General features: G+C 71.0%; 98 protein-coding genes, 4 tRNA genes and 2 pseudogenes (1 of these 104 cut by a window edge). 59 read left to right on the top strand and 45 right to left on the bottom strand.

Annotation, left to right across the window (positions count from 1 at the left end):
• A protein-coding gene (gene glmS / locus AB0G52_RS06000; RefSeq protein WP_132890657.1) for a glutamine--fructose-6-phosphate transaminase (isomerizing) crosses the window boundary here: on the top strand, positions 1–756 show its 3' end. It extends 1062 nt beyond the left edge of the window; only the last 756 of its 1818 coding nucleotides appear in the window; its start codon lies beyond the left edge, outside the window; its stop codon occupies positions 754–756.
• A 203-nt stretch (positions 757–959) separates the two neighbouring features.
• Here the strand turns inward: glmS and AB0G52_RS05995 are convergent, their stop codons facing one another.
• Complete coding sequence (locus tag AB0G52_RS05995) at positions 960–1526, bottom strand: GPR1/FUN34/YaaH family transporter (protein ID WP_132890656.1); 567 nt, start codon at positions 1524–1526, stop codon at positions 960–962.
• A gap of 94 nt (positions 1527–1620) precedes the next feature.
• Complete coding sequence (locus tag AB0G52_RS05990; protein ID WP_132890655.1) at positions 1621–2148, bottom strand: universal stress protein; 528 nt, start codon at positions 2146–2148, stop codon at positions 1621–1623.
• A 331-nt stretch (positions 2149–2479) separates the two neighbouring features.
• On the opposite strand from AB0G52_RS05990, the gene AB0G52_RS05985 reads away from it, so the two are divergent.
• The 4 genes from AB0G52_RS05985 to AB0G52_RS05970 all read left to right on the top strand — a co-directional run bounded on the left by AB0G52_RS05985 (position 2480) and on the right by AB0G52_RS05970 (position 5259).
• Positions 2480–2791, top strand: coding sequence for a hypothetical protein (locus AB0G52_RS05985; RefSeq protein ID WP_361334126.1), 312 nt, complete (start codon positions 2480–2482; stop codon positions 2789–2791).
• A gap of 377 nt (positions 2792–3168) precedes the next feature.
• Complete coding sequence (locus tag AB0G52_RS05980; protein ID WP_132890654.1) at positions 3169–4341, top strand: helix-turn-helix domain-containing protein; 1173 nt, start codon at positions 3169–3171, stop codon at positions 4339–4341.
• A 129-nt stretch (positions 4342–4470) separates the two neighbouring features.
• Positions 4471–5073 (top strand): oligoribonuclease, encoded by a 603-nt coding sequence (gene orn, locus AB0G52_RS05975; protein WP_132890653.1) that lies wholly within the window; start codon positions 4471–4473, stop codon positions 5071–5073.
• Between the two features lie 113 nt (positions 5074–5186).
• A tRNA-His gene (locus AB0G52_RS05970) sits at positions 5187–5259 on the top strand.
• 80 nt (positions 5260–5339) lie between these two features.
• Here AB0G52_RS05970 and AB0G52_RS05965 read toward each other — a convergent pair.
• Complete coding sequence (locus tag AB0G52_RS05965; protein WP_361334122.1) at positions 5340–6227, bottom strand: LysR family transcriptional regulator; 888 nt, start codon at positions 6225–6227, stop codon at positions 5340–5342.
• Between the two features lie 70 nt (positions 6228–6297).
• Between AB0G52_RS05965 and AB0G52_RS05960 the strand changes: the two genes are divergently transcribed.
• From AB0G52_RS05960 to AB0G52_RS05950, 3 genes are all read left to right on the top strand, one after another.
• The gene (locus AB0G52_RS05960; protein WP_361334119.1) at positions 6298–7029 is read left to right on the top strand and encodes an SDR family NAD(P)-dependent oxidoreductase; all 732 of its coding nucleotides are present in this window, start codon (positions 6298–6300) and stop codon (positions 7027–7029) included.
• Positions 7030–7263: 234 nt separating this feature from the next.
• Positions 7264–7827 (top strand): hypothetical protein, encoded by a 564-nt coding sequence (locus AB0G52_RS05955; protein WP_361334116.1) that lies wholly within the window; start codon positions 7264–7266, stop codon positions 7825–7827.
• The gene (locus AB0G52_RS05950) at positions 7824–10730 is read left to right on the top strand and encodes a M48 family metalloprotease (RefSeq protein WP_361334113.1); all 2907 of its coding nucleotides are present in this window, start codon (positions 7824–7826) and stop codon (positions 10728–10730) included. Before AB0G52_RS05955 ends, AB0G52_RS05950 begins: the two co-directional genes overlap by 4 nt.
• Positions 10731–10770: 40 nt before the next feature.
• Here the strand turns inward: AB0G52_RS05950 and AB0G52_RS05945 are convergent, their stop codons facing one another.
• The 8 genes from AB0G52_RS05945 to AB0G52_RS05910 form a co-directional block, all read right to left on the bottom strand.
• Complete coding sequence (locus AB0G52_RS05945; RefSeq protein ID WP_361334110.1) at positions 10771–10911, bottom strand: hypothetical protein; 141 nt, start codon at positions 10909–10911, stop codon at positions 10771–10773.
• A gap of 202 nt (positions 10912–11113) precedes the next feature.
• Positions 11114–14122 (bottom strand): S53 family peptidase, encoded by a 3009-nt coding sequence (locus tag AB0G52_RS05940; protein WP_361334107.1) that lies wholly within the window; start codon positions 14120–14122, stop codon positions 11114–11116.
• A gap of 196 nt (positions 14123–14318) precedes the next feature.
• Positions 14319–14885: a dihydrofolate reductase family protein gene (locus AB0G52_RS05935; protein ID WP_361334104.1), complete on the bottom strand. Its 567-nt coding sequence runs from the start codon at positions 14883–14885 to the stop codon at positions 14319–14321.
• A gap of 75 nt (positions 14886–14960) precedes the next feature.
• Complete coding sequence (locus AB0G52_RS05930) at positions 14961–16016, bottom strand: LacI family DNA-binding transcriptional regulator (RefSeq protein WP_132890648.1); 1056 nt, start codon at positions 16014–16016, stop codon at positions 14961–14963.
• A gap of 55 nt (positions 16017–16071) precedes the next feature.
• Positions 16072–17529: a GH1 family beta-glucosidase gene (locus AB0G52_RS05925; protein WP_132890647.1), complete on the bottom strand. Its 1458-nt coding sequence runs from the start codon at positions 17527–17529 to the stop codon at positions 16072–16074.
• A gap of 76 nt (positions 17530–17605) precedes the next feature.
• Positions 17606–18526, bottom strand: a complete 921-nt coding sequence (locus tag AB0G52_RS05920) for a carbohydrate ABC transporter permease (RefSeq protein WP_132890646.1) — start codon at positions 18524–18526, stop codon at positions 17606–17608.
• Between the two features lie 14 nt (positions 18527–18540).
• Entirely contained in the window at positions 18541–19533 is a 993-nt protein-coding gene (locus AB0G52_RS05915) for a sugar ABC transporter permease (RefSeq protein WP_132890645.1), read from the bottom strand.
• Positions 19534–19821: 288 nt separating this feature from the next.
• The gene (locus AB0G52_RS05910) at positions 19822–21138 is read right to left on the bottom strand and encodes an extracellular solute-binding protein (RefSeq protein WP_132890644.1); all 1317 of its coding nucleotides are present in this window, start codon (positions 21136–21138) and stop codon (positions 19822–19824) included.
• A 974-nt stretch (positions 21139–22112) separates the two neighbouring features.
• Here AB0G52_RS05910 and AB0G52_RS05905 point away from each other — a divergent pair.
• On the top strand, positions 22113–23543 hold the full coding sequence (locus AB0G52_RS05905) for a GH1 family beta-glucosidase (RefSeq protein ID WP_132890643.1): 1431 nt from the start codon (positions 22113–22115) through the stop codon (positions 23541–23543).
• Between the two features lie 85 nt (positions 23544–23628).
• On the opposite strand, the gene AB0G52_RS05900 is transcribed toward AB0G52_RS05905, so the two are convergent.
• The 3 genes from AB0G52_RS05900 to AB0G52_RS05890 all read right to left on the bottom strand — a co-directional run bounded on the left by AB0G52_RS05900 (position 23629) and on the right by AB0G52_RS05890 (position 27301).
• Positions 23629–25065, bottom strand: coding sequence for a cellulose binding domain-containing protein (locus AB0G52_RS05900; RefSeq protein ID WP_361334098.1), 1437 nt, complete (start codon positions 25063–25065; stop codon positions 23629–23631).
• 134 nt (positions 25066–25199) lie between these two features.
• Positions 25200–26594 (bottom strand): HAMP domain-containing sensor histidine kinase, encoded by a 1395-nt coding sequence (locus AB0G52_RS05895; protein WP_132890641.1) that lies wholly within the window; start codon positions 26592–26594, stop codon positions 25200–25202.
• Positions 26591–27301, bottom strand: coding sequence for a response regulator transcription factor (locus tag AB0G52_RS05890; RefSeq protein WP_132890640.1), 711 nt, complete (start codon positions 27299–27301; stop codon positions 26591–26593). Before AB0G52_RS05890 ends, AB0G52_RS05895 begins: the two co-directional genes overlap by 4 nt.
• Before the next feature lie 98 nt (positions 27302–27399).
• Here AB0G52_RS05890 and AB0G52_RS05885 point away from each other — a divergent pair, with 98 nt between their 5' ends.
• Positions 27400–27930, top strand: a complete 531-nt coding sequence (locus tag AB0G52_RS05885) for a hypothetical protein (RefSeq protein WP_361334095.1) — start codon at positions 27400–27402, stop codon at positions 27928–27930.
• A 9-nt stretch (positions 27931–27939) separates the two neighbouring features.
• Here the strand turns inward: AB0G52_RS05885 and AB0G52_RS05880 are convergent, their stop codons facing one another.
• Together AB0G52_RS05880 and AB0G52_RS05875 are read right to left on the bottom strand one after the other, a co-directional pair.
• Positions 27940–28809, bottom strand: a complete 870-nt coding sequence (locus tag AB0G52_RS05880; protein ID WP_132890638.1) for a fused MFS/spermidine synthase — start codon at positions 28807–28809, stop codon at positions 27940–27942.
• Between the two features lie 56 nt (positions 28810–28865).
• A complete protein-coding gene (locus tag AB0G52_RS05875) occupies positions 28866–29270 on the bottom strand; it encodes a hypothetical protein (protein ID WP_132890637.1) in 405 nt (134 codons plus the stop codon).
• A gap of 255 nt (positions 29271–29525) precedes the next feature.
• Here AB0G52_RS05875 and AB0G52_RS05870 point away from each other — a divergent pair, with 255 nt between their 5' ends.
• The gene (locus AB0G52_RS05870; RefSeq protein ID WP_132890636.1) at positions 29526–31004 is read left to right on the top strand and encodes a hypothetical protein; all 1479 of its coding nucleotides are present in this window, start codon (positions 29526–29528) and stop codon (positions 31002–31004) included.
• Positions 31005–31043: 39 nt separating this feature from the next.
• Here AB0G52_RS05870 and AB0G52_RS05865 read toward each other — a convergent pair whose 3' ends face one another.
• Positions 31044–31640 carry a histidine phosphatase family protein gene (locus tag AB0G52_RS05865; protein WP_361334090.1) on the bottom strand — a complete coding sequence of 199 codons (597 nt, stop codon included), beginning with the start codon at positions 31638–31640 and terminating at the stop codon, positions 31044–31046.
• A gap of 235 nt (positions 31641–31875) precedes the next feature.
• Here AB0G52_RS05865 and AB0G52_RS05860 point away from each other — a divergent pair, with 235 nt between their 5' ends.
• The 7 genes from AB0G52_RS05860 to AB0G52_RS05830 all read left to right on the top strand — a co-directional run bounded on the left by AB0G52_RS05860 (position 31876) and on the right by AB0G52_RS05830 (position 38262).
• Positions 31876–32829 carry a phosphatase PAP2 family protein gene (locus AB0G52_RS05860; RefSeq protein ID WP_132890634.1) on the top strand — a complete coding sequence of 318 codons (954 nt, stop codon included), beginning with the start codon at positions 31876–31878 and terminating at the stop codon, positions 32827–32829.
• Positions 32783–33901, top strand: a complete 1119-nt coding sequence (locus tag AB0G52_RS05855) for a hypothetical protein (RefSeq protein ID WP_361334466.1) — start codon at positions 32783–32785, stop codon at positions 33899–33901. Before AB0G52_RS05860 ends, AB0G52_RS05855 begins: the two co-directional genes overlap by 47 nt.
• Positions 33892–35481: a hypothetical protein gene (locus AB0G52_RS05850; protein WP_361334087.1), complete on the top strand. Its 1590-nt coding sequence runs from the start codon at positions 33892–33894 to the stop codon at positions 35479–35481. The genes AB0G52_RS05855 and AB0G52_RS05850 overlap by 10 nt, the downstream gene beginning before the upstream one ends.
• A complete protein-coding gene (locus AB0G52_RS05845) occupies positions 35478–36815 on the top strand; it encodes an AAA family ATPase (protein ID WP_361334084.1) in 1338 nt (445 codons plus the stop codon). The genes AB0G52_RS05850 and AB0G52_RS05845 overlap by 4 nt, the downstream gene beginning before the upstream one ends.
• A 290-nt stretch (positions 36816–37105) precedes the next feature.
• Positions 37106–37471 (top strand): hypothetical protein, encoded by a 366-nt coding sequence (locus AB0G52_RS05840; RefSeq protein ID WP_361334081.1) that lies wholly within the window; start codon positions 37106–37108, stop codon positions 37469–37471.
• 118 nt (positions 37472–37589) lie between these two features.
• On the top strand, positions 37590–38198 hold the full coding sequence (locus tag AB0G52_RS05835; RefSeq protein WP_132890630.1) for a bifunctional DNA primase/polymerase: 609 nt from the start codon (positions 37590–37592) through the stop codon (positions 38196–38198).
• Positions 38189–38262, top strand: a tRNA-Lys gene (locus AB0G52_RS05830). Before AB0G52_RS05835 ends, AB0G52_RS05830 begins: the two co-directional genes overlap by 10 nt.
• 72 nt (positions 38263–38334) lie before the next feature.
• On the opposite strand, the gene AB0G52_RS05825 is transcribed toward AB0G52_RS05830, so the two are convergent.
• Complete coding sequence (locus tag AB0G52_RS05825) at positions 38335–39549, bottom strand: M6 family metalloprotease domain-containing protein (protein ID WP_165939440.1); 1215 nt, start codon at positions 39547–39549, stop codon at positions 38335–38337.
• 372 nt (positions 39550–39921) lie between these two features.
• On the opposite strand from AB0G52_RS05825, the gene AB0G52_RS05820 reads away from it, so the two are divergent.
• Positions 39922–41763 (top strand): EAL domain-containing protein, encoded by a 1842-nt coding sequence (locus tag AB0G52_RS05820; protein ID WP_132890628.1) that lies wholly within the window; start codon positions 39922–39924, stop codon positions 41761–41763.
• On the opposite strand, the gene AB0G52_RS05815 is transcribed toward AB0G52_RS05820, so the two are convergent.
• Entirely contained in the window at positions 41733–42830 is a 1098-nt protein-coding gene (locus AB0G52_RS05815) for an LLM class flavin-dependent oxidoreductase (RefSeq protein ID WP_132890627.1), read from the bottom strand. The two genes, AB0G52_RS05820 and AB0G52_RS05815, sit on opposite strands and share 31 nt — an antisense overlap.
• 235 nt (positions 42831–43065) lie before the next feature.
• Entirely contained in the window at positions 43066–43797 is a 732-nt protein-coding gene (locus tag AB0G52_RS05810; protein WP_361334077.1) for a decarboxylase, read from the bottom strand.
• Positions 43798–44048: 251 nt separating this feature from the next.
• On the opposite strand from AB0G52_RS05810, the gene AB0G52_RS05805 reads away from it, so the two are divergent.
• The 7 genes from AB0G52_RS05805 (at position 44049) to AB0G52_RS05775 (ending at position 49396) form a co-directional block, all read left to right on the top strand.
• On the top strand, positions 44049–45002 hold the full coding sequence (locus tag AB0G52_RS05805; RefSeq protein ID WP_361334074.1) for a D-2-hydroxyacid dehydrogenase: 954 nt from the start codon (positions 44049–44051) through the stop codon (positions 45000–45002).
• A gap of 104 nt (positions 45003–45106) precedes the next feature.
• Positions 45107–46033: an ectoine/hydroxyectoine ABC transporter substrate-binding protein EhuB gene (gene ehuB / locus AB0G52_RS05800; RefSeq protein ID WP_361334071.1), complete on the top strand. Its 927-nt coding sequence runs from the start codon at positions 45107–45109 to the stop codon at positions 46031–46033.
• Positions 46030–46746, top strand: coding sequence for an ectoine/hydroxyectoine ABC transporter permease subunit EhuC (ehuC, locus tag AB0G52_RS05795; RefSeq protein ID WP_361334068.1), 717 nt, complete (start codon positions 46030–46032; stop codon positions 46744–46746). The genes ehuB and ehuC overlap by 4 nt, the downstream gene beginning before the upstream one ends.
• A complete protein-coding gene (gene ehuD / locus AB0G52_RS05790; protein ID WP_361334065.1) occupies positions 46743–47393 on the top strand; it encodes an ectoine/hydroxyectoine ABC transporter permease subunit EhuD in 651 nt (216 codons plus the stop codon). Before ehuC ends, ehuD begins: the two co-directional genes overlap by 4 nt.
• 64 nt (positions 47394–47457) lie before the next feature.
• Positions 47458–48177: an ectoine/hydroxyectoine ABC transporter ATP-binding protein EhuA gene (ehuA, locus tag AB0G52_RS05785; RefSeq protein WP_361334462.1), complete on the top strand. Its 720-nt coding sequence runs from the start codon at positions 47458–47460 to the stop codon at positions 48175–48177.
• Between the two features lie 255 nt (positions 48178–48432).
• Positions 48433–49191: an IclR family transcriptional regulator C-terminal domain-containing protein gene (locus AB0G52_RS05780; protein WP_361334459.1), complete on the top strand. Its 759-nt coding sequence runs from the start codon at positions 48433–48435 to the stop codon at positions 49189–49191.
• Positions 49192–49322: 131 nt separating this feature from the next.
• Positions 49323–49396 (top strand) — tRNA-Lys (locus AB0G52_RS05775).
• Here the strand turns inward: AB0G52_RS05775 and AB0G52_RS05770 are convergent.
• The 5 genes from AB0G52_RS05770 to AB0G52_RS05750 all read right to left on the bottom strand — a co-directional run bounded on the left by AB0G52_RS05770 (position 49362) and on the right by AB0G52_RS05750 (position 54977).
• The gene (locus AB0G52_RS05770; protein WP_361334062.1) at positions 49362–51017 is read right to left on the bottom strand and encodes a long-chain-fatty-acid--CoA ligase; all 1656 of its coding nucleotides are present in this window, start codon (positions 51015–51017) and stop codon (positions 49362–49364) included. The genes AB0G52_RS05775 and AB0G52_RS05770 overlap by 35 nt on opposite strands.
• 155 nt (positions 51018–51172) lie before the next feature.
• A complete protein-coding gene (locus tag AB0G52_RS05765; RefSeq protein WP_361334456.1) occupies positions 51173–51637 on the bottom strand; it encodes a DUF3592 domain-containing protein in 465 nt (154 codons plus the stop codon).
• 137 nt (positions 51638–51774) lie between these two features.
• The gene (locus AB0G52_RS05760; RefSeq protein WP_132890619.1) at positions 51775–52380 is read right to left on the bottom strand and encodes a lytic polysaccharide monooxygenase; all 606 of its coding nucleotides are present in this window, start codon (positions 52378–52380) and stop codon (positions 51775–51777) included.
• 115 nt (positions 52381–52495) lie between these two features.
• Complete coding sequence (locus tag AB0G52_RS05755; RefSeq protein WP_132890618.1) at positions 52496–53626, bottom strand: SPFH domain-containing protein; 1131 nt, start codon at positions 53624–53626, stop codon at positions 52496–52498.
• Positions 53627–53690: 64 nt separating this feature from the next.
• Positions 53691–54977: a peptidoglycan-binding protein gene (locus tag AB0G52_RS05750; protein ID WP_361334059.1), complete on the bottom strand. Its 1287-nt coding sequence runs from the start codon at positions 54975–54977 to the stop codon at positions 53691–53693.
• A 186-nt stretch (positions 54978–55163) separates the two neighbouring features.
• Here AB0G52_RS05750 and AB0G52_RS05745 point away from each other — a divergent pair.
• The 3 genes from AB0G52_RS05745 (at position 55164) to AB0G52_RS05735 (ending at position 59471) form a co-directional block, all read left to right on the top strand.
• Positions 55164–55237 (top strand) — tRNA-Lys (locus AB0G52_RS05745).
• A gap of 419 nt (positions 55238–55656) precedes the next feature.
• Positions 55657–57537: a glycosyltransferase family 2 protein gene (locus AB0G52_RS05740; RefSeq protein WP_132890616.1), complete on the top strand. Its 1881-nt coding sequence runs from the start codon at positions 55657–55659 to the stop codon at positions 57535–57537.
• Complete coding sequence (locus AB0G52_RS05735) at positions 57534–59471, top strand: kelch motif-containing protein (RefSeq protein ID WP_361334055.1); 1938 nt, start codon at positions 57534–57536, stop codon at positions 59469–59471. The genes AB0G52_RS05740 and AB0G52_RS05735 overlap by 4 nt, the downstream gene beginning before the upstream one ends.
• A gap of 61 nt (positions 59472–59532) precedes the next feature.
• Here the strand turns inward: AB0G52_RS05735 and AB0G52_RS05730 are convergent, their stop codons facing one another.
• The 7 genes from AB0G52_RS05730 to AB0G52_RS05700 all read right to left on the bottom strand — a co-directional run bounded on the left by AB0G52_RS05730 (position 59533) and on the right by AB0G52_RS05700 (position 66458).
• Positions 59533–60135, bottom strand: a complete 603-nt coding sequence (locus AB0G52_RS05730) for a DUF4232 domain-containing protein (protein WP_132890614.1) — start codon at positions 60133–60135, stop codon at positions 59533–59535.
• A gap of 133 nt (positions 60136–60268) precedes the next feature.
• Complete coding sequence (locus tag AB0G52_RS05725; RefSeq protein WP_361334051.1) at positions 60269–61294, bottom strand: glycoside hydrolase family 6 protein; 1026 nt, start codon at positions 61292–61294, stop codon at positions 60269–60271.
• A gap of 141 nt (positions 61295–61435) precedes the next feature.
• The gene (locus AB0G52_RS05720) at positions 61436–62104 is read right to left on the bottom strand and encodes a class F sortase (RefSeq protein WP_132890612.1); all 669 of its coding nucleotides are present in this window, start codon (positions 62102–62104) and stop codon (positions 61436–61438) included.
• Between the two features lie 11 nt (positions 62105–62115).
• Positions 62116–62664 (bottom strand): hypothetical protein, encoded by a 549-nt coding sequence (locus AB0G52_RS05715; RefSeq protein WP_361334048.1) that lies wholly within the window; start codon positions 62662–62664, stop codon positions 62116–62118.
• A 100-nt stretch (positions 62665–62764) separates the two neighbouring features.
• Positions 62765–63544, bottom strand: coding sequence for an HAD-IIA family hydrolase (locus AB0G52_RS05710; protein ID WP_132890611.1), 780 nt, complete (start codon positions 63542–63544; stop codon positions 62765–62767).
• A gap of 794 nt (positions 63545–64338) precedes the next feature.
• The gene (locus tag AB0G52_RS05705; RefSeq protein WP_132890610.1) at positions 64339–65211 is read right to left on the bottom strand and encodes a hypothetical protein; all 873 of its coding nucleotides are present in this window, start codon (positions 65209–65211) and stop codon (positions 64339–64341) included.
• A gap of 95 nt (positions 65212–65306) precedes the next feature.
• Positions 65307–66458 (bottom strand): ROK family transcriptional regulator, encoded by a 1152-nt coding sequence (locus AB0G52_RS05700; protein WP_132890694.1) that lies wholly within the window; start codon positions 66456–66458, stop codon positions 65307–65309.
• Between the two features lie 63 nt (positions 66459–66521).
• Here AB0G52_RS05700 and AB0G52_RS05695 point away from each other — a divergent pair, with 63 nt between their 5' ends.
• Both AB0G52_RS05695 and AB0G52_RS05690 read left to right on the top strand, forming a co-directional pair.
• Positions 66522–67598, top strand: coding sequence for a Gfo/Idh/MocA family oxidoreductase (locus AB0G52_RS05695; protein ID WP_132890609.1), 1077 nt, complete (start codon positions 66522–66524; stop codon positions 67596–67598).
• Positions 67598–68098: a heme-degrading domain-containing protein gene (locus AB0G52_RS05690; RefSeq protein WP_132890608.1), complete on the top strand. Its 501-nt coding sequence runs from the start codon at positions 67598–67600 to the stop codon at positions 68096–68098. Before AB0G52_RS05695 ends, AB0G52_RS05690 begins: the two co-directional genes overlap by 1 nt.
• A gap of 99 nt (positions 68099–68197) precedes the next feature.
• Here the strand turns inward: AB0G52_RS05690 and AB0G52_RS05685 are convergent, their stop codons facing one another.
• The 4 genes from AB0G52_RS05685 to AB0G52_RS05670 all read right to left on the bottom strand — a co-directional run bounded on the left by AB0G52_RS05685 (position 68198) and on the right by AB0G52_RS05670 (position 71087).
• On the bottom strand, positions 68198–69055 hold the full coding sequence (locus tag AB0G52_RS05685) for a fumarylacetoacetate hydrolase family protein (protein ID WP_132890607.1): 858 nt from the start codon (positions 69053–69055) through the stop codon (positions 68198–68200).
• 143 nt (positions 69056–69198) lie between these two features.
• Positions 69199–69915 (bottom strand): membrane protein insertase YidC, encoded by a 717-nt coding sequence (gene yidC / locus AB0G52_RS05680; RefSeq protein WP_132890606.1) that lies wholly within the window; start codon positions 69913–69915, stop codon positions 69199–69201.
• Between the two features lie 97 nt (positions 69916–70012).
• The gene (locus AB0G52_RS05675; RefSeq protein WP_132890605.1) at positions 70013–70333 is read right to left on the bottom strand and encodes a DUF6412 domain-containing protein; all 321 of its coding nucleotides are present in this window, start codon (positions 70331–70333) and stop codon (positions 70013–70015) included.
• A 16-nt stretch (positions 70334–70349) separates the two neighbouring features.
• On the bottom strand, positions 70350–71087 hold the full coding sequence (locus AB0G52_RS05670; RefSeq protein ID WP_361334042.1) for a class E sortase: 738 nt from the start codon (positions 71085–71087) through the stop codon (positions 70350–70352).
• Between the two features lie 309 nt (positions 71088–71396).
• Between AB0G52_RS05670 and AB0G52_RS05665 the strand changes: the two genes are divergently transcribed.
• From AB0G52_RS05665 to AB0G52_RS05655, 3 genes are all read left to right on the top strand, one after another.
• On the top strand, positions 71397–72869 hold the full coding sequence (locus AB0G52_RS05665; protein WP_361334039.1) for a beta-1,6-galactanase: 1473 nt from the start codon (positions 71397–71399) through the stop codon (positions 72867–72869).
• 136 nt (positions 72870–73005) lie between these two features.
• On the top strand, positions 73006–74019 hold the full coding sequence (locus AB0G52_RS05660) for a hypothetical protein (RefSeq protein ID WP_361334037.1): 1014 nt from the start codon (positions 73006–73008) through the stop codon (positions 74017–74019).
• 307 nt (positions 74020–74326) lie between these two features.
• Positions 74327–74911 carry a DinB family protein gene (locus tag AB0G52_RS05655; protein ID WP_361334034.1) on the top strand — a complete coding sequence of 195 codons (585 nt, stop codon included), beginning with the start codon at positions 74327–74329 and terminating at the stop codon, positions 74909–74911.
• Positions 74912–75094: 183 nt separating this feature from the next.
• Here the strand turns inward: AB0G52_RS05655 and AB0G52_RS05650 are convergent.
• Positions 75095–75782: pseudogene (locus tag AB0G52_RS05650) on the bottom strand (type I glyceraldehyde-3-phosphate dehydrogenase); the annotation flags it as partial.
• Between the two features lie 127 nt (positions 75783–75909).
• Complete coding sequence (locus tag AB0G52_RS05645; RefSeq protein WP_361334031.1) at positions 75910–76293, bottom strand: hypothetical protein; 384 nt, start codon at positions 76291–76293, stop codon at positions 75910–75912.
• Between the two features lie 75 nt (positions 76294–76368).
• On the opposite strand from AB0G52_RS05645, the pseudogene AB0G52_RS05640 reads away from it, so the two are divergent.
• The 5 genes and pseudogenes from AB0G52_RS05640 to AB0G52_RS05620 all read left to right on the top strand — a co-directional run.
• Positions 76369–76509: pseudogene (locus tag AB0G52_RS05640) on the top strand (IS5/IS1182 family transposase); the annotation flags it as partial.
• Positions 76510–76941: 432 nt separating this feature from the next.
• A complete protein-coding gene (locus AB0G52_RS05635) occupies positions 76942–77613 on the top strand; it encodes an alpha/beta hydrolase (protein ID WP_361334028.1) in 672 nt (223 codons plus the stop codon).
• A 539-nt stretch (positions 77614–78152) separates the two neighbouring features.
• Positions 78153–78554, top strand: coding sequence for a very short patch repair endonuclease (locus tag AB0G52_RS05630; protein WP_361334453.1), 402 nt, complete (start codon positions 78153–78155; stop codon positions 78552–78554).
• A complete protein-coding gene (locus AB0G52_RS05625) occupies positions 78551–79546 on the top strand; it encodes a DNA cytosine methyltransferase (protein ID WP_361334025.1) in 996 nt (331 codons plus the stop codon). Before AB0G52_RS05630 ends, AB0G52_RS05625 begins: the two co-directional genes overlap by 4 nt.
• 11 nt (positions 79547–79557) lie before the next feature.
• On the top strand, positions 79558–80904 hold the full coding sequence (locus AB0G52_RS05620) for a DNA cytosine methyltransferase (RefSeq protein ID WP_361334022.1): 1347 nt from the start codon (positions 79558–79560) through the stop codon (positions 80902–80904).
• A gap of 17 nt (positions 80905–80921) precedes the next feature.
• Here AB0G52_RS05620 and AB0G52_RS05615 read toward each other — a convergent pair whose 3' ends face one another.
• The 3 genes from AB0G52_RS05615 to AB0G52_RS05605 are packed head-to-tail and all read right to left on the bottom strand — an operon-like array spanning position 80922 to position 84973.
• Positions 80922–81800 (bottom strand): DUF6339 family protein, encoded by an 879-nt coding sequence (locus tag AB0G52_RS05615; RefSeq protein WP_361334019.1) that lies wholly within the window; start codon positions 81798–81800, stop codon positions 80922–80924.
• Complete coding sequence (locus AB0G52_RS05610; RefSeq protein WP_361334016.1) at positions 81797–82792, bottom strand: hypothetical protein; 996 nt, start codon at positions 82790–82792, stop codon at positions 81797–81799. The genes AB0G52_RS05615 and AB0G52_RS05610 overlap by 4 nt, the downstream gene beginning before the upstream one ends.
• Before the next feature lie 3 nt (positions 82793–82795).
• Entirely contained in the window at positions 82796–84973 is a 2178-nt protein-coding gene (locus AB0G52_RS05605; RefSeq protein ID WP_361334013.1) for a helix-turn-helix transcriptional regulator, read from the bottom strand.
• A 606-nt stretch (positions 84974–85579) separates the two neighbouring features.
• On the opposite strand from AB0G52_RS05605, the gene AB0G52_RS05600 reads away from it, so the two are divergent.
• From AB0G52_RS05600 to drmB, 5 genes are all read left to right on the top strand, one after another.
• Positions 85580–85714 (top strand): hypothetical protein, encoded by a 135-nt coding sequence (locus tag AB0G52_RS05600; RefSeq protein WP_361334010.1) that lies wholly within the window; start codon positions 85580–85582, stop codon positions 85712–85714.
• A gap of 490 nt (positions 85715–86204) precedes the next feature.
• Positions 86205–90680, top strand: a complete 4476-nt coding sequence (locus AB0G52_RS05595) for a DEAD/DEAH box helicase (protein WP_361334449.1) — start codon at positions 86205–86207, stop codon at positions 90678–90680.
• Positions 90677–92581, top strand: coding sequence for a UvrD-helicase domain-containing protein (locus tag AB0G52_RS05590; RefSeq protein WP_361334007.1), 1905 nt, complete (start codon positions 90677–90679; stop codon positions 92579–92581). Before AB0G52_RS05595 ends, AB0G52_RS05590 begins: the two co-directional genes overlap by 4 nt.
• Positions 92578–95829: a helicase-related protein gene (locus tag AB0G52_RS05585; protein ID WP_361334004.1), complete on the top strand. Its 3252-nt coding sequence runs from the start codon at positions 92578–92580 to the stop codon at positions 95827–95829. Before AB0G52_RS05590 ends, AB0G52_RS05585 begins: the two co-directional genes overlap by 4 nt.
• Positions 95826–97691 carry a DrmB family protein gene (gene drmB, locus AB0G52_RS05580; RefSeq protein WP_361334001.1) on the top strand — a complete coding sequence of 622 codons (1866 nt, stop codon included), beginning with the start codon at positions 95826–95828 and terminating at the stop codon, positions 97689–97691. Before AB0G52_RS05585 ends, drmB begins: the two co-directional genes overlap by 4 nt.
• Before the next feature lie 75 nt (positions 97692–97766).
• Here the strand turns inward: drmB and AB0G52_RS05575 are convergent, their stop codons facing one another.
• On the bottom strand, positions 97767–98423 hold the full coding sequence (locus AB0G52_RS05575) for an ATP-binding protein (protein ID WP_361333999.1): 657 nt from the start codon (positions 98421–98423) through the stop codon (positions 97767–97769).
• A 264-nt stretch (positions 98424–98687) separates the two neighbouring features.
• Here AB0G52_RS05575 and AB0G52_RS05570 point away from each other — a divergent pair, with 264 nt between their 5' ends.
• The 3 genes from AB0G52_RS05570 to AB0G52_RS05560 are packed head-to-tail and all read left to right on the top strand — an operon-like array spanning position 98688 to position 100461.
• On the top strand, positions 98688–99539 hold the full coding sequence (locus AB0G52_RS05570; protein ID WP_361333996.1) for a helix-turn-helix transcriptional regulator: 852 nt from the start codon (positions 98688–98690) through the stop codon (positions 99537–99539).
• An 8-nt stretch (positions 99540–99547) separates the two neighbouring features.
• Positions 99548–99742 carry a hypothetical protein gene (locus AB0G52_RS05565; RefSeq protein ID WP_361333993.1) on the top strand — a complete coding sequence of 65 codons (195 nt, stop codon included), beginning with the start codon at positions 99548–99550 and terminating at the stop codon, positions 99740–99742.
• Between the two features lie 56 nt (positions 99743–99798).
• Positions 99799–100461, top strand: coding sequence for an HAD family hydrolase (locus AB0G52_RS05560; protein ID WP_361333990.1), 663 nt, complete (start codon positions 99799–99801; stop codon positions 100459–100461).
• On the opposite strand, the gene AB0G52_RS05555 is transcribed toward AB0G52_RS05560, so the two are convergent.
• Positions 100442–101722, bottom strand: coding sequence for a transcriptional regulator (locus AB0G52_RS05555; RefSeq protein WP_361333987.1), 1281 nt, complete (start codon positions 101720–101722; stop codon positions 100442–100444). The two genes, AB0G52_RS05560 and AB0G52_RS05555, sit on opposite strands and share 20 nt — an antisense overlap.
• 179 nt (positions 101723–101901) lie before the next feature.
• Between AB0G52_RS05555 and AB0G52_RS05550 the strand changes: the two genes are divergently transcribed.
• The 7 genes from AB0G52_RS05550 (at position 101902) to AB0G52_RS05520 (ending at position 107224) form a co-directional block, all read left to right on the top strand.
• The gene (locus tag AB0G52_RS05550; protein ID WP_361333985.1) at positions 101902–102393 is read left to right on the top strand and encodes a hypothetical protein; all 492 of its coding nucleotides are present in this window, start codon (positions 101902–101904) and stop codon (positions 102391–102393) included.
• A gap of 43 nt (positions 102394–102436) precedes the next feature.
• On the top strand, positions 102437–102703 hold the full coding sequence (locus tag AB0G52_RS05545) for a putative ATP-grasp-modified RiPP (RefSeq protein WP_361333982.1): 267 nt from the start codon (positions 102437–102439) through the stop codon (positions 102701–102703).
• Between the two features lie 3 nt (positions 102704–102706).
• Positions 102707–103729, top strand: coding sequence for an ATP-grasp ribosomal peptide maturase (tgmB, locus tag AB0G52_RS05540; RefSeq protein WP_361333979.1), 1023 nt, complete (start codon positions 102707–102709; stop codon positions 103727–103729).
• The gene (gene tgmC, locus AB0G52_RS05535) at positions 103713–104915 is read left to right on the top strand and encodes an ATP-grasp peptide maturase system methyltransferase (RefSeq protein ID WP_361333976.1); all 1203 of its coding nucleotides are present in this window, start codon (positions 103713–103715) and stop codon (positions 104913–104915) included. Before tgmB ends, tgmC begins: the two co-directional genes overlap by 17 nt.
• Before the next feature lie 430 nt (positions 104916–105345).
• The gene (locus AB0G52_RS05530; protein WP_361333973.1) at positions 105346–106284 is read left to right on the top strand and encodes an RNA polymerase subunit sigma-70; all 939 of its coding nucleotides are present in this window, start codon (positions 105346–105348) and stop codon (positions 106282–106284) included.
• Between the two features lie 62 nt (positions 106285–106346).
• Positions 106347–106910, top strand: a complete 564-nt coding sequence (locus AB0G52_RS05525; RefSeq protein ID WP_361333970.1) for a dihydrofolate reductase family protein — start codon at positions 106347–106349, stop codon at positions 106908–106910.
• Complete coding sequence (locus tag AB0G52_RS05520; RefSeq protein ID WP_361333967.1) at positions 106907–107224, top strand: EthD family reductase; 318 nt, start codon at positions 106907–106909, stop codon at positions 107222–107224. Before AB0G52_RS05525 ends, AB0G52_RS05520 begins: the two co-directional genes overlap by 4 nt.
• Before the next feature lie 208 nt (positions 107225–107432).
• On the opposite strand, the gene AB0G52_RS05515 is transcribed toward AB0G52_RS05520, so the two are convergent.
• A complete protein-coding gene (locus AB0G52_RS05515) occupies positions 107433–108044 on the bottom strand; it encodes a helix-turn-helix domain-containing protein (RefSeq protein ID WP_361333964.1) in 612 nt (203 codons plus the stop codon).
• Positions 108045–108187: 143 nt separating this feature from the next.
• On the opposite strand from AB0G52_RS05515, the gene AB0G52_RS05510 reads away from it, so the two are divergent.
• From AB0G52_RS05510 to AB0G52_RS05500, 3 genes are all read left to right on the top strand, one after another.
• Complete coding sequence (locus AB0G52_RS05510; RefSeq protein ID WP_361333961.1) at positions 108188–108922, top strand: SDR family oxidoreductase; 735 nt, start codon at positions 108188–108190, stop codon at positions 108920–108922.
• A 97-nt stretch (positions 108923–109019) separates the two neighbouring features.
• Positions 109020–109649, top strand: a complete 630-nt coding sequence (locus AB0G52_RS05505; protein ID WP_361333958.1) for a class I SAM-dependent methyltransferase — start codon at positions 109020–109022, stop codon at positions 109647–109649.
• A 181-nt stretch (positions 109650–109830) separates the two neighbouring features.
• Positions 109831–111750: an N-acetylmuramoyl-L-alanine amidase gene (locus AB0G52_RS05500; RefSeq protein ID WP_361333955.1), complete on the top strand. Its 1920-nt coding sequence runs from the start codon at positions 109831–109833 to the stop codon at positions 111748–111750.
• Positions 111751–111843: 93 nt separating this feature from the next.
• On the opposite strand, the gene AB0G52_RS05495 is transcribed toward AB0G52_RS05500, so the two are convergent.
• The gene (locus AB0G52_RS05495) at positions 111844–112692 is read right to left on the bottom strand and encodes a LysR family transcriptional regulator (protein ID WP_132890593.1); all 849 of its coding nucleotides are present in this window, start codon (positions 112690–112692) and stop codon (positions 111844–111846) included.
• A gap of 140 nt (positions 112693–112832) precedes the next feature.
• On the opposite strand from AB0G52_RS05495, the gene AB0G52_RS05490 reads away from it, so the two are divergent.
• Complete coding sequence (locus tag AB0G52_RS05490) at positions 112833–113570, top strand: SDR family NAD(P)-dependent oxidoreductase (protein WP_361334446.1); 738 nt, start codon at positions 112833–112835, stop codon at positions 113568–113570.
• Between the two features lie 36 nt (positions 113571–113606).
• The gene (locus tag AB0G52_RS05485) at positions 113607–114779 is read left to right on the top strand and encodes a serine hydrolase domain-containing protein (RefSeq protein ID WP_132890591.1); all 1173 of its coding nucleotides are present in this window, start codon (positions 113607–113609) and stop codon (positions 114777–114779) included.
• Positions 114780–114848: the final 69 nt, after the last annotated feature.

Here is a 114848-nt window from a genome sequence, read left to right as displayed (position 1 = left end):
TACGACGTCCTCGCCGCCGTGCAGGAACTGAAGCGCAAGGGCGCGCGGGTGCTGGGCGTGGTGAACGTGGTGGGCTCGGCGATCGCCCGGGAGGCGGACGGCGGCACGTACGTGCACGCGGGCCCGGAGGTCTGCGTGGTCTCGACGAAGTGCTTCACGAACACGACCGTCGCGTTCGCCCTGCTCGCCCTGCACCTGGGCCGCATCCGCGACCTGTCGGTGCGCGACGGCAAGCGGATCATCGAGGGGCTGCGCAAGCTGCCGGCCCAGATCTCGGAGATCCTCGCCCAGGAGGCGGAGATCGAGCAGCTGGCGAAGGAGTACGCCGAGGCCCGCTCGATGCTCTTCATCGGCCGCGTCCGGGGTTACCCGGTGGCCCGCGAGGCGTCCCTGAAGCTGAAGGAGGTCTCCTACATCCACGCGGAGGCCTACCCGGCGTCCGAGCTGAAGCACGGGCCGCTGGCGCTGATCGAGCCGGCGCTGCCCACGGTGGCGATCGTCCCCGACGACGACCTGCTGGAGAAGAACCGCGCGGCCCTGGAGGAGATCAAGGCCCGCAGCGGCAGGATCCTGGCGGTGGCCCACCAGCACCAGGAGAAGGCCGACCGCACGATCGTCGTCCCGAAGAACGAGGACGAGCTCGACCCGATCCTGATGGGCATCCCCCTCCAGCTCCTCGCCTACCACACGGCGAAGGCGCTGGGCCGCGACATCGACAAGCCGAGGAACCTCGCGAAGTCGGTGACGGTGGAGTAGGACCGTCCGAACGCGCGGGTGCGTGGGGGCTGCTCGCGCAGTTCCCCGCGCCCCTGAAGGGGCGCGGGGAACTGCGCGAGCAGCCCCCACCGGCCCGCGCGGGCCGTACAACCGAACGGACCCCCACGTGGGCCCAATTGCCACGCAGGGGTCCGCTCATTGGATCGCCGGGTCCGCCCAACTCCCCGGCGTCGGCTGCCGTTTCAGCCGTGGGCCGTCACCCCACGCCCGGCAGCCCGCCTCGGCAGCACCGTCGGCCAGTGCGCGAGCGCGGCGGTGGCGGCGTACCAGGCCACCGCCCCCGCGGCCACCGCAACCCAGCCTCCGACCTTGGCAAGTGACGAACTGTCGGCGAAGTTCGCGACGGCGAGCAGCAGCATCGCCAGGAACAGCAGCCCGTACACGCCCTGTCCGAGCTGGTCCCCGCCCGCGAGGGTCAACGACAGGGCCACGAGGGCGAAGAGGAGCAGGAAGAGGCCGGCGCCGTTGGCCGAGGTGTGGTCGGCGGACGAGACGGCCCAGGTGAACCAGAGGGCACCGAGGGCCACATAGCCGGTGCCGCTCACGGTGTCACGGTCGCGGAAGGCCAGCAGGCCGACGAGGAAGAGGGCGACTCCGCCCACGTAGTGGGCGATGGAGACGGCGTCGGACGTGGTGACGTTGTCGATGACGCCGGTGGTGCCGAGGCCGAACGCCAACAGGGTGATTCCCAGGGCGAGTCGGCCGGCCACGGTGGTGGTTCCGCTTCCCGCGGAGACGTCGTTGTCCATGGCGGGCTCCCTTCAAGCTCCGTGCAGTGGTACGCGGTGACCGATATATGCCCTTCACAAGGGCACAAACACCTCTGCACGGCAGAACGGAGCGTTACGGAATGACAACGACGGGTCGCCGGGCCCGTTTGGCGAGCCGCCCGGCGACGGAGCCGAAGATCCGGCCGACGATCCCGTGGGTGGACCCCACGACGATCGCGTCCGCCTCGTACTCCCGCCCCACCTCTTCGAGTTCGTGGCAGATGTCACCGCCGCGCTCGACGAGGATCCAGGGCACCTCCGACAGGTAGTCGGCGCAGGCGAGCTCCAGACCGAGCACCTCGGTGCGGTGGTCCGGCACGTCGACGAAGACGGGTGGCTCGCAGCCGGCCCACACGGTGGTCGGCAGCCGGTTGGCGACGTGGACGATGATCAGCCCGGTGCGGGAGCGGTGTGCCATCCCGATCGCGTAGGCGAGGGCGCGTTCACTGGAGGTGGAGCCGTCGAAGCCGACGACCACCCCGTGCTTGAAGGCGGGATCGCAGGAAGGACGTGACTCTTCCGCCGCCAGCGCGTCGGCCGCCGTGGGGTCGGCGACCGGTCGCTTGCGGTCCGCTGGATCGAAGAATTCGTGACCGGCCATGGCTGTCTCGGCGTTGTGATCCTTATGTATGGGAGGGACGACAGAGTGCGACGGAGCTGTGTCCGGGAAACATCTTCCCAAGCCCATACCCCCAAGGGTACGGCGGCACGCCTCCTCAGCCCAGATCCCGCGCACGCTCCGTAGGGGACCCTCCCCGGAACCGGTTAGGGGTTCCCCGGAGCATGCACGAGCCGCGCCCGTAACGCAATGGTTGCTGCCCCGTACAGGCGGTTTGCGCAGGATTCGGACAGGCCGGACCGCACGTACGGTGACCGTCCGCCCCGCCGCGCGTTGATCACGGCACGAGAGCAGCACGACAGGGAGTACGCCGATGCCCGGACCGCGCCCCGCCACCCGCCGGCCGCGTCCCGCCCCGGACGCCGCGGACGCCGCGGGCGACGTGGTCCGCTGGGCCGTGTTCTCGTGCGTCCTCGTCCCGGTGGTGCTCCTCTGGTACGGCACCTCGCCGGCCGGCGCGGCGGGCACCGCCCTCGGCCTCGCCGCCGTCACCGCCGCGTGCCGGTACCTGCTGCGCCGCTCGGAGCGCGGGAGGCGTGGGCGGCACGGGGCCGCATCCCGGGGAGGCGGACGTCACACCAGGGGCACCGCACCGGACCCCAGGCGCACTACACCGGTCGACTGACCGGTTTTAACACCCTCGAACGCTGCTTTTCAGCCAACTTCCCCACCTCGTGCAAGGGGCGCCCCCACCACCCCCCAACCCCCGTTCCACCTGCACGGAAAGGGTCCGGGAGACCCCGTGCACCCTACGCGGTTTGGCCACTGCCACGAGGCGCACTTCCCTGCACGGCCCGCGAGTGCAACCCTTCGTGATCGAATGCTTCACGCCAAGTTGTCATGTCGACAATCGGCGGCGTGTCGAACTGGTCAACGCGACGCCGCGGGAACCAGTAGATTCGATCTTGACGTCTTACGGCGGGGGACTCGTGCAGGACCAAGGGGAAACGTGCAGGAGCGACACAACCGAGGAGCCGCGACCACCGAGGGGGGCTTAGCAGTATGAGCCACGACTCCACTGCCGCGCCGGAAGCCGCGGCCCGGAAACTGTCCGGGCGACGCCGCAAGGAGATCGTCGCGGTGCTGCTGTTCAGCGGCGGCCCCATCTTCGAGAGTTCCATACCACTGTCGGTGTTCGGGATAGACCGCCAGGACGCCGGCGTGCCGCGCTACCGACTGCTGGTGTGCGGTGGTGAGGAAGGCCCGCTGCGGACCACAGGGGGCCTGGAACTCACCGCGCCACACGGCCTGGAGGCGATCTCACGCGCCGGGACGGTCGTCGTGCCGGCCTGGCGCTCGATAACGGCGCCACCACCGGAGGAGGCGCTGGACGCGCTGCGCCGCGCGCACGAAGAAGGGGCGCGCATAGTAGGGCTGTGCACCGGGGCGTTCGTCCTGGCCGCCGCCGGACTGCTGGACGGCCGCCCGGCCACCACCCACTGGATGTACGCGCCGACGCTGGCCAAGCGCTATCCGTCGGTGCACGTCGACCCACGGGAACTCTTCGTGGACGACGGGGACGTCCTGACCTCGGCCGGTACGGCGGCCGGGATCGACCTCTGCCTCCACATCGTGCGCACGGACCACGGCAACGAGGCGGCCGGGGCACTGGCCCGCCGCCTGGTGGTACCGCCGCGCCGCTCCGGCGGTCAGGAGCGCTACCTCGATCGGTCTTTACCAGAGGAGATCGGCGCCGACCCGCTGGCCGAGGTCGTCGCCTGGGCGCTGGAGCACCTCCACGAACAGTTCGACGTGGAGACGCTGGCGGCGCGCGCGTACATGAGCCGCCGCACCTTCGACCGCCGCTTCCGGTCACTGACGGGCAGCGCCCCGCTCCAGTGGCTGATCACGCAGCGGGTGCTGCAGGCGCAGCGCCTCCTGGAGACGTCGGACTACTCGGTGGACGAGGTGGCGGGCCGCTGCGGCTTCCGCTCCCCCGTCGCGCTGCGCGGTCACTTCCGCCGCCAGCTCGGCTCGTCCCCCGCGGCCTACCGGGCGGCGTACCGTGCCCGCCGTCCGCAGCCCGACCGCTCCGACGCCCCGGAACCGGCTCCGCTGCCGCCGTCGGGTCCGCTGCCGGTCCAGTACCCCGAGGGGGTACTGCCGATGCAGACCCGCAGGACAGCGGCGGTGGGCCTGTCGGCCAGCCTGCCGGGCCCGCGCACGGGCAGCTGATCCGCGTCACCGCCCACCCGGCTCGGCCGGGTGGGCGGTCGCCGTTCTCGGGGTACCGCCGGTGACCTCGCGCACAAGGTCGCCGCACGGCCGGTCCGGCTCGCGGCGGCGCGCCGTAAGGTTAGACACATGAACGATCGCATGGTGTGGATCGACTGCGAGATGACCGGCCTCTCGCTGTCGGACGACGCGCTCATCGAGGTGGCCGCACTGGTCACCGACTCCGAGCTGAACGTGCTCGGCGAGGGCGTGGACATCGTCATCCGTCCGCCGGCCAAGGCACTGGAGACCATGCCGGAGGTGGTGCGGCAGATGCACACCGCGTCCGGGCTGCTCGACGAGCTGGCCGGCGGCACGACGCTCGCCGAGGCCGAGGAGCAGGTCCTGGCCTACGTACGCGAGCACGTGAAGGAACCCGGCAAGGCCCCGCTGTGCGGGAACTCCGTGGGCACCGACCGCGGCTTCCTCGCGCGGGACATGGCGGCCCTGGAGGGATACCTCCACTACCGGATCGTCGACGTCTCCAGCGTCAAGGAGCTGGCGCGGCGCTGGTACCCGCGGGCGTACTTCAACAGCCCCGAGAAGAACGGCAACCACCGCGCGCTCGCCGACATCCGCGAGTCGATCGCCGAACTGCGCTACTACCGCGAGGCCATCTTCGTACCGCAGCCCGGCCCCGACTCGGACACCGCGAAGTCGATCGCGGCGAAGCACGTCCTGCCTGCCCAGTAGCCGTCCCGGGGTCCCAGGAGGGCCGCCGCGAAAGCCGTGCGCGAGCACCCCTTCGGACCCTGTACACTTTTTCTCGGCCGGTCGGAAAGACCACAAAGTCACCACCGGTCATGGTGGGTGTAGCTCAGCTGGTAGAGCACCTGGTTGTGGTCCAGGATGTCGCGGGTTCGAGTCCCGTCACTCACCCTTGCACGAAAGGCCTCTGTCTCGCGGAAACGCGGGACAGAGGCCTTTCTGCCGTTTGGCCAAGGTCACCGACCGGCGGATCACAATCCGACCCTCGTACCGGGCGCGTTCCCTTTGCTCCCTCGGCCTTCCGGGCCCGCCACGGCGGCGGCCGCGCGGACGAAGGCGGCCAGGGCCGGGGAGGTGGCGTGCTCGGGCCAGGCGAGGACGAGCGTGGTGGGCTCGGCGTCATCGACCGGGACGGCGACCAGGTCGTCGCGGAGCTGGTCGCGGATGGAGGAGGGGAGGACGGCGACCATGCGGCGCAAGGCGATGAGGTGGAGAAGCTGCGCAAGGTCGTGGATCTCGGGTCCGGGTGAGCCACCCTCAGATGCGCCCGGCCAGCACGGCAGGGGCTCCCCGGCGAGATCGTTCAGGCAGACCCGGGTACGGCCCGCGAGGCGATGCGAAGTGGGCACCACGAGAAATTGTGTCTCGGTCAGGAGGTCCTGGGTGTCCAGGCCGGTGAGGTCGTGGTGGGGGCGGTGCAGCAGGGCGGCGTCGGCACGACCCTCCCGCAGGAGGATCTCACGCTCGCCGAAGCTGCACACCAGCTCGACCGGCAGCGCACCCGGCTCAGCCTGATAGGCGTCGAGGATCGCGGGCAGCAGGCCACCGTCGCCGCCCGGCTTGATGACCAGGACCAGACGCGGGTCGGCGCGGCCGGCCCGCCGGGTGCGGCGCGCCGCGGCCGACGCGGCGTCGAGCACCGTACGGCTCTCGCGGAGCAGGACGGCCCCCGCCTCGGTCAGTGCGACCCGGCGACTGCCACGTTCCAACAGGGCCACGCCCAGCCGTCGTTCGAGCTGCCGAATGGCGCGGGAGAGCGGCGGCTGGGTCATCCCCAGCCGGACGGCCGCCCGGCCGAAGTGCAGTTCTTCGGCGACAGCGGTGAAGTAGACGAGCTCGCGGACCTCCAGTCTTTCCATACCCGCACGGTATCGCTGCGTGCCTGGTCGGTGTTGGAACTCCCGGCCGCCCCCGTGGTGGGCTGAACGCATGACAGAAACCACGACCGCCCTGGTCACCGGTGCCAACAAGGGCATCGGGCGCGAGGTCGCAGCCCGGCTCGCCTCGCTCGGCGCGAACGTCCTGCTGGCCTCGCGCGACCCGCACCGCGGTGCGGCAGCCGCAGCCGCCCTGGGTCCGCGGGTCCACCCGGTCACCCTGGACGTCACCGACCGCGCCGGCGTCCTGTCCGCCGCCCGCTGGATCGAGGAGCGCTTCGGCCGGCTGGACATCCTGGTCAACAACGCCGGCATCGCCGGCGACCTCGCCGCCCAGAGCCCCGGCAGTGTCGAACTGTCCCTTGTACGCGAGGTGTTCGAGACCAACGTGTTCGGCGTGATCAGCGTGACCACCACGATGCTGCCGCTGCTCGCCCGCTCCCCCGCCGCCCGGATCGTCAATGTCAGCAGTGGACTGGGTTCCATCGCCCGCATGACCGATCCCGAGGACTACTTCACAACCCGGCCCCCGTTGGCCGCGTACGTCCCGTCCAAGACCGCGCTCAACTCGCTGACCGTTCAGTACGCCAAGGAACTGCGCAGCCGCAACATCCTGGTCAACGCCGCCGATCCGGGGCCGTGTGCGACCGACCTCGCCACCGCGTTCCCCGGCCTCACCCGCACCGCGGCCGACGGCGCGGCCGTGGTCGTCCGGCTCGCCACGCTGCCCGATGACGGGCCGACCGGCGGCTTCTTCGACGAGCACGGCCCGGTTCCCTGGTGAGCTGCCTGCCAGGGAACCGAGGGACGGGGTGGCGGGGAGCTGGAACCGTTCCGAGCGGGAACGGTGTCACCGGGGTCCGTTCGGTGCCGGTTCGGATTGGGTGAAGAACGCGGACAGGCAGGGAAGTTCGCCGTGCCGGATGTCCCCCCCGCAGTACCTTGAAGCGACTTGGCGCGTGGACGTGATGAGGGGGATGTGGTGAACGGGGGACCGGAAACGGCTGTGGGGACACCGGTGCGGGACGTCGTCCGAGTGATCGTCAACGAGCTGGCGCCGCATGAGCTGATCTTGCTCGACGGGCTCCTCCTGGTGGACGACGACAGCGCCTTGCGGCGTCTTGCGAGCGGACAGGACCGCGATCCACTGGGATTCGGACTGGGTGAGGCCGCCGCTCTGGTGACCCCCGTGGTGTGGATGGCACTGGACGAAGCGGCGCGTCAGATCGTCTCCGCCGGCGTCGCCTCCGCCGGCCGGCGTTCGAGGCTGTGGCTGCGCCGGATCGGGCGCCGGCCGACGGCGCCGCGCGTGCTGCCTCCGCTGGAACCGGGGCAGCTCGAAGCCGTGCGTCTGCGGGTGGTTCAGCTGGCCGTGGAGAGCGGCCTGGAGCGCGGGGCCGCCGAGGCGCTCGCCGAACGTGTCGTGGCCCGCCTCGTGCTACCCGCGGAACAGGAACGGGGCGACGAACAGGCCGACACCGCCGGACGGGACCGGGACGGCGGCGCGGGCCCGCACTCCACCGCCCCGGCTGACACCGGGCTCCAGGACGGGCGCGGACCGGACGGAGGAGACCGCACATGAGCGCGGACGCGGCGCTGTTATCTCCTTCCGGCCGCGTGGACGAGCGCCTCCTCGGGGCCGGCACCGGTCCGCGGTTCATCCTGCTCATCGTGCTGTTCCTGACCAGCAGTGCCACCGTGGCGTCGGCCATCAGTCACTCGCTGACCGATCCCCGCAACATGTCCGTGGGCTGCGCCCTGGCCGCCGGAGCTGATCCGCGCGGTGACTACCTGGGCGTGGGCGTGGCCACGGTCAGGGCGGACAAGGCGTTCCGGGCATGTCTGGACCGCTTCGTCCCGCACGCCTCCCCCTGGCTGGTGCCGTCCGCCGTGACGGCACTCGTGCTGGTCGCCGTTGCCCTGTACTGGACGCTGCCCTGGTGGAGGCAACGCCACCGCAGGCTCGTACCGGTCGAGGTGATCGACCGGCACGGCGAGTTGCCGGCCGTCCTCGACGAACTCGTCGACGTCGCCGGCCTCACCCGACGGCCGCGCTTCGTCGTGGCCCCCGCAGCACGCACCGCGAGTGCCGTGGTTTTCGGACGGTGGCGCCGCCATGTCGTCTGCCTGCACGGCGGCCTCGTAGTGGTCCGGCACCGCGATCCGCTGCGGTTCCGCGCCGTGGTGCTGCACGAGGTGGCCCACATCCGCAATCAGGACGTCGACATCACCTACGCGACGGTGGCCCTGTGGCGCGTCTTCCTGTTCACCGTCCTTCCCGGCTACGTGGTCTGGGCGGCGCTGTCCCTGCATGTGTCGCTGTCGTCGGCGGTGTTCGGTGCCCCGTCGCTGGTGGCCACCTCACGCGACATGGCGGCCACAGCGGCCATGATCGCTTTCGTCTTCCTGGCCCGCGCCGACATCCTGCGCACCCGCGAACTGTACGCCGACGCCGACGCCCTCCGGTGGGGGGCCGACCCGGCGGGCTGGCTCGGCGCGACCGACAGGACGAACCGGGACCGCGGAAGGTCCGGTACGGCTCTGCGGGCCTTCGTTTCCCTGTGGCGGAGTCATCCCGACTGGGAGCGGCGCAGACAGGCGCTCGCCGACACGCAGGAGCTGTTCCGGTCCTCCGCGCTCACGCTGTTCCTCACCGGCGCGACCGCGTCGATCTGCGCCGGACAGCTGTACGGCTTCGGAACCGGGTGGGTGATCCATCTGGCGGCGGACACGGTCGCCGGTCTGATCGCGGCGACGGTCGGCGTGACCCTGTGGCGCGCCGCGGCCCGGGCTGTGCTGACGGGCGGCCGAGCCCCCTCGGGTCTGCGCGCCGGTTGGTGGCTGGGGGTGGGGCTCGCCCTCGGGGAGGTGCTGACCGGCAGCGTCTCCGGGTGGCGTGTGCTGCCCCGGCACCCCGAGGTGTTCGCACTGCTCGTCGTCATCAGTGTGCTCGTCACATGCTGGACGGCACAGTTCGCCGACCTCGTTCTGCGCTGCTGGCGGGGACGCAGCCTGCGGCCTGTGTTCGCCGTGGGGCTGCTGGCCACGCTGGTCGTGTTCGCCATGTCGTACGACTGGTGGCAGAGCAGTGGCAAGCTCTTCGCGGCGGGCTGGCCCTACTCGGAGTCGGCGATCCGCACGGCACTCCAGCAGGATCTGCCGGGTCCCGCCCTCGGTGGGAGCACGCTCACGGCGATCGCCGTCGTGATGTCGGTCGTCCTGCCGTGGGAGGCGGACACGTCACTGCTGTGGGCGGCGACGGCCCTGTGGGCGCTGCCGTTGCTGGCGTGGGCGGTCGGGGCGACGGGCAGCACACCGACGTGGGTGATCCGTGCGCTGCAGCCGGGGGAAGGGACCGTGTGGCAGGCCGGGCGGCTGCCGTCGTTCCGGCGGCTCGCCCTGGCCTCGGTACTCGGAGCCGGCGGCGCCTGTCTGGGTGTGGTCGTGGTCCTGGCCCGGCTGCACGCCGTGCGGCCGCCGACCGGCCAGCTGCTGGGACAGCAGGTCCTGCTGCTGGTGACATGGCTCGTCGTGGTGGTCATCGCAGTGGTCGTGGCCACGGCAGCGGTGACCGGTTCGGCGACACCCCGGTTCCCGGTGCCGGCCGCGGCCGGGGCCGCCGGGGTGACGGGACTCGCCGGCGTCACCGCCGTCTTCCTGCTGATCTCAGCCGACGGCTGCGTGAGCGGACTGGCCACGCTGCGCACCACCTGCGCCTGGACACCCGGGGGCGCCTGGCCGTTGACCGAGGTGGTGCTGCCGCTCGTTCTGGGACTGGCGGTGTTCGTCTCCGCCTTCACCGCCGTGGTCGCCATGGCGGCCCGGCGGCTGCTGGGAGCGGCGCGCCCGGGCACCGGTGACCGGGCGCGCCGCTCGCCCCTGCCTCCTCCGCGGGACCCGGCCCGGTTCAGCGGCCCGGCCCGCAAGGCCGCGGTGGCGGTCATCTGCCTGGCCGCCCTCACGCTGAGCACCGCGGCGAGTCTCCCCCTCGGCACCGGCGGACAGTCCGGCGTCCGCACTTCGCTGACCCGTGAAGACCTGGCTCCCGCCCGGACCACCACGCCGTCCGCGGAGGTGCTCGCCCTCGAATCGGACGCATGGCTACGTCTCGGAGGCAGGAAGCTCCTGGCCGCGATCACCGGCGAACTCCTCGGCGTCGTGACGGCCCTCGGGGACGACGGAGACAGGGCCCTCACCGACCGCGGTTACGCGGCCCGCGTCATACGCCCGCACTGCCTCGGACTGCAGACGGCCGCCCAGCAGCTCGGCGCCTACTTTCCGCTGCCCGACCCCGCTCTGCAGCAACGGTGGCCGGCGCTGCTGGCGCAGGCCCGGACGATCGGCGCGGACTGCCGACGAGCCATCGACGACGGGAAACGGGACCTCTACGTCAAAAGCATGGAAGAGATCCTCGGCGTCGCCGAGCGTCTGGGCACCGTCCTCCCCCAGGTGACCGCGGAAGCCGGTGACCGTCGGAGCCGGTGACCGCACCTGCAACCAAGGCGCAGGGCACGACAGGGAATGATCAAGGGAGCGTGTGTTCGGAATGTTCGGCGGCCTGCTCCGGGTCCGGCGGCGGTGGCGGGAACAGGCGGTCTTCCAGCACGGGCAGCCCGAGCAGCATGACAAGCGGCACCACCGGGCCGAGCAGGGCTAGCACGATCACGGCGCCTCCCCGGGAAGCTGGCGATCACGGCTGGTACGGATGGGCGAACCGGCCACCTTCACCGTGCGCCCGAACGGGGGACGCCGCATCCGGGGCCGGGGCTCTCATAGGCCGAACAGGTGAACGCTCATCACGGGAGCGCAGCGATGCCCCGCCGGCCAGGAGGGCCGGCGGGGCATCGCGGTCGTGCCGTCGGTGGGCGTCAGCCGACGTAGCCGGCGACGTCAGCGATCACGTTCGTGGTGCTGCTCGTGTAGAAGTCCACCTTGCCGTCGGAGCCGACGGGCACGATGACCTGGTTGGCGATCGTGCTGCCCTGCGCCCAGTTCAGGTTGGAGGCCGTCGGGCGGCTGCCGCCGTCGGCCCAGGCGGAGAGGTAGCCGCTGCCGGTCGTGCCGGTGACCGTGACGGTCAGCACGACCGCCTTGACGCCGGTGGACGGGATGGCGTCGCGCCCCGAGACCTGGAGGGCCAGGGTCTTGCCGCCGCCGAGCGCCGTCGTCTGACGGGTGTCCAGCAAGCGCAGCGGGGTGACCGTGTGGAAGGACGACCCGCTGGTGGAGAAGGAGCCGGAGACGTCGGCGATCACATGGCTGGTGCCGTGGACGTAGATGCTGACGTTGCCGTCACTGCCGATCGGCACGACCACCAGGTTGGGGATGGTGGTCCCGGTCGCCGACCAGTTGACGTTGGACGCGGTCGGGCGGGTGGCTCCTTCGGGGTAGGCCTCCAGGTAGCCCCCGCCGACGGTCTGGGTGGCCGTCAGGTTGAGCACCACGGAGGTGGCGCCGGTGGGCACGCCCCCGTGGCCGCGGACCTTGAGGCTGATCACCGCGTTGGAGATCTTGCCGGCGGTGGGGATGCCGACCTTGGAGCGGGTGTCCAGCAGCCGGGCCGGGGTCAGCGCCGTGTACTTCGAGCCGGTGGTGCCGCTGGTGTAGTAGCCCTGGACATCGGCGATCAGGTGGGTGGTGCTGCTCGTGGAGAGGTCCACCACGCCGTCGCCCGCCACCTTGACGGTCGCCGAGGCGGCGATGGTCTGGCTCGCCCCGGTCCAGTCGAGGTTGCTGGTCGACGGCTTGCTGGTGCCGTCGGCCCAGGCGACCAGCGACCCCGCGCCGGTGGTGCCGGTGACCGTGAGGTTGAGCACGACAGCGGTCACGCCGCTGCTCGGGATCCCGCCGGCTCCCTCGACCTTGACCGGGGCGGTGCCGCCCGCGACCAGGGGCTTCGTGGTCGGCAGGGAACTGAGGCCCCAGCCGGTGCCGTTACGGGTGTCCAGCAGACGCTTGGGGCTGCTGAGCGGGTGGAAGGTGGCGGCGCCCGTGGCGGCCGTGCCCTTGGCCGCGCACAGCGCGCCGGTCAGGCCGGCCTCCTTGGGCGAGCCGAGCCCGGTCACCTCGTCGTAGCCGGCCGCCGCCGTGTAGCCGGTGGCGTACACGGAGTTGTCGCCGCTGGTGACGTCCCAGAAGTTGGTCGGGTAGCTGCTGCGTGCGGCCGTGTAGAGGGCGTTGTTGAGGAAGCCCACCTGGCCGTTGGTCTGGCAGGCCGTGCCCGCGTTGGCCTGCACGATCGCGGCGGCCCAGGTCGGGGCCGCACCGCTGGTGCCGCCGATGATGCCGGGGACGGGGCTGGTGGACTGGCTGTCGTCCTGGAAGTAGATCGGGTAACCGTCGGCCGGGTCCGCCAGAGCGGAGACGTCCGGAACGGCGCGCTTGGTGGTGGTCGCCACACCGCCCTGGTAGATGACGGGAGCCCAGCGCGAGGAGACGCCGCCCCCGGTACCGCCGGATGCGTTGCCCCACGTCGTCTGGGTCGTGGTGCCGCCCGAGGTGGTCATCGTGGTGCCGCCGACCCCGGTGACGTAGGGCTGGCTCGCGGGGTCGTCGACGGCCTTGGCGGTGGAGCCCGTCGCGCGGTAGCAGTCGCTGGAGCCGTCGTCGCCCGAGGCGGCGACGACGCTCTGGCCCTGGGCTGCGGCCTCCGCGAAGACGGTGTTCTCCGCATTCGCGGTCGCGCTGCTCTCGACCGCCTCGCACTCACCCCAGCTGGTGGAGATGACCTGCGCCCGGTCGTCGGTGACCATCCGCTGGTAGACGTCGAGCACGTTCTGGTCGGTCGCGGACTCGGCGTCCGGCCCCTGGTAGTCGATGACGGCGGCGCCGGGCACCAGACCTATCAGGTCCTCGATGTCGAGCGCCGACTCCACGCCGACCGATCCGTCGGTGGCCGGCGCGCCGGCGCCCGCCGTCGTGTCCACGTACACGGTGGACACCGAGGTGCTGGTGCCGACGCAGGACTGGTACGCGGCGATGCTGGCGGCGTCGACGTTCTCCAGCTCGAACACGGCCACGGTCTGCCCCGCGCCGGCGGTGGCGGAGCTGGACATCCCGTAGGCGCCGGCCAGCTTGCCGGGGCTGTAGTAGTCGGTGCCGTCGGTCCAGCCCGCGCCGGTGAAGTCGGCGCAGAGGGCCGGGGTGTACGTGTGGGGGGCCACCGTGCGCGCACCGCGTCCCGCGACGGCGGCGGAGTGGTGCTCGCCTGCCCGCCGCACCGGGGAGTGGTGGCTGCTGACGGTGTTGACACTGCTCAGTCCGACGATCCCGGTCACCGAGGACGCCACGTTCGCGGGCAGCGCGGGGGCCGAGGTGTTGAGGTAGTCGGTGGTGCCGTCCTTGAGCCGGACGTTGTGGAAGCCGGTGCCGAAGGCGTGGGACGCCTGCGCGGCGGTGGCGGTGACCGGGATGGACAGGCCGTCCGGGCTGACCTTGCCGGGCGAGAGACCGGCCGCCTTCAACGCCCCCGAGACGGCCGTGATGGTGGCCTCGGTGGGACCGAAGACCGAGGCGAACTGCCCCTTGGCGAGGTAGTGGTGGTACTGGGCGTTCCCCGGCGTGGACACCGCGGTGACGAAGTCCGCCAGCGCCTGCGGGTCGCGCGGGGACAGGTTCACGCTGAGGTGCAGCGTGGTTCCGGGCGCGGTCGCGCCGGTCACCGTCGCGCCCGCCGGGACCCGCGGCGCCGGCCCTATTCGTCTGGGCGCGTGCGATCCGGCCGTTCCTCCCTGCGCGACCGCGTCACCGGCGGTCGCGGTGACGGCGACGAGGGCGACGGCAGCGGTGGAGGCCGCCACGATCGCCCTGGCCCGTCTGCCGGTCTTGACTGCCGCGCGCCCGGGACGTCCCGGCGCGGCGTGGACCTTCTTGGCCATGCACACATCTCCTAGAACTGACACACCGCCACATCCATGTGCTGTGGCGGTGGTCGAAGCGTCACTCGGCCGACAGGCGCGTCCACGTCACGTGGCGTGCAGGAGCTGTCCCTCTTAACCGGAGTGTGCGCATTTTTTATCAGGCCATGACAGTTACTGTCTCTATTCGCCCGAGAACCATGAACGGATCTTTACGTCAGCGACGCCGAACGCGGTGGCGGAGGTGAACGGCCCCTGAGCCGAAGGTGCGGGTCTCGACGAGTTCGAGGTCCACCCGCTGCTCGGCCCGGGGGAAGAACGGGATGCCGCCGCCGACCAGCACCGGGTGGACGATGGTGCGGTACTCGTCGATCAGGCCCAGCCCCGCCGCCTGGACGGCGAGGGTCGCGCCGCCGATCGCGATCTCGCCCTCGCCCGGTTCGGCCCGCAACCGCTCGATCTCCTCCGCCACGCCGCCGGAGGCCAGCCGGGCGTTGCCCTGCACCGTCGAGAGGGTGGTGGAGAAGACCACCTTGGGGAGCGGCTTCCACAGCGCGGCCCACTCCAGCATCGGGGCGTCGAGCGACGGATCCTGGTCGGCCGTCTCCCAGTAGAGCATCGTCTCGTACAGCCGCCGCCCCATCAGGTGGACGCCGACCCCCCGGATCTCGTCGATCCAGTACCGGAAGACGTCCGGGTCGGGCGCCGCCCAGTCGAAGCCGCCGTCCGGTCCGACGATGTAGCCGTCGAGCGAGACGCCCATCGAATAGGTCACGCTGCACATCAGGGGCCCTCCTGGGTGACGAGTTCGACAGTACGACCGCCCGACGCCACGGAACTCATCGCGAGAGCCGGAAGACTAGGAGGACGCTCGGATCACCAGTTCCGTGGGGAGTACCGCGTGCCTGCGTTCGGGGCCGCGGGACTCGGCGGGGCGGCGGTCGGCGATCTCGGCCAGCAGGAGGTCGATCATCGCGCGGCCCATCTCCACTATGGGCTGGCGGACGCTGGTGAGCGGCGGTTCCATGTGACGGGCGATGGCCGAGTCGTCGTACCCGACCAGTGCCACGTCGTCGGGGATGCGGCGGCCCGCCTCGCGCAGCACCTGGCGGGCGCCCGCCGCCGTCACGTCGGAGCCGGCGAAGACCGCGTCCAGCGCGGGCTCGCGCTCCAGCAGCCGGGTCATCGCGCGTCGACCGCCCTCCTCGGTGAAGTCCCCCGGTTCGATGAGGAGTTCGTTCACCTGGTGGCCGGCGTCGCGCAGGGCGTCACGGTAGCCGTCGACGCGCCGCTGGGCGCCGTACACGTCCAGGCGGCCGGTGATGTGCGCGATCGTCCGGCGGCCGCCGGCCAGCAGGTGCTCGACGGCCGAGCGGCCGCCGCCGTAGTTGTCGGAGTCGACCGACGTCAGCGACTCGGCGGCGGAGCGCGGGCCGCTGATCACCGCGGGGATCTCCAGCTGGGCGAGCAGGTCGGGCAGCGGGTCGTCGGCGTGCACGGACACCAGCAGGACACCGTCCACACGGTGGGCGGCCAGGTACTGGGCGAGCCGCTCCCGCTCCCGGTCGCTGCCCGCGAAGATCAGCAGCAACTGCATCTCGGTGTCGGAGAGTTCGGCGCCCACTCCGCTGAGCATGTCGGAGAAGTACGGCTCCGCGAAGAACCGGGTCTCCGGCTCCGGGACGACCAGGGCGATGGCGTCCGTGCGGTTGGCGGCCAGCGCGCGGGCGGCGGTGTTGGGCACGTAGCCGAGTTCGTTGACGGCCGCCTCGACGGCCGCCCGGGTCGCGTCGCTGACCCGCGGCGAGCCGTTGATCACCCGCGACACCGTGCCGCGGCCCACGCCGGCCCGGGCGGCGACCTCCTCCAGGGTCGGCCGCCGGGCGCCCCGGCCCCGCTCACCCTTGACCGTCATGGTCGCCGCCTTCCGTTCGCAGCTCTCAGGCCAGGAATGTAACAGCCGTGCCGGGTCAGCCCTGGTGGGCGGCGTCCGGCAGGGCGTTCTGGCGGATCACCTCCGCGTACCAGTGTGCGCTCGCCTTGGGGATGCGGCGCTGGGTGCCGTAGTCGACGTAGACGGCGCCGAAGCGCTTCGAGTAGCCGTAGGACCACTCGAAGTTGTCCAGCAGGGACCACAGGAAGTAGCCGCGGACGTCCGCTCCGTCGGCGACGGCCTGCCGGACGGCGTCCAGGTGGGCGTGCAGGTAGGCGATCCGCTGCGGGTCGTTCACCCGGCCCTCCGGGGAGACGTAGTCGTCGAAGGCGGCGCCGTTCTCGGTGACCATCAGGGGCAGCCGGGGGTGCGAGGCGGCGAGGCCGGTCAGCAGCGTGTGCAGGCCGCTCGCGTCGATGGCCCAGTTCATCGCGGTGAGCTGGTCGTTGGCCAGGTGGAAGGCCACGTCGTCGGCGCCCGTCCACGGGGAGTGGTCGCTCGCGCCGTGCCCGTCGTCGCGGGTGCTCGCGTCGCCCTCGACGGCCGCGGAGACCACGGTCGGGGAGTAGTAGTTGACGCCCAGCAGGTCGATGGGGCGGGAGATGTCGGTGAGGTCGCCGTCGTGGATCAGCTCCGCCCAGTCGACGAGGTGCGCGGTGTCGGCGAGCAGGTCCTCGGGGTAGGCGCCGTCCAGGATCGGGCCGGTGAAGATCCGGTTGCCGACCGCGTCGATACGGCGGGCCGCCTCGGCGTCCGCGGCGCTGTCGGTCAGCGGACGCACCTGGTGCAGGTTGAGGGTGATGGAGGTCTGCGCGGTCGCGGGCAGGTTGTCCCGCAGCGCCCCGACCGCCCGGCCGTGGGCCAGGTTCAGGTGGTGCGCGGCGCGCAGGGTGGCCGCCGGGTCGGTACGGCCGGGGGCGTGCACGCCGGAGCCGTAGCCCAGGAAGGCGCTGCACCAGGGCTCGTTGAGGGTGGTCCACACGCCGACGCGGTCGCCCAGGGCGCGGGCCATGATCTCGGCGTAGTCGGCGAAGCGGTACGCGGTGTCCCGCTGCGGCCAGCCGCCCGCGTCCTCCAGCTCCTGCGGCAGGTCCCAGTGGTAGAGGGTGGCGACCGGGGTGATGCCGGCGGTGAGGAGTTCGTCGGTGAGCCGCCGGTAGAAGTCCAGCCCGCGCTCGACGGCGGGTCCGCGGCCGGTGGGCTGCACCCGGGACCAGGAGACGGAGAACCGGTAGGCCTTGAGGCCGAGGTCCTTCATCAGGGCCACGTCGTCCTTGTACCGGTGGTAGTGGTCGGCGGCGATGTCACCGGTGTCGCCGTTGCGGACCTTCCCGGGGGTGTGGCTGAAGGTGTCCCAGATGGACGGGGTGCGGCCGTCCTCGGCGGCGGCCCCCTCCACCTGGTACGCGGCGGTGGCCGCCCCCCAGACGAAGCCGGGCGGGAAGGAGGTGTGGGAGGCCGGCTGGGCGGAGGCCTCGGTTCGTACGGCGGTCATGGTGAGAACGCTCCCGAAGTGGCGTGGGAAAGGGGCATGGGAGTCGGACAGGGGTGTGGCACGGCCACGGCGGGCGTCAGCCCTTGACGGCGCCCGCCATGATTCCTCCGACGATCTGCTTGCCGAAGATCACGAAGACCAGCAGCAGCGGGAGGGTGCTGATCAGCGCGCCGGCCATGACGATGCTCTGGTCGGGGGTGTAGGAGGCGCTGAGCTGGCCGAGGGCGACCTGGAGGGTGGGGTTGTCCTGGTTCAGGGCGAGGAAGGGCCAGAAGAAGTCGTTCCACGCCTGGACGAAGGTGAGCATGCCCAGCACCATCATCGCGGGCCGGGCGGCGGGCAGCACCACGTTCCACACGATGCGGATGTTGGTCGCGCCGTCCACCTTGGCCGCCTCGATGAGTTCGTAGGGCAGGGCCTCCAGCAGGTACTGGCGCATGAAGAAGACACCGAAGGCGCCGACCAGGGTCGGGAAGATCACCGACTCCAGTTTTCCGCCCCAGCCGATGTCGGCCATCATCATGAACAGCGGTACGACGCTGAGCTGCGGCGGGATCGTCAGGGTGGCGATGACGGCGGTCATCAGGGCGCCCCGGCCGCGGAACCGCATCTTGGCGAAGGCGTAGCCGGCCAGGGTGCAGAAGAACAGGGTGGCCGCGGTGATGCAGCCCGACACGATCACGCTGTTGACGATGGCCTTGCCCAGGTTGGCCTGGTCCCAGGCGGTCTGGAGGTTGCTCCACAGCCTGCCGCCCGGCAGCAGCGGGGGCGGACTGTCGAGGACCCGCTGCTGGTCGTGCGAGGCGGCCACCAGCGTCCAGTACAGCGGGAAGACGGAGCCGAGGCCGACGACGACCAGGGCGAGGTAGGTGAGGGGGCCGCCCTTGAGCTGCTGTCCGGCGCCGAGCTTGAGCCGTACGCGGTTCCTGGCCGGGGCGGTGGCCGGCGGCAGCGGGTCGAGGCCCGGCGCGGTGTTGGTGGGGCTGGTCGTGGTCATCGATATCGCTCCCGTCAGGCCGCGCTCTTGCGCAGGAACCGGCCGACGATCAGGTTGATCAGGGCGATGAGCAGCAGCAGGGCGAGCATCGCCCAGGCGACCGCCGCGGCCGGACCGAGATGCCCCAGCTTCCAGCCGTAGTTGTAGAGGTAGATGCTGAGGGTTTCGTACTGGTGCTCGTTGCCGCCGGTGGAGCCGAGCGTGCCGCCCTGGAGCAGCAGCGGCTCACCGAACAGCTGCATGGAGCCGATCGTCGAGATGACGATGGTGAACAGGATCGTCGGCCGCAGCGAGGGGATGGTCACCTTGCGGAACTGCTGCCAGCGGGTCGCCCCGTCGATGGACGCGGCCTCGTACAGGTCGGTGGGCACCGCCTGCATGGCGGCCAGGTAGATCAGCGCGTTGTAGCCGGTCCAGCGCCAGATCACGATGACCGAGATGGCGATCTTCGAGGTCCATTCGCCGTTGCCCCAGTCGGTGTTGCCGATGCCGACGAAGTGCAGCACCCAGTTGAGGATGCCGCCGTCGGCGCGGAACACCAGGGCGAAGACCAGGGCCGCGGTCGCCACCGAGGTGGCGTACGGGGTGAGGACGACCGTCCGCCAGAACGTGCTGGCGCGCAGCTTGTAGTTGAGCAGGTGGGCGAGGCCGAGGGCCACGAGCAGCTGCGGGACGGTCGAGATGACGCCGATCAGGAAGGTGTTGGAGACGGCCGTCCAGAACTCCGAGTCCTGGAGGATCTTGGTGAAGTTGTCGAAGCCGACCCACTCCGACGTGCTCAGGCTCGTCATCTCCACCCGGTGCAGGGCGATCCACCCGGTGTAGAGGAGCGGGTAGAGCCCGAAGGCACCGAAGATGAGGAAGAACGGGGCGATGTACGCGTACGGGGACGCGAGGTCGTCGAAGCGCCACAGCCGGCTGCGCCAGGCGCCGCGTCCGTTCGGCGCGGTACCGGAGCCGCCGGCGGGCGGGGTGGGGGCACCCCGTGTGGGTGTTGTCGTTGCCACGGGGGATTTCCTTCCTGGGGGTTCGGCCTGGTGTCGGGGGGCGGTGTCGGGGGGGCGCCGTCGGTCGCGGGAGTACCGCGCGTCGGTGTCCGGCACGTCCTACCCACGTGCCGGACACCGCGGTGCGGACCGTCGCCCGTACCGACGGGTCCTGGTACGGAAATCCCGTCCGCCGGTCCGGGTGACGGCGTTCGGGGCGGCGGCCGCCCCGGTGGTGGCAGCGGCCGCACGGCCCCGGACGCCACAGCGCGGTGCGGGCGGCCGGTGGGCCGCCCGCACCGCGGGTCGTCAGCCGATCACCTTGTCGATCGCGTCGGTCGCGGCCTTCCACGCGTCGGCGGGCTTGGTGCCCCGCTGCTCCATGTTGTTGATCTGCGTGGAGATCGTGTCCTTGATCGTCGCGTCCTTCGGGCCGAGCACCGCCTCGGGGATGGACTTGGCCTCGTCGGCGTAGATCTGGCCGATCGGGGCGTTGTTGAAGTACGGCAGCGTCGCGTTCTTCACGCTGGCGAGTTCATAGGCGCCCTTGTTCGACGGGAAGACGCCGATCGCCTTGAACACCTCGGCCTGCTGCTCCGGAGCGGTCAGCCACTTGACGAGCTCGGCGGCCTCCTTGGTGTGCTTGCCGCTCTTGGGCACGGCCAGGAAGGAGCCGCCCCAGTTGGCGGCGGTCGTACCGGGTGCCTTGGCGATGTCCCACTTGCCCTTGAAGGCGTCACCGGAGTTGGTGGAGATCTGGCCGGCCATCCAGGCGGGGCAGGCCACGGTGGCCACGCTGCCCTTGCGCAGCGCCGCCGTCCAGGCGTCGGTGAACTGCGCGAGGCCCTGGGTCAGCTTCTTCGACGCGGCCTCGGCGGCCAGGTTCCAGCCCTGCTGCACGGAGGGGCTGTCCTTGTAGATCGCCTTGCCGTCGGCGTCGTAGTACTGCTGCGCGGAGGAGCTGACCACCGCGTTGTACATGGCGCTCGCGGAGTCCATGAAGTAGGTCCCGGACGGGGCCTTCTTCTTGTACTGCTCGCCGAGCTTGAGGTAGTCCTCCCAGCCGCCCGCGACGGCCTTGGCGACGGCGTCGCGGTCGGTGGGCAGACCCGCCTGCTGGAAGAGGTCCCGGCGGTAGCACAGGGACATCGGGCCGATGTCGGTGCCGGCGCCTATGACCGTGCCGTCCTTGGCGGTGGCCTGCTTCTCCTTCCAGGAGACCCAGTCGTTCACGTCGATCGTCTTGCTCAGGTCGGTGAACTTGCCCGCCTGGGTGTCGACGACCTCCTTGATGCGCCCCACCTCGATGCCCGTGACATCCGCCAGGCCACTGCCCGTGTTCAGCTGCTGAAGGAGCTTCGGGTAGTAGTCCTGCTCGTTCGCGGTGGTCTCTTCCTTCACCGTGATGTTCGGGTGCAGCTTGTGGTACTTCGCGAACAGGTCGGCTTCCTTGTAGCCGAACTGGCCGAAGTCGGCCACCTTGAGAGTGATGTTCCCGTTGGAGTCCGAGCTGTCCGAGTTGCTGTCGCTGCTGCAACCGGTCAGCAGCAGGGCCGAGGCGGTCAGAACCGTGGTGGTCAGGGCCGCAGCTCTGCGGCCGCGACCGCCGGGACGGGTGATGCGCATTCCACTACTCCTTGTTCCAGTGGGGAACGGGATCTCAGGAAGCAGACCGCCGGGGTCCGACGGTCCGGACCTGCCCTCTCGGTGCGAGCAGCGGCCGGCCCACAGCACTCGGGTGTGCGGTGAAAAGGTGCTGGTCAACGGGGTGCGGTGACAACAGAGGGAAGGACCATGGGGTGGTTCGGTGCACACGGGAGGCGTTCCCCCGACTACCCGTGGGACCGCTCCCACGCGGCATGCCGGAAGACTGGTTCCTGCCGGGCCAGCTGTCAAGACTTGAAAACGGCGTTGTTGCCCAAGCGTGTTCCGTACGTCACGGGAATGTGTCGCCCCGCCGGGTTTCAGCGGCCGGACACCGGCTCGTCTCGTCCTGGAATCACGCAGGTCACGGACGCGCCGATCCCAGGGGTCACAGGGGTCGCAGGTCGGGAGGGGGTGGCGGCGGGGATTTCCGCGACGGAACGCGGGGCGCCGGGGAGGGCCGCCGGAAGGTGAACGAAGAGGGTGGCTGCCGCCGGGCGCCTGGGAGGAGCCGCCCTTGGCTGCCGCCGGCGAACCTGCCCGCAAGGGCCCCGCCGGGGGGCGGCGAGGCGAGTGGTGCCGGGTGCGGGAGTGTCGTGGTTGAGCGCGCAGTTCCCCGCGCCCCCCTTCGGCCGCCCGGAGCCAACCCCGTACCCCGGGCAGCGCCCGCCCCGGCGACCCGTCTGCCGCGGCGCGAGTGGGCCCGGGTGCGGGAGCGTCGTGGTTGAGCGCGCAGTTCCCCGCGCCCCCTGCGGTTGCCCGGAGCCGGCCTCGCACCTCGGGCAGCGCCCGCCCCGGCGACCCGTCTGCCGCGGCGCGAGTGGGCCCGGGTGCGGGAGTGTCGTGGTTGAGCGCGCGGTTCCCCGCGCCTCCCTGTGGTTGTTCTGCGGGTGGGGTTTGTCGTGGGAGCGCTCCCATGCATAATGGGAGCCACATCGACCCATGGGAGCGCTTCCATGCCCGAACCGCTGACCGTGACCTTTCCGCCGGCCTTCCTCTGGGGCGCCGCGACCTCCGCCTACCAGATCGAGGGGGCGGTGCGGGAGGACGGCCGCACCCCCTCGATCTGGGACACCTTCAGCCATACGCCGGGCAAGACGGCCGGTGGCGACACCGGAGACATCGCTGTCGACCACTACCACCGCTACCGCGACGACGTGGCGCTGATGGCGGACCTCGGCCTGACCGCGTACCGGTTCTCGGTCTCCTGGTCGCGGGTCCAGCCGACCGGGCGGGGCCCGGCGGTCCAGGTGGGCCTGGACTTCTACCGCAGGCTGGTGGACGAGCTGCTGGCGAAGGGCATCAAGCCCGCCGTCACCCTCTACCACTGGGACCTGCCGCAGGAGCTGGAGGACGCGGGCGGCTGGCCGGAGCGGGACACGGCCCACCGGCTCGCCGAGTACGCGGCGATCGTCGGGGAGGCGCTCGGCGACCGCGTCGAGCAGTGGATCACCCTCAACGAGCCCTGGTGCAGCGCCTTCCTGGGCTACGGCTCCGGCGTGCACGCCCCCGGCCGTACCGACCCGGCGGCCACCCTGCGCGCCGCCCACCACCTCAACCTGGCGCACGGCCTGGCCACTTCGGCACTGCGCTCGGTGCTGCCGGCCCGCCACCAAGTGGCGATCAGCCTCAACTCCTCGGTGGTACGGCCGCTGTCGCAGGACCCGGCCGACCTGGCGGCCGTCCGGAAGATCGACGACCTGGCCAACGGGGTGTTCCACGGCCCGATCCTGCACGGCGCCTACCCGGAGTCCCTGTTCGAGGCCACGGCGTCCGTGACGGACTGGTCGTACGTCCTGGACGGTGACCTGGCCACCGTCCACCAGCCGCTGGACGCCCTCGGGCTGAACTACTACACGCCCGCCCTGGTGTCCGCGAGCACCGGCGAGGCGGGCGGCCCGCGCGCGGACGGCCACGGCGGCGGCGACCACTCGCCCTGGCCGGGCGCCGACGACGTGACGTTCCACCAGACGCCGGGCGAGCGCACCGAGATGGGCTGGACGATCGACCCGACGGGCCTGCACGAGCTGATCATGCGCTACTCCCGGGAGGCCCCGGGGCTGCCCCTGTACGTCACCGAGAACGGCGCGGCCTACGACGACAAGCCCGACCCGGACGGCACCGTCCACGACCCCGAGCGCATCGCCTACCTGCACGGCCACCTCTCGGCGGTGCGCCGCGCCATCAGCGACGGCGCGGACGTGCGCGGCTACTACCTGTGGTCCCTGATGGACAACTTCGAGTGGTCCTACGGCTACGGCAAGCGGTTCGGCGCGGTGTACGTCGACTACGCCACCCTCGCCCGCACCCCGAAGGCCAGCGCGCACTGGTACGCGCAGGCGGCCCGCACGGGCACCCTGCCGCCGGCCCGGGCGGCGGCGGTCTGAGCCGAGGGGGCGCGGCCCTTGGGGGGTGCCGCGCCCCCTCCTCCCTGCCCTCAGGTGCCGGCCCCACCGACGCCGGCGGGGCGCGTCAGCCGAACGTCTTGAAGGCGTTCGAGAAGGCGAACGGGTTCTGGACGACCGAGCTGCAGGTGGCGTCCGCGGTGGGCTTGGCACCGCCCGCGCACTGCTTGTCGCGGGTCGCCGACCACATCGACAGGCCGCCGAGCCCCTTGGACCTGGCGAAGTCCGCGAGCTGGGTGGCGTCGTCGACCTTGAACACCTCGGAGGAGACGTCGTTGACGCCGATCATCGGGGTGACCGCGACGGACTTCCAGGCGGCGGCGTCGGAGAGGCCGAGGACGCTCTTGATCTGGGCCTGGGTGGCGGTGGCGGCCTGGGTGGCGTAGGTGCCCATGTCGCCGTTGTAGGAGGCGCCGTAGTCCATCGCCATGATGTTGACGGTGCCGATCTTCACGCCGTTGGCCTTGGCGTCGGCCAGCAGGTTCACGCCGTCCTGGGTGAGGCCCTCGGGCATCACCGGGAGGGTGAAGGAGACGTTCAGGTCCGGGTGGCTCGCCTGGAGCCTGGCTATCGCCCTGGCCCGGTTGGTGTTCGCCGTGGCGTTGGGGAGCGCGCCGCCCTCCACGTCGAAGTCGACCTTGGTCAGCTTGTAGGCGTCCACGACCTTGCCGTACGCCGTCGCCAGCGCGTCCGCCGAGGAGCAGGTGGTGGCGAGTTCGGAGCCGGACGCGCCGCCGAAGGAGACCCGGACGTCTCCGCCCTTCGCGCGCAGCGCGCCGATCTGGGCGGCGACCCCGTCGCTGGACAGGTCCGACACCCCGCCCCACTTGGGGGTGCAGCCGCCGCCGTCGGTGATGAAGGCGAGGTTGTAGTTCTTCACGCCGGTCGCGTTCACCGCCGCGAGCAGGTCGAACGCCGGGTAGAGGGAGGTGTCCACGTAGGGCGCGAAACCGGCGGAGGCGGTGGTGCCGGTTCCGGTGCTCTGGGTGGGCGTGGGGGTGGACGTGGCCGTGGGGGTCGGTGTGGGTGTGGGCGTGGGGGACTGGGTCGGGCGGCCGCTGGGCTCCGGGGTCGTCGTACCGCCCGCCGAACAGCTCGCGTCGTCGATACGGCAGCCGGTCGGGTCCCCGCTGCCGTTGACGACGAATCCGACGGTGACCGACTTGCCGACCGCGAGGCCGTCCGTGTCCCACTTCGCCGGCCGCACGGTGACGTGCTGACCGCTCACCGTGGACTCGGCGTTCCACAGGGAGCTGAGCTTCGCGCCGGCCGGCAGGTCGAACTCCAGGGTCCAGTCCTTCTCCGTCGCACCGCTGTTGTTGGTGACGACGTACTGCGCGGTGTACCCCGTGGACCAGTCGCTGGTCCTCGTGTACGCGGCCCCGACCCCGGCGGCCTGCGCGATGCCGCTGAACACGATCGCGCCGCCACCGACGGCGGCCGCCGCGACCAGACCGCCGATCGCCTTGCTCCTGTTGCTGATCCTGCGCCGGTGCGTGCTCATGCGCGTGCCTGCCTTCGCCTGCCGAGAGGGGGTGTGATGCGGCAGCACGCTAGCGACCGGGAATCGGACAAACGGCTTGATAGGGACGGTCGTTCGGGATCTTAGGGTGCGCTTAAGGAAGGGATCGGGACCGATTAAAGGTCGAGACCAATGGTGCGCGTCCGGTGCCCGGCCCGGCGTCGGCGCACGCTCCCCCGATGCCCCGTGCGCTCCGGTTTCCGGCCGCCCAGCTGGATCCAGATCCGCACCTCGGTCCCGCCGAGCACCGACGAGCCGATCCGCACGTCCCCGCCCGTCGACTCGGCGAGCCGGCGCACGATGTCCAGCCCGAGCCCGGTCGACCCGGCCGCTCCGGAGCCCCGGCCACGGGCCATCGCCGCCTCCGGGTCCCGGATGCCCTGGCCGGCGTCGGAGACCAGCACGATGACCGCGTCGTCCGCGTTGTGCACGTCGACCGCGAAGGCGGTGCCCTCGGCGGTGTGCCGGAAGACGTTGCCGAGCAGCGCGTCCAGGGCGGCGGCCAGGTCCGCGCGGGCGACGGGTATGCGGACCGGCCGGTCCACGCCGGCCACCCGCCACTTGCGGCCCTCGTCCTCCGCGAGGGCCGACCAGAACCCCATCCGCTCCCGCACCACCTCGGCCGCGTCGCAGCCGGCGCCCGGCCCGACGGCCGCCGTCTGCGGTTTGGCCTCCCGGGCGGTACGGATGATGGTGTCGACCTCGCGCTCCAGCTGTGCGACGGCGGCCCGGGTCTGCTCGGCGGCGGTCCCGTCCCCGAGCGAGGCCGCGTTCAGCCGCAGCACGGTGAGCGGGGTGCGCAGCCGGTGCGACAGGTCGGCCGCCAGCTCCCGCTCGTTGGCCAGCAGTTGTACGACCTGGTCGGCCATGGAGTTGAAGGCGACCGCCGCCAGCCGCAGTTCGGTCGGCCCCTCCTCGGGCACCCGCGCCCCCAGCTTGCCCTCCCCCAGTTCGTGCGCGCCCTCGACCAGCCGCTGGGCGGGCTGCACCATCCGCACGCCCAGCCGGTCGGCGACGGCGACGGAGCCGACGATCAGCGCCAGGCCGACGGCGCCGAGCACCGCCCAGGCCGCGAGGACCCCGTGGCTCACCTCGGACTCGGGGACGTACACCTCGACGACCGCGATGGCACCGGAGCCGAGCGCGACGGGCTGCAGCAGGGTCGACCCGCCGGCCACCCCCGTGGTGGAGGCCCGCCCCAGCTTCCGGACGGTGGCGATGTCCCCGTCGGCGGCGCGCTGCCGCCCGATGTCGACGGCCGCCTTGCCCCCGGCGGCGGGTATGTGCACGGCCATGCCCCGGTCGGCGCCCGCCGACGCCACGACCCGCTCCAGCTTGTCCCGGTCGGTGGTGATGGACAGGGCGGGGGCGACGGCGGCGGCCTGCCGCTCGGCGTTGGAGAAGGCGCGGTCACGGGCCATCTCCTTGATGACCAGGCCGAGCGGGACCGCGAAGGCGACCACGACCATCGCGGTGACCGCCAGACAGACCTTGACCAGTGCCCATCTCATCCGACCGGCCTCCCTTCCCCGTCCGGTGGCTCCAGCTTCACGCCGACCCCCCGAAGCGTGTGCAGATAGCGCGGCCGGGCCGCCGTCTCCCCCAGCTTCCGGCGCAGCCACGACAGGTGGACGTCGATCGTCTGGTCGTCCCCGTAGGACTGCTGCCACACCTCCGCGAGCAGTTCCCGGCGGGGCACGACGACCCCCGGCCGTCCCGCGAGGAACGCCAGCAGATCGAACTCCCGCCGGGTCAGGTCGAGCCGTACGCCGTCCAACTCGGCCTGCCGGCGCAGCGGATCGACGGCCAGGCCGCCCACCCGCAGCACACTCGACGGCGGCGGCTCGCCCCCGCCGGACCGGGCCCGGCGCAGTACCGCCGCCATCCGCGCCGACAGGTGCTCGACGGAGAACGGCTTCGTCAGATAGTCGTCCGCGCCGGCGTTCAACAGCCGCACGATCTCCGCCTCGTCGTCCCGCGCGGTGGCGATGATCACCGGCACGTCCGTGATCCCGCGCAGCATCTTCAGGGCCTCGGAGCCGTCCAGGTCCGGCAGTCCGAGGTCCAGCACGACCACGTCGAAACGGAAGTGGGCGACCTCGCGCAGCGCCTCCAGTGCCGTGCCGACGCTGCGCACGGTGTGCGAGGCGTCGGTCAGCTGCCGGATGAGCGCCGAGCGTACGAACTGGTCGTCCTCGACCACGAGCACACTTGCCATGCGCCGCACCGTACGCCATGCGGCGGGACCCGGTCGGGGCCTGTGGACAACTCGGTGCGCGTGCGCACGGCGCTGCCGCTGGGGCAGTATGGCCCGCGATGCGCAGAGGACTCGTACACGTACTGGCCTGGCTGCTCGCCACGGGCGCGGCGGCCACGCTGTCGTGGTGGGGCGTGCACACGGTGCTGGCGGGCACGGCCTACGACCCGCCCCGCGCCCTGCCCGTCACGGCGACGGACGACGTCCCGACGACCCAGGGCGCCCGGCCGCCGACGGCACCGGCATCCGGCCCGCCGTCGCGGACCGCGGCCCCGCGCCCGTCGGCGACACCCGCCCCGACCCCCTCCCGCACCCCGGCGGCGGCCCCGGGGCCGCCGGCCGGCGCCACCGCGTCCGCCACCGCCTCCGGGCAGGTGAAGGCCTACGACACCGACGGCGGCCGGGCGGTCTTCGACCTGGGCGACGCCGACGCGACCCTGGTCTCGGCGACGCCGGGCACGGGCTGGTCGATGCAGGTGTGGAAGACGGAGACCTGGATCCGCGTCGAGTTCAGCAGGAGCACGGACCGGGTGACGGTCTTCTGCACCTGGCACGACGGCCCGCCGCAGGTGCAGGTGGAGACGTACTGACCCGCGCACTCACCGGAAGACCGAGGGCGGCGGAGCGGGCGACGCCACAGCCGCCGCGTCGGTCACGGCCACCGCGCCGCCGGTGAAGTCCCGCAGGGTCCGGCCGTGTTCGAGCCGCCCCGGGTGCGGATCGGACGCACAGCGCCGGGTCAGCTCGGCGACGGGCAGCGGCGCGTCAGCCGCCACCAGCACCGCGTTGCCGAACCGTTTCCCCCGCCAGACAGCCGCATCCGCGACCACGGCGACCTCCGTGAACCGCGCCGCCGCGGTGGCGATCTGCCCCCTCAGGTGGGCGAGCGGCGGCCCGTCCGCGAGGTTGGCCGCGTAGGCACCCCCCGGCCTCAGCACCCTGCGCACCTCGTCCAGGAACTCGGTGGACGTCAGATGCGCCGGGGTGCGCGCCCCGCTGAACACATCCGCGAGGACCAGGTCCGCCCACGCCTGCGGGATCTTCCCGAGTCCCTCCCTGGCGTCCAGGGACCGCACCCGGATCCGGGCGGCCGGATCCGGCGGCAGCTCGCGGCGCACCAGCCGGACCAGGGCCGCGTCCCGCTCCACCACCTGCTGCGTGGAGCGGGGCCGGGTCGCCGCGACGTACCGCGCCAGCGTGAACGCCCCGCCGCCGAGGTGCACCACCTGCACCGGCCTGCCCGGCGGTGCGACGAGGTCGATCACGTGGCCGAGGCGGCGCTGGTACTCGAAGGAGAGGTACGCCGGGTCGTCGAGGTCGACGTGGGACTGCGGGGCGCCGTCGATGAGCAGGGTCCAGGCACGGCCGCGGTCGGGGTCGGGTATGAGCTGCGCGAGGCCGCCGTCGACGGCCTCGACCACGGCTTCGGCGGCGGCCGGCCGACGCCGGGTGTTCCTGGACCTGCCCATCGGGCCATTGTCCCAGGCGGCGACCGCCGGGGAAATCCAGGCGCCGCGGGCGGCGGTCAGCGGCAGCTGTCCGCGGCCCTGATCAGTCGCGCCGCTTCCCCGAGCGCCCGGCGCAGCACCGCCGGGTCGGTCGCCGGGTCGGCCTCGCCGGGCGGCAGCAGCCAGTCGGAACCCTCGGCCGGCGGCAGCGGGTTGAGCCGCAGCCCGCGCCCGTCGGTGCCGGTGCAGGTGCTGCCGGGGACGTCCCAGCCCGCCGCCGTGCCGGCCGGCACCACGAAGCCGAGCGTGCCGCCCCCGTCGTCGTGGAGTACCGGCCCCACCGCCTCTCCGGCTCCCCGGCGCAGGATGTCGACGGCCTCCAGGCCCTGCCGGGCCGGCACCGTCACGAGGTCGCATCCCGCATCGTCTGCCGCCGAAGCCTCCGGCGGCGTACAAGGATCGTTGCTCTGGCTGGTCTCCATCCCGGCCTCCACCGCGCAGCCCTCTTGCAGTCCATGAGGTCCAACGCGCCACCGCGTCAACGGCTACGGCGGAAGTCAGCCGCAAAGGATGGCAGTTCATGGCAGATCGTGGATGAGATATCCGGTTTGTAGCTAAACACTGCGTCACGGGTCCGACACAGCAGGTACGTTCTTGCCCGCCGGAACCAAGGGTCCACTCGGACAACTCACCACGAGTCCGGCATGGTTCGACGGTTCGCACGAGAGGACCCGGCCATGACGTCGTCCACCACGACCTCGTCGCAGCCCGATCGGCCGGCACGGCCGAACCTCGCCTTCCGGCAGCTGCGCGGCCGGCACTCGCCGGCCGAGTTCGCCGCGCTGGTACGGCGTGCCGCCCGCGAGATCGGCGAGCGGGTGAGCTGTGACGCGCGCTACATCGGCCGGGTCGAGGCGGGTGAGATCCGCTGCCCGAACTACGCGTACGAACGGGTGTTCCTCCATATGTTCCCCGGCCGCACGCTCGCCGACCTCGGTTTCGCGGCCCGCTCGTCCGTTCGCGGACGCGCGGCACGGACCCCGGAGGACGTGCCCCACCCGTCTCTTCCCCGCACCGGGACTGAGACGCCGGGGGGCGCCGAGCCGTATGACCCGCAAAACCCGCACCACCCGCATGAACCGCCTGAGACGCGGAACCCGCAGGACCCGTTCGAGACGCACGACAACTACGAGGAGAGCGACGTGCTGCGTCGCCTATTCATGACCGGCGGGGGCGCCACGGTGGCCGCCGCCGCGCTGGGCCCCCTGGGCTTCACCATCGACGCGGTGGCGGCGGACCGGCCGGTGCGCCGTCCCGGGACCGCGCACGCGACCGCCCTGGAGGAGGCCGTACGCCGGATCCGGCTGCTGGACGACCGGCACGGCGCTGACGGGTTGTACCGGCGCGCGGCTGCTCCGCTGCGCGCGGCCTACGCGCTCCTTGATGCCGGCGCGACCCGGCAGACGACCGCCGAGCGGCTGCACTCGGGCGCCGGTGAACTGGCCATCTCCGTGGGCTGGCTGGCCCACGACTCCGGCCGCTTCGACGACGCCCGCTCGCACTACGCCGAGGCGCTGGCGACCGCGCGGATGACCGGGGACCCCGGCCTGGAGGCGCACGCCTTCTGCAACACGGCGTTCCTGGCGCGGGACGCAGGCCGGCCCAGGGAGGCGGTGCGGGCGGCCCAGGCCGCGCAGCGCGTCGCGCGCCCGCTGGGCTCGGCCCGCCTGATGTCCCTGCTCGCGCTGCGCGAGGCGGGCGGCTGGGCGGGGCTCGCCGACCGCACCGGCTGCGAGCAGGCGCTGGCCCGTGCGCAGGCCCTCTTCGAGCGGGGCCACTCGGACGCCGATCCCGAGTGGATGAGCTTCTACGGAGAGGCCGAACTGGAGGGGCTGGAGGCGCAGTGCTGGTCGACGCTGGGCGACTGGCGCAGGGCCGCGCGGCACGCGCGCCGGGCGGCCGAGCTGCAGGACCCGCACTTCACCAGGAACATCGCCCTGTACACGGCGGAACTGGCCGACGACCTCGCGCGCGGCGGGCGTCCCGACGAGGCGGCGACGGCGGGGATGCGGGTCCTGGAGCTGCTGGACCAGGTCCAGTCGTCGCGGATCCAGGGGATGCTGGCGGGGACGGCGCGGGTGCTGCTGCCGCACCGGCGGGCGAGCGGCGTCCAGGAGTTCCTGGACCGGCACGCTTCGACACCCAGGGTGGTGTAGGGCGGCCCTGCGCCCCTGTCCGGGGCGCGCCGGCCGGCGTCAGCCCGCCAGGTGCCCCAGATCGTTCCAGCTCTCGATGGCCGGCTCCCCGTAGGCCCAGCCCAGCACCGACAGCGACGTCGGGTTGAGCCGGATCCGGGCCGCGAAGTCCAGCGGCAGGCCCAGCCACCGCGCGCCGATCGACCGCAGGACGTGCCCGTGGGCGAAGACCAGCACGTCCCGGTCGGCGGAGCGGGCCCAGGACACCACCTCGTCCGCCCGCGCGGTCACCTCGGCGAGCGTCTCGCCGCCGGGCACGCCGTCCCGCCAGATCAGCCAGCCCGGGCGGGAGGCCTGGATCTCCGCCGGGGTCAGCCCCTCGTACGCCCCGTAGTCCCACTCCATCAGCGTGTCCCACACGCCGGCCCGGTCGCCGAAGCCCGCCAGTTCGCACGTCTCGCGCGCGCGTGCCAGCGGGCTGGTGCGCACCTCGGCGTCGGCGAGCCCGTCGTACGGCGGCCGGTGCAGCCGTTCGCCGAGCAGCTTGGCCCCCCGGCGGCCCTCCTCCAGGAGCGGTACGTCGGTCCTGCCGGTGTGCTTGCCGGACAGCGACCACTCCGTCTGTCCGTGCCGGGCCAGCAGGATGCGCGGTGCCATGGAGGGTGAACCTTTCGGGAGATGTTCGGAAAGCGGGACACCTCCATCATCACCCACGCCGGGAACCCGCAGGGAACGCGCGGGGCGGGCAGCGGGCGCGGGCAACCCGGCGGGCGTCCACCGCGTCTTTGAGGGCTGAGCCGCCCCCGCGGGGGCGGCAGTGCGCACACCGTAAAGTGTCACGGTCGGCCCGCCGGGCGGCGCGCAGCCAGGACGAGAAGGGGGAGGCAGTCGGATGCCGCAGACCGAGAAACCGGGCACCGAGGTGGCTGTGCGAACCCGGTTGCGCTGGTGGACCGAGCTGCCGCTGATCCTGCTGGTCTACGGCTGCTACACGGCCGGCCGGCTGCTCGCGCGCGGGAACACCTCCAACGCCGTCGACCACGGCCTGGCGATCCTGCGCATCGAGAAGGACCTGCGCCTGAACGCCGAGCACCCGCTCAACCGCCTGTTCACGCGCGAGCCGTGGCTGGGCGTCCCGGCCGACTTCTGGTACGCCTCACTGCACTACCTGATCACCCCGCTGATACTGGTCTGGCTGTTCCGCAGGCGCGCCGAGATCTACCGGCGGGCCCGCACCTGGCTGATGACGTCCACGTTCATCGGCCTGATCGGCTTCACCCTGCTGCCCACCTGCCCGCCCCGGCTGCTGGCCGCGAAGTACGGGTTCGTGGACACGATGGCCCAGTACAGCTCGTACGGGTGGTGGGGCGGCCAGGCCAGCGCCCCGCGCGGGATGGGCGGCATGACCAACCAGTACGCGGCGATGCCGAGTCTGCACTGCGGCTGGGCGCTGTGGTGCGGGGTGATGCTGTGGCGGTACGGCAACAGCCGGCTGACGAAGGTGCTCGGGGTGGCCTACCCCCTGCTGACCGCGATCGTCGTGATGGGCACCGCCAACCACTACTTCCTGGACGCCGTCGCGGGCGTCGCCGTGATGGGCGTCGGCTACCTGCTCGCGCCGTCCGTGATGCGGGTCGCGGACCTGGTCCGGGCCCGGATCGTCCCGGGCGCCTCGCTCGTCGCGGCCCGCTCGGAGGGCGCGGGTTCCCCGGTTGTCAGTGGCGGATGCCAGACTTCGGCGGGTGAGCGAATTCCATCGCAGCGCGAGTCCCGGCCCCTCTCCGGAGCCGAGCCGGACCCTGCCCCCACAGACGCGGGGGACGGCGCTCCGGCACCGGCTCGCTGAGCTGCGCGGCCCCGACGTCCCCGCCAAGGCCCTCGACGCGCGTGCCCTCGCGGCGCTCGCCGCGAACCCGGGGTGCAGGCGGCGGGCGATCCTGGACGGCGCCGGGGTGGACAAGACCGCGCTGGCGAGCGCGCTGGGTTCGCCCTCGGCCTTCGGCCAGTCGCAGTTCGCGCTGACCCGGGGCAACGCGTTCGAGGCCAAGGTGAAGGCGGACGGCGGCGCGGAGTTGCTGCGGCTGGTGCGCGCCCACCTCGACCCGGGCGCCGAGCCGGCCGAGCGGGCCGCCGTGCCCGACCTGTCCGCGATCGGCCCCGAGGGGCGTACGGCCCGTACGGCGCTCGCGCTGCGCGAGGCGGCCGGGGCGGGCGGCTGGACGCTGCTCGACCATCCGATGCTGGCCCTGGAGGTGGCCGGCTCCCCCGCGTTCCTGGAGCCGGACGCGGTGGTCGTGCACCCCGACGGCGGCTGGACGGTCGTGGAGATCAAGTCCTTCCCGATGCTGGACGGTTCGGCCGACCCGGCGAAGGTGGGCGCGGCGGTCCGCCAGGCGGCGGTGTACGTGCTGGCGCTGGAGGAGGTCGCGGCCCGGCTCGACCCGGCCCCGCGGGTGCGCCACGACGTGCTGCTGGTCTGCCCCAAGGACTTCTCCAACCTGCCCACCGCCGCCGCCGTGGACGTCCGCAAGCAGCGTGCGGTCACCGCCCGCCAGCTGGACCGGCTCACCCGGATCGAGGAGATCGCCGAGGCGCTCCCGGAAGGCACCTGCTTCGCCCCCGACCTGCCGGCCGAGCAGCTCACGGCGGCCGTGGCGGCCGTCCCGGCGACCTACGCGCCGGAGTGCCTGTCCGCCTGCGAACTGGCCTTCCACTGCCGGCAGCGCTCCCGCGCGGCCGACGAGGTCACCGCGCTGGGCCGCGCGGTCCGCGCCGAACTGGGCGGGCTGACCACCGTCGAGGAGGTGCTGTCGGCGGCGCGCGGCGAGAGCGGTGACCCCGGGGACCCGGCGGTCGCGGCCCTGCGCCGCGCGGCGGCCCTGCGGGCCGAGGCCCTCCAGGGGGCCGCGTGTCCCTGATCACCACCCTCGCCCGGCTGGAAGCCGTGAGCACGGGCACCGCGCAACCCGCCGCGACCGTCCGCCACCGGCACCTCTCCGGGCAACCGCTGGTCTTCGTGCCGCTCACCACCTCCGGCGAGGCCGGTGCCCCGCTGGGCGCCCTCGTCGGCACCGACCGGGACGCCCCGCGCCTGCTGGTCGTACCGCAGCCGCGCGACCGCGACCTGCGGTTCGCGTTCCTCGCCGAACTCGCCGACGTGGTCCTGCCGTACCTGGACTCCTACGCCGGGTCCGTGGAGGCCGCCGAGCGCACCGAGACCGACCCGGAGACCGGCAAGCGGATCAAGGTGGAGGTCGAACTGTGCGCGGACGCGCCGCAGTTGATCGTCCCCGGCCGCGCGGGCATCGAGTACGTACGGCTGCTGGGCCGCTCGATGCGCTTTCGGCGCACGGCGGAGCAGGACCCCGAGGCGCCCTTCCCGGCGCCGCCCCGGGTGCCGTTGCTCGGCCGCTGGCTCACCCACTTCGGGGAGCGCGCCCGGGTCCCCGGCTCCTCCCTGCTGCTCGCCATGACGGACCTGCTGTCCCGGCACTGGGCGACCGGTCAGTCCGGCATCGAGGACCAGCACCTGGGCGCGCTGCTCGCCTGGATCGACCCTCCGCGGGGCAGCACGGGCGCGGCGGCCGCGCGCACGGCCGAGCTCGCGCGGGACGCGGACGGGCAGCTGCTGTGCCCGCCGGCCGGCCCCGCCACCGACCCGGCGTTCGACAACAGACTGCTCGCGCCCGCCTTCGAGCGCTACGACCGCGCCCGCACCGCCCTGGCCACCGCCGAGGACGGCCTGCAGGCCGACGCCCGGCTGGGCATCCTCACCGCGGCCGAGCGGGAGATCCGCGACCTGGTCGAGAGCCGTACCCGGCCCACCTGGGACGCGGTGTGGCACGGCCTGGACCTGCTGCGCCGGCTGCCGGAGGGGGCCCGGGTCGAGGAGCGCTGGACGCGCGACCGCTGGTCCTTCACCGGGCACCGGGACCGGGTGCTGGCCGGTGAGCCGCCGCAGCCGCGCCGGGACGACGCGGTCACCGCGGCCGGCAAGCTGGCCACCCGCGAGCGGGAACAGGCCCGGCTCGACGCCCAGGAGGCCCTCGACGACCCTCTGGTGATGGCCGGACGGCGGCTGGCCGGGGAGGCGTTCGCGGGCGAGGTCCTCGACGTCGTCATGGCGTACAGCGAAGGCAAGCGGCCCAGTCCGCGCCCGCTGGTGACCGTGCGCACGGAGGACCGGCCGCAGCTGGCCGAGCGCGTGCGGACGTACCGCTCACTGGGCGGCAAGCCGCAGTCGATGGAGTTCGTCGGGTACGAGGGCGAGGGGGTCGTCGTGCTGCGGGTGCTGGACAAGATGGGCCGGGGGAAGGAACCGGAGCCCGGATCGGTCCCGGAGAAGGGCGACCGGCTCACCCTCACCCTGTTCGAGCACGAGCAGCGCGGCGGGGCGAAGCTGCCCGACGCGGAGGCGACCCCGTGGACGCACGGCGGCCCGCCGGGCGAGGGCGTGCCGGAGCCGGCCGACGCGATGACCCAGGAGGACGTCCTGTGACGACCACGGCCTTCGACCCGGGCGCCGAGGCCGCCCGCGCCACCGCCGCGATCCTCCACGACACCCTGCACGGCACCGACCGGGGTGTGGTCGTGGACTCCCCGCCGGGCGCGGGGAAGTCCACGCTCGTGGTCCGCGCGGCGCTCGAACTAGCCGACGCGGGGCGCCCGCTGATGGTGGTCGCGCAGACCAACGCCCAGGTCGACGACCTGGTCCTGCGCCTCGCCGAGAAGAACCCGGAGCTGCCCGTGGGCCGGCTGCACAGCAGTGACGCCGACCCGTACGACAAGGCGCTGGACGACCTGCCCAACGTCCGCAAGTCGGCGAAGGCGGCCGATCTGCGCGAGACGCCGGTCGTGCTGTCCACGGCCGCGAAGTGGGCGCACGTCACGGTGGACGAGCCCTGGCGGCACGCGATCGTCGACGAGGCGTACCAGATGCGCTCGGACTCGCTGCTCGCGGTGGCCGGGCTGTTCGAACGGGCGCTGTTCGTGGGCGACCCCGGCCAGCTGGACCCGTTCTCGATCGTCGGGGGCGAGCAGTGGGCGGGCCTGTCGTACGACCCCTCGGGGTCCGCCGTCTCGACGCTCCTCGCGCACAACCCGAACCTTCCCCAGCACCGCCTCCCGGTGTCCTGGCGGCTGCCCGCGTCCGCGGCCCCGCTGGTCTCCGGCGCGTTCTACCCGTACACGCCGTTCCGCAGCGGCACCGGACCCGGTGACCGCCGGCTCTCCTTCGCCGTCCCCTCCGACGGCTCCGGCCCCGACCGGGTGATCGACGAGGCGGCGGAGTCCGGCTGGGGCCTGCTGGAGCTGCCCGCCCGGCACACCCCGCGCACCGACCCGGAGGCGGTGCGGGCGGTGGCGACGGTGGTGCGGCGGCTGCTCGACCGGGGTGGCGCGGCCGTCTCCGAGCGGGCACCGGAGCCGACGCCGCTCACCGCCGACCGGGTGGCGGTCGGCACGGCCCACCGCGACCAGGCGGCGGCGGTCCGGGCGGCGCTCGCCGAGCTGGGGGTGGCGGACGTCACCGTGGACACGGCGAACCGTCTCCAAGGGCGTGAGTACGACGTGACGGTGGTCCTGCACCCGCTCTCCGGCCGCCCCGACGCCACCGCCTTCCACCTGGAGACGGGCCGCCTCTGCGTCCTGGCCTCCCGGCACCGCCACGCCTGCATCATGATCTGCCGCGCGGGCGTGACCGACCTCCTGGACGACTACCCGTCGACGGAACCGGTCCAGCTGGGCACGGTGGTGAAGTTCCCGGACGGCTGGGAGGCGAACCACGCGGTCCTCGCCCACCTCACCGAACACCGGGTGGTGTGGCGGCCGTGATCGAGGCACCGGGCACCCGTCCGGCGGACACCCGGCTCAGCGCCGCCCCCTCGCCGGACGGAGTCCGGCACGCCGCCGGAGGCGGCCGATGATCACAGCCCGGACGGCTGGGAGGCGAACCACGCCGTCCTGGCCCACCTCACCGAACACCGGGTGGTGTGGCGGGCCTGACCGGCCCGGGCGGGCGTACGCAGCGTGAGTCGGCGGCCCTGGGGTGGGCTTGCGCGGGCGCGAGACAATGGACGGTGGCCATCGGAACGTGCCGTCGGACCCTACGAGGAGGACCAAACATGCCGGAGCCCACGCCGCGACCGAACGAACCGCGGCTACGCCCCGCGCCCCTGCTCTTCGAGCCCGTGGAAGCGGTCGCCGACCCGGAGCGCTTCTTCGGGCTGGAGTCGATCGACGATCCCGGGACGCTGCTGGCACGGGCGACGGAGCTGACCCTGGCGTTCCGGGTGGCCACCGACCGGGCGGTGGAGTTCCAGGCCATGGCCGCCGCCCAGCTCGCCGACCCGCGCCGCTTCGACCGTCTCACCCCGGCCGGCATCGCCGAGCGGGCCGGCTGGACCGAGGACTACGCGAAGAAGATGGTCGAGTTCGGCCGGGACCTGCTGAAGGGGACGGAAGGGACGGAGCCGGCCGGGTCGATATAGCCGGCGGTACACCTCCGGGGCATATGCCAGGCGGGCAAGATACTCCGTCGCGCCCCGGCCCGTACCGGTTTCCGGCAACTCGCGGCGAGCGGGCGCTCACGAGGCGTATCACATCCCTATGAGCAGCACACCGCACGAGACCTTTCCCGGCGGCCCGGCGACAGGCGAGGACGCGGCCGGGGTCACCTCCGAGGGAGCCGCCTGGCTCGCCTCCGCAGGAACGTATCCGCGGAGCACGCTCGCCCTGTGGGAGGAGCATCCGGACGCTCCGGTCGTCCTGCCCTGCGGTACCGCGTTCGACGTGGTGAACACCCCCGTGATCCACGGCCGCCGCATGCTCGACCGGCTCTGGGACGAGGGCCCGGGCTCCGGCCCTGTCGCGGTGTTCCGGGGCCGGATGCTCCTGTTCGCCGCCCCCGGCACCGCCGCCCGGCTGCCCGCGCTGCTGGACTGGGAGGAGTGGTGCGGCCGGGGCCGGCCCGTACCGCCGCTGCTGTGCCACGGGACCGGCGACGCGGTGACCGTCCCGGCCCTGAACGGCGACCGCTCCCCCGCTCCGGCCGGCGCCCGCTGGCTGGTCGCCCCGGACACCCGGCACCCCTGGCTCCCCGGCCCCGAGATCCTGCTCTGGGCGGCGGTGCGGGCGGCCCGCTCGACCGTACGCATATCGATTTTTCCTCCCGCCGATCAGGATGCTAAGGTCTACGACGTCAGCAGGCGCCGCTAGCTCAGTTGGTTAGAGCAGCTGACTCTTAATCAGCGGGTCCGGGGTTCGAGTCCCTGGCGGCGCACGCGAAGTAGAGGACGGATGGGCCAAGCTCCTGGAGCTTGGCCCATCCGTTCGTGTACCTCCGGTCACAGCCCTAGGCCAGCTCCCTCGGGGTGATCTTCACGTTCCAGGCGCCGGACGCCGTGCGTCCCTCCACCTCCACCTTCACCCCGTCCCCGGGCACCGTGAAGCTCTCCCCGAGCGCGACCGGGGCGTCGGCCAGCGGCGGGTAGACCGAGTTCTCCCAGCAGGCCTCGGTGCGCGGATGGGCGTCGACCACCTCGATCGGGCCGCCGCCGGAAGCCGTCTCGTCCCGGACCCGGTAGACCAGGACGCCCTGCCGGCAGGCCGTGCCGTCGTTGCCGGTCGCGCCCCGCGCCTCGAAGGCCAGCGCGCTGTCGGGACCGGTGCGCACCACCGCCAGCTTGGTGCCGCCGCCGAGCCCGAAGGCCGGAGCGCCCTCGGGCCCCTGCTGCGGCACCCCCGGCCCGGCGGACAGCGGCTCCAGGGTCAGCCGGGTCGGCCCGGCCCCCCGTACACACACCACCTGGCGCGGATCCAGCCAGCCCAGCTTCCACTTGTGCCAGGCGAAGAAGTCCGGCGAGAGGCCGAACTGGCTGCCCATCAGGTCCCAGTCGCCGACATAGGTGTCCCAGTCGCCCTTGCCGTCCTCCGGCCGGTGGTAGAGGTCGGGGAGGTCGAAGAGGTGCCCGGTCTCATGGGCGAGAACCAGCCGGTCCGGCGGATGCTTCTCGAAGACGGTGACCACCCGCCGTACGTCCGTGCCGTCGACGTGCGCGGGGGTGTCCAGATTGACCACCTTCGTGGCGTCCGAGTCGACACCGGGCGCGTCCGGGTCGGCGACGAAGTACACGATGTCGTAGCGCGAGAAGTCGACCACCGGGTCGGCCGCGGCGAACGCGTCCCGCAGGTAGGCGGCCCGTAGTGGCATGCTCCAGTCACGCTGTATGCCGTACGCGACCGACGGGCGGGGCATTTTCAGCCAGCGCCCGAGCGGGTGCGGGCGGATGGTGAACTTCCCGTAGGAAGCCTGCTCGTAGAAGCGGCTGGTGGCCGGGAAGTGGTCGGCGGTGAGCTCCGCGGGGGTGGTGCGGGGGGTGGCGTCCGGGAAGGAGAGGAACACCATCACGGCCGAGAGCGGGCGGGTCGGGCGGGTGTAGTCGGGGTTCCAGGTGTCGACACCCTCGGAGTGGTGCGCGTCCGTGCGGGGCAGTGCGCAGGGAGCCGTGGAGAACGGCTCGGCGGCCGACGGCCCGGTCAGGATCGTCGTCGCGACGAGCGCCGTCATCGTGGTGAGGACGGCGGCGCTGCTGCGCAGCAGGAGACGCGGCACGGAAGGACCTCCGGGGGCGGTTCGCGGGACACCGCACCCAGATTGCGGGCATTTGTCGCGTTATGACCTGTTTATCTGCACCAGAAGGGTGAGGAACCCCCTGCTCGCCGGGGAGCGACCCGAACGGCCGACACCCCGACATACTCACGGAACGTCACAAGTGATCGGGCGACTCAAGAACCCGTCCAGGTGCGGGCAGAAACGATCTGTCAGAACCACCGGTTCATCGGGGACACTGGACAGTGGCTGGAAGGCCCTCGGGCCAGCCTCTATGATCGGCACACTTTCCTGCACGGACAGAGATCGAGTGCACTGCGGGAGCGAGCGGTGAGCGGAACGTCCGAAGGGCCGACGCCCGCGGCAGACCTCGACCGGTCCGCCGTCACAGACAGTGACAAGACCTATCGGAAGTCGTACGAGACGACAGAACTGAAAACCTACGAGTACGCCTTCTCGGCCGCCGCGCTGCCCATGGTCGTGGTCGACGGCGAAGGCCTGGTCGGCGCCGCCAACGAGGCGTTCGCCACCCTGATCGGCGCCGACCGGGCCGGCCTCACCGGGCGGGTCGCCGCGGATCTGGTGGATCTGGCCTCCGACGCCCGTTCCTGGCACGCCTACCGGGAGGTGCTGCGCGGCCGGCAGGCCAAGCTGCGCTGCACCCGGCGGCTGAAGCACCCCGACGGCCACTCGGTCTGGGTCCAGGTGAGCATCGCCCCGCTGGCCAAGGGAGCGCCGGGGGTCCTGATGTCGGTCACCGACATCAACGACCGCCGTGAACTCCAGGCCCGGCTGCGCCACTTGCAGATGCACGACCCGGTGACCCGGCTGCCCAACCGGACGCTGTTCTTCGAACGGCTGTCGGCGGCCCTGGAGGCGGAGTCGTACGAGCAGAGCGGCACCGGCCGGATCGGCCTGTGCTACCTGGACCTGGACGGCTTCAAGGCGGTCAACGACACCCTCGGCCACCGGGTCGGCGACCGGCTGCTGGCCGCCGTCGCCGAGCGGCTGACCAGGATCGCCGACGAGGCCGGCTGCGCACGCGCCGGGGCGCCGCTGGTGGCCCGGCTCGGCGGCGACGAGTTCGCCCTGCTGGTCGAGGACTCCACGGGCACCGAACAGCTCGCGGACCTCGCCGAGTCGGCGCTGGCCGCGCTCCAGGCCCCGTTCGACCTGGCCGGGCAGCGGCTGTCGCTGTCGGCGTCGATCGGGGTGGTGGAACGCCATGCCGCCGGCACCACCGCGACGGGTCTGATGCAGGCCGCCGACACGACCCTGTACTGGGCGAAGGCCGACGGCAAGGCCCGCTGGACACTCTTCGACCCGGAGCGCAACGCCCACCTGGTGACCCGTCAGGCGCTCTCCTCCACCCTCCGGCACGCCATCGAACGCGGTGAGTTCGTGCTCGAGTACCAGCCGCTGGTGGGCATGGGCGACGGGCGGCTCAACGGCGTCGAGGCCCTGGTCCGCTGGCACCACCCGCAGTTCGGCACGCTGACGCCGAATCGGTTCATCGGACTGGCGGAGGAGGACGGCTCGATCGTGCCGCTCGGCCGCTGGGCCCTGACCACCGCCTGCCGCCAGGCCCGCCGCTGGCAGCTCGACCACCCCGGCGAACCGCCGATCTTCGTCAGCGTCAACGTCGCCGTCCGCCAGGTCTGGGACTCCGACCTGGTCGCGGACGTGGCCGAGACCCTCGCCGAGACCGGGCTGGCCCCGCACCTGCTGCAACTGGAGCTCACGGAGTCCGCGGTCATGGGCTCGGCGGGCCGGCCGCTCCAGGCCCTCCAGGCGCTCAGCGACATGGGGGTGCGCATCGCCATCGACGACTTCGGCACCGGCTACTCGAACCTCGCCTACCTCAGCCGTCTCCCGGTCTCCGTCCTCAAGCTGGACGGCTCCTTCGTCCGGGGCTTCCAGTACGACGACCCCGGCGACCGCCCGAACCCGGCCGACGAGGTCGTGGTGGAGGCGATGATCCAGCTGGCCCACCGCCTGGGCCTGACCGTCACCGCCGAATGCGTCGAGACGTCGGCGCAGGCCTCCCGGCTGCGGCACATCGGCTGCGACACCGGCCAGGGGTGGCTCTACTCCCGGCCGGTGACGGCGGATCGTATCTCCGAGCTGCTGGACAGCCGGAGCTACGCGGACACCCCGGTCGGCAACCCGTAGGCGTCGGCGACCAGTTCGTAGGAGCGCAGCCGCAGCTCGCCGCGGTGGGCGTGCGAGGTGAGCATCAGCTCGTCGGCGCCGGTGCGCTTGTGGAGGTCGTCGAGGCCCGCGCGGACCTCGTCGGGGGTGCCGTGCACGATGTTCGACGTCCAGGAGTGTACGAACTCCTCCTCCATGGGCGAGAACTCGTGCCGGTCGGCGTCGTCCGGGTCGGGGAACAGGCCGGGCCGTCCGGTGCGCAGCCGCAGCATGTTCAGCGCGCCGGCCCGCACCTGGCGGCGGGCCTCGCGCTCGTCGTCCATCGCGAGGACGGAGACGCCGATGAGGGCGTAGGGCGCGTCGAGGACGTCGGACGGGGTGAAGGACTCCCGGTACAGGTCCAGAGCCGGGATGGTGTTCTGCGCGGAGAAGTGGTGCGCGAAGGCGAACGGCAGCCCGAGCATGCCGGCCAGCCGGGCGCTGAACCCGGAGGAGCCGAGCAGCCAGACCGGCGGCCGGTGCGGGGACTGCACGCCGCCCGGAGTGGTGCTCTGGACGGGTCCTGGGATGGCGTGGATCCGCCGGTAGGGGTGGCCGTCCGGGAAGTCGTCGTCCAGGAACCGGGTGAGCTCGGCGAGCTGCTGCGGGAAGTCGTCGGCGCCCTCGTTGAGGGTCTGGGTGCGGCGCAGCGCGGCGGCGGTGGCGCCGTCGGTGCCCGGCGCCCGGCCGAGGCCCAGGTCGATCCGTCCCGGGGCCATGGCCTCCAGGGTGCCGAACTGCTCGGCGATGACGAGCGGGGCGTGGTTGGGCAGCATGACGCCGCCCGAGCCGAGCCGGATGCGCTCGGTGTGGGCGGCGAGGTGGGCGAGGATCACGGCGGGCGAGGAGGAGGCCACGCCGGGCATCGAGTGGTGCTCGGCGACCCAGTACCGGTGGAAGCCGCGGGCCTCGGCGAGCCGGGCGAGCGCGACGCTGGTGCGCAGGGCGTCGGTGGCGGTGCTGCCGGTGCCGACGGTCACCAGGTCCAGTACGGAGAGGGGCACGGGGGCGGTCCCGTGTGCCTCGCCTCGGATCTCGCCTGCCGCCACTTCGGCCTCCTGATGTGTACGTCGTACGGTCGAAGCGGCAAACACGGGAACCCCTCCGGGTATTCCCCGAGCGGGTCGCCCCGCCGTCCGGGCGGCCTTGTCCGGGCACCCGCTTCGTCCCGGCGGAGCGCACGGCCCGGTTCGTCCGGGGACCGGACCGCGGGGTGGGGCAGGCCCGCGCGGCACAGCCGTTCTCTCCCTGAACCGCCCCGGTCAGCCGGCCGGCCGCGTGTCCTCACATCTGCACGACCGGTTCGCGGGTGAACAGCGTGCCCAGTGCGGGAGCGTTCACCCGGCGGTCCGCCAGGCGCAGCCCCTCCCACACCGTCACCTGGTTCGCCGTGAGCACCGGCTTGGACAGCGTCTTCTCCAGCAGGGGCAGGTGCGCCGCCGTGTGCAGGGCCGTGTCCGGCAGGAGCACCGCCTCGGCGTCGCCCGCGTCCGCGGTGCGCGCCAGCGCGAGGACCTCCGCCTCCCCCCACGTCGCCGCCTCGGCCGCCGTGGCGGTCCCCGAGGCGTGCACGCCGGTCACCTCCAGGCCGCCGGCCCGCAGGAACTCCGCGAAGAGCCGGGCCACGTCGTCCGGGTAGGTCGCGCCGACCGCCACCCGTCGCACCCCGAGCTCCCGCGCCGCGTGCACGAACGCGAAGGGCGTCGCCGACGCCGGCAGCCCGGCCGCCTGGGCGAGGGCGCGGACCTGCTGCTGGGCGCCCTCCCAGCCGTGCACGAAGCTTCCGCTGGTGCACGCCCACACCACCGCGTCCGCGCCCGCGAGCCGCAGCTCCGCCACCCCGGCGGCGAGCCGGTCGGCGGAACCCGTCGAGCGCAGCGTGTCCACCCCGTGGGCGTCCTCGCCGGGGTCGGTGTGGACGACGTCCACCCGGATGTCGCTGCCGAGGAGCTGCTCGATACGCGGGTAGTCGTCCTCGGCGGAGTGCCCCGGGTAGAGGAGTCCGAGCGCTGTCATGTCCACCCTTCCTGCTGTCGTTCCGGCGGTACGGGCCGCCGGGGCCCCACCGCTCGGGTACCCACCCTGCGCGGCGCCGCCCACATCGTGACCTGGTTGGCCGACAGGAGGGGGCCCGCGGTGGGGGTCACGGCTGCCGGTACCCCCGTGTTGACGTGGGCGGGTTCGGGTGCGAGCGTGGGCGATCCGCGCATCTCAGACGTTCCATCCGCCTGTGTCAGACGCCGCCGGACGCCGGGAGGCCGCCCCGCATGACGCCGCCTGTGCCCACCGTGCTGGTCCTCGACGCCGACCCGCCGCCCCGGCTCGGCCGGCTCACCGGCCGCGCCCGGATCGTGCACACCGACGCGGCGGGGCTCGCCGCCCGGCTGCCGGCCGCCGACGTCCTCCTGGTCTGGGACTTCACCTCGCACGCGGTCCGCGAGGCCTGGCCCGGTGAGGGGCCGAGGCCGCGCTGGGTGCACACGGCGAGCGCGGGCGTCGACCATCTGCTGTGTCCCGAGCTGGTCGCGTCCGACACGGTCGTCACCAACGCGCGCGGGGTCTTCGACCAGCCGGTCGCCGAGTACGTGGCCGCGCTGGTGCTGGCGGTCGCCAAGGACCTGCCGCGGACCCTCGATCTGCAGCGGGAGCGAACCTGGCGGCACCGCGAGGGCCGCCGGGTGGCGGGCACGCGCGCGTGCGTGGTCGGTTCCGGGCCGATCGGGCGGGCGATCGTCCGCACCCTGAAGGCGCTCGGCGTCACGACCGCGCTGGTCGGCCGGGTGCCGCGGACCGGCGTCCACGGCCCGGACGACCTGGACCGGCTGATGTCCCGGGCGGACTGGGTGATCGCCGCCGCCCCGCTGACCGAGCAGACGCACGGCATGTTCGACGCGCACCGCTTCGGGGTGATGCAGCCGTCGGCCTGCTTCATCAACGTCGGCCGGGGCGGGCTCGTCGACGAGGACGCGCTCGTCCAGGCGCTCAGCAGACGCTGGATCGCCGCCGCGGCCCTGGACGTCCTCGCCACCGAACCGCTCCCCGCGGACAGTCCGTTGTGGGAGGTGCCGGGCCTGGTCGTCTCCCCGCACATGAGCGGCGACGCGGTCGGCTGGCGCGACGAACTGGGCGTCCAGTTCGTGGAGTTGTACGAGCGCTGGGCGGCCGGCAGATCCCTGCCGAACGTGGTCGACAAGAAACGCGGATACGTGCCCGGGCACTGAACCCGGGAGCGATCCGCTCCGCGGCGAACGGCGGGCTCCCATGCGCCGATTGCCTGTGCAATCCATGGCGCATAAGTCGGCTGGACTCGGGTAGCCGCGCCGCCATGGCTCCACCACACGGCAACGATACAGACATATCCGGGTATGAATTCAGACATTCTCGGCGGGCGGTGCTCGCGGGTGTCGCCGCCGTCGGCGCACTCGCCGCCGGGTGCACGCGGGTGGCCACCGCGTCCCCCAGCAACGGCGGTGACCTGCTGCAACGCCTGCGCGCCCAGGGTGTCGTACGACTCGGGATCGCCGGTGAGATCCCCTTCGGGTACATCGACAGGAACGGCCGGCTGACCGGTGAGGCACCGAAGCTGGCCGAGGCCGTCTTCAAGCGGCTCGGGGTCGGGCAGGTGCAGCCGGTGCCCACCGAGTTCGGTTCGCTGATTCCCGGACTGAATTCGCAGCAGTTCGATGTCGTGGCCGCCGGGATGTACGTCACCCCGGAGCGGTGCGCGCAGGTCATCTTCGCCGATCCCGACTACCAGATGCTCGACTCGTTCGTGGTGCGCAAGGGCAATCCCAAGGGACTGCGCGACTACCGGGACGTCGTCGCGAAGAAGGCCAAGTTCGCCACGGGGACGGGCTACGCCCAGATCCAGCACGCGGTCGAGGCCGGGTACAAGCAGAGCGACATCCTCATCGTGCCCGACCAGGTCGCCGGGCTGAACGCGGTGGAGGCGGGACGGGTCGACGTGTTCGCCGGGACCGCGGTCACCGTCCGCGAGGTCGTCAAGAAGTCCGCCAAGGCCGAGGGGACCAGGCCGTTCGCGCCGCTCGTGGGCGGCAAGCCGGCGATCGACGGGGGCGCGTTCGCGTTCCGGTCGGCGGAGACGCGACTGCGGGACGCCTTCAACGTGGAGCTGCGCAAGCTGAAGAAGAGCGGCGAACTGCTGCGGATCCTGCGGCCGTTCGGCTTCACCCAGGCGGAGATGACCGACCTGACGGCGAAGGAGCTGTGCGGGGGAGGCAAGCGCGGATGACCTCCGGACTGTGGGAACTCGTGCTCAGGGGCACCTGGACGACCCTCCAGCTGCTGGTGCTCAGCGGGCTGCTGATGACGGCCGTCGCCCTGGTGGTGGGCGTGGCGCGGACCAACCGGCGCTGGGTCGTGAGGTTCCTCGCCGGGCTCTACACCGAGGTGTTCCGCGGCACCTCGGCGCTGGTGATGATCTTCTGGGTGTTCTTCGTGCTGCCGGTCGCCTTCGGCTGGCAGCTGGTGCCGCTGTGGGCGGGCACCCTCGCGCTCGGGCTGACGTACGGCGCGTACGGCGCGGAGATCGTGCGCGGCGCGCTGAACGCGGTCGACCCGGCGCAGCGGGAGGGCGGGATCGCGCTCAACTTCACGCCCTGGCAGCGGTTGCGGCTGATCCTGCTGCCGCAGGCCGTGCCGGAGATGATCCCGTCGTACTGCAACCTGCTCGTCGAGCTGCTCAAGGGCACCGCGCTGGTGTCGATCACCGGCATGGGCGACCTGGCGTTCAGCGGGAACCTGGTGCGGCTGGCGTTGCAGGAGAGCGCGCACATCTACACGTACCTGCTGGTCATCTACTTCGTGATCGCGTTCGTCATCACCCGGCTGATGCGCGGTCTCGAGAAGCGGCTGAAGGCCGGGATCGGCAAGGACGTGGGGAACGAGCGTGCGGCGCGGACGGCCGAGCGCAAGGAGACGACCGGGGTCGGTGGTGTGGCGTGAAGTGGGACTGGAGTGCCGTCAGCGGGTTCATGCCGTACTTGTGGGACGGCCTGCTGGTCACCCTGCAGGCACTGGTCCTCGGTTCGCTGATCTCGTTCTCCCTGGGGCTGGTGTGGACGCTGCTGCTGCGGGCGCCCACCAGGTGGGTGCGCTGGCCGGTCGGGGTGGTGACCGAGTTCGTGCGCAACACCCCGCTGCTGGTGCAGCTGTTCTTTCTGTTCTACGTGCTGCCCGAGTGGGACCTGACGTTCTCCGCGCTGACCACCGGTGTCTTCGCGATCGGCCTGCACTACTCGACGTACACCATGCAGGTCTACCGGGCCGGGATCGAGGCGGTGCCGGCCGGTCAGTGGGAGGCGGCGACGGCGCTCAGCCTGCCGGCCCGGCGGACCTGGACCGTGGTGATCCTGCCGCAGGCCCTGCGCCGGGTGGTGCCGCCGCTCGGCAACTACGTGATCTCGATGCTCAAGGACACCCCGATCCTGATGTCGATCACGGTGCTGGAGATGCTCGGCCAGGCGCGGCTCTTCTCCCAGCAGCACTTCCAGTTCACCGAGCCGGTGACGGTGATCGGCGTCGCCTTCATCGTCATCTCCTACCTCGCCTCCCTTCTCCTGCGCACCCTGGAGCGTCGCCTTGTCCGTTGAGACCAGCAAGCAGACCGAACAGCAGACGGCCACGGCCGGTACGGCGTCCGCCGACCTCGTCCGCCTGGAGGGGATCACCAAGCGGTTCGGGGACAACACCGTCCTGGACGGTCTCGACCTGAGCGTGCGGGCGGGCCGGCACGTCACCCTGATCGGGCCCTCCGGCTCCGGCAAGACCACGATCCTGCGGCTGCTGATGACCCTGACCAAGCCGGACACCGGCACCATCACCGTCGACGGGCAGCGGCTCTTCCCGGCGTCGGAGAAGGAGCTGCGGGAGGTCCGCAAGGGGATCGGGATGGTGTTCCAGCAGTTCAACCTGTTCCCGAACATGAGCGTGCTGCGCAACCTCACCGAGGCCCCGGTCACCGTGCTCGGCCTGTCCAAGGACGAGGCGGAGGCGCGCGCCCGGGAGCTGCTGGACCTGGTGGGCCTCGCCGACAAGGCCGACGCCCGGCCGACGAAGCTCTCCGGCGGCCAGCAGCAGCGGGTCGCGATCGCCCGGGCGCTGGCCATGCGGCCCAAGGTGCTGCTCCTCGACGAGGTGACCTCGGCGCTCGACCCCGAGCTGGTCGCGGGCGTGCTCGACCTGCTCAGGGACATCGCCCGCACCACCGACATCACGATGCTCTGCGTGACCCATGAGATGAACTTCGCCCGGGACATCTCCGACCAGGTCCTGATGTTCGACTCGGGCCGGATCATCGAGGCGGGTCCGCCGGAGCAGATCTTCGGCGACCCCGAGCAGGAGCGGACCCGGGAGTTCCTGAGCGCCGTGCTGTAGATATTTCCATCGCCCCACCGTAAAAGTTTCCCAACGCAGTCCCGTGGCTACAGGAAGTGAACGCACGATCAGGCGAGGTCCGGCGGTCGGGTCATTCCGCTGGCATATGCCAGAGGGCTTTCGTCGCAGTTGGGAGCGCCGGAATCTCGCCAACACCCCCTCCGCTTCGGCCGCTTGGCCGTTACCCTGGAGACGATCCGGCATCCGGACCGCGGCCAGACCGTAGAAGTGCCGAGCGAGCGCAGGGGGACCACCGTGGCGCTGAAGCACGAGCCGACCGCCCCGTATCACTCCGCCCAGGACGCCCTGCGTGTCCTGGAGACCGTGGCACGGCGCTCCGCCGGCGTCACCGACACCGAGCTGGCCCGCGTGACCCGCCTGGACCCCGACCGGCTGACCGGGCTGCTGCGCATGCTGCGCCGCGAGGGCTATGTCGAGCAGGTCGCCGACGGCGCCTACGTCACCGGCGAGACCCTGCGCCGCCTCGGCTCCGCGCACGACCGGGAGCGGGCCCTCGGCGAGCAGCTCCAGGGCACCCTCGACCGGCTGCGCGACTCGGTCGGCGCCGCCGTCTACCTCAGCCGGTACGTCGACGGCGAGGTGCGGATCGGCGCCTGCGCGGCCGGCCCGGGCACCCCCGCGGTCAACGAGTGGGTGGACTTCCGCTCCTCCGCGCACGCCACCGCGATCGGCAAGAGCCTGCTCACCCAGCTCGACCACAACGCCCGCCGCGACCACCTCTCCCGGCACAAGATGGCCCGCCTCACCTCGCACACCATCACCAGCGACAAGCTGCTGCTCTCCCGGCTGGAGGCGCAGCCGCCGACGGTGCCTGTCCTGGACCTCCAGGAGTACGCGATCGGCACGGTCTGCGCGGCGGTCCCGATCACCGCCGGTTCGTCCGTGGGCTGCCTGGCCCTGTCCCTGCCGGTGGAGCACGCCCACCGGCTCCGCCAGGCCGCCGACACCCTGAACCGCGGCGCCGCTCCGCTGCTGCTGTCCCTCGCCATCTAGGGCCGCCCGGGGCCCGTCCGGCGGGTCGGCCCCGCGGTGTGTCCCGGTGGTCGGAAGCACCCCTGCGGACCAGGTAGTATTTTCTTCGTCGCCACCGCGAGAACGAGGTTCGAACGGTCGGCGAGAGTCATGCGCCGCTAGCTCAGTTGGTTAGAGCAGCTGACTCTTAATCAGCGGGTCCGGGGTTCGAGTCCCTGGCGGCGCACCGGTGAAGGGCCCCTCGTGGAAACGAGGGGCCCTTCGGCGTCCTCGGGTGTCAGCCTGCGGTACGTCCGCTCCCCCGGCGGCCGCCACCACACGGGGTCGGCGCACCGCACCCCCTCCCCGCGCAGCGCGGCCCGCTGGATCTTGTTGGTGGCCGTCACCGGCATCCGCTCCACCACCCGGACGAACCGGGGCGCCATCTTCGTCCCCAGGTCGGGCTGGGCCAGCAGGAACTCGGCGAAGTCCAGCGGATCGAAGCGCCCGGCGACCGTCGCCATCACCTGGTCCCCGGTCACCGGGTCCGGCAGCCCGTACACGGCGACGGCGTCCGCCCCCTCGTAGCGGGCCAGGATGTTCTCGATCACCGCGGCGGCCAGGTTCTCCCCGTCGACCCGGATCCGGTCGTCGGTCCGGCCCGCGAAGTACAGGTAGCCGTCCGCGTCCCGGTAGAACAGGTCCCCGGTCCAGTACCACCCCCCACGCCGCCGCTCGGCCTCCGCCTCCGGGTTGCGCCAGTACCCCTCGAAGGGGTTCGGCGCCCGGTTCACCAGCTCCCCGATCGCCTGCTCCCCGTTGAGCAGCCGCCCGCCGGAGTCGAAGACGGCCGCCGGGCACTCCCGGCCCGACTCCTGGTCGAGCACGACGAGACCGGGTGCCGCCCGCCCCACCGCCCCGGCCGGTGTCCCCGGCGACCACTGGACGGCCGCCCCGCCCTCGGAGGACCCGTACCCCTCGACCAGCCGCACCCCGAACCGCTCCTCGAAGGCCGCCGCGTCCACGGCCCCGGCCTCCGTCCCGAACCCGAGCCGCAGCGGGTTATCGCGGTCGTCGGGGCGCGGCTCGGTGGCGAGGACGTACTGCACCGCGCGGCCGACGTAGGTGAAGTAGGTGGCCCGGTAGCGGCGCACGTCGGCCAGGAACCCCGACGCCGAGAACCGCCGGCGCAGCGCCACCCCGGCGCCCGTCACCAGCGCGGGTGCCCAGTCGGCGATCACGGCGTTGCCGTGGAACATCGGCATGCAGACGTAGTGCACGTCGTCGGCGCCCAGCCCGAACTGCGCCACGAGCGAGTGCCCGGCCGCCGTGAGCCGCCCCTGGGAGCAGAGGGCCGCCTTGGGAGCCCCCGTGGACCCGGAGGTGAAGTAGAGCAGCATCCGGTCGCCGGGGCGGGCCCGGGAGGCGTCCGGGAAGGCTCCGAGGTAGGGGGCGAGAAGCGCCCCGTACTCCGGTTCGTCGGTGACGAGGACCCGCACACCGGGCAGTTCGAGCCCGGCGAGCAACGGCAGCCAGGCCCGCTCGGTGACCAGCACCGGGCACTCGGTGTGCAGGATGTCACGGGCCAGTTCGCTCCCCCGCCGGGTCGGGTTGATCCCGGCGACGGCGGCCCCGGCCAGCGCGGCCGCCCCCAGCCAGAGCGGGAACTCGGGGGTGTTGTCGAGCAGCACACCGACATGCGGCACGGCCCCGGCGGGCAGCAGGTCGTCCAGCAGGGCCGCCCGCGCGGCGGCCCCACCGGCCACCTCGTGGTGACTGAAGACTCGCTCCCCGCACCACAACCCCGGCCGATGGTCCCCCCACCGGGCAGCCACCGCCTCAGCGACCGTGCGTATCTCGGAGGTCATGACGAGGCAGGGTAACTGACACCCCGTCAGATGTGGAGCGTCCCGTCAGTCGAGCGCCCCGTCAGGGGCGCTGGGGGTCCCCCCGGCCGAAGGCTGGGGGAGGAACTGCGCGACCAGCCCCCACCGGAACCGCACCCGCCCCCCGCCCCCGCCCCTCACGGCATCACGTCACCCCACGCCGAGAAGATGAAATGCGCCGCCCCCATGAAGGCCAGCGCGAACCCGATGAACACCACGAAGAAGGCCAGCGAACACCCCGTCCCCACCGCCAGCCTCCCCTGCGCCGGCGGCTGCGCGGTGGCCCCCTCCGGCCGCTCCGGCAGGTAGTGCACCGTCACGAAGTCACCCTCGACCACGGTCCGCGGCCCGTTCGACTCGTCGATGCGGACGACCCGCCCCTCGGGCGTGGTGAACTCGTACACGTGGTGCAGCGTGGTTGTCACGGCCGTGTCCCCGGCGCCGCCGCTGGTCGTCGTGTACGCCCGCAGACAGCGCGCCTCGGCCGTACGCCCGTGACGCCACGCCCGGCTGATCTCGCTCGACCGCCGCAGCGTCCTGACCACCCCGAGGACCCCGACCACGACGAAGACAGCGGGAATGACGTAGAAGAACGCTTCCATGAAGCCCATGAGAGTCCCCCGGTCCGAACACCGGTCCGACTGACCGGCACGGCGGGAACGTACCCCCCTGGCCTGCGGCGGGTCCTCAAGCGAAGCTCAGATCCACCCGGTGTTACGCACTCGTCGAACGACTCCGGTCAGAACGTGACGTCCGAGCAGGCGTAGAACGCGTTGCCCGTGTCGGCGATCGTCCAGACCGCCAGGATCACGTGGTGCCCGCTCAGTCCCGTCGGCAGGGTGCCGCTGTGGCTGAGGGTGGCCGGCGGCCGCTGGCCGTTGTAGGGGACGGTGAGGAACGGGGTGGGGTCGAGATCCGAACGGGCGAGGGCGTGGTTCTGGTTCCAGCCCTGCCGGGTGACGTAGTACCGGAAGTCGGTCGTGGCGTGCATCGCCGTGAACTGCCAGCGGAACGTGTACGACTGGCCGCCCGTCACCCTGGTGGTGGGCCAGGCCCCGCCCGACGGCGTCCTGGGTGCGCTGAGCTGGGCGAACCGGCTGATCCCGGCGTTGCAGAGCTGGCCGTCGGCGGGACCGGCCGCCGGGAAGCCCTTGGGGCCCTCGACGCTCTGCGGCTCGTACTGGATGTCACCGCAGCCGGTCACGGTGCCGTTGGCGCAGAGCTTCTGCCTGCTGATGGGGAGGTCGGTGTAGCCGTGCCCGCTGGCACCGCCGGTGGAGAGCGCGAAGGCTCCGGCGGTCGCCACACCGAGCACGACGGCCGACACCTTGGTCCGTTTACGCATGCTGCCGCTCCTGGTGAACGTGGGGGAAGTCCGGTGAGCCGTGCAGGTCTAGACCAAGTCCCCAGATTATTGCCGACTGTTGACCGTGTCCATATCAAGGACAGGTCCGAACCCGTCACGGCGCGGAGCCGGTGCGCCCCGAGCAGAACGCCACCGTCAGGTCCCGCACCAGCACCTTGCGCTCGTAGTCGTCGAGTTCCACCAGGCCGCGCATGGTCAGCCGGGTCACCGTGTCCTCCACGGAGTCCACGACGGAGGTGAGCACGGTGGCCCGCTGCTGGGCGTCGAGCGCGGCGATCCGGCGCCGGTGCATGGCCTCGGCCACCTCCGGGGCGTACGCCACCCGGACCGGCTGCACGGAGAACACCTCCAGGCCGATCCCGGCCGCGTCTGCCGCCACCCGCCGGGTGAGCGCGTCCGTGGCGGCCTCCACCGGACCGCGCACCCCGCCCGGCATCTCCACCGGCACCCGGGCCAGTGCCGCCTCCACGCACTCGCGCAGATACGCCTCGTGGTCCTCGACGCCGAGCACGGCCCGCGCGGTGTCCCGCACCCGCCACACCACGAGCACGGCGACCCGCAGCGCCACCCCGTTCCCGTCCGCCGCCGGCATCTCCTCGCTGCGCCAGTGCCGCAGCCGGACGTCGACGCGGCGCCGCAGGTGCAGCGGGTTGATCCAGAGCAGACCGGTGCGCCGTACCGTCCCCCGGTAGCGGCCGAACAGACCGAGCACCCGGGCCTGACCGGTCACCCCGCGCGCGAGCCCCGCGAAACCGCACACCCCGAGCGCGCCCGCCCCGGCGTACGCGGCCCACTGCGCCGGACCGAGCCCCGCGCCCGCGGACGCCGGCAGCCGCAGGGCGTGCACCGCCAGCGACGGCAGCACCCCGGCCCACCAGGAGGTGGCGAGACCGCCGGCCACCCCGCCGAGCCCGGCGAGCACCCCCACCGCGCCGGGCAGCACCCGGGCGGGGCTCTCCACCAGGCCGGGGTCGACGGCCGCGGCCGGCCGGGGTGCGGCGAGGCCCGGGCGGCGCAGCCGGGGCTGTTCGCCGGTGCCCTGCCGGCGGGCGACGACCGCGGGCCGCAGCGGCACCGAGACGGGGGCGGGATCGTCGCGGAACAGCAGGTGGACGGGGATCTCGGTGGTGGCCTCGTTCTGGATCAGCCGGGGGACCGGGCGGGTGGGCGGCCCGCTGTCGAGGGGGTCGCCCGATTCGGGGGTGTGCTCGGTGGTGGTACTCATGCCTGCCTCCAGCCTCCGCGCCAGATGCGTCAGGTGATGGGTCGGTGCGTGCTCGTGGGGGTCGTCACAGGAACAGCCGGCGCCAGGTCTCCGGGCCCGGGTAGCCGTCGGCCGCGCCGCCGCGCCAGCCCTGGGCCCGCTGGAACGCCTCGACGGCCCTGCGGTCCGCGTCGCCCCAGCGCGGCCCGGGGCCGCCGGGGTAGAAGCGGCCGTACCCCTTCTCGACCAGCCGGCTGCCGAGCCGGGTGACGTGGTCGTTCTCGGCGCCCGGACGGAAGTAGTTCCTGCCGGGGTAGCCGGGCACCCCGTGCGAGGCGGGGGCGGCCGGGCCGATGTCCTTGCCCCGGCCGGTGGTGAGCAGTTCCCAGGTGCGCGGCCCCGGCAGGCCGTCGGCGTCGGCGCCGGTCCAGCCCTGGGCCTGCTGGAAGGCCCGGGTGGCGCGCTGGTCCGCGGGGCCCCAGACCGGTCCGGGGCCCGTGCCGTAGAGGCCGCCGGCGCCCCGGGCGACCAGCATCCGGCCGAGCAGGGTGACGTACTCGTTGTCGGCGCCGGGACCGAAGTAGGCGGCCCCCGGGAACGGCCCGGCCGCCTTCCCGGCCTGCGCGCCCGCCGCACCCGGGTCCGCGACCAGGCCCTTGTAGCGGTAGGGGACGTACTTGGCGGAGTTGCTCCAGTAGGCGTACGGGGTGGTCTGGCGGCGGGCGTGCGGGGGCGCCTGCTCGTAGGCCGTGTAGGAGGTGCGGGAGTGGTCCGTCCAGCCGCCGAACAGCACCACGTGGGAGCCCTGCGTGGGGTCGGCCGTGTTGTGGAAGAGCAGCATGTCGCCGGGTTGCAGCTCCGCCTTGGTGATCTTCGTGCCGAACTGGCCGAGGCTGCCGGTCCACTCGTTGCCGGTCAGTCCCCAGGCCATGGAGACGTAGCCGGAGCAGTCCTGCCGGTATCCGTCCGTCCAGTAGAGGCTGCTGCTGTACGGCACCTTGGCGGTGACCCAGCTCTTGGCGCGGTTGATGATCTCCGTTCGGGTGGTGGTCGGGGTGGTGACCGGGCCCTGGACCGGTGCCCCGGCCGCGCCGTGCAGGGGGGACTTGGCGCCCTGCGGGGTGGCGGGGTCGGGGTCCACGGGGACGGCGGACCGGTGCGGGGCGGGCGGGACGCCGTGGGCGGCGGCCGTCGGGGCGCCGGCGGTGAGGGCGGCGGACGCGGCGGCGGCCACGACCAGCACGCTCCGGGCCGCCGGGTGGCCGCCGAAGCGGCCGGGCAGCGGGGCGGGGCCCACCCGCCGCCAGTGGACGCAGCCGGGGCATTCGCAGTCGTTCGCGGGGTCGAATTCCTCGAATACCGGGGCCGGCATGCGATTCCCCTCACACTTCGGGTGGATATGTCCGAGAACATGCACATTGATCAGTTTCCCAACTGTCATCCGGGCGCGCATGCTGACGGTCCGAATGATGTACGGCAGGGGGCGGACGGGGGGCGCCCCGGTGGCCGGTGGTCGGAAGCACACCCGCCGGTCGGGTAGAGTTCTCGATGTCAGCAGGCGCCGCTAGCTCAGTTGGTTAGAGCAGCTGACTCTTAATCAGCGGGTCCGGGGTTCGAGTCCCTGGCGGCGCACAGACAGCCGAAAGGCCCTCCGCACAGCGGGGGGCCTTTCGGCGTTCACCCCGGATGTCAACCACCGACACGGCCGGTCCACAACATCCCCACACGTTCCATGATGAACGCGTATGACCGGTAAACAGCGCGTTTCGCCCTTGCGATCATGCTGAGCACCGTAGAACCCTGGATGCCCAAAGTGCCGATGAATTGCGGCACTTGGGGGGTATGCAGCCGGTTGCCGGAGCCGCGGGGCGAGGGACCCCGGTCATGAATCGGTGCCGAGGGGGGCATCATGCAACCGGACGGTCACAGTCCGTGTCCATCGCGGTGCAGGACTGTGTCCCGCCATGGACGCGCCCGCGCGGGTCGAGGGGGACCCGGCCGGGCGGTGGGACCGAGGAACACGCGCTGACCTGCGTGTGGGGGGATGACTCATGACGTCGACGACGCCTGGGCACCGCACCGGCGCCCTGCGCCGGATCAAGAAGACACTGCCGAGATACGACTACGAGCACTACAGCCGGCTCGCGGGCCCCCTCACCCGGCCCGATCCGACCCGGCCCTACACGGTGCAGTACCGCTCGCTGCTCTCCCAGGAACCGCACCGCGTCCGCGCCGCCCTGATGCTGGGCGCGGCCCCGCTGCTGTCGCTGGTGCTGCTGACCTGGCTGCTGCAGCCGGAGCACTGGACCCGGCGGGACCACCCGGCCTACGGCTTCCTGCCGGCGCTGGACGTGGTGATGCTGGTGTCGATCGGCCTGATCGAGTTCTTCCGCTGCATGAACGTGCTGTCCAACGCGCACGCCACCCTGGTCGCCCGCGACCCCGTCCCGGTGGTCCCGCAGACCGGCACCCGGGTCGCCTTCATCACCACGTTCGTGCCCGGCAAGGAACCCCTCGCCATGGTCACCCGGACCCTTGAGGCGGCGGTCCGGCTGCGGCACCGGGGGCTGCTGCACGTCTGGCTGCTCGACGAGGGGGACGACCCGGAGGTGAAGCGGGTCTGCGCGCGCCTGGGCGTGCACCACTTCACCCGCAAGGGCGTCGAGCGGTGGAACCGGCCCACCGGCCCGCACCGCGCGAAGACCAAGCACGGCAACTACAACGCCTGGCTGGAGGCGCACGGCGACGCGTACGACTTCTTCGCCTCCGTCGACACCGACCACGTCCCGCTCCCCAACTACCTGGAGCGGATGCTGGGCTACTTCCGCGACCCGGACGTCGGCTTCGTGATCGGCCCGCAGGTGTACGGCAACTACGACACGTTCGTCACCAAGGCCGCCGAGTCCCAGCAGTTCCTCTTCCACGCCCTGATCCAGCGCGCCGGCAACCGCTACGGCGCCCCGATGTTCGTCGGCACCTCCAACGCCGTACGGATCACGGCGCTCCGGGGGATCGGCGGCCTGTACGACTCGATCACCGAGGACATGGCCACCGGCTTCGAGATGCACCGCGCCAGGAACCCGGCGACCGGACGGAAGTGGCGCTCGGTGTACACCCCGGACGTGCTCGCGGTCGGCGAGGGCCCGAACTCCTGGACCGACTTCTTCACCCAGCAGCTGCGCTGGTCCCGGGGGACGTACGAGACGATCCTCAAGCAGTACTGGAAGGGCCTGTTCTCGCTGCCGCCCGGCAGGCTCTTCAACTACACCATGATGATCATCTTCTATCCGATGTCGGCCCTCAACTGGATCCTCGCGGCCCTGAGCTGCGCGCTGTTCCTGGGTCTGGGCGCCTCCGGCGTCAACATCGACCCGACGGTGTGGCTGATGCTCTACGGCAACGCCTCCGCGCTCCAGATCGGCCTCTACGTCTGGAACCGCCGGCACAACGTCTCCCCGCACGAGCCGGAGGGCTCCGGCGGCGTGGCCGGCATGGTGATGTCGGCGCTGTCCGCGCCGGTCTACGCCCGCTCGCTGATGGACGCGGTGCTGCGCCGCAGGAGCCGGTTCGTGGTCACGCCCAAGGGCGAGTCCGCCAGCCCCGACACGTTGTTCGGGACGTTCCGGATCCACTGGTTCTTCATCCTGGTCTTCGGCGGTTCGCTGGCCGCGGGGTTCGCCGGCGGCCACGCCCAGCCCGCGATGATCACCTGGGCGGCGCTGGCCCTCCTGATCACGGCCGCGCCGATCCTCGCCTGGCGCTGCGCCCTGCTCCAGGAGCGCCGGCGCCGCACCGAGCCCGAGGACGCGGTGCCGCGCGGACACGCCCATGTCCCCCAGCAGCGGCCCCGCTGGACGCCCACGGGCGGCGGGGACCCGGAACAGACCGTGCGGATCGCGCTCGGCGGCGGCTTCGGGGGGCGTGAGGAATGACCGAGAGCGCCGGCCGCCGCCGGGCCCGTCGTCTCGCGATCGGCACCGCGGTGGTGCTCGTGCTGGCCGGGACGAACGGGCCGTGGATGTACCGCTTCGGGACCGAGAAGTACCACGAGTACGAGATCAACAGACCGGAGTACAAGGCCGCGAACGGCCACTGGGACATCGTCGAGTTCCCCGAGGGGTACCGCCAGGACACCATCCACGCGGTGCTCCTGCACACCGGGAAGGTGCTGCTGGTCGCGGGCTCGGGCAACAACCAGGACAACTTCGACGCCAAGCGGTACGACAGCCGGATCTGGGACCCGGTCAAGGGCACCGTCACGAAGGTGCCCACCCCGGCCGACCTGTTCTGCACCGGCCACACCCAGCTCGCCGACGGCAACATCCTGATCGCGGGCGGCACCAAGCGGTACGAGAAGCTCAAGGGCGACGTCAAGAAGGCCGGCGGCGTCATGATCCTCTACAACGAGAACCCCGACAAACCGATGACCCTGCCCAAGGGCACCCGGTTCACCGGCAGACGAAACGGCAGGACCTTCCTCTCCGACGATTCGGTGCTCGTCCCGCGCGCGACCAAGGTCTTCGACCAAAGGACCGGCGCGTACCTGCGGAACAACCCGGGGTACGCGCGAGTGATCGTGGAGGCGCCGCGGCAGGGCACGCAGTACGAGACCGGCACCCAGGACAACTACCGCATCCAGGGCCTGACCGGCGCCGACGCCCGCAACACCTACGGCATCGCCAACAAACTCGGCCTCGACAAGCGGGACTTCGAGGGCATCAAGAACGCCTACGAATTCGATCCGGTCGCCGAGAGGTACATCAAGGTCGACCCGATGAACGAGGCCCGCTGGTACCCGACGCTCACCACCCTGTCGGACGGCAAGGTGCTCGGCGTCTCGGGGCTCGACGACATCGGGCAGCTGGTGCCGGGCAAGAACGAGGTCTTCGACCCGAGGACGCGCACCTGGACGTACACGAGGTACCAGCGCCAGTTCCCGACCTACCCCGCGCTGTTCCTGCTGCAGAACGGCAAGATCTTCTACTCGGGTTCCAACGCCGGGTACGGGCCGGACGACGTGGGCCGCGACCCCGGGATCTGGGACGTGGACACCAACCGGTTCACCAGGCTGTCCGGGCTGAGCGACCCGGACCTGCTGGAGACGTCCGGGACCGTGCTGCTGCCGCCGGCCCAGGACGAGAGGTACCTGGTGGTCGGCGGCGGCGGGGTCGGCGAGTCGGCCCGCTCCACGAACCGGACCCGGCTGATCGACCTCAAGGACCCCGACCCGAGGTTCACGGACGGGCCCAGGCTGGCCAAGGGGACCCGCTACCCGCAGATCTCGGTGCTGCCGGACGACAGCGTGCTGGTGTCCGGCGGCTCCGAGGACTACCGCGGCCGCGGCGCCTCCGACATCAGACAGGCACGGCTCTACGACCCCGCGTCCAACTCCTTCAGGAGGGTCGCCGACCCGCTGGTCGGCCGGGACTACCACTCCGGGTCGGTCCTGCTGCCCGACGGCCGGGTGCTGTTCTTCGGGTCCAACCCGCTGTTCGCCGACAAGGCCGACACGAGACCGGGGGTCTTCGAGCAGCGGATCGAGATCTACACCCCGCCCTACCTCTACCGGGACGCGCGGCCGTCGCTGGGCGGGGGCCCGGGGACCATCGCCCGCGGCGGCAGCGGGACGTTCACCTCGCGGCAGGCCTCGGCCATCAGGAAGGTGCGGCTGATCCGGCCCAGCGCCACCACCCATGTGACCGACGTGGACCAGCGGTCGGTCGCGCTGGACTTCCGGGTGTCCGGGAACCGGATCACGGTGACCGTGCCGGAGAACCGGAACCTGGTGCCGTCCGGGTGGTACATGCTGTTCGCCGACGACGACCAGGGCACACCCAGCACGGCGCGGTGGGTGAAGGTGCCGTAGGGCCGGTCACCGTGCCGTCCCGCCGGTCGGCCGGACGGGGGCGGCACGGTGACCGCGGCGGTCAGGGCGTGACGTCGATGTGCCGGGCCAGCGCGGTGACCGAGAGGTCGCCGTGGTCGACCCACTCGGGGAACGCCAGCGTCTTGTGCCGGGTGGACGCGGGCGGGGTGATCTCCAGGTAGGAGGCGTGCACCGCGCCCGAGGTGCCGGTGTTGGCATGGGTCCAGGCGACGACCGCCTCGGCACTCTGACCGTCCTTCAGGACCAGGGTCTTCCTGCCCGGGTCCTTGGCGTACCAGGTGTCGCCCCAGTGGGTGTGGGTGGTCAGCGCCTTGTGCCGGGAGTTCTCCAGGCCGAGGCCCGGGTAGCCGCGAAGCGCGCAGGTCTTGCCGCTGAGGTTGCGCAGCCTGATGACGACGCCCTGGTGGTTCATCCCGCCGGCCAGCCCCTGGCCGAAGGTGGCCTTGAGCGCGGCGGCCGAACAGGTCGGCGTGGCCTTGGCGGCGCCGGTGTCCGCGGCCTCGGCGGTGCCCGCCCAGGCGAGCCCGAGACCGGCGAGGGCGGTCACGGCGAGCAGCGCCCGGCCGAGCCCGCGGCCGGTGCGGCGCCGGGACGCGGGACGGGCGAGGGTGGTCCGGTCGGTGGTGTTCCGGTCATCGTTCACGGTGACGGTGCTCCTCGTGTTCCGTGGCGCGGACCGGGCGTACGCCCCGCGCCGTCTGCTGGTGCCCTACACGAGGATGGATGCGTGCTGTGCCGGAAATGTTCGCGCGAGGCGACAGGTTTTTCACAGTGGCTCAGGAATCCGTCGACCGGGCCAGTTCCAGGGCGTAGGACGGCCACCAGTCGCCCGCCGGCGGGCCGCCCTTGCAGGTGCCGTCCGACTCCCCCGGGCGCTTGACCCACAGATAGGCGTCCACCAGGGGGTCACCCGTCCTCGTCGTCGGGGTCTCGCCGAGCGCCCGGCCCGGCGGGTTGCACCACCGTTCGGCGGGATCGCCGCCCGTGTAGGGGCCGTTGCCGTTCCGGCTGGTGTCGATCACGAAGTGCTTGCCGCCCACCTTCGCCGAGAGCTGCCTGCCGTAGGCGATGGAGTCCCGGGTGGAGTAGAAGTTGGAGACGTTGACCGCGAAACCGTCCGCCTGCGCGACGCCCGCCTGCTGGAGGGGCTGGTGGATCTGGTCGGGGTGGCCCCAGCCGGCGTTCCCCGCGTCCAGGTAGACCTTCGTGTTCTTCAGCGCCTTCAGCGTGGTGATCGCGCCACGCAGCAGGTCGTAGCGCTCCTCGGCGAACCTGGCCGGGGTGCAGCCGTCGACCAGGTGCAGGACGGCGTCCGGTTCCAGGATCACCGTGGCGGGGCGGTCCTGGATGCCCCGGGCGACCCCGGCCAGCCACGCCCGGTACGCGTCGCCGTCGGCCGCGCCGCCCTGGCTGTACTGGCCGCAGTCACGGTGCGGGATGTCGTAGAGGACCAGCAGGGCGGTGCGGCCGGACCGCTGGGCGGCCTCGGTGAAGCCGCGCGCCTCCTGCTCGGGGTTCTCCGGACCGATCCACTCGCCGGTCGGCTGGGCCGCGATCCTGCGGATCAGCCCGGCGTCGGAGTCCTTGCCCGCCTTCGCGTAACTGCGCACCTGGCGGGCCGCGTTGGAGTCGGGGTTCACCCAGAACGGGTCCGCCTGACGGGGCTGCTGGGTGAGGGCCGCGCCCGGGTCCGCGTCCCCCTTGCCGTCGCTCCCGCCGCCCGCGGAGCATCCGGCGAGCAGCAGCGCCGCCGCCAGTGCCACCGCCCGGGCGGACGACCGGGCCCGCCTGCTGTCGTACATCCAATTCCCCCCTGGATGGGTGCACTTGGCCGGTCCCAATCGTGACATACCCACCGCACTCGCCACGAGTTCGCGCACGCGTTGTCGGCGAGCTGTTACAGCCCGCCGAGCCCGGGCAACGGCCCGAGCGCGGCAGGCGCCCTACGGGGTGGTGCCGGTGAGGTACGCCGAGACGACCACGTTCGCCGTGTAGCTTCCGGTGGTCCGGTCGAAGGCGCCGCCGCAGGTGATCAGGCGGAGTTCGGCGCGGCCCGGCTCGCGGGGGCCGTAGGCCTGCTGTGCGTCGAAGTGGTCGCGGGGCAGGACCCGGGTGTCCTCGACGGTGAACTCGGCCACCGTGTCGTCGGAACGTACCACCCGGATCGTCTCCCCCGGCCGCAGGGCACTGATCTTGTAGAAGACCGCGGGCCGGGTCCGGGTGTCGACGTGCCCGACCAGGACCGCGGTGCCCGCCGCTCCGGGGCCGGTCCCCGAGCGGTACCAGCCGACCACGCCGGGCTGGTCGAAGGGCGGCGGGTCGACCCCTCCGTCGCGGTCGAGGCCGCGGGCCACCACGGGGGCCTGCACGCCCAGGTCGGGGATGTCGATGCGCTCGGGCACGGCCGGGCCCAAGGGCGCGGCGGCGGGCGGCAGCCCGGCCTCCGCGGGGCGGCCTACGGCGGCCATGTCACCCGTGGTGGGTCCGGTCAGGCCGTCGGGCACCTCGGTGACCCCGCGGCCCCACAGCCACAGCCCGAGCAGCAGGACGGCCCAGGTCACGCCGGTCAGCAGCCGTCCGGTCCCGGTGGAACGTTCGGTGTCGTCGGACATCGGGCCCGTCCTCAGCGCGAGCCGCGGCTCCGGCGGGCGCTCAGCAGCCCGACGGCGGCCGCGGCGAACCCGGCGAGGAGGAGGCCGGTGACCGCCTGCGCGGTGTCCGGACCGGCCGAACGGGAGTCCACCGAGGCGAGCGGAGCGGTGCCCCCGCCGCCCGCGTGCACGGGCGCGATGGGTGAGGAGAGCACGGCGTCGGGCGCGTCCTGACCGGACGGCGGGCGCGCCGCGACGGTGACGCTGCCGGTGACGGACGCACCGGCGCAGCTGACCCGCACGTCGTAGGAGCCGGGGGCCGCCGCGGAGCGGACCTGGGTCTCGCCGGTCAGCGTGCCGTCGGAGCCGCTGAGCCGGGCGTCAGAGACGAAGGCCGTCGAGGCGGCGGCGCCGGTCGTGCCGGAGCAGCCGCCGACCCGCAGGGTCACCACGGCGCCGGGGGCCGGCGAGGCCGGGGTCACGGTGATCCCCCGGCCGTCCGCCGCGGACGCGGCCGCCGGGAGGAGTCCGACGGCCGAGGCCAGGAGCCCGGTACAGAGAGTGAGGCGAAGAGAGCCCATCGTGAACCTCCAGATATCTGGAGGCTCCCCCGCACCAGGCACCCACGCATCCTCGGAAGGCGCCAGATTGCTCCGTCCGGGTGAGGTCGGGTTTGGCCGCTCAGACCAGGTCGACGAGGTTCGCGATCGAGTCGACGACCTCGGAGGGACGGAACGGGTACCGGTCGACGTCGGCGGGCTGGGTGACGCCGGAGAGCACCAGGAAGGTGCGCATGCCGGCCTCCAGGCCCGCGAGGACGTCGGTGTCCATCCGGTCGCCGATCATCGCGGAGGTCTCCGAGTGCGCGCCGATCGCGTTCAGCCCGGCCCGCATCATCAGCGGGTTGGGCTTGCCGACGAAGTACGGCTTCTTGCCGGTCGCGGCCGTGATCAGCGCGGCGACGGAACCGGTGGCGGGCAGGTCGCCCTCGGTGGACGGGCCCACGTTGTCGGGGTTGGTGGCGATGAACCGGGCGCCGTCGTTGATCAGGCGCACCGCCTTGGTGAGCGCCTCGAAGGAGTAGGTGCGGGTCTCGCCGAGGATCACGAAGTCGGGCTCGTGGTCGGTGAGGATGTACCCGATGTCGTGCAGCGCGGTGGTCAGACCGGCCTCGCCGATGACGTAGGCGCTGCCGCCGGGGCGCTGGTCGTCCAGGAACTGGGCGGTGGCGAGGGCGGAGGTCCAGATGTTCTCCACCGGCACGTCCAGGCCCATCCGCCGCAGTCGCGCGTGCAGGTCACGGGCGGTGTAGATGGAGTTGTTGGTGAGCACCAGGAAGGGCCGGCCGGACTCCCGGAGCTTCTTCAGGAAGGCGTCCGCGCCGGGGATCGGAACCCCCTCGTGGATGAGAACGCCGTCCATGTCGGTGAGCCACGACTCGATGGGCTTGCGGTCTGCCATGTGGGTGGGTCTCCTGGCGTGCGTATGCGGTGTGCGGTCATGCCTCAGCCGGGCGCGCCGGAACCACGGCGTACCGACGCCCCCAGCCTAGACAACGCCGGATCACCCGGGAACGCCCTGCTCACTTGCTGGTCGGCCACCGGCCGCGAACTGACCGTCCACGGCGCACGACGCCCGAGGCTCCGCAGGCCCGGACCACCGCAGCCCCGCGGCCTGGGGCAACGGGACCCCGGTACCGGGGGTTGGACGGCTCCGCCCCGGGGGGCCGGCGACCGAGGGGAGACGGCTGGCCGCCGGGACACGACTGGCGCTCCCGTACCCGTGGACCTGGCCCGGGGACCGGAATCCGAAACCCCGCCACCCGGCGGCACCACCCCCGAGGCGAAGAGCCGGGCACCCGGCCCGGCGACCGGCGCCCCGCCACCCGGCGGCACCGCCCCCGAGGCGAAGAGCCGGGCACCCGGCCCGGCGACCGGAGCGCCACCACCCGGCGGCACCACCCCAGGGCGAAGAGCCGGGCACCCGGCCCGGCGACCGGAGCCCCACCACCCGGCGGCACCACCCCAGGGCGAAGAGCCGGGCACCTGGCCCGGCGACCGGCGCCCCGCCACCCGGCGGCACCGCCCCAGGGCGAAGAGCCGGCACCTGGCCTGCGACCGGGCTGCCCCGTGGCCCGGCGGCGGACAGCCCGGCGCCCGGAAGCGGAAACCGGGCGTCACTCCCCGAGGGCAGACGGCCGGGCGTCCGGAGCCGGAAACCGGGGCGTCCTGTATCCGGTCTCCGGCCCACCGGGGTCAGCGTCGGCGGCGGGCCAGGACGAAGGCGCTCGTGCCGACGGCGAGCAGCGCGGCGGTGGCCGTGAGGAGGCCGTGGGCCAGGCCGAGGCCGGTGCGGGCCAGCTCCCGGGCGCGTTCCCCGGCGTCCGCGGCCTCGGCGGCGAAGGGCAGGGCGGCGCCCGCGGAGGGGACGGCTCCGGGGGTGGCCCCGGGGGAGGCGTCCGGGGTGGCCTCGCCGGACACCGCCTCCGTGCTGTCCGAGGGGACGGCGGAGGCCGGGGTGGCGGGGGCGGCCGTGACCGTGGGCGGCGGTGGGGGCGGCTCCTGGCCGATGCCGAAGCGGTAGTCGTTGGACTCCCCGACCCAGGCGCCGTCCGAGCCCCGCCGCTGCACGAGGGCGGCGTCCGCGGTGACCGCGTTCGGTACGGCGTCGGCGGCGAAGGCGACTCTGACCTTGACCGAGACGGTCGCCGCGGGCGCCACGGTGAACCCCGGGAAGTCGTTCCCGTCGAACACCCCGATGAGTTCGGACTCGTCGGTCCCGGTCAGCGGGACCGGGCGGGGGTGCATACCGTCGTAGAACTCCAGCTCGGTCTGGGAGGGCTTGAGGACCCGGTGGTCGTCGACGAGGACGACGACCGGGTGGACGTCGGTGCAGGTGCGGTTCGTGGTGTTGGTGAGGTCCAGGTACCAGGTGCCGTAACCGCCGCCCGGCTCGTAGGACGTGGGGCCGCCGTGGATACGGGTGGTAAGGGGGAAGTCCCGTGCGTCGGCGCCCACGCAGGACGCCTCGGCGACGACGGGGGCCGCGGTCGCCGGCGGCACGGGCACGAGGACGACGGCTGCGGCGGCTAGGCAGAGGGACAGAGGGGTGCTCAGTCGCATGCGCATGAACAGGTGACTCTGCCGGACGGCGGCGGGGGCCGTCGGTCACCACTCCGAGCACGGGGGACAACTCCGCCCGTTCAGCCCCCCTCCCCTCCCCCCTACCCGTCCGCCCGGCCGAAGAGCGGCGCCAGGAGCAGCTGCGCCGCGCCCTCCGCGACCGCGCGGTCCCCGCCGGGGGCGAGGCGGACGGGGACGGTCGTGCCGAGCGGGCCCTCGCGCCGGGCGCGTTCGTCGAGGACGGCGGCGACCCCTCGGACGAAGGTCTCCGGCGCGGCGGCGATCGTGCGGCCGCCGAGCAGCACGAGGTCGATGTCGAGCAGCCCGGCGAGGTTCGCGGCCCCGGCGCCCAGGACCCGCGCCGCCTCCTCAGGGTCCGCCCGGCCCACCGCGGCCAGGCACAGCGCCTCGACGCAGCCGCGGTTGCCGCAGTGGCACGGCGGCCCGTCCAGCTGGATGACCTGGTGCCCGAGCTCCCCCGCCCCGGTCCGCGGCCCCCGGTGCACGCTGCCGCCGATCACCAGCCCGGCTCCGAGGCCCGTGCCGAGGTGCACGTACGCGAAGGAACCGCCCTCCCCGCCGACCGCGAGCCCGAGGGCGGCCGCGTTGGTGTCCTTGTCGACGACCACCGGCACCCCGAGCCGCTCCGCGAGCGCGTCCCGCAGCGGGAACCCGTCCCACTCGGGGAACCCGGTGACCCGGTGCAGCACCCCGTGGACGTGGTCGAGCGGCCCGGGCGCCGCCACCCCGACCCCGAGCAACGAGGCGCCCCCGTACCCGATCAGCTCCCCGGCCGCCGCCGTGAGCGCCCCCAGCACGGCCACCGCCCCCGCCCCGAGGTCCAGTGCGGCGCGGCGCTCCGCCACCACCTTCCCGTCGAGGTCGACCAGCACCGCCCGCAGCTCGTCCCGGTCGAGATGCACCCCCACGGCGTGCCCCGCCTCCGGCACCAGCCGCAGCACGGTGGCGGGCTTGCCCCCGGTGGACGCGCGCCGCCCGGCCTCCGCCGCGAGGCCCTCCTCCCGCAGCCGAGCGGTGATCTTGCTGACGGCCTGGGGGGTGAGCCCGGTCCGCCCGGCCAGTTCGAGCCGGCTGATGCCCCCGCTCCCGGCGGTCCGCAGCAGATCCAGCACCAGCGCGGTGTTGTGGCTGCGCAAGGCGAGCAGATTCGCCCCGGCCGGCCCCGGCCCGCCCCTCGTGGCGCCCCGGACGCCGCCTCGCCCACCGGTGCTCCCCGTGCCGCTCGTCGTCATGTTCACACGTCCCATTCTCCCCGCCACTTGCACTTAGGCAACAGCGTTGCGAAAGTAGGACGCATGACATCTGCCTCTCCCCTGCGCGTCGGCCTCATCGGCTACGGCCTCGCCGGATCCGTCTTCCACGCACCTCTGATCGCCGCCACCGAGGGCCTCGCCCTGGACACGGTGGTCACCTCGAACCCCGAGCGGCAGGCGCAGGCGAAGGCCGAGTTCACCGGCGTCCGGACGGTCGCCGCCCCGGACGACCTGTTCGACCGGGCCGACGATCTCGACCTGGTCGTCATCGCCTCCCCGAACAAGACCCACGTCCCGCTCGCGACGACCGCCCTCAAGGCCGGCCTCCCGGTCGTGGTGGACAAGCCGGTCGCGGGCACCGCCGCCGAGGCCCGCGGCCTGGCCGCCCTCGCCGAGGAGCGCGGCCTGCTGCTCTCGGTCTTCCAGAACCGCCGCTGGGACAACGACTTCCTGACCCTGCGCAAACTCCTGGCGGACGGCGACCTGGGCGACGTGTGGCGCTTCGAGTCCCGCTTCGAACGCTGGCGTCCGCAGACCAAGGGCGGCTGGCGCGAGTCCGGCGACCCCGCAGAGATCGGAGGTCTCCTCTACGACCTCGGCAGCCACGTCGTCGACCAGGCGCTGACCCTCTTCGGCCCGGTCACCGAGGTGTACGCCGAGGCGGTCGTCCGTCGCGACGGCGCGGAGACCGACGACGACACCTTCCTCGCGCTCACCCACGCGAACGGCGTCCGCTCCCACCTCTACGTCTCGGCGACGACGGCCCAGCTCGGCCCGCGCTTCCGGGTGCTGGGCTCGAAGGCCGGATACGTGAAGTACGGCCTGGACCCGCAGGAGGCGGCCCTGCGCGAGGGCGACCGCCCGGGCGCCTCGGACGGCTGGGGCGTCGAACCGGAGTCGCTGCACGGCCGGATCGGCGCCGGCGAGTCCCCGGTCACCGGCGGCGGCCGCGCCGTCCCCACCCTCCCCGGCGACTACCCCGCGTACTACGCGGCCGTGGCCCGGGCCCTGCGGGGCGAGGGTCCCAACCCGGTGACCGCGCTGGAGGCGGCCGCCGCCCTGGACGTACTGGAAGCAGCCCGCCGTTCGGCGGCCGAGAAAGTGACGGTGACCCTCTGATGCACCACCCGCAGATCACCCCCCGGTCCACCCCCGAGCTCACCCCGTCGGTCGAGGAACTGGAGGCCCAGCAACGCCGTCTGGTCTTCCCCCAGTTCACGAACGACGACGCGTGGGCCCTGGGCTCCCTGCTGGTGGAGATGGCACGGGAACGCCAGGCCCCGGTGGCCGTGGACATCCACCGCGCGGGCCAGCAGCTCTTCCACGCCGCCCTGCCCGGCTCCACCCCCGACAACGACGCCTGGATCATCCGCAAGCGCCGGGTGGTGGAGCGCTACGGCGCACCGTCCTACCTGGTGGGAGCCCGCTACCGGGCCAAGGGCACGACGTTCGAGGAGTCCTCCCGCCTGGACCCCGACGCGTACGCGGCCCACGGCGGCTCCTTCCCGATCACGGTGGAGAACGTGGGCGTGATCGGCTCCGTCACGGTCTCGGGCCTCCCCCAACTCCAGGACCACCGCTTCGTGGTGGAGGCTTTGGAGACCTACCTGAAGCTGTAAACGCACGTCAGCTGGAGCGCGCCCCCAAAGGGGCGCGGGGAACTGCGCGAGCAACCACAACAAACCCGCACCCGCCCACGCAGAGAACTCCCCCGCCCCTCAGGCGTCCTTGAACTCCTGCCGCTGCCGCCCAAGCCCCTCGATCTCCAGCTCCACCACATCCCCACCCCGAAGGAACGGCTTGGGCTCCGGCGCCCCCATGGCCACCCCCGCCGGCGTCCCCGTGTTGATGACGTCCCCGGGGTACAACACCATGAACCGGCTGACGTACCGCACGACTTCGGCGACCGAGAAGATCTGCTCGGCGGTCGTCCCGTCCTGCTTCAGCTCCCCGTTCACCCACAGCTTCAGCGACAGCCCCTGCGGATCCCCCACCTCGTCGGCGGTCACCAGCCAGGGCCCCAGCGGGTTGAACGTCTCGCAGTTCTTCCCCTTGTCCCAGGTCCCGCCCCGCTCGATCTGGAACTCCCGCTCGGAGACGTCGTGCGCGACGGCGTACCCGGCGACGTACGCCAGCGGATCCTCGTCGTCGGCGACATAGCGGGCGGTGCGCCCGATGACGACGGCGAGCTCCACCTCCCAGTCGGTCTTCACCGACCCGCGCGGCACCAGCACGGTGTCGTACGGCCCGACGACCGTGTCCGCGGCCTTGAGGAAGACGACCGGCTCGGCCGGGGGCTCGGCCCCGGTCTCGCGGGCGTGGTCGTGGTAGTTGAGCCCGATGCACACGACCTTGCCGATCCGCCCCAGCGGCGGCCCGATCCGCAGCCCGGTCGCGTCGAGCGCGGGCAGCTCCCCGGCGTCGGCGGCAGCCCGGACCCGGCCGAGGGCGGCGTCGTCGGCGAGCAGCGCGCCGTCGATGTCGTCCACGACACCGGACAGGTCCCGCAGGACCCCCTCGGCGTCGAGCAGAGCGGGCCGCTCCGCCCCCGCCGTACCGACTCGCAGCAGCTTCATGGTCGTCACCGTCTCCCTTGGTAGCGAGCGCCCGGCCGATGGGTGCAGCCATCGGAGGACTGGTCGATCCTCCAAGATCCGCGTACAGCGGGCAAGAGTCTGTTCACGTACTGGACCGTAACCCTCCGGACCCGCACACCCCCTCACCGGTACAGCACCGCGCGCTCCACCGCACTCCAGGCGGTACTGGTCACCACGTACAACGCGGCGGCGAGCGGCACCACCGCCACGGTGAAGAGCGTGAAGAACGACAGGTAGGGCACGACCTTGCTGACCGCCTCCACCCCCGGCACCGGCTGCTCCCCCTCCCCGACGCCGGCCCCCGGCACCGCCGTCCGCTTGGCCCGCGTGAAGTTGAAGCCGGCGACGACGGCGACGAGGACGAACAGCCCCGCGTACACCAGCCCCGCACCCCCGAACACCCCGCCGCCGCTACCCCCCAGCAGGTCGAGCCACCGACCGCCGAGCGGAGCCCCCAGCAGGTCGTGGGCGAGCAGGCCGTTGTCCTGGCCGCCGATCGTCGGGTTGGAGAAGAGGTGGTAGAGGAGGAAGAACGCGGGCAGCTGCAACAACCCCGGCAGGCAGCCGGACAACGGGGACACCTTCTCCTCGGCGTGCAGCTCCAGCACGGCCTTCTGCAGGGCCTGCTGGTCCTTGCCGTGCTTCCGGCGCAGTTCGGCGACCCTGGGCTGGAGCGCGGCCCGGGCACGCTGGCCGCGGGCGGCGGCCCGGGACAGGGGATGCACGAGCAGTCGTACGAGTGCGGTGAACAGGACGATCGCGGCGGCGGCCGCGGAGGCGTGGAAGAGCGGCTGGAGCAGGTCGGCGAGATGCTCGACCAGACCGGCGAAAACGGACATGGGTGGGAGCCCTCCAGGGGGTCTCGTCGTGCCGTGGTGATGAGGTGGGACGGCATGACGACCCGCGCGGGGTCACCGGGAACGGATTCCGGGTGCCTTACGCGGCGGTCGCCTGGAGGTGGACCCCGGGTGCTCGCGGCCGGGTGCGGCCCTTCGCGTCCGGGTCGCGTTGCGCGAGGAAGGCGGTGCGCCGGGCCCGGTCGCGGATCGCCGTACGGACCCGGGTGGGCGGCACGACGGGCGCGGAGCGCGCGGCGAGCAGGCAGCTGACGGCGAGGGCCGAACCGGCGGCGGCGGTCGCGGCGAGCGCGACGGTGGTGAAGAGGCTGCCGGAGTCGAGCAGCAGCAGATCGAACAGGACGAGCAGGAGCAGGGCGACGGAACGCGAGCCCAGGGCCCGGCGGCCGTATACGCGCATGTCAACTCCCCTCTCCTCACCGAACTTTATACGAGACCAGTTTCCCCCACACCACCATCCGGTACCGCGAGGTGAACTCGGGCGTGCAGGTGGTGAGCGTGATGTAGTACCCCGGCTCCCGGTACCCGTACGACGGTTTCACGATCGAGCGCGGTACGGGCCGGACGACCCCGGAGTCCAGGGACGACGTCTGCGGCAGGATCTGGTCGACCACGTAGGTGTAGGTCCCGGCGCCCGTCTCGACCTCGATCGTGTCCGCGCGCCGCAGCCGGGGAAGGTAGCGGAACGGTTCGCCGTGCGTGTTCCGGTGCCCGGCGAGCGCGAAGTTCCCGGCCTGGCCGGGCTGTTGGGTGCCCGGGTAGTGGCCGACGTACCCGTGGTTGAGCACCTTCGGCTTGCTGACGCCCTCGGCGATCGGCACGCGCAGGCCGAGCCGCGGGATGACGAGGACGGCGTACGCCTGGGAGGCGACGACCCGGGTGGTGTACGACGTCCCCCGCCGTCCGGTGCCGGAACCGGCGGCCGGCGCGGAACCCCCCGTACCCGCTGCGCCCCCCGCACCCCCCGAACGCCCCTCGGCCGCGCCACCACGCACGCTCGGCCCGCCGCCCCGCCCCCACTCGCGCTCCAGCGCCTGCACCTTCCGCTCGGCCCCCTGCTTGGCCTCCCGGTTGGTCCACCACAGCTGGTGCACGACCAGGAGCATCAGCACCACGCCCACGGTGACGAGCAGTTCACCCCCGGTCCACAACACCCGCCGCGCCACCCGCCGTCGCCCTCGCCCCACCCGCCGTCGCCGCACCGTGCACCTCCCGCCACCCCGCAAGCCCGCCGGTCGGGCCCGCACGATAGGCCGACAGCGACCAAGTCACCAGAGACACGGCACTTCCCGCCCCGACCCCACCCCCCCAACCCCTTCCTCCACCGCTTTTAGAAAGCACTGCCACAACCCTCGACAACCCCACACGCCACACCTGATGCTTCGTGTTGGCATGCGGGGGGACGAGTCGACGCCGGTTCGGGAACCGGTGTTTGAGCCGCACGGAGAGGTTGAGAAGCAGCCATGATCCGACGCAGAACACTCCTGGCCGCCGCCGGAGGCGGCCTCCTGGGCAGCGCCCTGGCCACCGGCACGGCCCGCGCCGACGCGACGATCACCGTCAGCCCGTCGACGTCCTGGGGCACCTGGGAGGGCTGGGGCACGTCCCTCGCCTGGTGGGGCAACGTCTTCGGCACCCGCGACGACTTCGCCGACATCTTCTTCACCACCAAGTCGACGACGTACAACAGCACTTCACTCCCGGGCCTGGGCCTGAACATCGCCCGCTACAACCTGGGCGCGTGCAGCTGGAACTCCGTGAACGGCGAGAGCATGGTCGCCTCCACCAACATCCCCGCGTTCAAGCAGATCGAGGGCTACTGGCAGGACTGGAACAACGAGGACCCCACCTCCTCGGCCTGGAACTGGACGGCGGACGCGACCCAGCGCGCGATGCTCGTCAAGGCCGTCAACCGGGGCGCCACGGCCGAGCTCTTCGCCAACTCCCCCATGTGGTGGATGTGCCTGAACCACAACCCGTCCGGCGCCTCGGACGGCGGCAACAACCTCCAGTCCTGGAACTACCGCCAGCACGCCTCCCACCTCGCCTCGGTCGCCCTGTACGCCAAGAACCACTGGGGCGTGAACTTCGCGACGGTGGAGGCGTTCAACGAGCCGTCCTCCTCCTGGTGGACGGCGACCGGCACCCAGGAGGGCTGCCACATGGACGCGACCGTCCAGGCGGCCGTACTCCCCTACCTGCGCAGCGAGTTGAACAGCAGAGGCCTGACCGGCACCAAGATCTCGGCGTCGGACGAGACGAGCTACGACCTGGCCCGCACCACCTGGGGCGCCTTCTCCTCCACCACCAAGGGCTACGTGGACCGCGTCAACGTCCACGGCTACCAGGGCTCCGGAGGCCGCCGCGACCTCCTCTACACGGACGTCGTCACGACGGCCGGCAAGGCCCTGTGGAACTCGGAGACCGGCGACAACGACGGCACCGGCTACACCATGGCCTTCAACCTCCTCTACGACTTCCGCTGGCTGCACCCCACCGCGTGGGTCTACTGGCAGGTCATGGACCCGTCCACGAACTGGGCGATGATCTCGTACGACGCGAACACCCTGGCGGCGGGCGCGGTCACCACCAAGTACTACGTGATGGCCCAGTTCAGCCGTCACATCCGCCCCGGCATGAAGATCCTCGACACAGGTGTCAGCAACGCCGTGGCCGCCTACGACTCCTCGGCCAAACGCCTGGTGATAGTCGCCCTCAACACCGCCACCTCCGCCCAGACCTTCACCTTCAACCTCTCCGGCTTCAGCTCGGTGACCGGCGGCACCGGCGGCCTGGTCCCCCGCTGGAACACGGTGACGACGGGCGGCGACGCCTACAAGTCGTACTCGGACACCTATGTCTCCGGAAAGACGGTGGCGGTGTCGGTGCCGGCGAAGGCGGTACAGACCCTCCAGATAGACGGCGTGACGATCTGAGCCTGCCCCACCCGCCCGGTGCAGGGGGAACGGCCCCCATCCCCCTGCACCACAACCGACAGCCGCCCCTCCCTATCCCGACCCCCTCCCGATCCCTCTCTCTCCTTTGTCACCGCCGGGCAGTACGGTGTCGTCCATGCGCCCCGACACGCCTGCCGAGAACGTCGTCGACCACACCGCCGAAGCGGCACGCCTGGAGCGGACCGCCGACCGCTACCCCGAAGACGCCGAAGCCCTCCTCCTCCGGGCCGCGGCCCACCTGGAACTGGCCGACGCCCGCCCCGCCGCCACCGCGCTCTACGACCGCCTCCTCGCCAGCCAGGACACCCTGGAGAACGCCCCCCTCGTCCGGGCCCTCAAGGCGTCGAACCTGTGGGAGTACGACCACGAGGCGGAGGCCAGGGCGATCATCGACGGCATCCGTGCCACGGCCCCCCGCGACCCGGCCCCCTGGGTCATCGTCGCCGAATCCCTCGAATCCCACGACGAGCTCGAAGCGGCGCACGACACGTTCACGGAGGCGGCGACCCTCCTCCTGACGGACGTGGCGGAACCCCCGTACGCCACGCACCCGATCCTCTTCGGCCGCCACCGGGTCCGCCGCATGCTGGGCCTCCCCCACGACGACTGGGACGCCCGCGCCGACACCCTCCACTCGTCCCCCGTCTCCCTGGACGAACTCCACGACCCGAAGCGCGTGTGGTCCCTGGGCTCCGACAACCCCCAGGAGCTGGAGGCAGAAATCTCCCGCCTCCGCGCCGAACTCGGCACCTACCGAGAGGCCCTCTCCCGCCCCTTCCCGGTGGCGGTCCTGCACTGGCCGGCGGAGGAACTCACAGAACTCGTGACGGCGTACCCGGACCTGGCCGCCGAATACCCCTCCCACGCGGAGCACCTCGCGACCATAGAGTCCTCCCTCCGCGAACTCTCCACGTCCGGCACCCCCAACCTGGGCATCGTCACCGGCACGGTCCCCTCCTACGAGGCCTTCGCAGCCTCCGAGGGCTCCTCCCCCTCCGACACGACCCTCCTCCCCCAGTACGCCACGACCCTGGCAGCCCGAGGCCGAGCCGTGGCCTGGCCCCCACAGCGCACGTCAAACTGCTGGTGCGGCCAGAACCAGCCCTACGACACCTGTCACGGCGCATAGACAGACCTCAGCAAAGCGGCCCGCCACGAAAAAACCCTCGGCGGGCCACTTCAGACAGCTCGGTCCGCCACCACAGACAGATCACCGTCCGGGAAGAACCCGAGGTTCAACCGGACCCCACCTTCAGCGCTCACCGAAGGCTCGTACTCCTGCACGGAAAAGGGCCGTCAGAGTCTCCGGTGGCGTTTCGCCCGCTTGCTGTAGCAGGCCTGGACGGCGGCCATGGGACGGCCTCTGGCTCGGCCGGCCGTCGCGGCCGCGTACAAGATCTTGAGGCCACGAGCAGCCCATGGCAGGCTCATGCCGCGTGATCGATGAATTCGCGAAAGACAACCTGCACGGGAGACTGCGGCGGGACCGCAAGGCGCTGCTCTGGAAACTCGACGGCTTGTCCGAATACGACGCCCGTCGGCCTTTGACAGCGACCGGGACCAACCTCCTCGGCCTGGTCAAACACGTGGCCACCGTCGAGGCCAGGTACTTCGGCGAGGTCTTCGACCGCCCTTCCCCGGAACCGCTGCCCCGGTGGCAGGACTCCGACGGCAGCGATCTATGGGCGACCGAGGACGAGACCCGCGAGCAGATCATCGGGTTCTACCGGCGCACATGGCAACACTCGGACGCGACGATCAACGAGCTTCCCCTCGACGCCCCCGGCCACGTGCCGTGGTGGCCGGAGCCTCATGCCGACACGAATCTGTTCGCCATCCTGGTCCATGTCCTCGGCGAGTCCAACCGGCATGCCGGACATGCCGACATCCTGCGCGAGGGCCTCGACGGGCGGACCGGGATGCGCCCCGAACACGAGAAGCAGATCGACAAGGAGGCCCGCGCAGCCTACTGCGCGAAGATCGAGCAGGCCGCCAGGTCGGCCGCGCCAGTCAAGGCGTAGAGGTCGTCTCACGTGACGTGAAGTTCATGGCGGTAAGTCCTGTTAGATGGCGAAACCGCGCTGGCAGGAACGGAGGGCATCGAAGGCGCCGCGCCAGCCCGGACCGGGGTAACCCGGCCACGCGATCCTGCCTCAGGACATAGAGCGAGCCGTCGAGGGTCAGCCAGGCGCGGGCGGGCGCAGTCAGCCGCCTACCTGGCCGATTAGCGTGACGAGGTCCAGCGTCCAATGAGAGAAGCCGGTCTCATTGTCGTACCAGCCGAACGTTTTGACGACTGAGCCACGGCCGACGGCATCGCTGACCATAGTCAGGGGCGTGTCAAAGATGCAGGACGCGGGCGAGCCCACGATGTCCGAGGAGACCAGCGGGGCCTCGGAGTAGATGAGGAGTCCGTCCATGTCGAACTCGGCCGCCTTACGGAATGCGTCGTTGACCTCCGTCGCGGTGACCGTGCGGCTCAGCTCCACGGTGAGGTCGACGACGGAGCCGTCGATCACCGGCACCCTCATGGAGGTGCCGTCCAGCCGCCCGGCCAGTTCCGGAAGCACCCTGCCGACAGCGCGGGCGGCACCTGTGCTGGTCGGAATGATGTTTGACGAGGCGGCGCGCGCCCGCCGGTAGTCGCGGTGTGGCTGGTCCTGCAGGCGCTGGTCGCCGGTGTATGCGTGCACGGTGTGCACGACGCGTTCGAAATGATCTGCTGGGTGTCGTTGTAGGCGTCAGTGTTGACCCCCATCACGACGGTGAGGTTTCACCCCTGGCCGGGGCGGAGATGATGACGCGTCCGACGCCGGCGCTCAGGTGGCCCGCGGCGTCCTCAGCGTTGGTGAAGACGCCGGTGGACTCGATCACGATGTCGACGACGAGCTCCGCCGGCCGAGTGCCGAATCCGAGGGGGCGGGTGAGAACGGTGAAGTGCGGGTCCGTGGCGAGCGGGATCGGCAGCGGTCTAAGCGTTGTCCATAACTGCTGGTCGCACCGGTAACTCCCGCTGGGGTCAGCCGCAGAGGAGATCGACGTCCTTCTCGATGCAGAGCTGCACGACGACCACCAACCGGCGGGCGTCGTCTAGGTGCTGTTCGAGAAGCGGGCCGGTGTTTCCGCCTTGAGGCTGGTCGGCGATCTCCTGCAGGCGGGGCAGGATCGCGGCGCACTGGACCGGCGTGAGGTCGGGGCCGTCATCGTCGGGGTGATTGAGGAGTGGTGCCAGGGTGGTGGAGACGTCGTTCCACGGGCGCTGTCCGCCGAAGCCGTGCATCTCGTCCAGTGCGAACCCCTCGGCCTGTGCCAGCCACCGCCGGAACGCTCCGAAGCCGGTGTAGGACCAGGAGACGTCCGGGCTGCTGGTGTCATCGTTGCCTGGAAACAGAACGAGCCCCACATGTCCTCCCTCCTCACTGGCCGAGCCCACAGGATCGGATTGATGGAAGGGCGACAGCAACTGAAAGATCTCGCCGTGGCTGGTGTGATCACGGCGTCTGAGTCGTCCTGGATAACCCCGTTCACCGGGCTGAGCCCTCGGCAGTTCGGCAAGCTGATCACCGCGCTGCGGCGCGAGGGTGCCGACCCGGTCCGCAAAGGCCGACCCTGGAGTCTGCGCTGGAGGACCGAGCACTGCAAGGTCCGCGCCCGCGTGGCTATCGACGAAGGTAGGGGCCCGTCGGAACGCGTCGAGTAGCCCTTCGGGTCGCCGCCGCCTCGATCTGACGCGTGTCGGAAGTGAAGCGCATCTGCCGCCACTCCCGTGGCACGAGAACCGCAAGCGCACCAGCCAGAACGAACGCCAAGAGTCCAATTGCCACTGCCACGAACACCGTTGCCCCCTATAAGCGCTCCGGACCGTCGTCCCGGCGGCCCTGGCTCAACTCGCCGATGCCTACCAAATCAACTGTACTCACCGGATGATCGAACGTACACGGAATCTCCCGCAGCCATGGGCAGTTGCTGTCATCCTGCCTGTGCACTCATGTATATACGGGACAGTCCTTATTAAAGGAATCAGCGCCATGTGGGCATCGTTCATGCCTGCATGACGTCCTTCGTTCTAGTTCCCGGCGGGTGGCGCGGCGGCTGGTACTTCTCCGGATTGGCCGACCGACTGCGCACCGCCGGACATCGGGCGCTGACCGTTACCCCCACCGGTGTCGGCGACCGCGCCCACCTGAACTCTGCCAACGTCAATCTCGACACCCACATCGACGACGTGCTCGCCGTACTCGCTTCTGAGGAGGTCAGCGACGCCGTTCTCGTCGGGCACAGCTACGGCGGGATGGTGATCACCGGTGCCGCCGACCGCGCCCCTTCCGGCGTGGTGCGGCGCCTGGTCTACGCCGACGCCTACGTACCCGAGGACGGTCAGTCCTGTTGGGACCTGACCACCGATGCCTACCGCAGCATGTTCCTGGACGGCGCGGCGGCGGACGGATACGCGGTCCAGCCGCCGTCCGGCAGCGACCCGCGCGTGACCGCACATCCACTGGCCTCTTTCCTCCAGCGGATCCGGCTGGACGGGGCCGCCCTGCGTGACGTCAAGACCCGGGATTACGTGTATCTGTCCGGGTGGGACGGCACGCCCTTCACCGCCGTCCGCGACCGGCTGGCCAACGACCCGACCTGGCGGGTCCACACCCTGGACAGCGGCCACGACGTCTGGAGGGATGCCCCGCAGGAGTTCTTGGAGATCCTTCTGCTGGGCGAATAGCCGCAGCGCGGTGCGCGGACGTCTCATCTGCCGTTCAGCTCATCTGGCAGTGGTGGCTCGCGAGGTTCATCAGCACGAGGAGGGCACGCAGGAGGTGGGTGGCGCGGGCGGGGTCGAGGCGGAGTTTGGTGAGGACCGCCAGTTCTTCAGGTGGGCGAAGCCGTGCTCGACCGAGGCGCGTCCGACGGCGAGGGCAGCCGCCACCCCACCCGGCGTGCCCGGACGGTCGACCGCGGCCCACCCACGTGGCACACCCCGCCAAGCCGCCCACTTTCCCCGGGGCCGCCCGCTCGCTTCTCCCCCGTGCCGGAGCGGCCCGGGTCAAGGGTGGCCCGCAGGGCCATCGGCGAAGCCGACGCGAAGCGCCCTTGAGGCGGGCCGCGGAGGCACGACACTGGCAAAGAAGCGGGCGGTCCCTCTGCCGAGGATGCCCGCTCCAGTGAGGCGAGTCCTTCTCCGGCTACACGCCGAGCCGCCTGCGCCGGCAAGATGATCCCGTGCCGAACGTCGTCCCCTCCTCTCTTGCCGTTTCCGCCCGCATGAGCAAGCAGGTGAGCAAGGACACGGAGGCCGAGCTCGCCGTGCGACGGTTGTTGCACGCGGCCGGACTGCGGTATCGCGTGGAGTATCCCGTACCGGGCATGCCCCGTCGACGGATCGACGTGGCCTTCACTCGGGCCAAGGTCGCGGTCCTCATCGACGGCTGCTTCTGGCACGGCTGTCCTCAGCACGCCACTCACCCCAAGGCCAACGCCGACTGGTGGCGCCGCAAGCTGGATCGGAACATGGCCCGCGACCGCGAGACGACCGAGCATCTGATCGCGGAAGGCTGGACGGTGCTGCGATTCTGGGAGCACGAGGCTCCCGGGGAAGTGGCCGCACGGGTGGTAGCGGCTGTGGAGCAGCGTCGAGCGGAAAGTACCAGGGGGAGAAGAGAATGAGTGGACTGACTTTCGTCGACGTGTGCTCCGGGGCCGGTGGGCTCGCACTCGGGCTGGAGCAGGCAGGGTTCGAGCCCCGCCTGTTGCTGGACGACGACGAACTCGCCGTCAGCACTCTGCGGGCGAACCGATCCCACTGGAAGGTGCTCCACACCGACCTGCTGGACTTCGACCCGGCCGAGCACCCCGTGAGCCACGACGTGGATCTCCTCTCGGCCGGCCTGCCACGGGTGAAGTCGAGTGCCACCGTGGGACGTGCGGACTCACATGCCGAAGAAGAGTTGCTGAGGGCCACGGTCTATCTGGTGCATGCCATCAAGCCTCGTGCGGTACTCATCGAGAACGTTCCGGGGCTCGCGCACTCAGACGCCTATCAGCAGTTTCGTGACTTCGCGCGAGCGGAACTGGCGCACCTCGGATACGAGTTCAGCTGGTTCGTAGTGAACGCCGTCGACTTCGGCGTACCCCAGAATCGCAAGCAGGGCGTCCTGGTCGCCATCGCGCGCCAGTGGGCCGAAGGGTTTCGGCCCCCCGCACCGACGGTGCAACAACCGATGACGGTCGGTGCTGTTCTGGAGCCCTCCATGGCCTCGCGCGGTTGGAAGGACGCCGCCCGTTGGGCCGCGCAGGCCGATCGACCGGCTCCTACCCTGGTCGGCGGCTCGAAGAACCGGGGCGGCGCGGACCTGGGGCCGACGGGAGCCAAGCAGACCTGGGCGACCATGGGTGTCAACGGTCACACCGTGGGTGATGAGGTTCCCGACGCGGACTTCGTGTGGGATCCCGAACTCGGCCGGGATCACATGGTGAAAATCACGCCCAGGCAGGCGGCGCTGCTGCAAGGTTTTCCCGAGACGTGGGAGATCACCGGGCGCAAGACCGCTCGGTACCGCCAGATCGGCCACGCGACGCCACCGCCCGTGGGCAAGGCCCTGGGGCGGGCTATCGCCTCCGCGCTCATTCCGGATCCACGATTCCTCTCGGCCGGCTAGACTTCCGCCACATGACCAGCACGGCGTCCCACAAGCCCATCCTCGACCAGCCTCGTATCCTGGATCTCTTCGCAGGTCCCGGAGGACTGGACGTCGCAGGTCACTCGCTCGACATCCCGAGTCTCGGTATCGAGTGGGACAAGGGCGCGTGCCTGACCCGGTACGCCGCCGGCCTGGACACCCTCCATGCCGATGTCAGCGCAGTGCGCAGGGACGCCTTCGAGTCGCTGCCGCCGGAGATCAACGTGCTCGCCGGCGGACCGCCGTGCCAGACGTACTCGGTGGCCGGGCACGGCGCCGGGCGCCAGGCCTTGGAAACGGTCAAGGGCTACATCGACAGGCTGATGCCAGGTGATTCCGAGAAGGAGATCGACGAGGAACTCAGGGGACTTCCCGATCCACGCACCGCCCTGGTCCTGGAACCTCTCCGGTACGCGATTCAGGCAACACGAAGCCCCAACCGCGACAACCGACCGTACGATGTGATCGTCCTGGAGCAGGTACCCGCAGTGGCCCCACTGTGGGAGCACTATGCCAAGGTACTGGCCGAGACGGGGCTCCCCGACGGGACCAGATACAAGGTTGTCGTCGGCGTTCTGGACACCGAGACCTACGGAGTACCGCAGACGCGTTCTCGCGCGGTGTTGATCGCCCGGCGCGAGGGCCTCGGCGAGCCCTCTCTCCCCTCCCCTACGCATCGTTCCTACGATGCGAAGGAATGGAACCGCAACAACGGGACAAGCACTGTCGACCAGGTCCTTCAGCCGACCCTTGACGAGGGCGGCACGTCGGAGAGCGACGAAACCAGGCTCCCTTGGAGGTCGATGCGTGACGCTCTCTCCAGCCCGGTGGGCTCACATCCGGGGCGTCTCACTCCCTTCCTGGTCCGCTCGAACTACGGCAGTTCGGGAATCCCGGGGAGGCGGGGAGTACGGACCGACCGACAGCCCGCCACCACCGTCACCGGCCGCATCTCCCGTTTCGTTGTCTTCGAGCACCTGAACGAGAAGATCGTCTACGAGGGCCCGCGGTTCAGCATGAACGAGGCCGGCATGCTGCAGAGCTTTCCGCCGGACTATCCGTGGTCCGGTACGGCGCAGGCGCAGCAGGTCGGCAACGCCGTACCACCCCTTTTCGGTGCGCACCTGCTGAGTTCCGCTCTCGGACTTCCCCAGCCGGACCCGGAGGCGCTGAGGAAACCGTGGCAGCCGGCCACCGAGGAGCAACAAGCCAAGTTGCGAAGCAACGGTTGCGGAGCAGCCGACGCATGCACCGACAGGTGTCCGCAGCCCAAGGACCAGGTGCCGCCGCCTTCTTCCATGCGTCCACGCAAGACCAAGAAGGCAGCGACGAAGTAGCCCGAGCGCCGCGCCGGTCAGTTCTCGATCTTCCTGCCTCTGACCGGCGCAGTCTCGAACAGCTCTGCAAAGTAGTCGGTGAGCGCGACCACGGACTCCTCCGGCACAGGATCCTCGTCGGGCCCCTTCGGAAGTTCGTACCGCTCGACCGGTGGCGCCGATTCCGCTTCCGCGATCCAGTCTCGCAGGTGGACGGGGTCACGGGGCTGGTCGGGCGCGAGGATGTCGTAGATCAAGGTTGCCCCGGCCGCGTTGATCGCGACGCTGAGACCGTCCACCTCTCGGCCGGTGGTGACCAGTCCGTTCTTCAGCAGGCGGACCACAGCCTGCGCAGTGGGACGGTGGTCGATTATCTCCTTCTTCAGAACGCTGTGGATGAGGTCCTGGTTTCTGCAGGCTGCCTCGACAGGCTCGTAGTCCGCTCCGTTCCTGAACAGCTCCGCTGCCCACCACAGCCGTGAGAAACACTGTCGGTCGGCAGATCCCCGGAAGCGCTCCGCGGGGACACGCCTTTCAGGCCGCCTCGCCGTCGGTTCCGAAAGGTGACGCCAGACCACGTAGTCGGGAGCCACCGCCAGTGCAAGGTGGTTCCACAAACGTCTGTCCGCCGCTTCTCGTCGCGTCAGGCGCAACGTGGCATGGAGCCGTGGCGCGAGCCATGCGTCAGCTCGGGTGCGGTCCTCCCGAAACTCGAACATGGCGTCTTCCACCAGGCTCCGGATCGGCTCGACCCACCATCTGGCGTCGTCCTCCGGAAGCGGCTCGACGACCTTGGCGAGGTCGACGCCCGCATGCACCTGTTCCCCCTTGAGCAGCCCCTCGGTGAGAAACGGGTCGGCGGCCGAGGAGTCGAGCAGCGCCAAGCGCTCCGGGACATGGCTCGGTTTGGTGATCACGTCTCGCTCTCCCGGTTCATCTGTTCCAGCCCGCGAATGACGTAGGCGAGGGCCTTGGTGGCATCGGCTCGGCGGATCGCCGCGTAATGGATGCGGGTCTGGAGTTCCACCCAGCCCGAATCGCCGGTGCGACGGCGATGAACCTGGCGTAGCGCCTCCTCGACGTGTACGCCGGGTACCACGTCCGGGAGCATCTCCCGCAGCACCTCACCACGCCAGCCCGTCGGGAAGACCGGACCGGCGCCGGGTTCCACCTCCAGGTCGCCGATGGCACCGTGGAACAGCGCCGTCCACACGTCGGTGGCCATCTGGGCGACCAAGAGGTCACGCACCTTGCTCTCCAGGGCGGAACCGTTGCTGTCCAGCAGTGCGAGGATCCCCTCGACGTCCGTGTTCACGAACACCGTCGGAACCCGGGCGGAAGCATCCACGGCCCAGGGGGCATCGGCATACGCCTGCAACCATTCCCGCGCGCTCCTCTTGAACGAGGCTCTCCGCACTTCCAATCGGAGCTCCTGAACCGGATCGTCCGAGATCGTGTCGACGATCCAGTTCCGGTCGGTTTCGGCGATGGAACGCCCCCGCACTCCGTCCACCGTCCCCACCGCGTACACGGCGAGGGAGGCACGCCCCAGGTGGTCGTCACGCAGCACCTCGACGGAACCCGACCAGTCTCGACCGTCCTCGGTGTCCCGCGTGAGATCCGTGGAGGTACGGGTATTGGTCTCGCCATCGGTCAGCACGGCGAGGACGCGCAGCTCTGACCAGGCGGCGTCCGACGCGTTGGCACCGGGCGGCAGTGTCGCGGAGAGCCCGATCGTGGCGCTCACCCAGTCGGCGTGGCCCGCGATGCCCAGCGCGACGGCCTGCTGCTGGGTGGAGAACGCGGTGGTCTCCAGTTGGTCCCGGGTGCCGTCGGGCAGCTTGAGGGAGACCGAGGTCACCCTGAGTGTGACCGGTCGATTGAGCCGAGCGTACGGGTAGGACTTCACGCGTCACTCCCCCTTGCCGGCACGGAGTTCGAGGACGAGAGTCGTGAACATCGCCCTGACCGGATGGCTGGTGACGTCGGTGCGGCCACGGAACGTCGCGCGTCGTGTGCCGGGCGGGAAACGCAGGATCCCGTCCTCCACCTCACAGCCCTCGACGGCCACGAGTTCAGCCCAGTCGAGCTGGGGGCGACCACCGGAACGAACGTCCAACTGGGCGACCGGCACCATCGGGACGATCTCGTCGCCGCGCGGGATCTTCACCTCCGCGGTGATCCGCCACTCCCCTTCGTCGCCGATCGTCGCGTCGAGTGCATCCAGTTCCGGCACCACAGGCCCGGTGGGCACCTTGGCCTTCGGCTTCTTCTTCACGGTCAGCGCCTTGCGCAGCGCCTCGCCCCCCTCGGCACCGCCAACACCACGCTTAGGTCGTGCGACGAGTTCCCTGACAGCCTTGTTGGCCTCGGTCGTAAACGAGTTGATCCGCCGATACGCCGAGGCCGACCAGCGCAGAGCCAGTTCTTCCGTCTGCCCCCACCGGTCGTGCTCGGGCGGCTCTGCCGCCCTCAAGAACTCCTCGGCCTCGGTCGCGAAAGGGGCGGATTCGCCGGCAGCCTCTCCCGCCAGGAGTACGGCCTGAAATGCATTGGTGCCGATGGGCAAGTTCGGGACCAATGCCTTCTTGACCGTCATACGGTTGCCTCGTAGCGAATGCATCTGGTTCTTCGGCCCGTTCTTCCGCTCCTCGCCATCGCTCATGACGTCAGTGACCAGCAGGACCGCCTGGTGCGTCCCGAGGGTGCCGCCCTTCGCGCCCCCGGGCAGAGGCAGTTTCAGCGGGATGCTCCGTGCCACCACTTGGCCGGCCTCGGTGAGCCGATCCACGGTGACGCCCTCGTAGTGAGCCCGCAGGGCACGGGTCCGGGAAGGCTGCTCGACGGAAGGGTCGACCTGTTCCTCCTCCAGAACGACTTCACCGTTGCGCATCGTGCGGACAGACGCCTCCAGGAGCGGAAGCCTGCCGCCCCCGCCGGTCATCGCGGCCCAGAAATCGCGCCCAAGCGCCTCGACCAGACGGCGGTGCATCCTGCGTATGTCGCGGGTGTCCTCGCCGCCTTCCTCTTCCTCCCCGTCCGCTCCCCCTTCTTCATCGTCCTGGGACGCCCGTTCGTCGAGGCTTGCCACGTCCTGGGCGCCGACCACGAGGAAGGACGTGCCCGGTTCGTCGCTGTCCCGGCTGAGATGGAGACGGGCCACGGTCTCCTCGTCCGCCCACCAAGAGCGGGCCACCTCGGCACCGGGGGTATCCGGGTCAGGGCGTCCGAGCCAGGCAGGACCCGCGTACGGCACCCCTTCGACCTCCCGCCAGGGAAGCTCCAGGCGACCGATGACCCGCCGCTCGGTACGCCCTTCGTGGGGCTCCGACAGAGTGGAGTTGACGAGCACGAGGCCAAGCGCGCTGGTGGCCCAAAGCGTCGCCTTCCCCAGGCCGTACGAACCCCCCGCGCCGGGGCCGGACTTAAGGCTCTCCAACTGACGCCTGATCACGGCGGCGAACTTGCCGTCCTCGTAGTCGTCGCCAGTGAGCCCGGACGCGTTGTAGTCGTCGATGCGCAGCAGGACGAGGCGTCCCTTCTCGTACATGTCGCGCACCCCAGCGTCCACGACCCGGGCGACCTTCTGATTCCCGGCGGCCTCCGAGACAGCGGAATAGTGCGGGAAGAGATCGTTCCAGAGGATCGCGTCACGGAAGTCGTCCAGGAACTTCCCCGTCAGCTCGTGCAGGGTGTAGCGGACCTTGACAGGGCGACCTGTCTCCTTCCGGCGCTCGTCCAGGCTGTTCTGGCAGGTCTCGCGGGCCAAGACCTGCACGTCGGCGTCGAAGGCGAAGGCAGCGGCATTGCCCAGGTCACGGCCACCGTCGCGGTAGCCAGGGCGGTGGTACCAGAAGATCGGGAGGCCGGCCTGGGTGTCGGTGGTACGGGTGTGCACCGTACCCACGTCCGTGCCGAGCACCCTGGCTATGTCCGTCATGACAGTCGGGCGGGGAGTCGACCTGCCGGTTATCCAGGCGGACACAGCGGCCCGGGTCAGCTTGAGCTCGTCGGCCAGTTCGGCCTGCGTCTTGCCCGCGAGCTTGAGCTGCCGGGCCAACCAGGGCCCGAACTCCTCACCTGTCTCCACGCGTTGCCTGCTCTTTCATCGGTCCCGTGCTCCTCGCATGTCGTGGACCACGAGGTTAATTTGACGCGCGCGACAGCGTCAACCAACAGTTGATCGGGCTCGATCGTCGAATCACTTCACCTCGGTGCCCCAAGTTGTCCCATATGACCAACCTTCCCCCCATATGCACCACTTCCTTAAATGGAGCGACCAACTCCCTTTTTCTCAGAGGAAGTTGCGCTTGCGCATTCGGGTGACGATCGATACCGTCGTTGACGATGGGGATTCCATCTCGCTTGCGAAACCCGAAATCGGGAGAGCTGGGCGGCAACGGGAGAAGTGCGCCCAAAATTCAGCCATGGACCCCGCCGCGCCTCACAAGGAAGCACCTTCCGAAAAGGACTGGCCATACGAGACTCCACCCCCTAGCTTGATTCCCCAAAAGGAAGTCTCGGCTCCAAGTTCCAACTTTATTCGTTCCATTTCACACGGGGGCGCGTGCTCACATACACCCCTGTGCTACTGCACGATGCGACCCTAGGGGTGGATCACTCGATGAATGAACAGGACGACGACGAGTCGTTGGACTCGCAGCGGGACTCGAGTTCTTTTCGGTTGGAAATCGTGATGGCAAGCAGCACGGCCGAGGTCCGGGATATTCTCCTCCGTTTCGACGTGCCCGAAGAGGAGTTCGGCAACCGCTCCCCCTCCTTGGCCAAGCTGGTCCAGCGGCTGCCCGACGAGACCCACCCTCCGTCCTGATTTCAGCACGTCGCGAGCCGAAGTATCAGTCTCGCAACAAACCAACGCCTTCCCCATGAACCCACCGCTGCACGAAGGCACTGTAGAAATCACGTTCAGCGCCACGACGAACACGGGCCAGCCGACGATGCCAGCGGTCGGCCCGCCGTTCGATTTTTCACCCGAACCTTGACGCCCCAGGAGCGCAGTAGCAGTGCTGTCTTCGTCCTCATCGGTGATCCAAACCGTTCTCGAACAATCCTCGCGCGTCCTGCAGGCTTACGCCGTTGACCCTGGTCTCGTGGCCGAGCATGCCAATGGGGAGCGCCGTATCACCCAGGGCGGATATGGCGATCGCCAGCTTTTCGAACTCGTGCAGAACGCGGCGGACGAAATGGCGGACGGGCAGGGCGGACGAGTGCATGTCGTCCTTACGGCCAGTCACTTGTATTGCGCGAACGAGGGCAATCCTGTGACCCCGGAAGGCGCGGAGACAATTCTTCGGATGAGTATGTCGAAAAAACGTGGGGGCCAGATCGGCCGTTTCGGGGTCGGTGTCAAATCCGTTCTCGTGGTGACCGATGCGCCGGAATTCTTCAGCAGCACCGGCAGTTTCGGATTTGATCGCGCCTGGTCGTACGAGCAGATCAAGGCAGTGCCCGGCATGACGGTACGCTACGGCCCGGAGTTCGAAGCTCCCGTGCTGCGCGTGGCCCGGCCTCTGGACGTGCAGGCCGAGCGCGCCTCCGATCACGTCCTGAACGAACTGCTGAGCTGGGCCACCACCGTCGTTCGCCTGCCCCTGCTCCCGAAGGCCGACGACCGGCTGGGCCGGGACATGCATGGCGGACGCGGCAAGGACAACGGCGAACCCCGCGAGGAGTTCCCGGCCGGCTTCCAACTCTTCTCACCGCACGTCGCGAAGGTGGTGCTGGAGGACCGCCGCCCTCGGCCCATGGCCCGTCGGACGCTGACCGCCCAGCACACCGGCGACCTGTACACGGTGGTGGAGGAGCGGACAGGGAAGGCCGTCACCACCGACCGGTGGCGCGTGTTCACCACGAGCCACGTACCCGGTCCGGCTGCCCGCGACGACGCCGGAGAACTGCACGACCGGCTCTCGCTCGACCTCGCCTGGGCCGTCCCGGCACTGGAGAAGGATCCGGAGAGCGGCCTGTACGTCAGTCCGCAATCACGCGGACGCGGCAAGTTCTGGTCCTTCTTCCCGACCAAGTACGAAATGTCGCTGAGCGGCATTCTCAACGGCGCCTGGAAGACGAACGAGGATCGGCAGAATCTTCTCGACTCCTCCCCCTTCAACCAAGAGATGATCCGAGCGGCGGCACAGTTGGTCGTCGAATCGCTCCCGGCCTTGGCAACAGTCGAAGACCCGGCCGCCTACCTCCCCCTGCTGCCCGGCCGTGTGAAGGAGGCAATCAGTTGGGCGGACGAGTTCCTGACCGAAGAGATCTGGATGCGTACCGCGGTGAACGCATCACTTCCTGACCAGGACGGCGTGCTTCGCGTGCCGGCAGAGCTGCGGGTGCACCCGCGTCCCAAGGACCCGAGGAAGGAGTCGAAGTCTCTTCTGCGTTGGCTACGGCTGTGGCACGAATGCCCGGACCGTCCGGCGAACTGGCTGCATCCGAGCGTCGAAGTGAGTGTGACGCGCTCAGGCAAGGTCGAACACATCCTTGATGCGGCCAAGCACCAACGAGCCGATGTTCGCACCTGGTTGGAGGCCCTTGTCGAAGGCGGCACCGCGCAGGCCTCCGCTACGGCGGTCCGCATTCTGGCCGACATGATCGAGGTCGATTCCCCGTTCGTCGAGGAGGCCCGCAAGGCCCACATCGTCCTCACCGAGGAGCATGGTCTCGTCCCTCCTGTGCACGGCAAGGTCTACCGCCGCACCGACCAGGACGGACTGCGCGAGTCCCTGGTGTACGTGGTCGACGAACTCGCCCAGGACCCTTCGCTGACGCACGCACTCGACATCCTGGGCATCCGGGAGGCCGACGTCGAGGGCCGGTTCGACAGTGTTCTCGACCAGGGCTTCGACCACTACAGCCAGTCGGACTGGGAGCGGTTCTGGGAGCTGTTCCGTCAGGCCGGAGTGAGTCGCCTGACCCACAAGGTGCTGGAACGAGTGCCCGCCGCACGCTCGACGCTCCGGGTACGGACCGCCGACGGTCGGTTCCGGCCGGTCGAGGACTGCATGCTGCCGGGTGTCGTGGTCGACGCGAAGCGGGACCCGAGCATCGCCGTCGACATGGCGTTCCACTCCGACGACACCCCCTTCTTCTCCCAGGTCGGTCTACGGGAACGACCGGCCGGCGGGATCAGGCCCCAGGAGGGCGAGGCATGGTACGACGAGTACCGCGAAGCGCTCCACAGCTCCTACCTGCGCCGCCTGGACAGCAGCGCCCCGCGCCCCGCGCTGAACCGGATGAAGACCGACGGCGCCCCGATCGGCGGACCGCTTCATCTCTTCCGCGCGCTCTCCGAGGAATCCCGCGCCGCCTTCCTGAAGGTGCTGCCCGACGAGGCCGTGGTGGACAACTGGACGCGCCAGATCGGTACGCAGACCAACACCCGGCAGCCGGTCGCCTCACCGATCCGGTGGATGCTTTGGAAGTACGGGACAGCCGTCACGTCCCAGGGGATCAAGCCGCTGAAGGAAGCCGTCGGACCTCAGCTCGCCGCCTACCGTGACGTATTGCCGGTGGCCGAGATCTCTCCGGAGAAAGCCCGCAAACTGAGGCTCCCGACCACCGTCGACGAGGTCCCTCCCGACCGCTGGGACGCGCTCCTCTCCGAGTTGACCCGCAGCGAGGACGACCCCTTCGTCGGCGCCACCTACGTGATGCTGACCCGGTTCGGCGCCGCCTTCCCCGAGGACTCGCTGACCCGTTGCAGGACCGGCGACACCTGGGAAGCACGGCCCGACAGCGAGATCACCGTCGCGGTCGGGACCGCTCAATACCAGGCGCTGCGCGCTGAACAGCTCCCTGCACTGCTCGTACCGACTGCCGACGACGCCGAGCTGATGATCGAGAAGTGGGGCATGCTCCGCTACGCCGACGTGATCAGCCTGGAGACCCGCGAAGTCACGGACGGTGACCCCGTTCCCCTGGTCGAGCTGTTCCCCGCCCTGCGGCAACGCCTCAACAGCGGGAACCGCAACAGCTTGGTACAACGGTGCAGCGAACTGGAAGAGGTCACCCGCACGCCCAACGGCACGCGCACCTCCCCCCTGGACGCCGTGCGCCAGGACAGCACCATCAAGGTCCGAGTTCCGCTGGATCCCGAGCCGATGCTGCGCCTGATCGACCGCGAACTCCACCTGGGACTCGGTGCCGGAGGTTGCCGTGCAGTGCTGGAGCACCAGGACCGTATGGCACGGGACAGCGAGCTCAAGGCGGCGCAGAAAGCAGTGCGTGAGGCCGAGGACGTGGTCGCCAAGATCGAGCTGCTGATCGGCGCTGACGCGCTTCGGGCCGGCCTTCCCGAGGGTTTGATGGAGGCCGAGTTGCAGGCGACCGGCGGAGTGGAGCCGTCCGGGCACCGGATCGCACAGATGGCGTTCAACGCGCACGGTGACGGGGTGCTCCATCAGCATGCTCGGGACATCCAGGCGCGGTTCCCCAACGCCCCGGTCGGATACACGGGCTCGTCGGCGGCCATCGCGTTCGTCTCGGAAATGAGGCTGCCTCTCGCGTTCGCCGGTTCGAGGACTCCCTCCCCGCCTCCGTTCGAGACCGTCGAGGGCCCTCGAGACTTCCCGAGCCTCCACGAGTACCAGGAGGATCTGGTCCGGAACGTCTCCACCATGCTCGATCGACTGGCCCCCCAGCGCGGCATGTTGTCCCTGCCCACGGGGGCCGGCAAGACCCGAGTCACCGCGGAGGCCGTGATCCGTTGGGTAAAACGGGTCGGAGACCTCAAGGGACCGTTGTTGTGGATCGCACAGACCGAAGAACTGTGCGAACAAGCCTTTGAGAGCTGGAAGTTCGTCTGGAGCAAGGTCGGAGCGGAGCGTCCGCTCACCATCAGCCGACTGTGGAGTTCCTACGAGGTCGGAGCGGTCGACGACCATCCCCACCTGGTGATCGCCATCGATGCCAAGCTGGAGCGGTGTCTCGCCACCGATCAGTACGCCTGGCTGCGCCAGGCCGCGCTGGTGATCGTGGACGAGGCCCACACCGCCATCTCGAAGCGGTACACAGAGATCCTGGGCCAGTTGGGGCTCACCCAGTACGAGACCGGCCGGCATCTGCTCGGCCTTACGGCCACCCCGTTCCGGAACACCAATGAGGAGGAGACTCGCCGTCTTGTCAGCCGCTTCGGCAATCGGCGACTCGACGAAGGAGTCTTCCCGTCGGGTGACCCGTATCGCGATCTCCAGGACTGGGGAATGCTCGCCCAGGTCGAGCACCGCACCCTTGAGGGCGGCCGCATCGAGCTCACTCGGGACGAGAAGACGCACGCCGATCGTATGGCCGTGCTCTCCCGTTCCGCCGAGCAGCGGCTCGCCGACGACCACGCCCGAAGTCTCCGCATCGTCGACTCGGTGGCCGAGCTGCCCGATGGCTGGCCGACCCTGCTCTTCGCCACCTCAGTCGACCACGCCAAGTACCTGGCCGCCATGCTGAACGACCGCGGTGTCCCGTCCGCCGCCGTGGACTCGACAACCAGCACGCAAGACCGCCGCAACCGCATCGAGAACTTCCGAAACGGACGCATCCGAGTACTCACCAACTACGGTGTGCTCACCCAAGGATTCGACGCACCTGCCACTCGTGTCGTGGTCGTAGCCCGGCCGGTCTACAGCACCAACGTGTACCAGCAGATGATCGGTCGCGGATTGCGCGGGCCGCGGAACGGCGGCAAGGAAAGCTGTCTGATCCTCAACGTCAGCGACAACATCGCCAACTTCGACACCGACCTCGCCTTCACCGAGTTCGAGCACCTCTGGAGCCGGAAGTGACCGACGTCTACCAGGACAGCCCTCCGCTCACCGACGAGCAACTGGCCGTGGTCGAGCAGCCTTGGGACGCGCGCGTCCTGGTCACCGCGGGCGCCGGAGCAGGCAAGACGCACACCCTGGTGCGCCGGCTCGACGCACTGTGCGGCCACGAGGACCCCGAACAGGCGCTGGAGGCGGCCGAGATCCTGGTGCTCACCTTTTCCCGAGCAGCGGCCCGGGAACTGCGGGAACGGATCTCTCGGCACGGGGAACGAGCCCACCGGGTACGAGCCCGTACCTTCGACGCGTGGGCCTATGAGGTGCTCCTTCAGGCACACCCGGACGGCGAGTGGGGTGCGGTCGGCTTCGACGAGCGGATCGCCGCCGCGACCCGCGCGATCGAGAAGGGCGCGCTGGAGGTGGGCGATGCGGTTCCGCCGGCCCATGTCGTGATCGATGAGGTGCAGGACCTGCTGGGCGGGCGCCGTGAGCTGGTGGAGACGCTTCTCGACCGGTATCAGGACAGCTGCGGGTTTACCGTCGTCGGAGACGCCGCCCAGTCCGTGTACGGCTTCCAGATCGAGGACCTGGGCGAACGCGCTGACGAGACCGGTCGGTTCTTCGACTGGCTGCGCTGTTCCTACCCTGACGACCTGGTGGAGCTGCGGCTCACGAGAAACTTCCGGGCCACCACAGCCGAGGCCCGGATCGCTTTGGCGCTCGGCCCCCTTCTCCAGCAGGTCACCGACCCGGACGAGGCCGGAAGGCTCTACGACGAACTGCGCGATCTCCTTTTGGATCCGGCGAACGGCATGGGCGACCTCGGCGACAAGTTCACCCTGGACAGCCTGCGGGATCTCTCCGACACCTGCGCCGTCCTCACCCGGGACAACCAGCAGGCTCTGGTGGTCTCCGAGCTGCTGCACGCGCACGGCATAGACCACCGGCTGCGGCGCCCGCTGGAAGAGCGTCCGGTGCCGTACTGGGTGGCCGAATTGCTGCGTCGCACGGAGGCGACCGGCCTCACCGAGGACCGGTTCCGCACTCTCCTCTCGGAGATCCCTCTTCCCTACGAGCCAGACTCCGCCGCCCTGTGGACGGTGCTGCGCCGGGTCGCGCGTGGAGGAGGGCGCGGGGTCCTCGATCTGGACAGGTTGCGTCGCGCAGTCGCCGACGGCAGGTTTCCGGACGAAGCGGCAGACCCGGATAGCGCCCGAATCGTCGTCTCGACGGTGCACCGGGCCAAGGGTTTGGAGTTCGACCGGGTGATCGTTCTGACGCCACCGACCCTCCCCGAGCTGCACAAGCGGTACCAGGACGAGCTGGATCTCCCTGCCGAAGCCCGCGCCCTGTACGTGGCCATGACGCGCGCCCGCCAGGATCTGTACCACGTGGCTCCTCCCGAACTGCCGCTCTTCAGGAGGTCGGGGGGCCGACAAGGCGGTCGCCGCTACATCGGATCGTGGCGGTCGTACGACAGGTACGGGATCGTCGCCGAGTCGGGAGACGTGTGCCGGGACAACCCACCCGGTCATCAGAGCGACGCCGTCGCCACCCAGGCGTATCTCCTGGAACAGGTGCGCCCTGGCCAGGAGGTGCTGCTGCGCAGGCTCCACGATCTGCCGATGGGTGAGACGCAGAGCCCGCCGTACGCCCTGATGCACGACGGCAAGGAGATCGGGGAGGCCTCGCAGCGGTTCCGCGAGGATCTTTTCCAGGTACAGAAGGTCAACCGCACCTGGGACCCTTGGTGGCCCGATGAGATCCACGACCTGCGGATCGACACCCTGGAGACCGTGACAGGCAGTACCGCCGCCGGCACGAACGCCGGACTTGGTGAGCGAGGCGTGTGGATCGCCCCGCGGATCACCGGCATCGGCCGATACCGGAGAGCTGACGACTACGAGGAGCAGCGCGCATGACGCAGGTGGCAGGCCCACACGCGGAGCACTACCGGGTCCGGGACGAGGAGCTCTTGGTGGGACTCCGCCGTGAACTCCTCGGCCCCGCCGCGGATGCCGAACCGGACGATCGGGACGAGGTACTCACCCAGGACGCGCCGATCGACCGCTACCTGACCGGTGTGTTGTATCCGCGTGCCACGAAAGAACGGCAGGAGGAAGAGGCTGCCAAGCAGAGCGGCCCGGACAACGCTCCCGTCAACAGCCGTGGCAACGAGGACGAGTCAGGCGCCCCGCCGGAGGTCGGTGCCTCGGAGGACAGACGGCCTTCCTCGATGGGCCTGACCTTCGCGGTCAAGCCGGCCATAAGCAAAACGATCGTGGTCTCGGCGCGTGCGGCCGTCTACGAACCTACGGACGCCGACGGCAAGCGGATCCCGGCACGTCGGGCCGAGGCCCGTACGGTCGCCGACCAGCGGGAACAGTGGCGGCGCAGGGAACTTCAGCTCCCGGAGCGGCTCATCGACGTCACCACACCAGTTGCGGGTGAACTGTTCGATCTCATTCCCGAGACGGTAGGACTGCACGTGATCGTACGGCGCCTTGACCGGACAACCGGCACGGTCACGATCACGGTCACACTGATCAACAGGCAGAAGATCGGCGAGTGGGATCTACAGGACGCGTTCTCCCTCTTCCAGTGCGGGCTGACGGTTCGAGCCGCCGACGGCTCCGATGCGTTCGTCGAACGCCCGGCTCCGGACGCCGCCCACGACCCGGAGGTCGCAACGAGTCGGCTGCTGCACCGCCACGCCCCGACCTTCGCCGTCGGACACGGCTGTGCTGCCGAATGGGACTGGAATCCGTGGCCTGTCGGCGTGACCGAAACCGCTCCCGATATCGCCGTCCCCGAGGTACGAAGTCAGTTCGTGCCGACGGTGGAAGTGCTGCTCACTGATTCCAACCCCGAAGCGGACAGCCCAGCATTGTCCATGCTGGGGCTGGCGGAGAAGTCAGACATCGAGATTTTGACCGCTCTGGGTGGGCTCGCTGACGGGTACGAACGTTGGATCGACCGCAAGGAGGCCGAAACGGAGGACCTGGCTGGCGGACCACACGAAGAGCCCGCGCGCAAGCAGGTCAAAGCCTGCCGCGAGGCTCTCGATCGTATCCGCGAAGGCATCAAGCTCTTGCGGACCAAGCCCGATCTGATGAGGTCTTTCCGCCTTGCCAACCGCGCCATGGCCGACCAGCGTGCCCGCAGCGCCTGGGTGAAGGGCGGACGCGTCGACGCCCCCGACCCGAGCGCCGGACGCTGGCGTCCATTCCAGATCGCGTTCGTGCTTCTCTGTATGGCTGGCATCGACGACCCCAAGCATCCTGATCGGAAGATCTCAGATCTGCTGTGGTTCCCGACCGGTGGTGGCAAGACCGAGGCCTACCTCGGTCTTATCGCCTTCACCTCGTTCCTGCGCCGCATTCGCAAGGGCGCGGACGGCGGTGGTGTCACCGTCCTCATGCGCTACACGCTGCGCCTGCTCACCCTCCAGCAGTTCGAACGCGCCGCGATTCTCCTCTGCGCCATGGAGCACATGCGGCGCCGAACGCCGGAGTTGGGCCCAGAAGAGTTTTCCGTCGGTATGTGGGTGGGCCGCTCGGCCACTCCCAATACGCTGACCGAGGCACACCTGAAACTCAACGAACTCCGCGCAAACCTCGACAAGCGCCTCGCCACCGAGAATCCCGTCCAGCTACACGCCTGTCCTTGGTGCGGAACCCGCCTCGACGCACGGAATTACGAAGCCGACGTGGACGCGAAGCGCATGCACGTCCGATGCCCTGGCGAGGGCTGCGACTTCGGTGACGGCCTGCCCGTCCATCTGGTCGACGAAGCCGTGTACGACGCGCGGCCGACACTGGTGATCGCCACTGTCGACAAATTTGCGTCGCTGCCATGGCGTCCTGCGACCTCCGCACTCTTCAACCGCGATGACGACCCGGACGGCGGTACCCCACCCCCGGAACTGATCGTCCAAGACGAACTCCATCTGATCTCGGGCCCGTTGGGGACGCTCACCGGCCTCTACGAGACCGCCGTGGATGCACTCGCTGGCCGACCCAAGGTGATCGCATCCACAGCTACCATCCGTCGCGCGGCCGACCAGGGGCGCCACCTCTTCGCTCGCCAAGTGCGGCAGTTCCCGCCCGCCGGCCTTGACGCTCGCGATTCGTGGTTCGCTGTGGAGACACCCCGCGAGGAGAAAGCGAGCCGCCGCTATGTCGGCATCCTGGCCCCCGGTACCAGCCAGGCCACCCTTCTGATCCGCACATACGCCACCCTGCTCCACCGAGCCAAGCACGCGAAGACCGAGGACAAGGTGCGCGACGCCTACTGGAGTCTCGTCGGCTACTTCAACAGCCTCCGGCTGCTGTCCGCGGCAGAACTCCAGGTTCACGATGACGTGGTGGCCTACCTGGAGGTGCTCGCTGAGCGCGAGGGGGTGAAAGTGCGCTCGGTTGTCAACTACTCAGAGCTGACGAGCCGTATCGACGCCAGCGAGATCCCCACCCGCCTCAAGGGTATCGAGAAGCGGCTCCCCGACGAGGACACGGTGGACGTCCTCCTGGCCACCAACATGATCGCGGTCGGCGTGGACGTGGACCGCCTCGGTCTCATGGCCGTGATGGGCCAACCGCAGACGACCGCCGAGTACATCCAAGCGACCAGCCGCGTCGGCCGCGCGCACCCCGGACTGGTCGCGGTGATGCTTAACTCGACCCGCTCTCGGGACCGTTCCCATTATGAGAGCTTTCAGCATTTCCACTCGGCCCTGTACCGCGAGGTCGAGTCCACCTCCGTCACGCCGTTCTCTGCCCGCGCCCGGTACCGAGGACTGCACGCGGTGATCGTCGCCCTCGCCCGCATCTTGATCCCCGCCGCCCGCCCTAACGATGGCGCCGGCAAGGTCGAGTCCTACGAAGACACGCTCCGTGGCCCCATCAAGGAGATCCTCCTGAAGCGCGTGGACACGGTCACCCGGGAGGAGACCAACGCCGTGTCCCGGGCCTTCGACGAGTTCGTCGACTGGTGGTGCAAAGAGGCTGACATCCACAACAGTCTGCTGTTCGAGCCGCAGAGGGGGAGTCGCGCACCCTCGATCCTCAAGGCCTATGACGACGAGTCTGAGGGCAGCGGAGCGTATCCCACCTTGTGGAGTCTGCGTGACGTCGACGCCGAGACCGCCCTGTTCATGGAGGGAACCCGATGACCCCGCCCCCTGCCCGCCGTCGCCGCACCGGCGCAGATGGCGCCGCACCCGCCCATAACTTTCCGCGACGTGGTTCTGTCCGCCGTGCTCAGGCGATCACGACATACGGCGTCGGGTCGCTGATCGCCGTCGATCACGAGTCCTTCATCGTCTCGGGACTCGACGAGGCTGAGGAGAGCTGGCGCCGAGACGAATCCCCGCGGATCCATGAACGGCGGCTGGCACGAGTGCTTGGCGTCGACTACTTCCGGCTGCCGCCCGCTTCCGACGACACAAGCAAGGACGGCCTGCGGGTCCGACGCTTCCCCCTGATGCACTCCTGCCCGGAGTGCAACGACCTTCAGCGGCACCGCGACTTCAATCCGCCCGCCGGTAGAAGCGTCTGCGGCACGTGCGAGGTCGAACTGGTCCCCTCTCGTTTCGTCGTCGCCTGCGAAGCCGGCCACCTCGACGAGTTTCCATATTGGCAGTGGGTGCACCGTTCCACAGAACGTAGTGCCTCGACGGCAACGCAATGCGGAGGAAGACTCAAGATGCGCACGTCCGGGCGAACTTCCTCGCTGCGCTCCATTCTCGTCTCCTGCACCTGTGAGAAGGCTCCCGAGGCCTCGATGGAGGGCTCTTTCCGGAGGAGAGCGCTCAAGGACTTGGGCCTCAAGTGCCGAGGCACCCGTCCATGGCTCGGTGCGTCCGCCGCCTCGGGCGGATGCGGGCTCCCCCTCCGCACCCTGCAGCGCGGTTCGTCGGCAGTCTGGCAGCCGGTATTGAAGTCGGCGCTCTCCATCCCACCTTGGAGTAATGGCCGCGCAGATCCTCTCGCCGAACACTGGGAGCAACTCCGCGTGCTGAACAGCCGCGCGGAGGTCGAGATGTGCCTCAAGTTCGCCTTCAAGGGTGAGAGTCCCGTTCCGGTCGACGAAGTCATGGCTTTCCTCGAAGCTGAGCGGGAGGAAGACCCCACTGGCATTGAGGCGCCCTCCTTCGAGCATCGTTATCGCGCCCTGCGCAACAAGGAATATGAGCGTCTCCGCTCCGGTAACGACGAGAGCGAGCACTCCCGTGATGAGGAGTTCGTCTGCGAAACTCCGCTGGGCGATCAGAGCATGCTCGACCCGCTCGGCATCACCGGTCCAATGCTGGTCAAGAAGCTCCGCGAGGTGCGCGCCCTAAAGGCGTTCACCCGGCTCATCGATGCCGAATCGACGACCGATCCCAAGGAGATGCCACTGTCCGAACGCCCGCTTCGCTGGCTCCCGGCCATGGAGGTGCGGGGCGAGGGAGTCTTCCTCCGCCTGGACGAGGACCGGCTGGACGTCTGGGAGAAGACCCTCGCGGTGGCGGCCCGGACCGATCGGATGCGTACCGCCCACCAGCGGGTGCTTGAACAGCGGGCCGAAGACCCGAGCCGGGTCGTCCCCTCTCCCGCCACCCCGCGCATGGTGCTACTGCACACCCTGGCCCACGTCCTCATCAACGAGTGGAGCCTGGAGGCGGGCTACCCGGCCGCGTCCTTGCGTGAGCGCCTTTACGCCGCCGACGACATGGCCGGAGTGCTCATCTACACGGCGACGAGCGACTCGGCGGGCAGCCTGGGTGGTTTGGTCGCTCAAGGTGAACCGAGAGTTCTCGCTCGTACGGTCCGTTCGGCCCTCCGCCGTGCCGAATGGTGCTCCTCGGACCCGCTCTGCATGGAGACCGAGGCGTCCGGCGCCGGCGGGATAAATCTGGCGGCCTGCCACGCCTGCGTGATGCTCCCGGAGACGAGCTGCGAGCACAACAACGTCCTTTTGGACCGCGCTCTGCTCGTCGGAACCCCTGACGATCCCGAGGTGGGCTTCTTCGCCCGCATCCTGCAATCCTGACGTTGGAGCTGCCTTGGCGAAGACGCCGACATGGATCGGCGTCTTCGCCTGTCTCCCGAGGCAGGGCGCCTTGCGTCACCGTGCGGGTCGGGGTGTTTCCGACTCGAACTGCACCTGGGCACGGTCGAGCGCCTCATCGGTGTCGTGGCCATGGGCTCGGAGCCAGTGGAGAAGATCGGCGACGACGTCGATCGCCACCTCCTCTGCGGCGATGCCGCTCAGCCTGCTTGATCCCTCCAGTTGGGTTGGCAACTGCGCGCTGTAGAGGTGCAGACAACTCGCGGCTCTGGAGACCCGAATGTCCTCGCTGTGGCCGTTCGCCTCCGTCAGCCCCGACCCGAGTTCGACCCACGTGATCTTGCGATCGGGTAGGAGCTGGACGCCCCAGCGCTCGGACAGCGCGGCCACGAGAGCCATGCCGCGCCCCGCCTCCGCGTCGCCCACCGAGTCGACCTGACGCGGTAAAGCCCGCGTGTCGGGATCATGGACTTCGATACGCAGGCGCGTACCGCTGACGGAGACGGCGAGAGTCGTCGGGGTACCAGGGCCCACGTGAGTGATCACGTTGGAAACGAGCTCGCTCAGGCAGAGCTGGGCCGACTCCGTCAGCTCAGCCAGCCCCCAGGAGTCCAGACGAGTCCGGAGCAGGCCCCGCAGCACCGCCACTCCCGCCGGCTCGGCAGCGAAAGAAAGATCCCAAGGTTCTCTCGGCGTACACGCATCGCAATCCATGTCCTACTCCTTTGTCCACCGGTTTCGTTGCGCTGCTCGTGAAGCAGTGGCCTGTCACCCTGGCGCAGGCCACCCCTCCCAGGGCAGGAGAGAACAGGGGGCGTACGCGATGCGCTTCTGCTCGCAGTGCGTGAGCGGCGCGATGTCCAAGCTAGAAGATTGCTTGGTAAATTTGCCACTCAACTCGGCAAATTAGCTCGTTCGTGGCTCGCGGCCCGCGTGGCACGGCAGACTGCCCTCCGAGTTCGAAACGGAAGGATCCACATGGCCCCGAGGGCAGTACCGACGCAGCGCCAGAGGCGCCTCGGTCATGAGTTGCGCAGGATGCGGATGGCTGCGGGAGTGTCCGCGGAGCAGGCCGCGAACCTCCTCGGTGTGGACCGCGGAAAGATCTCCAACATGGAGTCCGGAGTCCGGATCATCAGCGAAGAGCGTCTGCGCACCCTGGCTCACCACTGCCGTTGCGACGACGAGAAGTACGTGGCCGCCCTGGTCGAAATGGCCTCACCCAGCACTTCGGGCTGGTGGGAGCGGTATCACGGAGCTCTTCCTCAAGGCCTCTTGGACATCGCCGAGTTGGAGTGGCAGGCGGTTCACATGCGCACCGCGTGCACCGTGCACATTCCGGGGCTGCTCCAGACGACCGACTACGCCCTCGCGGTCTTCCGTGCCGTCCTTCCGCAGCTGCCCGAACACGAGGTGGCCCTGAGAGCGGCTCACCGCAACAACCGCCAAGAGGTGCTCGCCTCCGAGGCGGCCCCCACCTTCACAGGCATCGTGCACGAGGCGGCGCTGCGGATGCAGTTCGGAGGCCCCGGGGTCAGCCGCGCTCAGCTCGAACACCTGCTTGACCAGTCCGAGAGGAAGGGGCGAACGGTTCTGGTCGTCCCCTTCACCAGCGGAGCCTTTCCCGGGGCAGGGCAGACCGTTCTGTACGCGGAAGGGCCGACGCAGCAGCTGGACACCGTGCAGATCGACAACTCCCACGGGCCGGACTTCCTCTACGGCGAGGCAGAATTGACCAAGTACCGGGCTCACTTGGATCGGCTGGAGGAGCTGGCCCTGTCCCCCGACGACTCAAGAGCCTTCATCCACGCCGTCGCACGCGAACTCTAGGAGACGTCATGCCGGAGATTCAGTGGGAAGACCCGTTCTGCGGCGAAGGCAACTCGTGCTTCCGGATGGGCGTGGACGACTCCGGCAACGCGTACATAGCGGTGCAGGGTCAGGAGGACCGTTACATCATGGACAGCCGGGACGCCCTGCGGACCATGATCCTCGACATCAAGGCCGGCAAGGCGGACCACCTGCTGAGGTGAGGCACCCCCGGGGCAAACCTGCCCGGTTCCTCCACCTACCCGGCTACTCTCCTCCCATGATCCACGCAGTCGTCTTCGACGTAGGTGAGTGCCTGGTGGACGAGACCAGGGAGTACGGCACCTGGGCCGACTGGCTCGGCGTACCTCGTCACACCTTCCACGCGATGTTCGGCGCTGTCATCGCCCAAGGCCGCGACTACCGGGACGTCTTCCAGGAGTTCCGGCCCGGATTCGATCTCTACGAGGAGCGGGAGAAGCGGGCGAGCGCAGGTAAGCCGGAGTCCTTCGGGGAGGAGGACCTCTACGCGGACGTCAGGCCCGCGCTTGCCGCCCTGCGGGAGAACGGGCTATGGCTCGGGATCGCCGGGAACCAGACCGTCCGGGCGGGCGCGATCCTGCGAGAGCTGTTCTCCGGTGATGTCGATCTGATCGGTACGTCGGACGACTGGGGCGCCAGTAAGCCCGACCTCGAGTTCTTCAAGCGGGTCGCCGACGCCGTGCCGTTCGACGCCGGTGAGATTCTGTACGTCGGGGACCGCTGCGACAACGACATCCGACCTGCGCGGCAGGCCGGCATGCAGACCGCCCTTGTGCACCGCGGACCTTGGGCCACCATCCAGTGGGACGGGGAGGAGGCCAGGGACCTCCCCACCTTCCGGGTCGAGGGCCTGCTCGAACTGCCCTTCGTGGTGCGTCAGTTCAACGACCGAGCGCGCTGAGCGTCGTCGACCAGTCGTACAGGCGGTCGTCGAGGTCGCGTACGCAGCGCTCGGCCTGGTGGGGTGCGAGCGCTCTGCGTACCTCACGCACCCGTTCCATGCCGGTCGCGTACCAGGTGACCGCCAGCTGGTCGAGGGCCTTGGCCGCGTACTCGCACGCCTGCTCCGGGTTTCCCGCTACCGCTTCCACGGCGGCCAGATCGCCGTACACCACCGAGCGCTGCTTGTCCTCGGACGGTGTCATCGCGCCCAGGGCCCGCAGCAGACTCTCGCGCGCCTGTGGGAGATGGCCGGCGATCATTTGCGTGTTGCCCTTGAAGGCCGCCAGGCGGGCCGGGGAGAACCAGTCCAGCCACTCGGGCGAAGGGTGCTCCTTCCCCGCTGCCAGTACGTCCTCGGCGTGCCCCAGGAGATGCAGCGCGGTACGGCTGTTGCCCGAACGTGTCTCGCATTCGGCCTCCACCGCGTCGAGCCACGCCAGGAACTCGGCGGAGGCCGGTGCACGCCGGGCGTAGGTGCGTGCGGCCGTCATGCGTTCGAGCGCGCCGTCGCGGTCCGCCACCCATCCCGGGACGAACGCCATGTGCGCGATGACCGCAGAGCCGAGCAGCGCGTCGTCCGCCTCGCCCGCCGCCCGCAGCGCCAGCAGTAGGGTGTCGTTGGCCCTGGCCGGCTCGCGCAGGTCGAAGAACTCGATACGGCCTGCCAGAAGGTGGGTCTCCGCCGTCGCGGCCGCGACCTCCCGACGTGTGGAGTCCGTCGTCTCCGGCAGCAGGGCACAGCCCAGGGTCGCGTGCGCGACGACTGCCGGGTGCAACTCGGCCGGTGAGACGGACCAGTAGAGCCGACGGTGTGCGCGGGTCACCGCCATGAAGTGCGCGCCGGTCGTCGATGGCTGCGGTGTCACGACGGCTCTCCGGGGCAGCGTCGTCCGGCGTCCCGGGGCTGTCGGACCGCCGGTGGCCAAGGTGCGCCGAACGTGCTCTGCGCTCTGTGGCCCGTCGGAACCCCACGGAGGCGTGAAGCCCAACGCCTCCATGCTCTGTCCGAGCAGGTGGACAAGAACGCGTTGGCAGTCCGGCTGCGGCCAGGGCGGGTTGTCCGACTCCCAGCGGCGGACCTGTCGTACACCGATCGACAACCCTCTGACACCCATGTCTTTGGCGTGCTTGGTGAGTGCGTCCGCCAAATCCTGCTGGGAGTTGAAACCCGCGGCTACGCGGGCGGCCTTGAGTCGGACGTTGCCGGTGGGCCTGGACACTGAGCACCTCCTGCTACGGCTCCTCCAACTCTCCCACAGGAGGTCCCATTTCAGACGTGTCATCCCTCTGAAGACGTCATGGATGCCCTTTGTGAGTCCCCTTGACGGCCTTTCCAAGTCCTCGTAGCGGGCGCTCGGTTACTGGACGCTTTATGTAGTCCCCAGAACAGGAGGCAGTTGTGGACACGCAAGAGGCCCTGGACAGAGCGATCGCCGAATGGCTCGCGCGAGCCCATCCGGCACCTGCGCAGGCCTGGCACGAGTGGGCGGCCCACGGCGTCGCCTTGCTGCCGCTCGGAGATCGTTTCGCGGCGGTGCGCATGGCGGCCGAGGAGGTGCACGCCGCCGTGGATTCGAGCAACCCGGACCACGTCGCCGTCTGCCTCGGCCTCTTACTGGGTGGCTCGATCATCTACGACCGGCGTGCCACAGGCGGCACGTACTACGCCCTGATCCAGGGGCACGCCGGCCTGGTCTGGGCGTACGACGACGTCGCCACATGCCTGGGGCGCGGCACCTATCTCGGCGTACCGCGACTCGATCGGCAACAGCCCCCCGGCACGTACTGGCTCGTGCCGCCGCGTTACGAGGGTGACCTGTGCACCCCGCGTTCCATCACTGCCCTGGTCAAGAGGGGGCGGTCACGGCTGGCCGCTCGCTCGGAAGTCTGACACTCCGCCGCTGAGAACATCGAAGGAAACGGTGAGCAAAGCTATGTCGAAAACGGCAGTTCAGGTGCCCTGGGCCCTGAGGTTGGTGACCGACCGCCTGCCCGTCCGGCCTCCCGCGTACGCGTCCGTCGTGCTCGACGGCGTCTCGCAGACCGCCGTGTACGTGGACGCCTCCGGTCGCGTGGTCGAGATGGGGAAGCACGGGACGTCGAGGACGACGGGGACGGCGTCGGTCTCCGGTGGTGGGGACGGGCAGCAGCCCCAGCCGCAGACGCAGGACGACAACACGACCGACTACGAGTCGGACTGAGCGGTGGGGGCCACTGTTCTCGTGGTCACCGCGCTGGAGGACGTCACCGCGGATCGGGTCGTCGAGGCCCTCAACGAGCTTGGTGCGACCGTCGTGCGCGTGGATCCGGGGGATGTCGGGCCGGACCTCGGCTTCGGGTTCCGGCTCAGGCGGGGCAAGTTCGGGTCGGGCGAAGCGGGGTGCGGCGAGTCGGTGTGGGGTGGGTGGTTGCGTACCGCCAGCCGGGAGGTGGAGGTGGCGGCCGTGACCGCGGTCTACTGGCGCCGGCCTACCCCGTACGCCGCCCGGTTCGGCCGACTGCCCAGGCAGGCGCGGGAGTTCGCCGTCGCCGAGGCACGCCATGGGCTCGGGGGCGTGCTTCACGGCTTGCGCCGTGCGCTGTACGTCAATCACCCGGCCGCCGTCGCCCGCGCCGACTTCAAGCCCGTCCAGTTGCAGAGGTTCGCCGCGCTGGGTCTGCGTGTTCCGGCGACCCTGATCACCAACGACGCGACGGAGGCACGGAGGTTCGCCGCCGAGCACGGGCGGGTCGTCTACAAGTCGTTCCGGGGGTTGCCGGAGGGGACCGACGGGCGGACCGGGGCGATCTGGGCCCAGCGGATCGACGCCGACGCCCTGGACGACTCCGTCTCGGTGACCGCGCATCTCTTTCAGGCCGAGGTGCCCAAGAGCGGGGACGTACGGGTCACCGTGGTCGGGTGTCGGGTGTTCGCGCAGCGGATCACCACGCCGGACGGTGCGTTGGACTGGCGGCGGGGTGACTGGGGGCAGTTGGTGCACACTCCCGTCGTCGTCCCGGAGGCCGTGCGGGCCGCTCTGCACGGCTACCTGGACTCGTGCGGGCTGGTCTTCGGCTGTTTCGACTTCGCGCTCACCGGTGAGGGGACGGCTCCCGAGGACTGGTGGGCGATCGAGTGCAATCCGAACGGGCAGTGGGGGTGGCTTCCGGACGCGCCGGCCATCGCCGCCGCGTTCGCCGACATCCTGAGCGGGGAGGAAGGTGCGGGCCGTGACGACACGAAGTGACGTTGAGGTCGATGCCGTACGGCTGCGGCGGGAGATGGCGGAGGGGCTCGCGCGGAACGGCTCGGTGGGTGATCTGCGGTGGCTCTCAGCCGTTGCAGAGGTGCCTCGGCATCGTTTCGTGCCCGGCTTCTACCTCGCCACCGGGAAGCCCGACGAGCACGGGCTCACGGTGTGGGAGCCCGTCACCGCCGACCTCGACCCCGCGAAGTGGCTGACCGCCGCGTATTCCGACGCCACGCTGATCACCCAGTTCGACGACGAGGAGCCGGACTGGACAGCGCCTCGGGTCCGGCACGGCGGGGCGCCGACCTCGTCCTCGACCTTGCCGTCCCTGGTGCTGCGGATGTGGGCCGATGCCGAGGTGAGTGAAGGGCACACGGTCCTGGAGATCGGCACCGGCAGCGGTTACTCCACCGCGCTGGCGTGCGAGCGCCTCGGGTCCGCCGACGTGACGAGCATCGAGGTCGATCCGCGCCGGCTGGCGGTGGCGGCGGACGCGCTGTATGGCTGCGGCTACACGCCGACCCTGGCCGTGGCGGACGGGCGGTACGGCTACTGGCCCGAGGCCCGCTTCGACCGGATCGTGGCCGCCTGTTCCTTCCGTTCCGTACCGGACGCGCTCGTCGCGCAGACCCGGCCGGGCGGGAAGATCCTGCTCACATTGTCGGGGTGGTTGTACGGGTACGCGCGCGTGCTCCTCACCGTCGCCGGGGACGGCACGGCCGAGGGGCCGCTGCTGCCGGGCACCGTCTCCTTCATGTCGGTCCGGGCGCAGGCGGCACCGGCCTTCGGGAACCCGGCCCACTGGGCCGCGGGGCTGCCGGGGAGGGGGAGGCCGGCGCGGTACGGGCCCGAGCGGATCTCGGCCCCCGATCCGGAGGCGTTTCACCTGCGCTTCCTCGCCCAGTGCGCGGTGCCGTACGCCCAGATGACCACCGTGGGAGGGGTCGTGCACCTGGTCGACGTCGTCCATGGCTCCGCCGCTTCGCTGACTCCGGGCGACGACGGTGCGTGGGAGGTGCGGGAGGCGGGGCCGGTGCGGCTGTGGGAGCGCGTGGAGGAGGTCGTGGCCGCCTTCGACTCCGCCGGGCGGCCTGGGCCTGGGCAGTTCCGTCTCCGGGTGTGCGGAGGTGAGCGACGGCTGGTGCATCCGCGGATGTGCGGTCTTGAGGTGCCCAGGCTGTGAGTCGCGCTGACGGTTGCCCCGACGATGTGGCACATCCTCCCGTCGCCGGTCGCCGCCCGCCGTGGCGGGGATGGCGTTGTCGATGAGGACGGCGGCGATGGCGGCGGCGGTGGGGAAGGCGTCGGCATCGAGGACCCGTTACTACCGCGAACTGAGCGTCCCCAACGCGGAGCGGACCCTACTCAGGGAAACGGCAGTTGGCGGAGGGGCCCGGGAGATCGCGGCGGCGGCCCTGGCCAGCTGGGCGGACAAGCTCCCCTTTCCCGTAGAACCCAAGCTCTGAAGTTTCGATCGGTTTGGTGACTCATTGCAGCGTCTCAATGGCCTTGACCACTGTCCTTCGACAGCGAAGTTGGTCGTGCGCAGCGCGCTGATCTGGGCGGACTGAGTTGGATGTCGGGCTGAGAGCGGCGTACGGCATCATGGGCCGGTGGACTACGAGTCGTACCGGGGTGAGCTACTCGCGTTCTGTTACCGGATGCTGGGCTCGTTCCACGAGGCCGAGGATGTGGTTCAGGAGACACTGCTGCGCGCCTGGAAGGCCCGGGATCGGTATGACCCCGCGCGCGCGTCGGTGCGTACCTGGCTGTACCGGATCGCAACGAACGCGTGCCTGAGCGCGCTGGAGGGGCGCGGCCGGCGCCCTCTGCCGTGTGGGCTGGGTGCGCCAAGCGACGATCCGGAGGCTGCGCTGACGCCGGCGCTCGATGTCCCCTGGCTGGAGCCGTTTCCTGATGCGCGGCTGGATGTCCAGGCGCGGGCTGACCTGCGCCTGGCGTGGGTGGCTGCGGTGCAGGTGCTTCCGGCCCGGCAGCGTGCAGTGCTGGTGCTGCGGGAGGTGCTGGGGTTCACTGCGGCCGAGGTCGCCGAACAGCTGGGAACCACGGTTGCGGGGGTCAACAGCGCGCTGCAGCGCGCTCGTGCCGCCCTCGCGGGCGCGGGCGGTCCGGATGTGGTGCGTGAGCCGGACGATCCCGGGGTGCGGGCGGTGGTGCAGCGGTATGTGCGGGCGTTCGAGGCCGCCGATGTGCCCGCACTGGTGCGGTTGCTGGCCGAGGACGCGGTCCTGGAGATGCCGCCGGTTGCGCTGTGGTACCGGGGCAGCACCGACTACGGCCGGTTCCTGCAGCGCGTCTTCCGGACGCGCGGCACAGGCTGGGCTGTGCGGGAGCTCTCGGCGAACGGGCAGCCTGCGCTGGCGGCGTACGCGCCGGAACCCGGCGGCGGGCACCGGCTGCACACCCTGCAGGTGCTCACCGTCACCGGCGGCCTGGTGGCGCACAACGTCGTCTTCGCCGATCCGGGCGTCTTCGACGTCTTCGAGCTGCCGCGGCACATTCCTGCCGGGGATTTCGGGCCGGAGCGATGAGTCGGATGGGCGGCGCCGGTATGTACCGGTGAGCATTCGACCTGAGCGAGAGGAACATCGCTGTGAGCATCATCGTGATCGGGTTCGTCACCGTAGACGGGATCATGTCCGACCCCACCGGTTCGGAGGGGACGCCGCTGGGCGGCTGGGCGCTGCGGCACGGCCGTGAAGCAGTCGACGGGGACAAGTTCCGGCTCGGCCGCACGCTGGACGACGGCGTGCTGCTGTTCGGCCGCACGACCTGGCAGATCTTTTCCCGCCTGTGGCCCGGACGTGAGGGCCCGTTCGCCGCACGCATGAACGCCGCCCCGAAACTGGTCGCCTCCCGCACGCCGAGCGGCACGGACACCGCGGCGTGGGCGAACTCGCGGATCCTGGAAGGCGACGTCATCGACGCCGCCAAGCACGAACCGCGCGATGTGGTCGTCATCGGCAGCCTCAGCATCGTGCGCCAGCTGATGGCCGAGGACCTGATCGACGAATACCGGCTGCTGACCTTCCCCACCGTCCTCGGCACCGGCGACCGGCTCTTCCCCGCGGGCGGCCCTCACGCGGAGCTGGAGTGCCTGTCGGCGCAACAGGTCGGTCCCGCCGTCCTCACCCGCTATCGCAGGGCCACCCGTTGACCGCCCGCTTCATCGTCTTGTACGAGACGCCGGCCGACCCCGCAGCATTCGACCGCCACTACCGCGAAGTCCACCTCCCGCTCGTACGCCGACTCCCGGGGCTGCGCTGCTACACGCTCGGGCGCGACGCGGTCGCCGTCCGCGGCGGCGAACCGTACTACCTGGTCGCCGAATTGGAATGGGACACGATGGAGGAACTACGTGCAGCCTTTGCCTCCTCCGCAGGGCGCGCTACCGCAGCCGATGCTGCCCGACTCCAGGAGCTCACCCCGGTCCGCAGCATGATCTACACGGTCGACGAGAGCGTGCTGTAGGGGCGCGAACGCGCAACTGGGGAGCGCGGCTCACCAGCCGTCGCTGACGTGCCGCCGGTCGAACGGATCCTGCTGCCGTCCTCAGCGGGCGGGCGCCGGTTCCGTGGAAGCCCGCAGGTGCGGCCCGGTGCCGGGCAGCCGGTGTCGCGTACCGGCGGGTGCGGCCGCGCGACCGGCAGTGTGTGCGGTCCGGCCGCGGAGTGCCACGTCAACGTGGCACATCCTCCCGTCGCCGGTCGTCGCCCGCCGTGGCGGGGATGGCGTTGTCGATGAGGACGGCGGCCATGGCGGCGGCGGTGGGGAAGGCGTCGGCGTCGAGGACCCGGGTGCGGGCCGCGGCGCCGTCGAGGAGCAGCGCGAGGTGTTCGCCGAGCTGTTCGGGGTCGGCGGCGCCGGCCTCGCGGGCGGTGTCGGCGAGCCGTGCGGCCACGGCCTTCTTGTACTCGCGTGCGTACTGCGACGCCGGGTGCTGCGGGTCGTGCAGTTCGACGGCGACGGCGATGTAGGGGCACAGGGGGGAGTCGGGGGGAACGTCGAAGGCGGCGAGGAGCCGTTCGCGGGGGGTGAGGTCGGTGCGGTCGAACACGCCGGACATGACGGAGGGGTCGAACCGGCGCAGGTACTCGGCGACGAGTTCGTCCTTGCTGGTGAAGTGCTGGTAGGCCGTGCGCTTGGACACCTCGGCCGCCGCGCAGAGCTGGTCCATGCCGGTGCGGTTGACGCCCTGCTCGCGGAACAGCCGCTGGGACGCGCCGAGGATGCGCTCACGGGCGCCCCGGCCGCGGCGGCGGCCCGTGGGGCCCTTCTCCAACTCCGTCATGGGTCCACCGTACCGCAGGCGGGTAACGCCCGGTGTACTTAGTTGCGCCCCAGCCTCCCGCCTCGTACCGTAAGCACACAGGGCGGTGTACATAACACCGTCGCTCCAGGCATGCACGGCACCACCGACCCAAGGGGACGACTATGGGAAAGCTCGACGGCAAGGTCGCGGTCATCACCGGCGCCACCAGCGGCATGGCGCTGGCCGGTGCGAAGCTGTTCGTCGACGAGGGAGCGCACGTCTTCATCACCGGCCGCCGCCAGGAGGCCCTGGACGAGGCGGTGAAGCAGATCGGCCGCAACGTCACCGGCGTCCGGGGCGACGCCGCCGACCTGGACGACCTGGACCGCCTGTACGACACCGTCAAGCGGGAGAAGGGCAGCATCGACGTGCTGTGGGCCAGTGCGGGCGGCGGCGAGCCCGCCCCGCTCGGCGAGATCACCGAGGCCCAGTTCGACACCTGGTTCGGCCTCAACGCCCGCGGCACCCTGTTCACCGTCCAGAAGGCCCTCCCGCTCTTCAACGACGGCGGCTCCATCTTCATGACCGGCTCCAGCGCCTCCCTCAGCTCCTTCCCGGGCTGGAGCGTCTACGCCGGCAGCAAGGCCGTTCAGCAGGCCTGGGCCCGTGTCTGGCTCAACGAGCTCAAGGACCGCCGCATCCGGGTCAACGTCCTGACGCCCGGCCAGGTCGCCACCGCCAAGCAGGACGAACTCTTCGACGAGGCCACCAAGCGCCAGTTCGAGTCCCTCATCCCCCGCGGCGAGATGGGCCGCCCCGACGAGATCGCGACTGTCGCCCTCTTCCTCGCCTCCGACGACTCCAGCTACGTCAACGGCATGGAACTCCTCGCCGACGGCGGCACCACCGCCGTCTGAACCGGACCCCACCCGAGCAGCGCTTCCGGACCGTGCACCGACGCCGAACAGTCGCTCTCAACTTCATTTATCTGTACTGGTGTTACCTTTCCTGCTCATGACGCAGCACCACGATGAGACCAGGGCGGCCTACGACGGGGTCGTTGAGCTGTACGCGTCGCTGTTCGCCGACAAGCTGGAGGGGCGTCCGTTCGCGCGCAACATGATCGGCTCCTTCGCCGAGTTGGTGCGCGCGACAGGGAACCTGCGGGTGGCCGACGTCGGATGCGGGCCGGGGCATCTGACGGCCATGCTGCACGACCTGGGGCTGAACGCCTTCGGGTTCGACCTCTCCCCCGGCATGGTCGAGCACGCCCGGCGGGCCCATCCTGCGCTGCGGTTCGACGAGGCCCGGATGGAGGAACTCCCCGTCGAGGACGGCGCGCTCGGCGGGGTGCTGGCCCACTATTCGATGATCCACACCCCGCCCGGGGAACTGCCCGCCCTGCTCGCCGAGCAGGCACGCGTCCTGGCACCGGGGGGCCTGCTCCTGGTGTCGTTCTTCGCGACCGACGGACCGGAAACGGTCCGCTTCGACCACAAGGTGACGCCTGCCTACAGCTGGCCGGTGGACCACTTCGCCGAGCTGCTGACCGGGGCCGGGCTCCACACGTTCGCCCGGCTGATCCACGACCCGGCCTCGGAACGCGGCTTCCTCGACGCCCACTTGCTGGCCCGCCTCCCCTGACAGGGGGCGGCACAGGTCGGCGGCGGCCTGGTCCGTCTGCGCCGGTACGCTCAACTCGTGCTGGCGTGAGACGAGTTGGTTACAGCGGGAATCGGTCGTCGTCAGGTGTCGGTGAACCGATGTGTCGTCGTGCTCGTCCTCCAGTGCGCCATGTGACCCTCCGAGGGGCGGGGACCCTTTCATGAGACAAAGCAATCCCGGGCGCGGTGGCGCGTCCGGACGTCGCCGTGCGGCTCTGCTGACCGCCGTCGCCGCGCTCGTCGTCGCGGGTGCGGCGGCCGTGCCGGTGCCTGCGCTGGCCGTCGGTGGTGCCGGGGCCGGGAACACCGGCCTGCAAGGGGAGTTCGACGCCGCCGCCGACGCCTACCACGTGCCCCGTCAGGTGCTGCTCGCGGTCGCGTACCAGGAGTCCGCCTGGGACACGCACGCCGGGGCGTACAGCACGGACGGCGGGTACGGGCCGATGCACCTCACGGACGTCACCCCGGCGATGATGGCCGGAGGCGACGCGGGGGCGGCCGGGCGTGGGGAGTTGGCGAAGCTGGCCGCCGATCCGGGCCTGCACACCCTGCGGGCCGCCGCCCGGCTGACCGGTCTGTCGGCGGCGGAGTTGCGCGGCGACCCGGCGGCCAACATCCGCGGCGGTGCCGCGCTGCTCGCCTCGTACCAGAAGGCCGCCACCGGTTCCGTCTCCGCGGATCCCGGCGACTGGTACGCGGCCGTGGCCCGTTACAGCCAGGCCGGGCAGCGGCAGGGCGCCGCCGCCTTCGCCGGGCGGGTGTTCGCCACCATCAAGGCGGGGGCCGCGCGCACCACGGCCGACGGTGAGCGGGTGCGGCTGGCCGCCGACAGCGGTGTCCGGCCGGACACCGGGCAGTTGGCCGGCCTGCACCTGAAGGCCGCGGTGACCACGGACACCGAGTGCCCCGCCACCGTCGCGTGCACCTTCGTCCCGGCGGCGGCGTCCAACGGCCAGGTGTCCAACCGCCCCGCCAACGGCATCCGCATCGACAGCATCGTCATCCACGACACCGAGACGTCGTACGACGCCGCGATCAACCTGTTCCAGCAGCCGGGCGGTAACTCCGCGCACTACGTCATGCGGTCCTCCGACGGCGCGGTGACGCAGATGGTGCCGACGAAGGACCTCGCCTTCCAGGCCGGCAACTACTCGACCAACATGCACTCGATCGGCATCGAGCACGAGGGGTACGCCGCGCACGGCGGCACCTGGTACACCGAGGCGCAGTACGAGGCCACGGCCGAGCTGGTGCGGTACCTCGCCGACCGGTTCGGCATACCGCTGGACCGGCAGCACATCCTCGGGCACGACAACGTCGCCGGTCCCAAGTCGTCGCTCGTCTCCAGCATGCACTGGGATCCGGGCCCGTCGTGGGACTGGAACCACTTCATGAGCCTGCTCGGGGTGCACACCGGGCGGCACGGCGTCGGCCCGGTCGGCTCGGTGGTCACCATCGCGCCCCGGTTCCACGAGAACCTGCAGACCGTGCAGATCTGCCCCTCCGACGACCCGACCCACGCCACCACCGCGTGCACCGAGATCCAGCAGCCGTCGAACTTCGTCTACCTGCGCACCGAACCCAGCGACACCGCTCCGCTCTTCGGGGACCAGGCGCTGCACCCGGGCGCGGCCGGTACCGACCGCATCAACGACTGGGGCAGCACGGCGGCGGCCGGGCAGCAGTTCGTGGTCGCCGACCGCGACGGTGACTGGACGGCCGTCTGGTACAGCGGCTCGAAGGTGTGGTTCTACAACCCGCACGGCTGCAACACCGCGCCCGCGCACGGGGTGAAGGTGATCTCGGCGGCCGGTACGGACCCGGTGGCGGTGTACGGCTCCAGCTATCCGGACGCCGCCGAGTACCCGGCGGGGCTCTCGCCGTCGACGCAGGCGCCGCTCAGCATGTACACCGTCCCGGCCGGTCAGGCCTACGTGGCCACCGTGGCGCCGTCCCTGACGGACGACTTCTTCCCCTCCAGCGGCACGGTCGTCACCGGGGCGAAGGCGATGTACACCATCCAGTACAACCACCGGGTGGCGCTCGTGTACGCCTCGGACGTCACCGCCACGGACGACTGACGGCTTCGGGAGCAGCTTGTGCCCAGGGGGTTCCGCCTCCTGGGCACCGGCGTGTCCCCGCCGTGTCCGCACCCGGAGGGCCGGGTCCCGGGCTCAGAGCGCCGTCGCGGCCCTGACGAGTCCGGCGACCGCTCTCGACCTGCTGTGGGGCGGCCAGGCGATCACGGTGGTGACGGGTGGGGCGTCCAGGACCGGTACGGTCGCGAGGTCCTCGCGCAGTTGGGTACGGCAGGACTCCGGCGCCACCCAGCAGGCGCGGCCGAGTGCGATCAGCTGGTGCAGCTGGGCGTGGTCGCGGGCCTGGGGGCCGGGGCCGTCCGGGTAGGTGCCGTCCGGGCGGGGCCAGCGGGGCAGCGGCAGGCCGGGCAGGTCGGTGACGTCGGCCATCCGGACGTGCGGGCGGGTGGTGAGGGGGTGCCCGGCGGGGAGGACCAGGACCTGGTTCTCCGTCAGCAGTTCCTCGGTGTCGAGGCCCGCCGTGGAGTCGAACGGCAGGTGCAGCAGGGCCACGTCGGCGCGGCCGTCGCGCAGCATGTGCTCCTGTTCGCCGATGCCGCACAGGAGGAGGTCGACGGTGACCGCGTCGGGTTCGGCGGCGTAGGCGTCGAGGAGTTTCGCCAGGAGTTCGCCGGAGGCGCCCGCCTTCGTGGCGAGGACCACGCCGGGGTGGCCGGTGGCGGCGAGAGCGGCTCTGCGGGTGCGGCGCTCGGCCGCCGCCACGGCGTCCAGGGCGGCGCGGGCCTCGCGCAGGAGCACCGAACCGGCGTCGGTCAGGGTGACCGCGCGGCTGGTGCGTTCCAGCAGGGTCGCGCCGAGGCGCCGTTCCAGCAGGCCGATCGCCCGGGACAGCGGGGGCTGGGCGATGCCGAGCCGCTCGGCGGCCCTGCCGAAATGCAGTTCCTCGGCGACGGCCACGAAATAGCGCAGCTCACGCGTCTCCACCCCGCCATGCTACTGCGGCCGAACGGGATCGATACCCGGCGGGTATCGCCGGCCACCCGATCGGTGTTGGCCGCGCCGGGGCCGCCGGGACCAGGATCGACGGTATGAGCGAACAGGACAACGAGCAGGCGAGCGGGCAGATGAACGGACAGGCGGGCGGGCAGACGGTCGCGTTGGTGACCGGTGCGAACAAGGGGATCGGGTACGAGATCGCGGCGGGTCTCGGCGCCCTCGGCTGGCGGGTCGGGGTCGGGGCCCGGGGCGAGGAGGCGCGCGAGGGTGCCGTGGCCAAGCTGCGGGCGGCGGGCGTGGACGCGTTCGGCGTGCCGCTGGACGTGACCGACGACGCGAGCGTGGCCGCTGCCGCCGCGCTGGTCGAGGAGCGCGCCGGACGGCTCGACGCGCTGGTGAACAACGCCGGGATCACCGGCGGCCCCCAGCAGCTGCCCACCACGGTCGACGTCGCGGCGGTACGGGCGGCGGTGGAGACCAACGTCATCGGCGTCATCCGGGTCACCAACGCGATGCTGCCGTTGCTGCGCCGCTCGGCGTCGCCGCGGATCGTGAACATGTCCAGCACCGTCGGCTCCCTCACCCGGCAGACCACCCCGGGCGCCGAGACGGGCCCGATCTCGGTGGCGTACGCGCCGTCGAAGACGTTCCTCAACGCCGTGACCGTGCAGTACGCCAAGGAGCTGGCCGGTACGAACATCCTGATCAACGCGGCCTGCCCGGGTTTCTGCGCGACCGACCTCAACGGCTTCCGCGGCGTGCGCACCCCGGAGCAGGGCGCCGCGATCGCGGTCCGGCTCGCGACCCTGCCGGACGACGGCCCGACCGGCGGCTACTTCGACGACGAGGGGGAGCTGCCCTGGTGACGACGCGGGAGGCCGCCCCACTGTCATGATGTGGGCATGACGCTGATCCACGGGGAAGTCGCAGCCGGGTTCGAGGGTGTACGGGAGGCGTTCGCCGCCAACTTCGAGCAGCGCGGGGAGGTCGGGGCGGCCGTGTGCGTGTACCGGGACGGGCGGCCGGTGGTGGACCTGTGGGGCGGGGTCGCCGACCCCGGTACCGGGCGGCCCTGGGAGCGGGACACCTTGCAGCTCGTGTACTCGGCGACCAAGGGAGCCACCGCCACCGCCGCTCATCTGCTCGCGCAGCGCGGGGAGTTGGACCTGGACGCGCCGGTGGCGGCGTACTGGCCCGAGTTCGCGGCGAACGGCAAGGCGGACATTCCGGTGCGGTGGCTGCTGTCGCACCGAGCCGGGCTGGTCACGCTGGACCGGCCGGTGCCGCTCGGCGACGCGCTGGGGTGGGACGCGATGGTGGCCGCGCTGGCCGCGCAACGGCCGCAGTGGGAGCCGGGGACCGCGCACGGCTACCACGGGCGGACCTTCGGATGGCTGGTCGGGGAGGTGATCCGGCGGGTGTCCGGCCGTACGCCCGGCCGGTTCTTCGCGGAGGAGGTCGCCGGGCCGCTCGGGCTGGACTTCTTCATCGGGCTGCCGGCGGCCGAGCGGGCGCGGGTCAGCCGGATGGTGTACCCGAAACCGGAGGTCGACCTGAGCACCGTACCGCTGGACGCCGTGCCGCCGGAGGCGCGCGAGTTCGTCGCGGCGCTGCAGGATCCGCGGTCGCTGAGCAACCGGGCGTTCGCCCTCACCGACCCCGCCGAGATCGACTTCGACTCGGCCGAGGTGCAGGCCGCCGAGCTCCCCGCGTCCAACGGGATCTGCACCGCGCGCGGCCTCGCCCGGATGTACGCCGCGCTGGTCGGGGAGGTGGACGGGGTACGGCTGTTCAGCCCCGAGACCCTGGCCGCGGCGACCGCGGAGCAGGCCGCCGGGATGGACAAGGTCATCATGTTCCCAGTCCGCTTCGCCTCCGGTTACATGCTGCCCGTGGAGACGAGCCCCCTGACCGGTCCGCGCGCCTTCGGCCATCCCGGCCGGGGTGGCTCGTTGGGTTTCGCCGACCCCGAGCACGGCGTCGCCTTCGGTTACGTCATGAACAGCGTCGTCGAGGGCGCCGAGGACCCCCGCGCGGCCGCGCTCGTCGACGCGGTACGGGCCGCGCTGGCCTAGGGAGGCGGGCGGCGCCGGCCCGGGGAGGCGGGCCGCGCCGGCCCGGGGCGGTGTACCGGCTGCTCGTCG

It is taken from the genome of Streptomyces sp. NPDC021562 (assembly GCF_040640875.1).
Lineage (GTDB): Bacteria > Actinomycetota > Actinomycetes > Streptomycetales > Streptomycetaceae > Streptomyces.
The sequence above is the reverse complement of the archived record's forward strand: the minus strand, read 5'-3'. Positions and strand labels throughout refer to the sequence as shown.

Excerpts from the sequence above, each read along its gene's own strand:
- AB0G52_RS05995 (WP_132890656.1), bottom strand. The coding sequence starts at position 1,526 with ATGGACAACGACGTCTCCGCGGGAAGCGGAACCACCACCGTGGCCGGC.
- AB0G52_RS05990 (WP_132890655.1), bottom strand. The coding sequence starts at position 2,148 with ATGGCCGGTCACGAATTCTTCGATCCAGCGGACCGCAAGCGACCGGTC.
- AB0G52_RS05985 (WP_361334126.1), top strand. The coding sequence starts at position 2,480 with ATGCCCGGACCGCGCCCCGCCACCCGCCGGCCGCGTCCCGCCCCGGAC.
- AB0G52_RS05980 (WP_132890654.1), top strand. The coding sequence starts at position 3,169 with ATGAGCCACGACTCCACTGCCGCGCCGGAAGCCGCGGCCCGGAAACTG.
- orn (WP_132890653.1), top strand. The coding sequence starts at position 4,471 with ATGAACGATCGCATGGTGTGGATCGACTGCGAGATGACCGGCCTCTCG.
- AB0G52_RS05965 (WP_361334122.1), bottom strand. The coding sequence starts at position 6,227 with ATGGAAAGACTGGAGGTCCGCGAGCTCGTCTACTTCACCGCTGTCGCC.
- AB0G52_RS05960 (WP_361334119.1), top strand. The coding sequence starts at position 6,298 with ATGACAGAAACCACGACCGCCCTGGTCACCGGTGCCAACAAGGGCATC.
- AB0G52_RS05950 (WP_361334113.1), top strand. The coding sequence starts at position 7,824 with ATGAGCGCGGACGCGGCGCTGTTATCTCCTTCCGGCCGCGTGGACGAG.
- AB0G52_RS05940 (WP_361334107.1), bottom strand. The coding sequence starts at position 14,122 with ATGGCCAAGAAGGTCCACGCCGCGCCGGGACGTCCCGGGCGCGCGGCA.
- AB0G52_RS05935 (WP_361334104.1), bottom strand. The coding sequence starts at position 14,885 with ATGTGCAGCGTGACCTATTCGATGGGCGTCTCGCTCGACGGCTACATC.
- AB0G52_RS05930 (WP_132890648.1), bottom strand. The coding sequence starts at position 16,016 with ATGACGGTCAAGGGTGAGCGGGGCCGGGGCGCCCGGCGGCCGACCCTG.
- AB0G52_RS05925 (WP_132890647.1), bottom strand. The coding sequence starts at position 17,529 with ATGACCGCCGTACGAACCGAGGCCTCCGCCCAGCCGGCCTCCCACACC.
- AB0G52_RS05920 (WP_132890646.1), bottom strand. The coding sequence starts at position 18,526 with ATGACCACGACCAGCCCCACCAACACCGCGCCGGGCCTCGACCCGCTG.
- AB0G52_RS05910 (WP_132890644.1), bottom strand. The coding sequence starts at position 21,138 with ATGCGCATCACCCGTCCCGGCGGTCGCGGCCGCAGAGCTGCGGCCCTG.
- AB0G52_RS05905 (WP_132890643.1), top strand. The coding sequence starts at position 22,113 with ATGCCCGAACCGCTGACCGTGACCTTTCCGCCGGCCTTCCTCTGGGGC.
- AB0G52_RS05900 (WP_361334098.1), bottom strand. The coding sequence starts at position 25,065 with ATGAGCACGCACCGGCGCAGGATCAGCAACAGGAGCAAGGCGATCGGC.
- AB0G52_RS05895 (WP_132890641.1), bottom strand. The coding sequence starts at position 26,594 with ATGAGATGGGCACTGGTCAAGGTCTGTCTGGCGGTCACCGCGATGGTC.
- AB0G52_RS05890 (WP_132890640.1), bottom strand. The coding sequence starts at position 27,301 with ATGGCAAGTGTGCTCGTGGTCGAGGACGACCAGTTCGTACGCTCGGCG.
- AB0G52_RS05885 (WP_361334095.1), top strand. The coding sequence starts at position 27,400 with ATGCGCAGAGGACTCGTACACGTACTGGCCTGGCTGCTCGCCACGGGC.
- AB0G52_RS05880 (WP_132890638.1), bottom strand. The coding sequence starts at position 28,809 with ATGGGCAGGTCCAGGAACACCCGGCGTCGGCCGGCCGCCGCCGAAGCC.
- AB0G52_RS05875 (WP_132890637.1), bottom strand. The coding sequence starts at position 29,270 with ATGGAGACCAGCCAGAGCAACGATCCTTGTACGCCGCCGGAGGCTTCG.
- AB0G52_RS05870 (WP_132890636.1), top strand. The coding sequence starts at position 29,526 with ATGACGTCGTCCACCACGACCTCGTCGCAGCCCGATCGGCCGGCACGG.
- AB0G52_RS05865 (WP_361334090.1), bottom strand. The coding sequence starts at position 31,640 with ATGGCACCGCGCATCCTGCTGGCCCGGCACGGACAGACGGAGTGGTCG.
- AB0G52_RS05860 (WP_132890634.1), top strand. The coding sequence starts at position 31,876 with ATGCCGCAGACCGAGAAACCGGGCACCGAGGTGGCTGTGCGAACCCGG.
- AB0G52_RS05840 (WP_361334081.1), top strand. The coding sequence starts at position 37,106 with ATGCCGGAGCCCACGCCGCGACCGAACGAACCGCGGCTACGCCCCGCG.
- AB0G52_RS05835 (WP_132890630.1), top strand. The coding sequence starts at position 37,590 with ATGAGCAGCACACCGCACGAGACCTTTCCCGGCGGCCCGGCGACAGGC.
- AB0G52_RS05825 (WP_165939440.1), bottom strand. The coding sequence starts at position 39,549 with ATGACGGCGCTCGTCGCGACGACGATCCTGACCGGGCCGTCGGCCGCC.
- AB0G52_RS05810 (WP_361334077.1), bottom strand. The coding sequence starts at position 43,797 with ATGACAGCGCTCGGACTCCTCTACCCGGGGCACTCCGCCGAGGACGAC.
- AB0G52_RS05805 (WP_361334074.1), top strand. The coding sequence starts at position 44,049 with ATGACGCCGCCTGTGCCCACCGTGCTGGTCCTCGACGCCGACCCGCCG.
- ehuB (WP_361334071.1), top strand. The coding sequence starts at position 45,107 with ATGGCTCCACCACACGGCAACGATACAGACATATCCGGGTATGAATTC.
- ehuC (WP_361334068.1), top strand. The coding sequence starts at position 46,030 with ATGACCTCCGGACTGTGGGAACTCGTGCTCAGGGGCACCTGGACGACC.
- AB0G52_RS05770 (WP_361334062.1), bottom strand. The coding sequence starts at position 51,017 with ATGACCTCCGAGATACGCACGGTCGCTGAGGCGGTGGCTGCCCGGTGG.
- AB0G52_RS05765 (WP_361334456.1), bottom strand. The coding sequence starts at position 51,637 with ATGGAAGCGTTCTTCTACGTCATTCCCGCTGTCTTCGTCGTGGTCGGG.
- AB0G52_RS05760 (WP_132890619.1), bottom strand. The coding sequence starts at position 52,380 with ATGCGTAAACGGACCAAGGTGTCGGCCGTCGTGCTCGGTGTGGCGACC.
- AB0G52_RS05755 (WP_132890618.1), bottom strand. The coding sequence starts at position 53,626 with ATGAGTACCACCACCGAGCACACCCCCGAATCGGGCGACCCCCTCGAC.
- AB0G52_RS05750 (WP_361334059.1), bottom strand. The coding sequence starts at position 54,977 with ATGCCGGCCCCGGTATTCGAGGAATTCGACCCCGCGAACGACTGCGAA.
- AB0G52_RS05740 (WP_132890616.1), top strand. The coding sequence starts at position 55,657 with ATGACGTCGACGACGCCTGGGCACCGCACCGGCGCCCTGCGCCGGATC.
- AB0G52_RS05735 (WP_361334055.1), top strand. The coding sequence starts at position 57,534 with ATGACCGAGAGCGCCGGCCGCCGCCGGGCCCGTCGTCTCGCGATCGGC.
- AB0G52_RS05725 (WP_361334051.1), bottom strand. The coding sequence starts at position 61,294 with ATGTACGACAGCAGGCGGGCCCGGTCGTCCGCCCGGGCGGTGGCACTG.
- AB0G52_RS05720 (WP_132890612.1), bottom strand. The coding sequence starts at position 62,104 with ATGTCCGACGACACCGAACGTTCCACCGGGACCGGACGGCTGCTGACC.
- AB0G52_RS05715 (WP_361334048.1), bottom strand. The coding sequence starts at position 62,664 with ATGGGCTCTCTTCGCCTCACTCTCTGTACCGGGCTCCTGGCCTCGGCC.
- AB0G52_RS05710 (WP_132890611.1), bottom strand. The coding sequence starts at position 63,544 with ATGGCAGACCGCAAGCCCATCGAGTCGTGGCTCACCGACATGGACGGC.
- AB0G52_RS05705 (WP_132890610.1), bottom strand. The coding sequence starts at position 65,211 with ATGCGCATGCGACTGAGCACCCCTCTGTCCCTCTGCCTAGCCGCCGCA.
- AB0G52_RS05700 (WP_132890694.1), bottom strand. The coding sequence starts at position 66,458 with ATGACGACGAGCGGCACGGGGAGCACCGGTGGGCGAGGCGGCGTCCGG.
- AB0G52_RS05695 (WP_132890609.1), top strand. The coding sequence starts at position 66,522 with ATGACATCTGCCTCTCCCCTGCGCGTCGGCCTCATCGGCTACGGCCTC.
- AB0G52_RS05690 (WP_132890608.1), top strand. The coding sequence starts at position 67,598 with ATGCACCACCCGCAGATCACCCCCCGGTCCACCCCCGAGCTCACCCCG.
- AB0G52_RS05685 (WP_132890607.1), bottom strand. The coding sequence starts at position 69,055 with ATGAAGCTGCTGCGAGTCGGTACGGCGGGGGCGGAGCGGCCCGCTCTG.
- yidC (WP_132890606.1), bottom strand. The coding sequence starts at position 69,915 with ATGTCCGTTTTCGCCGGTCTGGTCGAGCATCTCGCCGACCTGCTCCAG.
- AB0G52_RS05675 (WP_132890605.1), bottom strand. The coding sequence starts at position 70,333 with ATGCGCGTATACGGCCGCCGGGCCCTGGGCTCGCGTTCCGTCGCCCTG.
- AB0G52_RS05665 (WP_361334039.1), top strand. The coding sequence starts at position 71,397 with ATGATCCGACGCAGAACACTCCTGGCCGCCGCCGGAGGCGGCCTCCTG.
- AB0G52_RS05660 (WP_361334037.1), top strand. The coding sequence starts at position 73,006 with ATGCGCCCCGACACGCCTGCCGAGAACGTCGTCGACCACACCGCCGAA.
- AB0G52_RS05635 (WP_361334028.1), top strand. The coding sequence starts at position 76,942 with ATGACGTCCTTCGTTCTAGTTCCCGGCGGGTGGCGCGGCGGCTGGTAC.
- AB0G52_RS05630 (WP_361334453.1), top strand. The coding sequence starts at position 78,153 with ATGAGCAAGCAGGTGAGCAAGGACACGGAGGCCGAGCTCGCCGTGCGA.
- AB0G52_RS05625 (WP_361334025.1), top strand. The coding sequence starts at position 78,551 with ATGAGTGGACTGACTTTCGTCGACGTGTGCTCCGGGGCCGGTGGGCTC.
- AB0G52_RS05620 (WP_361334022.1), top strand. The coding sequence starts at position 79,558 with ATGACCAGCACGGCGTCCCACAAGCCCATCCTCGACCAGCCTCGTATC.
- AB0G52_RS05600 (WP_361334010.1), top strand. The coding sequence starts at position 85,580 with ATGGCAAGCAGCACGGCCGAGGTCCGGGATATTCTCCTCCGTTTCGAC.
- AB0G52_RS05595 (WP_361334449.1), top strand. The coding sequence starts at position 86,205 with ATGTCGAAAAAACGTGGGGGCCAGATCGGCCGTTTCGGGGTCGGTGTC.
- AB0G52_RS05585 (WP_361334004.1), top strand. The coding sequence starts at position 92,578 with ATGACGCAGGTGGCAGGCCCACACGCGGAGCACTACCGGGTCCGGGAC.
- drmB (WP_361334001.1), top strand. The coding sequence starts at position 95,826 with ATGACCCCGCCCCCTGCCCGCCGTCGCCGCACCGGCGCAGATGGCGCC.
- AB0G52_RS05575 (WP_361333999.1), bottom strand. The coding sequence starts at position 98,423 with ATGGATTGCGATGCGTGTACGCCGAGAGAACCTTGGGATCTTTCTTTC.
- AB0G52_RS05570 (WP_361333996.1), top strand. The coding sequence starts at position 98,688 with ATGGCCCCGAGGGCAGTACCGACGCAGCGCCAGAGGCGCCTCGGTCAT.
- AB0G52_RS05565 (WP_361333993.1), top strand. The coding sequence starts at position 99,548 with ATGCCGGAGATTCAGTGGGAAGACCCGTTCTGCGGCGAAGGCAACTCG.
- AB0G52_RS05560 (WP_361333990.1), top strand. The coding sequence starts at position 99,799 with ATGATCCACGCAGTCGTCTTCGACGTAGGTGAGTGCCTGGTGGACGAG.
- AB0G52_RS05545 (WP_361333982.1), top strand. The coding sequence starts at position 102,437 with ATGTCGAAAACGGCAGTTCAGGTGCCCTGGGCCCTGAGGTTGGTGACC.
- AB0G52_RS05515 (WP_361333964.1), bottom strand. The coding sequence starts at position 108,044 with ATGACGGAGTTGGAGAAGGGCCCCACGGGCCGCCGCCGCGGCCGGGGC.
- AB0G52_RS05510 (WP_361333961.1), top strand. The coding sequence starts at position 108,188 with ATGGGAAAGCTCGACGGCAAGGTCGCGGTCATCACCGGCGCCACCAGC.
- AB0G52_RS05505 (WP_361333958.1), top strand. The coding sequence starts at position 109,020 with ATGACGCAGCACCACGATGAGACCAGGGCGGCCTACGACGGGGTCGTT.
- AB0G52_RS05500 (WP_361333955.1), top strand. The coding sequence starts at position 109,831 with ATGAGACAAAGCAATCCCGGGCGCGGTGGCGCGTCCGGACGTCGCCGT.
- AB0G52_RS05490 (WP_361334446.1), top strand. The coding sequence starts at position 112,833 with ATGAACGGACAGGCGGGCGGGCAGACGGTCGCGTTGGTGACCGGTGCG.
- AB0G52_RS05485 (WP_132890591.1), top strand. The coding sequence starts at position 113,607 with ATGACGCTGATCCACGGGGAAGTCGCAGCCGGGTTCGAGGGTGTACGG.